The organism is Methylobacterium oryzae (assembly GCF_036441375.1).
Classification (GTDB): Bacteria; Pseudomonadota; Alphaproteobacteria; order Rhizobiales; family Beijerinckiaceae; genus Methylobacterium; species Methylobacterium oryzae_A.
Window position 1 is genome coordinate 818273 of record NZ_MLCA01000001.1, and the last position, 109626, is coordinate 927898.

The following is a 109626-nucleotide window of genomic DNA, read 5'->3' on the forward strand; positions in this document are numbered from 1 at the left end:
GGCGTCGAGATGTTCCGCAAGCTGCTCCGGGTTCGGTGAAGCCGCACTCGAAGTTCAAGGCCGAGGCGTACATCCTGACCAAGGAGGAGGGCGGCCGCCACACGCCGTTCTTCACCAACTACCGGCCGCAATTCTACTTCCGGACCACGGACGTGACCGGGATCTGCACGCTGCCCGAGGGCACCGAGATGGTGATGCCGGGCGACAACGTGACCATGGACGTGGCGCTGATCGTGCCGGTCGCCATGGAGGAGAAGCTGCGCTTCGCCATCCGCGAGGGCGGCCGCACCGTCGGCGCCGGCGTCGTCGCCGCCATCAACGACTGAGCTCGAGCAAGCATCCTTAGCAGGGCGCGGCGGGGTGAGCGCCCCGCGTACCCCGCCGTCCCTCTCAAGGTTCCAGGATCATGAACGGTCAGAACATCCGCATTCGCCTCAAGGCGTTCGATCACCGCATCCTCGATGCGTCGACCAAGGAGATCGTCTCCACGGCCAAGCGTACGGGCGCGACCATCCGCGGCCCGATCCCGCTCCCGACGCACATCGCCAAATTCACCGTGAACCGCTCGCCCCACATCGACAAGAAGTCGCGCGAGCAGTTCGAGATGCGCACGCACAAGCGGGTGCTCGATATCGTCGATCCGACGCCTCAGACCGTGGACGCGCTGATGAAGCTCGACCTCGCCGCTGGCGTGGACGTGGAGATCAAGCTCTGAGTCCGCTGAGGACTTAGAGCTTACCGTTTCATCGCGCGAGGGAGAGAACCTATGCGCTCAGGCGTCATCGCACAGAAGGTCGGCATGACCCGCGTCTTCACGGACGCGGGGGAGCATGTCCCCGTCACCGTGCTCAAGATCGATCAGTGCCAGGTGGTTGCCCACCGCACCGTCGAGAAGAACGGCTACGTCGCGCTGCAGGTCGGCGTCGGCAAGGCCAAGGTCAAGAACGTGTCGGCCGCCGAGCGGGGCCGCTTCGCGGTCGCCAAGGTGGAGCCGAAGAAGAAGCTCGCCGAGTTCCGCGTCAGCGAGGACGCGCTGATCCCGGTCGGCGCCGAGATCACCGCGGACCACTTCATCCCCGGCCAGTTCGTGGATGTGACCGGCACCACCACCGGTAAGGGCTTCGCCGGCGGTATCAAGCGCTGGAACTTCGGCGGCCTGCGGGCCACCCACGGCGTGTCGATCTCGCACCGTTCGATCGGTTCGACCGGCGGCCGTCAGGACCCTGGCAAGACCTTCAAGAACAAGAAGATGCCGGGTCACCTCGGCGTCGAGCGGGTCACGACCCAGAACCTGCGCGTCGTGCGCACCGATCCCGAGCGCGGCCTGATCTTGGTCGAGGGCGCGGTTCCGGGTGTCGCGGGCGGCTGGATCCAGATCCGCGACGCGGTGAAGCGCAAGCTCCCCGCCGATGTTCCGCTGCCGGGCAAGTTCCGCGAGAACGGTGCCTCCGCTCCGGCGACCGAGGCCCCTGCGGCTGAGGAGACCGCGTGATGAAGCTCGATATCAAAACCCTCGACGGCGCCGGTGCCGGCTCGGTCGAGCTGAACGAAGAGATCTTCGGCCTCGAGCCGCGCGCCGACCTCCTGCAGCGCATGGTCCGCTGGCAGCTGGCCAAGCGCCGCGCCGGCACCCACGCCGTGCAGAACCGCTCGGACGTGAACCGGACCCGCAAGAAGGCCTACAAGCAGAAGGGCACCGGTAACGCCCGCCACGGCGCGGCCTCGGCGCCGCAGTTCCGCGGTGGCGGCCGGGCCTTCGGTCCGGTCGTGCGCGACCACAGCCACGACCTGCCCAAGAAGGTCCGTGCGCTGGCCCTGCGCCACGCCCTGTCGGCCAAGGCCAAGGCCTCGACCCTGATCGTCGTCGACGACATCAAGATCGAGGATCACAAGACGAAGGGACTCGTCGAGCGTTTCGGCAAGATGGGCCTCTCCAACGCGCTGATCATCGGCGGTGCCGAGGTCGACGTGAATTTCGGCCGGGCCGCCCGCGCCATCCCGCAGATCGACGTGCTGCCCGTGCAGGGCATCAACGTCTACGACATCCTGCGCCGCGACACGCTCGTCCTGACGAAGGCTGCCGTCGACGCGCTGGAGGAGCGTTTCAAATGAGTGCCGATCCGCGCCACTACGACATCGTCGTCTCCCCGGTCATCACCGAGAAGGCGACGAACCTGACCGAGCAGAACAAGGTCGTCTTCCGCGTCGCCCCCAAGGCGACCAAGCCTCAGATCAAGGAGGCGGTTGAGAAGCTGTTCGACGTGAAGGTCACGGCCGTGAACACCCTTGTCACCAAGGGTAAGAAGAAGATTTTCCGCGGCCTCCGCGGACAGCGCTCCGACGTGAAGAAGGCGATCGTGACCCTGGCCGAGGGCCACTCGATCGACGTCACGACCGGGCTCTGAGGACGGGATTTAGGGATCCAAGCCGATGGCCTTGAAGACATTCAAACCGGTCACGCCGAGCCTGCGCCAGCTCGTGCTCGTCGACCGCCGTGAGCTCTACAAGGGCAAGCCGGTGAAGGCGCTGACGGAGGGCAAGTCGTCCTCCGGCGGCCGCAACAATCTCGGCCGCATCACCGTCCGCTTCCGCGGCGGTGGCCACAAGCGCGTGCTGCGCAACGTCGACTTCAAGCGTCGCGAGCAGCTCGGCGTCGCCGCCACCGTGGAGCGGATCGAGTACGATCCGAACCGGACGGCGTTCATCGCGCTGATCAACTTCCCCGACGGGAAGCAGAGCTACATCCTGGCCCCGCAGCGCCTGCAGCCGGGCGACAAGGTCGTGGCCGGCGAGAGCGTCGACATCAAGCCGGGCAACGCCGCTCCGGTCGGCTCGATGCCGGTGGGCACGATCGTCCACAACGTCGAGCTGAAGATCGGCAAGGGCGGCGCGATCGCCCGCTCGGCCGGCAACTACGCGCAGATCGTGGGCCGCGACCAGGGCTACGTGACGCTCCGCCTGAACTCGGGCGAGCAGCGCCTGGTCCACGGTCAGTGCTTCGCCAGCGTCGGCGCGGTCTCGAACCCGGACCACATGAACATCTCGCTCGGCAAGGCCGGGCGCAACCGTTGGCTCGGCAAGCGCCCGCACAACCGCGGTGTGGCGATGAACCCGGTCGACCATCCGCACGGCGGCGGCGAGGGTCGCACCTCGGGCGGCCGCAACCCGGTCACGCCTTGGGGCGTGCCCACCAAGGGGAAGAAGACCCGGTCCAACAAGCGGACCGACGTGTTCATCCTGTCCAGCCGCCACAACCGCAAGAAGTAATCGCTATGGCACGCTCTCTCTGGAAGGGGCCGTTCGTCGACGGCTACCTCTTCAAGAAGGCCGAGGCGGCGCGGGGCTCCTCGCGCTCCGAGGTCATCAAGATCTGGAGCCGCCGCTCCACGATCCTCCCGCAGTTCGTCGGGCTCACCTTCGGTGTGCACAACGGGCAGAAGCACATCCCGGTCTACGTCACCGAGGAGATGGTCGGGCACAAGTTCGGCGAGTTCTCGCCGACCCGCACCTTCCCGGGCCACGCGGCCGACAAGAAGGCGAAGAGGCGCTGAGATGGGCAAGCAAGCCACCCCCCGCGCGCTCCCCGAGAACGAGGCGAAGGCCGTCGCGCGCATGCTGCGCGTCAGCCCGCAGAAGCTCAACCTCGTGGCGCAGATGATCCGCGGCAAGAAGGTCGACACGGCGCTCGCCGAGTTGCAGTTCTCGCGCAAGCGGATCTCGACCGAGGTCAAGAAGTGCCTAGAGAGCGCCATCGCCAACGCCGAGAACAACCACGACCTGGACGTGGACGACCTCGTCGTCTCCCAGGCCTTCGTGGGCAAGGCGCTGGTTCTCAAGCGCTTTCACGCCCGCGCCCGCGGCCGCGGCGCGCGTATCCTGAAGCCCTTCTCGAACCTCACCATCGTGGTTCGTGAAGTCCGCCAGGCCGAAGCGGCCTGAGGAGGATCTGATGGGCCAGAAAGTCAATCCGATCGGTCTCCGGCTCGGCATCAACCGGACCTGGGATTCCCGCTGGTTCGCCAACAAGGGCGACTACGCGAAGCTCATGCACGAGGACGTCGCGATCCGCGCCGCCCTCATGAAGCAGCTCAAGCAGGCGGCGGTCTCCAAGATCGTCATCGAGCGTCCGCACCGGAAGTGCCGCGTCACCATCCACTCGGGTCGTCCAGGCGTGGTGATCGGTAAGAAGGGCGCGGATATCGAGAAGCTGCGCAAGCTCGTCGGCACCATGACCAAGGCCGACGTGACCATCAACATCGTCGAGGTGCGCAAGCCCGAGATCGACGCCACCCTGGTGGCCGACTCGATCGCCCAGCAGCTCGAGCGCCGCGTCGCCTTCCGGCGCGCCATGAAGCGGGCCGTTCAGTCGGCCATGCGTCTGGGCGCCGAGGGCATCCGGATCAACTGCTCGGGCCGTCTCGGCGGCGCCGAGATCGCCCGCCAGGAATGGTACCGCGAGGGCCGCGTGCCGCTGCACACGCTGCGCGCCGACGTCGACTACGGCACCGCCACGGCGTTCACGACCTACGGCACCTGCGGCATCAAGGTGTGGGTGTTCAAGGGCGAGATCCTCGAGCACGACCCGATGGCCCAGGACAAGAAGGCCCAGGAAGAGGGCGGCCGCTCCGGCGGACGCCGTGAGCGCGATGGCGAGGGCGGCCGCGAGCGCGGACGCCGCGAGCGCGAGCACGCGTAAGGTAGGAAGCCATGCTGCAACCGAAAAAGACCCGCTTCCGCAAGCAGTTCAAGGGCCGCATCCACGGTGCGGCCAAGGGCGGCTTCGAGCTGAACTTCGGCCAGTTCGGCCTGAAGGCGGTGGAGCCCGAGCGCGTCACCGCCCGCCAGATCGAGGCGGCCCGCCGCGCGATCACCCGCGAGATGAAGCGCCAGGGCCGCGTCTGGATCCGGGTGTTCCCGGATGTCCCGGTCTCGTCGAAGCCGACCGAGGTCCGCATGGGCTCCGGTAAGGGCGCCCCGGATTACTGGGCGGCCCGGGTCCATCCCGGCCGGATCATGTTCGAGGTCGACGGCGTTGCCGAGAACATCGCCAAGGAGGCGCTCCGCCTCGGCGCCGCGAAGCTCCCGATCCGCACGCGGGTCGTCCAGCGCATCGCCGACTGAACGGAGGATATCGTGAAGTCGACCCAACGAGTGTCTGATCTTAAGGCGCTGTCGCCGGATCAGCTGAATGACGAGCTGATCAACCTCAAGAAGGAGCAGTTCAACCTGCGCTTCCAGGGGGCCACCGGCCAGCTCGAGAACGTCGCCCGCGTCCGTGAGGTCCGCCGCGACATCGCCCGTGTCCGGACTCTGCAGCGCGCCAAGACGCTGCAGCAGGCCAAGGGCTGAGGCGGGTTTTAGGAGACAACCATGCCGAAGCGCATCCTGCAGGGCACCGTCGTCAGCGACAAGGGTGAGAAGACCATCGTGGTGAAGGTGGAGCGTCGCTTCACGCACCCGGTGATGAAGAAGACCGTGCGTCGCTCGAAGAACTACCACGCGCACGACGAGGCGAACGTCGCCAAGGTTGGGCAGACGGTGTTCATCGAGGAGTGCCGCCCGTTCTCGAAGACCAAGACCTGGAAGCTGGTCGAGGGCGAGGTCGCCCAGGCCGAGGCCGGCGAGGCCGCCTGATCCCGGGATCCCGGCGGCCGCGATCTTCGCATCCGCCAGGTCCCGGCACGCGGCTTCGGGGACGTTGCCCTTCGGGGTAGCCACCCCGGGAAGGCCCGGTGACCGGTAAGACGAGTGCCCGGACGCAATTCGACTCGCGAGAGCCGGATTCGTGCCGGGCTTCGTCGTTTCTGGTTCTCGTCGGACTGTGGGATCCCGATCGGGCAGCGGCCTGGCGCGTCGTGAGATGGCGGAGAGGGCTCCCCGTCGTGGCTCACGTCCGGTCCTGGCGGTCGGCCGCTGTGTATGGCGGCGCTCGGGTATTTATTGATCGGATGATATGGGGTCGTCGCGGGGCTTTCGTGCGTCGAGACGGGATTTCGCGGGAAGCGCGCGGCAAAGCGGCGTTCCGGCCTTGCTGGGTGAGAACAAAACAGGTACATAGAGGCGGTGGCGACGCGCGTTGTGAACTGCGTCCAACCTCTTCATAAGGAGCCCGCCAGATGGCCCAGCCCGCATTGAAAGTGGTCGACATGCCCCCGGTGGACAAGGACAAGTCCAAGGCGATCGACGCCGCCCTGTCTCAGATCGAGCGCGCCTTCGGCAAGGGCTCGATCATGCGCCTCGGCAAGAGCGACAAGGTCCAGGAGGTCGAGACCGTCTCGACGGGCTCGCTGGGCCTCGACATCGCGTTGGGCGTCGGCGGTCTGCCGCGCGGTCGCGTGATCGAGATCTACGGACCCGAATCGTCCGGCAAGACGACCCTGGCGCTCCACACCATCGCGGAGGCGCAGAAGAAGGGCGGCGTCTGCGCCTTCGTGGATGCGGAGCACGCCCTCGACCCGGTCTACGCCCGCAAGCTCGGCGTGAACCTCGACGACCTGCTGATCTCCCAGCCCGACACCGGCGAGCAGGCCCTGGAGATCACCGACACGCTGGTGCGCTCCGGCGCCATCGACGTGCTGGTGGTCGACTCGGTGGCCGCGCTGACCCCGCGGGCCGAGATCGAGGGCGAGATGGGCGAGAGTCAGCCCGGCCTCCAGGCGCGGCTGATGAGCCAGGCCCTGCGCAAGCTGACCGGCTCGATCTCGCGCTCGAACTGCATGGTCATCTTCATCAACCAGATCCGGATGAAGATCGGCGTCATGTACGGCAGCCCCGAGACCACCACGGGCGGCAACGCCCTCAAGTTCTACGCCTCGGTGCGCCTCGACATCCGCCGCATCTCGACCCTCAAGGACCGGGACGAGGCGATCGGCAACCAGGTCCGCGTCAAGGTGGTGAAGAACAAGGTCGCGCCGCCCTTCAAGCAGGTCGAGTTCGACATCATGTTCGGCGAGGGCGTGTCGAAGGTCGGCGAGCTGATCGACCTCGGCGTGAAGGCCGGCATCGTCGAGAAGTCCGGCGCCTGGTTCTCGTACAACAGCCAGCGCCTCGGCCAGGGCCGCGAGAACTCGAAGGGCTTCCTGCGCGACAACCCGAAGATCGCGGCCGAGATCGAGGGCTCGATTCGGCAGAATTCCGGCCTCGTCGCCGAGAAGATCCTGGAGAACGCCGCCCCGACGGCGGACGATCTCGACGAGGGTGAGGCGTAGGCCGCTTCGCCGCGCACCGGGATCGGCGCGCGGCGGATCGATCGGTGCGGAGTGATGGACGGCCCCGGAGCTTCTCCGGGGCCGCTTCTCGTTGCGGGGTGCGGGCGCGCCGTCCTCGGTTCGCGGCGCCTCAATCCGCCATCGTCTTCTTCACGGTCTCGACGAGCTGCTTCAGGCTGAAGGGCTTGGGCAGGAAGTTGAAGGTCTCACCCTCTGGCAGGTTCTTGCGGAACGCGTCCTCGGCGTAGCCGGACACGAAGATCACCTTCAGGTCGGGCTGATGCTTGCGCACCTCCCGCAGCAGGGTCGGGCCGTCCATCTCGGGCATGACCACGTCGGAGACGACGAGGTCGATCGCCTGCGCGCCCTCCCGGACGATCGCGAGGGCCTCGAGTCCCGAGGCCGCCTCCAGCACCGTGTAGCCGCGGGCCGAGAGCGCGCGGCTGTTGACCGCCCGGACCGGATCCTCGTCCTCGACGAGCAGGATGGTCCCCTGTCCGGTATGGTCGGCGGCGGGCTTGCGCGGCGCCGGCTTGTCGGCCCTGGTCGGAGCCTTCCCGCCCTGCGGCGCGATGGCGTCGCCGCCCGCGGCCGTCTTCGTGTCCGGATGCGGGGCGGCGGAGGCCGGCGCGAGCGGCTCCGCGCGCGGCAGGGCCGGCTCGCCGGCCGCGACCGGCACCTCCTCGGGCTCGGCCACGGGCACGTGGCGCGGCAGGTAGATGCGGAAGGCAGTGCCCTCCCCGACCTTCGACTGCACGTCGATCGTGCCGCCCGATTGCTTGACGATGCCGAACACCGTCGAGAGGCCGAGGCCCGTGCCCTTGCCGATCTCCTTGGTGGTGAAGAACGGCTCGAAGATCTTCTCCATCAGCTCGGGCGGGATGCCCTGGCCGGTGTCGCGCACCTCGATCAGCACGTGGTCGCCGGCCGGCGCCCCGCCGCGTCCCTCCGCGCCGGCGGCCGCCCCGGGATCGGAGACGTTCTCGGTGCGGATCGTCAGCTTGCCGCCTTCCGGCATGGCGTCGCGGGCGTTGACCGCGAGATTGACGATGACCTGCTCGAACTGGTTGACGTCGGCCTTCACGGGCCAGACCTCGCGGCCGTGCTTCAACTCCAGGGCGACGCGCTCGCCGAGGAGCCGCTTGAGGAGGAGGGTCAGCTCGGAGAGCGCCTCCCCGACATTCATCACCTCCGGACGCAGGGTCTGCCGGCGGGAGAACGCCAGGAGCTGGCGGACGAGGCCCGCCGCCCGGTTGGCGTTCTGCTTGATCTGCATGATGTCCTGGAAGGCCGGGTCGGTCGGCCGGTGGCTCGCGAGCAGCAGGTCCGAGTAGCCGATGATCGCCTGCAGGACGTTGTTGAAGTCGTGCGCGATGCCGCCGGCGAGCTGGCCGACCGCGTTCATCTTCTGCGCCTGGGCGACCTGCTGCTCGAGCTGACGCTGCGCCGTCGTGTCGAGGGCGTAGAGGATGACCCGCTCGGCCTCGTCGGTCTGCTGGCCGGGATCGCCGCCGTCGGCGGGGCTGAGCCAGACCCGGGCCGAGCGGCCGCCGGGCCCGTTCAGCTGGACCTCGATCGGCTCCGGATCGGTCCGACCGCTCGCGGCGCGGGTGAGCCCGGCCTCCAGGGCGGTCCGGTCGGCCACCGAGTCGGCGACGTTGGGCTCGACCCGGGGCACGCCCTCCCCGTCCGGGACGCCGTCGTCGGCCTGCCGCGGGATCGTGCCGAACAGCCGCGTGAACGAGGCGTTGGCGCGGGCGATGCGGCCGCCGCTGTCGAGGGTCGCGATGGCGATCGGCGAGTTGTTGAGGAAGCGGGCGAGGCGCACCTCGGCGGCGCGCTGCGGCTCGTCGGTCTCGGCCCCGGCGGAGCGGTTGATCACGAAGGTCCGCGACGAGCCGGGCTTGCCGTCCTTGCCGAAGGCGACCCGGTGATAGAGCCGGACCGGCAGGGTGTGGCCGTTGCGGCGGCGCAGGTCGAGGTCGAAGCGGTCGGTGCGGACCTCGCCGGGCAGGCCGGCGGTGCGCACGAGCACGTCCGCCTCCGGGGCGATCTCGGTGAGGTGCGGGCCGCCGGGGCCGACGCTGGCGAGGTCGTAGCCGAGCCAGGCCGCCAGGGTCGCGTTCATGTAGACGATGGCGCCGGCCGGATCGATCGACAGGAAGCCCGCCGGGGCGTGGTCGAGATAGTCGATGGCGTGCTGGAGTTCCTGGAAGACGTTCTCCTGCCGCTCGCGCTCGGCGGTGATGTCGGCCACCGTCCAGAGGGAGGCTGCCCGGCGCGGACGCGCCAGGGGCCGCACCGAGACCCGGTACCAGCCGAAGCCGCGCTCGCCGGCCGTGGGACCGAGGGGCGGCGACATCCGCACCTCCTCGGTATGGGCCCGCGCATCGCGCGAGGCCTGCGACAGGCGGTACACCGCCTCGGAGACTTCCGGCGAGCCGACGAGGATGCGCTCCACCGGCACGAGGTTCGAGAAGGTGTCGCCGCTGGCGATCCGGAGATAGGCCTCGTTGGCGTAGATCAGCCGGCCGCCATCCTCCACGACCAGCTTGCCGTCCGGCGAGGCGTCGACGATGCCCTTGGTGATGTCGTCCCGGGCGGCGCTGCCGCTGAGCTGGAGCGCCCCGATGGCGAGGGCGAACAGGAAGAACACGCCCGCCATGGCCAGCAGGGCCAGCAGCCAGACGATCAGCGACTGGGCCTGCTCGTTGGCCACGAAGGACAGGCCGATGGCGGCGCCGACCAGCAGCCCGGCGAGCACGAGCAGCAGGCCGACCCGGCCCGGCTGCTCCGACCGGTCGATCGAGCCGGTTCCCAGCAGGGCTGACGCCTGTGTGACCGGGGGACCCGAATTCTGCGGGCCCGCGGCGGGCGCCGGAGGTCCAGTGACGTCGGCCATCGGCTTCATTCCAGAACAGTCACCCGGTTAGTCCGCCGGCCATATCAGGACATGCGCGGCGCGGCATCAGTCTCGTCGCGCCAAGCCTTGACACAGGCTCGCGAAAAAAGGTGGAGGAAGCGTGGCTTTCGCCGGCCCGGATGCGCGGAGCGGTGGCTCGGCGCGGGACCTCAGGCCGCCCGTCTGCGCAGGCGCAGCACGAACCCGATGACCTCCGCCACCGCGCGGTAATGCTCGGCCGGGATCTCCCGGTCGATCTCCACGGTGGCGTGCAGCGCCCGGGCGAGCGGCGGGTTCTCGATCACCGCGACGCCGTGCTCGGCCGCCACCGCGCGGATCCGCAGGGCCAGCGCGTCGACGCCCTTGGCGACGCAGACCGGCGCGGCCATGCCGGTCTCGTAGCGCAGCGCCACCGCGTAGTGGGTCGGGTTCGTGACCACGACGGTGGCGGTGGGCACCGCGGCCATCATGCGCTTCTTCACCCGCGCCATCCGGAGCTGCTTCAGGCGGCCCTTGACCTCCGGGTTGCCCTCCGACTCCTTCATCTCCTGCTTGAGCTCCTCCTTCGACATCCGGTGGCGCTTGCGCCAGCGGAACCGCGCGTAGAGCGCGTCGCCGAGGGTGATCGCGAGGTGCATGCACAGCATGCCGGCGAGCAGCTTCAGGCTGAGGGACAGGACCGCCGGCATGGAGGCGGCCGGGTCCAGGCGGGCGAACACCTCCAGCCGGTCGCGGTCGTTCCACAGCATCACCGCGCCGACCACGCCCACGGCGGCGATCTTCGCCAAGCCCTTGCCGAACTGGAACAGGGCCTCGATGCCGAGGAGCCGCTTCACGCCCGCCATCGGCGAGAGGCGCGAGAATTTCGGCATCAGCGTCTCGGCAGAGAAGACCAGCGGGTGCTGGAGGAGCCCGGCGGCCAGCCCGGCCACGACGGCCAGCCCCACCGGCACCGCCACCGCCTGGAGCCACAGCCACAGGCCGCGCGTCATGGCCGCCTTCATGGCCGTGGCGTCGTCCGGCAGGGTGTGGGCGTTGGCGAGGTAGGCCTTGAGCCCGTGCAGGAGGTTCGTGGCGATGGTCGGGGCCGCGACCAGCAGGGCCAGGGTAAAAGCGGCCAGCATCGCGAAGGTGTTGATCTCGGTGCTGGTCGCGACGTCGCCGCGCTCGATCGCCTGATCGAGCCGTCGTTGGGACGGCTCCTCGGTCTTGTCCTCGTCGTCGGTATCGTCGGCCATCGCGCGTCGGGCTCAGAGCTGGGACATCATCGGGTCACGGGCGGTCCGGCCGCTCAGCGGCCGACATAGTCCCCGAGATACCGGCCCAGGTCGTCCAGGAAGACGCCCATCATGACGCCGAGACAGCCCATCAGCAGCAGCATCCCGATCAGCACCGAGGCCGGGACCGCCAGGAAGAACACCTGCATCTGGGGCATCAGCCGCGAGAGAACCCCGAGCCCCAGGTTGAACAGGATCCCGAAGGCGATGAACGGGCCGGAGATCTGCACCGCCAGGGTGAAGCCCCGGGCGAGTGCCTTGGTGGCCAGCATCAGCGCGTCCGAGAAGGACGGCACGCCGTCGGGGGGCAGCACCTCGTAGCTGCGGGCCACGCCCTCGATGGCGAGATGGTGCAGGTCCGCGGCGAAGATCAGCGTGATCCCGAGCAGCGACAGGAAATTGCCGATCGCCACCTGCTGGCCGCCCTGGCTCGGATCGACCGTCATGGCGTAGGACAGCCCGACCTGCGCCGAGATGATCACCCCGGCGGTCTGGAGCGCGGCGAGGATCATCCGCACCGTCAGGCCGAGCACCAGCCCGATGATCGTCTCGCCGAACAGCAGGCCGATCAGGCGCGGGCCGGCCACGCCCTCGGTGCCGCCGAGCAGCGGGCGCACGGTCGGGAACAGCACCAGGGCGGTGAGCAGCGCGAAGGCGAGGCGCAGGCGCGGCGACACCGACTGCTCGCCGATTCCCGGCATCAGCATGATCAGCGTGCCGATACGCGCGAAGGTGATCAGGTAGGCCGAGGCGATGCCGGGCAGGAGCAGGTTCATCGCGGCCCCTATGGCACGCGGCGGCCGCGCCTGTCCCGGCCGGCGCGCGCATCAGCCGCCGGCCGCGATGCGGGCGGCGATGCGGGTCATGTAGCCGGCCATGGCGTCGCCCATGAAGGGCAGCATCAGGAGCAGAGCGGCGAACACCGCCACGACCTTGGGCACGTAGATCAGGGTCTGCTCCTGGATCTGCGTCAGGGCCTGGACCAGGGAGACCGCGAGGCCGACCGCGAGGGCGACCAGCATCAGGGGGCCGGCCACCTTGAGGAACACGAAGATGCCGTCGCGGGCGACGTCGAGGATGGCGAGGCCGGTCATGGGGATGCGATCTGTGCGGGTGGAGCGGGCGGAGGAGCGGGCAGCCGGTCAGATCTGCATGCGCATGATCTCCTCGTAGGCGGAGATCATGCGGTCGCGCACCGCCACCATGGTCTGGAGGGCGGTCTCGCTCTCGGCCACCGCGGTGACCACGTCCACGACGTTGGCCTTGCCGGCGGCGGCCGAGACGGCCTGGGAATCGGCCCGACGGCCGGCATCGCCGACGCTGTCCAGGGTCTGCCCGAGCATCTGCATGAAGTCCGTGCCGGTGCCGGTCGTCGGCTGCACCCGGGGCGCGGGCCGGCCGCCGGCGAGGCCCTGGACGGCCGCGTAGGCACCCGCCGCGAAGTTGCTCGAAGCCATCGCCATGCGTCCTTGCTATGCGGTCCTGCCGCGGGCTTCGGGGCTCACTTCAGGATGCCGAGGGTCTGCGCCAGCATCTTGCGGGTTGCGCTGATCATGTTGAGGTTCGCCTCGTAGGAGCGCTGGGCCTCGCGCAGGTCCATGTTCTCGATCAGGGCGTTGACGTTGGGCATCTGCACCACGCCCTGGGCGTCGGCCGCGGGGTTGCCCGGCTCGTACTTGGTCCGGAAGGCCGACGGGTCGCGCTTGACCCGCCCCGCCTCGACGAGCTTGGCGCCGGTCTCATCGTCGAGGTGGCTGGTGAAGGTCGGGATCTTGCGCCGGTACGGCTGCGCCCCGGCGGAGGCCGGCGCGGAATCGGCGTTGGCGATGTTCTCGGCGATGATGCGCATCCGGCCCGACTGGGCCTTGAGGCCCGCGGCCGCCACCGCCAGCGACTTCGTGAATTCCATGTCTCAGGCCCCTCCCGCTGCCGCGACGCCGCGGCCGTCAGCGCTCCAGTGTCGGCCGGCGCGCATCAGCTCTTGCCGATCGCGATCTTCAGGGTGGTCAGGCTGTGCTGGTAGAGCGAGGCCGCGAGCTGGTAGTCCGACTGGTTCTCGCCGGCCTTCATCATCTCGTCCTCGAGATTGACGCCGTTGCCGCTGGGGCGGATCTCGAAACCCTTCGCGCGCTTGGAATCGGCCCCGACCGCCTGGCCGGGGGGCGCCATGTGGCCCGCGCTCGTCAGCGTCAGGCTGGAGCCGGTGGTGGCGAGGGCGCCGGTCGCCCGGTCGAAGCGCGGCTCGACGAGGTCGCGGGGCTTGAACCCCGGCATGTCGGCGTTGGCGACGTTCTCGGCGATCACGCCCTGGCGCGCCTGCGCCCATTGCATCCGCGTGCGCAGCATGCTCAGCACGGGCAGGTCGGTGAGGGCCATGGTCGCCTCCGGGATGGCGTGGCCGCGCCGGAACGAGCGGGCCCGGCAAAATCTGCCGCCCGCATGGTTAACGCCGCGTTAAGCCCGAGCTCACGGGGCGTCGGTGTGCGGCGCGGGCTGCGGCTCCTCCGTGCAGCGGGCGAAGAAGCACCCCGGCGCGCGGCCGTCGACCGGCGGCGCGGCGTGGCCGAAGGGCGGGGACTCGCCGTGGGGCTCGACCGGCGCGTCGAGATGGGCCGCGACCGTGACGTCCCGGCCGTAATCGCAGAGCGGCGTGTAGGCGATGTCGCACACCGCCCGGACGGGCCGGCCGCAATCGTTGAACACCTGGAACACGTACCAGCGCGCGTTCCCGGCGCGCCCGGTCCCGCGCCGGTGCTGCAGGCACCGCGACGGCGTCCCGTCCAGCCCGGCGCTCCGCTCGTAGGGGCTCCAGGCCGGGGGCTGCGGCGCCGCCGCGGCCGGGACGCCCGCGGCGAGGAGGACGAGAGTGGGGAGCGTGAGCGGACGCGTCATCGCGGGAGCCTGCGGCGACCCGCGGGCGCGGGCCGGAGCGCCGGCTTCTGAGCGCCGGATGTGTCCGCTCTGTCTCCGTCGGGCGGAAGCCGGCGGCATGCCGATCGGGCGCCCGTCTCGGCCGCCGAATGCCGGTCGAGCCGTGCCGGCCGCCCAGTCCCGGCGTATTGTCTTCTGCGCGCTCAATTAAAAGGTCTGTTAACGAACTCTTAACGTCGTTTGCCTTGCCGCCCCTCGGCCGTGGTATGGATCAAGTCCGTGCCGGCGCGCACCCGCGCCGGTCGGAACGTGCGAGTGCGTAATCTTGCGATGGCTGCAATCCGTGTTCGGCTCTGACGGCTCCCCCATCGTCCAGTATATCGTGATCTTCGCCGTCATCTTCACGGCGCTCGCGGCGATCGTGTTCACGGTGCGCCGGCTCACTGGCCGGAACCTGGCCCTGCCGGGCCGCGCCGGAAGCCGCGGGCGCCAGCCGCGGCTCGGGATCGTCGACGTCTACGAGCTCGACCGGGCCCGGCAGCTGATCCTGCTGCGCCGGGACAATGTCGAGCACCTGCTGCTGGTGGGCGGCCCCAACGACGTCGTGGTCGAGCGCAACATCCAGCGCGGCCAGCGGCCGCTGCCGGAGGCGGCGATCCGGCCGGAGCTGGCGCCCGAGCCGCTGGACGAGCCGCTCCCGGACCCCCTCGTCCAGGGCGGCCGCCTGCCCGAGCCGCCCCGCGTGCTCCCGGAATCCGGAGGGCGGCGCGCGGAGCCGCTGTTCGACCCGGGCTTCGAGATGCCGGTGGTCGTGCCGTCGCCGGTGCCGCGCTCGGCCTCCGCCCCGGCCGTGACGCTGCCCCTCGATCCCGCGCTGTTCGGCGGCGACGAACCCGGTCAGGACATCTCCGCGCCCCTGGGCGCCGCGCCGCCGCCTGCGCCGCAGGCACAACCGGCCCCGGCGCCGCCCGCGCCCGAACCGGTGGTGCCANCCCTCGCCGGCCCCTGCCCCGCCCAGGCCCGTGCCGCCGCCGGCGATGCCGAAGGCCGACCCCCTTCCGCCCGTGCCGGCTCCGCCGCCCGCCGCGCCGCCCGTCCAGCCGCCCGACGCGAAGGGATCCGGCAACCCGTTCTCGGTGGAGGAGATCGAGGCCGAGTTCGCCCGCCTGCTCGGTCGTCCGCTCGACAAGCGGGGCTGAGCGCGCCGACCAGGGGTGGCGCGCGGTGTCCGGACGTGGCCGGATCGGATCCGTCGCTCCGGGGCGGACCGGCGAGGAGCGCGTCCGTTCAGGGCGGCAGATCTGCGATTGACGGTTGGTTAACCATCTTCCGGGACGCTTCGTGCCGGAGGATTTGGCAATGCTCGCGCTGGATGCTGGAACGGCTCACCGGAGCCGCGCTTACAGGACCTTCAGGCTCGACCGGGCCGGCCGCGTCTGCGCGGCCGAGATCCTGTCGGCCGAGGACGACACGCAGGCGCGGCGCCGCGCCCGGGCGATGGTCGGGCGCGACGCGATCGAGCTGTGGGAGCGGACGCGCTTCCTCGGGCGCTTCGAGCCGGCCGTGCCGGCCGCTCGGGATCGCGCCGCCCGCTGAGGCCGGGGCGCGGACGGTCCCGTCAGCGGTCGGCGGTTTCCGGCATGGCCAGCACGGCGAGGAAGCTGAGGATCGCGGCCCCGGCCAGGTAGAACCCGACGAAGCCGATCCCGCCATAGGCCGCGAGCTGCTGCGCGATGTAGGGCGCGCCCGAGGCCCCCAGGATCCCCGCGAGATTGTAGGTGACCGAGGCGCCCGTGTAGCGCACCCGCGTGGGGAACAGCTCGGGCAGGACGGCGCCCATCGGCCCGAACACCCAGCCCATCGTCAGGAGGCTGAGGCAGAGGAAGCCCAGGACCGGCGGCCAGGTGCCGGTGCCGGCGGCGTGACCGAGCATCGGCCCCATCAGGAAGCCCAGCAGGAACGTCATGGCCATCCCGGAGAGCAGCACCGGCCGGCGGCCGAAGCGGTCGGCCGCGGCCCCCGACACGACGGTGCCGAGCGCCATGAAGCAGACCGCGATGCACTCGAACAGCAGGAAGGTCGGCCGGCTGTAGCCGAGGGTGGCGGTGCCGTAGCCCAGGGCGAAGACGGTCGAGAGGTAGAACACCGCGTAGACCGCCACCATCGCGAAGGTGCCGACCAGGACGGCGTGTCCGTGCTGGGTCAGCATGGTGGCGAAGGGCACGCGCTCCGGACGCGCCTGGCTGAGCGCCGCCTTGAAGGCCGGCGTCTCGGTGAGCTTCAGGCGCACGTAGAGCCCGACGCCGACGAGCGCCGCCGAGGCGAGGAACGGCAGGCGCCAGCCCCAGGCCTGGAAGCTCTCGGGGGTCAGGCCGAAGCTGAGGGCGAGGAAGCCGAGATTGGCCAGGATGAAGCCGACCGGCGCCCCGAGCTGCGGGAAGATGCCGTACCACGCGCGCCGGCCCGGCGGCGCGTTCTCGACCGCCAGCAGGGCCGCGCCGCCCCACTCGCCGCCGAACCCGATCCCCTGCCCGCAGCGCAGGAGGCAGAGCGCCGCCGGCGCCCACCAGCCGACCGCCGCGTAGGTCGGCAGGCAGCCGATCAGGACGGTGGAGACGCCCATGATCAGCAGGGACGCCACCAGCGTCGCCTTGCGGCCGACCCGGTCGCCGAAATGCCCGAACAGGGCCGCGCCGACGGGCCGCGCGATGAACGCGATGGCGAAGGTCGCGAAGGCGCTGAGCTGCTGCACGCCGGGCGCGCCGGCCGGGAAGAAGACCGGGCCGATCACCAGGGCGGTGGCGGTGGCGTAGATGTAGAAGTCGAAGAACTCGATCGCCGTCCCGACGAAGCTCGCGGCGAGGATCCGGCCTGCGCTCGGGCTGGCGCCCGGGGCGGCGTGCGACGGGCCGGCCGTGTCGCCCGCGGTCTCGATGGTCTGCAACATGATCGGGATGGGGAGGAGGGATCCGGGTCGGTCGCGGCGCTTTCGCACGGGGCAGTCCCGGCCGATACCCCGATTTGGACATGGGCATCCGACCTGGACGCGGAGGTCGCTGTGCGGTGCACCCGCGGCGGCCTTGCGTTCCCCGGTCCCCTTCGCCAAGCTGAACGGCCATATTCCGCGACGGTCGCCGGCCGCGGCGCCGTCCACACCACTTGAGTACTGCGATGAGAGTCACTGTCGAGCGCGCGGCCCTGCTCAGGTCGCTCGGCCACGTGCACCGGGTCGTCGAGCGCCGCAACACGATCCCGATTTTGTCGAACGTGCTCCTGCGCGCCGACGGGTCCGCGCTCCAGCTGCGGGCGACCGATCTCGACATCGAGGTGACCGAGAGCGTCCCGGCCGACGTCGCGGATGCGGGCGCCACCACCGTGCCGGCGCACGTGATCTACGACATCGTGCGCAAGCTTCCCGAGGGCGCGCAGGTCTCCCTGGAGACCGGCGGCGAGTCCGGCCAGATGACGATCCGGTCCGGCCGCTCGCGCTTCGCGCTCGGTGCCCTGCCGGAGGGCGACTTTCCGGACCTCGCCGCCGGCGAGATGCCCCACGGCTTCGAGATCGGCGCCGCCGACCTGAAGCGGCTGATCGAGAAGACCCAGTTCGCGATCTCCACCGAGGAGACCCGCTACTACCTGAACGGCATCTACCTGCACACGCTGGAGACCGAGAACGGCCCGGCGATGCGGGCGGTGGCGACGGACGGCCACCGGCTCGCCCGCGTCGAGATCCCGGCCCCGCAGGGCAGCGTCGGCATGCCGGGCGTGATCGTGCCGCGCAAGGCGGTCGCCGAGATCCAGAAGCTCCTCGACGACGGCGGCGAGACCGTCGCGGTCGACCTGTCGCCCGCGAAGATCCGCCTGCGCTTCGCCGGCGGCCTGACGCTGATCTCCAAGCTGATCGACGGCACCTTCCCGGATTACCAGCGGGTGATCCCGGCCAACAACGACAAGCGGCTGACCGTCGAGCGCGACGCCTTCGCGAAGGCCGTGGACCGGGTCTCGACGATCTCGTCGGAGCGCGGGCGCGCGGTGAAGCTCGGGCTCGCCGAAGGGCGCCTCGCGCTCTCGGTGAACAACCCGGATTCCGGCAGCGCCACCGAGGAGCTCGACGTCGATTACGAGGCGGCCAACCTCGATATCGGCTTCAACGCCCGCTACCTCCTCGACATCACCGCGCAGCTCGAGGGCGACACCGCGCTGTTCAAGCTCGCGGATCCGGGCTCCCCGACCCTGATCCAGGACCGCGAGGGCGCGCCGGCGCTGTACGTGCTGATGCCGATGCGGGTCTAGGCGGCGGCCCGCCGACGTCTCGCTCCCGCCCTCGTCTCGGGGTGCCGGAGCGCGGCGGCAGCCTCGAAGGAGGCCTCCGGACGGCGATGGGGATACGGGAGCCCTCCCTCGAGGCCCGCCGACGCGGGCACTTCAGGGTGAGCTGATGGTGGGATATCAGACAGGAAGGGATGGTTGAGCGCGGTGCGTCCCGGCCTCCGAATTCACCGATGAGCGATGTCCTCGATCCGCCGGTCGAGCCCGACGGGTCCGAGACGCGCGTCACCCGCCTGATCGCCCGCGATTTCCGCAACCACGCCGATCTCGAGCTCACCCCCGCGGCCCGGTTCGTGGCGCTGGTCGGCGAGAACGGCGCGGGCAAGACCAACCTGCTCGAGGCGCTCTCGCTGTTCGTGCCGGGACGGGGCCTGCGCCGGGCGGAATTCGCCGCCATGGCGCGCAACGGCGGCCCGGGGGGCTTCGCGGTCTCGCTCACCCTCGATCGCGAGGGGGCCGAGCATCGGCTCGGCACGGGGCTCGAGCCGCCGGGCCCGGACGGGCGGGCGAGCCGGCTCTGCCGGATCGACGGCGCCACCGCCCCCTCGCCGGTGGCGTTCAGCGAGTTCCTGCGGGTCGTCTGGCTGACACCCGACCTCGACGGGCTGTTCCGCGGGGCGGCCGGGGACCGGCGGCGGTTCCTCGACCGTCTCGTGCTGGCGGTCGACGCCGCCCACGGCGCCCGGGTCTCCGCGATGGAGCGGGCCCTGCGCTCGCGCAACCGCCTGCTGGAGGAGCGGCCCGACGACGACCGCTGGCTCGACGCGGTGGAGCGGGAGGTCGCCGAGCTGGGCGTCGCCGTGGCCCTCGCCCGGCGCGAGACCGCCGAGCGCCTCGACCGGCTGATCGCCGAGACCCGGGACGATTCGCAGCCCTTTCCCTGGGCCGCGATCCGCCTCGAGGGCGACCTCGACGATCTCGTGGCGGTCTGGCCGGCCATCGAGGCGGAGGACCGCTACCGCATGGCGCTCCGCAACGGCCGCCCCCGCGACCGGGCGGCCGGCCGCACCCTGATCGGGCCGCAGAGCAGCGACCTCGTGGTCCGCCACGGTCCCAAGGACGTGCCCGCCGGGACCGCGTCCACGGGCGAGCAGAAGGCGCTGCTGATCGGGCTCGTCCTCGCCCACGCGCGGCTGGTGCGCGCCATGAGCGGCATCGCTCCGCTGATCCTCCTCGACGAGGTGGCGGCCCACCTCGATCCCCGCCGCCGGGCCGGCCTGTTCGAGGCCCTGGAGGCGCTGCCGGGCCAAGTCTGGATGACCGGGGCCGACCCGGACGCCTTCGCGCAGGCCGGCGCCCGGACGGAGGTCCTGCGGATCGGGAGCTGACCCGGCCTCAGGCGGCCCGGACGGTCCCGAGGAAGCGGGCGACCTCCGCGCCCAGATGCTCGGATTGCCGCGACAGCTCGCCGGCCGCCCCGAGCACCTGGGTGGCCGCGGCGCCGGTCTCCTCCGAGGCCTTGGCCACGCCCGTGATGTTGCTGGTCACCTCGTCGGTCCCGGCCGCCGCCTGGGAAACGTTGCGGACGATCTCCTGCGTGGCCGCGCCCTGCTGCTCCACCGCCGCCGCGATGGTCGTCGCGACCGCGTCGATCTCGCGGATGCGCGCCGTGATCCCACCGATGGCCGCGACGGCCTGGCCGGTCACGCCCTGGATCTGCCCGATCTGCTGGCTGATCTCCTCGGTGGCGCGGGCGGTCTGCGCGGCGAGCTCCTTGACCTCGACGGCGACCACCGCGAAGCCGCGCCCGGCCTCGCCGGCGCGCGCCGCCTCGATCGTGGCGTTGAGCGCGAGCAGGTTGGTCTGCCCGGCGATGGTCGTGATCAGCCCGACCATGTCGCCGATGCGGGTCGCCGCCTGGCTCAGGGCCTGCACGAGGTGCTGGGTCTCGTCCGCCTCACCGACCGCCGTCTGCGCGAGGCTGGCCGAGCCGAGGACCTGCCGGCCGATCTCCTGCACCGACGTGCCGAGCTCCTCGGCGGCGGCCGCCACGGTCTGGACGTTGGCGGAGGCCTGCTCGGCGGCGGCGGCCACGGTGGTGGACTGGCTGGCGGTCTCGGTGGCGCTCGACGTCATGGTCTGGGCGGTGGCCTGCAGCTCGGTGGCCGAGGACGAGACCATGCCGACGATGCCGCCGACGGCCCGCTCGAACCCGTCGGCGAGTTCCAGCATGGTGCGCCGGCGCTCGGCGAGGGCCGCCGCGTCGGCGACGCGACGGGTCTCGGCCTCCTCGGCGGCCTTGCGGGCGACCATGGCCTTGATGCCTTCCACGGCCCGGCCGACCGCGCCGATCTCGTCCCGACGCGCCGCCTCCTGGATGTCGGCGTCGATCTCGCCCTGCGCCATGCGCTGCAGCACCTTGACCAGGCGGTCGAGCGGTCGCGTGATCCCGGCCGTGGCGATGACCAGGGCCGCGAGCAGGCCCGCCAGCATCCCGAGGGCGCCGACGAGCATCAGGGTCCGGCGGGTCGCGTCGGTCTGGTCGGTCAGATCGTCCGACCCCTTCTGCATGTAGGCGTAGATGTCCTCGGCGATCCTGTTGCCCTCGGCCAGCATGCCCGCGAAGGTCGGATCGATCGCCGAATGGACCAGCGCGATCGCCTGATCGTTCTGGTTGGCGGTGCCGAGCCGACGGACCTCGCTCACGTCCCGGAGATAGCGCTCGATACGAGCCGTCTGCTCGTCGATGCGCGCGGCGAAGGTCGGGGCGTGCGCGCGGAAGACCGGCAGCAGCTCGGTCACCTTGGGCAGGACGGCCTCGAAGCCCGTGTTGGCGTCCCGCATCTGGGTCTGATCGGTCTCCGCGATGACCCGGTAGACCCAGTAGTTCAGCTCGATCACCAGGCGGTTCAGCCGGCGCGCATCGGCGACGGCCGCCGCCTCGTTGACGATGAACCGGCTGTAGCCGTCGTCGATCGAGGTCATCCGCGACTGCGCGTACCAGATGCATCCGCCGAAGATCGCGCTGATCACGGCGATGACGGCCACGAATTTCGGAAGAACTTTGATATTCGATAGATTTATCATAGTATTCAGTCTAGGTATCGGAGTCTGCGGCGTGTGATTCGATCTGCGCGGATCCCAAACTCGGTGAGTCGCGTAAAAAAGGTCCTAATCCATCGGTCACATACGGACGTGACTTGATATTTTTGTGTGTGCCACGCGTCTCTATCACGACTTGATTTTATGTACTGGTCTACGAGAAAGATATTTGAATTGAATATTCAGATTAGAACGCTTAAAACGGTGAGATCGGCTCTGAAACGGCTATACTTGTGACCGGGTCGGCTGGGATATATTCTATCGGACACATCGTCGCAGGTCCCGTTTGCCCGACCGGTGCGCCGCGGCCTGCGCGCGGCGGCCTTTTCTGGGCCGGGCGCGGCGCCACATAGAGGGTCCTGCACGCCGGCCGCGTGCCCACGGAAGCCCGAGCGCATGTCGAAGCCCGTCCACGCCATGATCCGCGTCCTCGAGGAGGAGCGCGCGCGCGACTACTACGCCCGCGCCTTCGGCCTAGCGGTCTCCGACCGGTTCGACTTCCCGGACTTCACCCTCGTCTACCTGCGCGACCCGGCCTCGCCGTTCGAGCTGGAACTCACGGTGAACAAGGGCCGCGACAAGCCCTACGACCTCGGCGACGGCTACGGGCACATCGCCTTCGTGGTCGACGACGTGGAGGCCGAGCACGCCCGGCACCGGCGCGAGGGCTTCACGGCCACCGACATCAAGGCGCTGAAGCACGGGGAGGAGGTGCTGGCGCGGTTCTTCTTCGCCACCGACCCGGACGGCTACAAGATCGAGGTCATCCAGCGCGGCGGCCGCTTCGCGTGACCCCTCCGGCACGCCGTCCCCTCTCCGAACCGCCTCCGAGATCCATGCCCGACAAGACCCGCATCGTCTGCATCCGCCACGGGCAGTCGACCTTCAACGCCGCCCACAAGCTCGGGCGCGGCGATCCTGGCCTGCCCGACGCGCGCCTGACCGAGCTGGGCCAGGCCCAGGCCCGGGCCGCGCGGGAGCGGCTCCGGCCGGTCCCGTTCGACCTCGTGGTGGTCTCGCCCCTGACCCGCGCCATCGAGACCGCGGCGATCCTGTTCGGCGACCATCCGACCCGGCCGCGGGTGCTCGTGGAGGTGCTGCACCGCGAGTGCCAGGAGAGCAGCTGCGACGTCGGCCGGGCCGCCTCGGAGATCGCCGCGGAGTTCCCGCACCTCGATGTCGGCCACCTGCCCGAGGTCTGGTGGCACGCGGAGCCGGGCTGCGAGGTCGGCGGCTACCCGGTGGAGCCGCGCCCCCTGTTCGACGCCCGGGTCGCGGCGTTCCGCGACTGGCTGCGGGCCCGGCCCGAGACCACCATCGCGGTGGTCGGCCACGGCACGTTCTTCTACCACCTCACCGGCACGTTCCTGGAGAATTGCGGGTCGATCGAGCTGGATCTCGACGCCGCGCCCGCGGCGGACTGATCAGGCCGGCACACGGGCGCGCGCCGCGTCCAGGCGCTGGCGGGCGCCGACGAGGGCGATCTCCGGTGCCTGCCGGCCGATGGCGAGGACGCCGTCGAGGATCGCGCAGGCCGCGCCCCAGGTCCCGGGCACGAAGGGCGCCGCGCCCTCCGCCACTCGCCGCCGCCAGGGCCGCCTGCCAGTCCGGCGCGCCGGCGCAGGCCTCCGCCTCCGCGGCCATGCCGGCGACGGCGCAGAGCGGCGCCAGGATGCGGCGGACGCTCTCCAGCGCCAGGTGTCGCGTGCGGGCGACCTCGATCTCCGGGGTGTCGGCGCTGCCCGACAGGCGCAGGACGAAGGCCATCAGCTGGGGCCGCGCCTCGTCCGGCATGGCGTCGTTGAGCCCGAGGGCGTAGGCGGCGACCGGCCGCGAGAAGCAGGGCGGGCAGTCGGCGCTGGAGCGGATCGCCCGGTAGGGCAGGCCCGCGGCCACGATCGCCGCCTCGTTGATGCAGGTCCCGCCGTCGGGGCCGGGGAAGGGATGCGATCCGGCGAGCAGGCGCCAGTTCAGGATCGTCGCGAAGTCGGGATGCATCGGCGCGCTCTCCGTCTCGGGCGCGCAGCGTGGCACGCCGCGCCCCGGAAGGCGAGGCCCCTCAGCCGCCGAGGCCCGGCGCGAGGCCGGAGAGCATCGCGGTGCCCAGGACCAGCACGAAGGCGGCGGCGACGAGTTCGAGGCCGCCGAGCGCCAGGAGGCCGACCTGCCCCCGTCCGCCCGCGAGGCGCAACGCCATCCGCTTGGCGAAGACCGCGAGGCAGGCCAGCGCGGTCGTGGTCAGCGCGGTGCCGAGGGCCATCGCCAGGACCGCCAGCACGCCCGCACCGGGCACGCCCTGCGACACCGCGAAGACCAGGACCAGCACCGCGCCCGCGCAGGGGCGCGTGCCCGCCGCCACCACCACCCCGGCCCGCTCGCGCCACGTGTCGCGGGTGTCGAGGGCCTGCGGCCCGGGCAGGTGGCTGCAGCCCGGGCCGCAGCCCGCGCCGAGATTGGCGAGGCGTCCGGCCTTGCGCCACGTCAGGACCAGCCCGATCAGGGCGACGAGGGCGAAGCTCACGGTCTCGATCAGGGTGCCGGCCCGGGTGATGCTCGCCGCCGTGGCGTTGAGGACCAGCGTGCCGAGGCCGACGATCGCCCCGGCCACGCAGGCCTGGAGCAGCGCGGCGAGGACGCTGAGCGCGGCGCCGCGCCGGAGCGCCCGCTCCCCCGCCAGGATGTAGCCGGCGATCACCGCCTTGCCGTGGCCGGGGCCGGCGGCGTGGAACACGCCGTACGCGAAGGCGAGCCCGACCAGCGGGCTCCAGCTGCCGCCGCCCCGCAGCACGCTCACCGCGGCGTTGAGGCTGCGGGAGAAGCTCGCCTGCAGCGCCAGGACGACGCCCCCGAGCCCGGTGGCGGCCGGAGCGGCCTCCCGGAAGCCGATCCCGAAGGGCGAGCGCGGCAGCGGCGCCGTGATGCCGGGCGCGACGAGCCACGCGATCGCGGCCGCCAGGAGGGCGGCGAGGCCGACGGCCAGGGCCATGAGGCCGAGCCGCAGGCCCAGCCGGCCCGCCCCGGCGGGCGCGGCGATCCCGATGCCTACGGACATGCCACGAGAACCCGGCTGGCGAACTGCACCCCGTAGGTCGAGGCGGCGGTGAGCGCCTCGAAGAAGGCCTCGGTCATGCCCGGCGATCCGGCATCGGCCATCTTCGGCTGCTCGGTCTTCGGCCGGGTGACCGTGGCGGCGCAGCCCTGGGGCGCCCCCGCGAGGGTCGCGGCGTCGGCGCCCTCGGCGAACGAGAAGGCGACGAAGTAGGTCGGGTCGTAGACCTCCAGCGCGGCCACTCCCCGCCCCTGCTGGACCGGACTCTTCAGCGGCAGCAGGAAGGTCATGACCAGCGCCTTGTCCTCCATGTGGGCGGCCGGCTCCTTCGGATCGCCGAAGGCCTGGTCCTTGCCGCCGACCTTCAGCTTGGTGAAGTAGCCGAACTCGGCGAGGTTGGCGGTGTTCTCGGCCGCGAGCCCGGCGAGCTCCTCCGGGCTGAGCTTGCCGTCCTTGTTGGTGTCGAGGCCCTGCGTGACGAAGGCCGTGTATTCGGGGTCGAAGCGCCACGTGTCGCGGACGCCGACGAGCTTGCCGCCCTCGTAGACGAGCTGGGCCTTGGCGGTCACCCAGACATGCGGGTGGGCGGAAGCCGCCGAGGCGGCGCAGCCGAGGACGGCGGCCAGCAGCAGGGCGGGCGGTTTCGGACAGTGCGCGGCGATCGGCATGGGCGGAGGCACGCTCGCGGAGGGAGGCGGTCAGGCCGGATCTCCTCGCGCGCCCGTTGGGCGAAAGCGAGGCGCCGTCCCGTCCCGGCGCCGCTCACTCGCCGCCGTCGAGGCCCATCAGCTGGAAGCTCACCCGCAGGTCGTTCGACATCGGGATGTCGAGGCGCTCGCCGTTGGGCAGGCGCTTGAGGAACCAGCGCTCGTAGGTCCAGCGCAGCGCCCGGGACTCGGCGAGCCGCGTGAAGGTCTGCTGAACGAGGCCGGCGAGTTCCGGGTCGTCCTTGCGGAACATGATGCCGTAGGGCTCGTAGGAGAGCTTGTCGGGCAGCACCGTGTAGTTCGACCCGTCCTGCGTGTCCGTGGCGATCAGCCCGTAGAGCAGCACGTCGTCGGTGGCGAAGGCGTCGGCCTTGCCGGCCTTCACCATCGCGTAGGAGGCGGCGTGGTCGGGGGCCGTCACCACCTGCGCGTCGATCTTCAGGCGGGCGAGCAGGTCGCGCACGGCCTTGTCGTTGGTGGTGCCGGCCGTCACCACCACGGTCTTGCCGCCGAGATCCCGGTAGGAGGCGATGCCCGATCCGCGCTTCACCAGGAGCTGCGTCGCGCTGATGTAGTCCACCGGCGAGAAGGCGACCTGCTTGCGCCGCTCGGCATTGGCGGTGGTCGAGCCGCATTCGAGGTCGATCTTGCCGGAGGTCACCGCCTCGATGCGCGTCTCGGCGGTGACCGGCGCGTAGCGGATCCTCACCGGCCGGCCGATCGCCGCCTGGACGTCGTCGGCGATCTCGCCGCAGAGGTCGATGGCGTAGCCGATCGCCCGGGGGCTGCCGTCCGGGTGCCTGCCCTCCACGAACGAGAACGGCACCGAGCTCTCCCGGTAGCCGAGCACGATCTCCCCGCGCTCGGCGACGCGCCTGAGCGTCCCGGTGAGCACCTCGAAGGCGGAGGCCGGCGCCGCGCCAGCCAGCGCCAGGACCAGAAACGCAAGGGAAAGCCTCGCCATCACCCGCCCTCCAGGGCGCACTGCCTACGCCGCATCACGTTCCAGAGCGCCCGGACGCTGCCACCCTCGTCCTGAGGCGGAGGCCTCGAAGGAGCCCTCCGGCCGGGGCTGCGATCCCTGGAGCTCTCCTTCGAGGCCCGCTCCGCGGTCACCTCGAGGACAAGGTGATCGGTGGGGCGGCCGTTCCGCGCCTCAGTCTGCCGGGCGGCGCAGGCGCCTCCCGGCCCCTACTCCGCCGGCGAGGCCACCGTGCCGACATGGTCGAGCCGCTGGTCGGTGGTCGAGAGCTGGCCCTCCCACTTGGCGACCGCCACGGTGGCGACGCTGTTGCCCAGCACGTTGGTGGCCGACCGGCCCATGTCCAGGAACTGGTCGATGCCGATGATCAGCAAGAGCCCGGCCTCCGGGATGTTGAAGTGCGACAGCGTCGCCGAGATCACCACCAGCGAGGCGCGCGGCACGCCGGCCATGCCCTTCGACGTCACCATCAGCAGGAGCAGCATCGTGAGCTGCTGACCCCAGCTCAGCGGGATGTTGTAGGCCTGCGCGATGAACATCACCGCGAAGGTGCAGTACATCATCGAGCCGTCGAGGTTGAACGAGTAGCCCATCGGCAGAACGAACGACGTGATGCGGTTCGGCACCCCGAATTTTTCCAGGTTCGTCAGCATCTTCGGGTAGGCCGCCTCGCTCGACGCGGTCGAGAAGGCCAGCACGAAGGGCTCCTTGATCAGGTTGAACAGTCGCGCGATGCCGCCGGCCCCGAGCATCAGGAAGCCGACCCCCATCAGCAGCACCCAGAGCACGCCGAGGCCGATGTAGAACTCCACGAGGAACTTGCCGTAGGTGACGAGCACGCCGATGCCCTGGGTGGTGATCGTCGCCGCGATGGCGGCGAACACCGCCACGGGGGCGAACATCATCACGTAGCCCGTCACCTTGAGCATCACGTCCGCGACGCCCTCGATGCCCTGCGCGAGCAGGCGCCCCTTCTCGCCGAGCGAGGCCAGGCCGACGCCGAAGAAGATCGAGAAGACCACGATCTGCAGGATCTCGTTGTTGGCCATCGCCTCGACGGCGCTCTTCGGCACGAGGTGCGTCACGAACTCCTTGAGCGAGAGCGAGGCCGCCTTCAGGCCGGTCCCGGCGCCGGCATCCGGCAGCGGCAGGTTCAGGTTTTGGCCGGGCTGCATCAGGTTGACCATGATGAGGCCGAGCATCAGCGAGCAGAACGAGGCGCCGACGAACCAGAGCAGCGCCTTGCCGCCGACCCGGCCGACCGCGGCGGTGTCCCCGAGATGCGCGATGCCCACCACCAGCGTGGAGAAGACCAGCGGGGCGATGATCATCTTGATCAGGCGCAGGAACACGTCGGAGACCAGCGCGATGTAGCCGGCGATCTCCTTGGCGGTCTGCGGGTCGGGCCAGGTGATGCTGCAGGCATAGCCGACGGCGATCCCGAGGAGCATGCCGACGAAGATCATCGTCGTGAGTCGCGACCCTGCCATCGGTACTGCTCCTCGCCTGGGCCCGGGATGATCGAGCATTGCAATTCGTTAACGTGTCGCACGAACTGCGCCACGCGCAAGCCCGACCGGGCCTTGTTACTGGCGTGGTCGACTGTTTTCGCGCGACGCCCGGGCGGCGATGAAACCTGTGGCCGGCATGCTGCGGCTGCGGTACGAGACTTGCCCCGCCAAGCTGCCTGCGGTCTCCGTAGGCGGCACGAGGCCCCTGCGCGCGCGAGAGTTCATGGACGTCTTCGTACAGCAGTTGATCAACGGGCTGACGCTCGGCTCGATCTACGGCCTGATCGCGATCGGCTACACGATGGTGTTCGGCATCATCGGCATGGTGAACTTCGCCCACGGCGACGTCTTCATGGTCTCCTGCTTCATCGCGCTGATCACCTTCCTGCTGCTGACGGTCTGGCTCGGGGTCAGCTCCATCGCGCTGGCCTTCCTGGTGGTGCTGGTGGTCGCGATGGCGCTCACCGCCCTGTGGGGCTGGGCGATCGAGCGGGTGGCCTACCGGCCGCTGCGCGGCTCGTTCCGGCTGGCACCGCTGATCTCGGCGATCGGCGTCTCGATCTTCCTGTCGAATTTCGTGCAGGTCGTGCAGGGCGCGCGCAACAAGCCGACCCCGCCGATGCTGTCGGGCGGCATCACGCTGTTCGAGCGCGACGGCTATGCGGTGTTCCTGGCCTGGAAGCAGGTGCTGATCATGGTGGTGACCGCCGTGCTGCTCACCGGCTTCTGGTACCTCGTGCAGCGCACGCCCTTCGGCCGGGCGCAGCGGGCCTGCGAGCAGGACCGCAAGATGGCGGCGCTGCTCGGCATCGACGTCGACCGCACGATCTCGCTGACCTTCGTGCTCGGCGCCGCGCTGGCGGCCGTCGCGGGCGTCCTCTACCTCATGTACTACGGCGTCGTGTCCTTCTCGGACGGGTTCGTGCCCGGCGTGAAGGCCTTCACGGCGGCGGTGCTCGGCGGCATCGGCTCCCTGCCCGGCGCTGTGCTCGGCGGCCTGATCATCGGGCTGATCGAGACCTTCTGGTCCGCCTACTTCTCCATCGAGTACAAGGACGTCGCCGCCTTCTCGATCCTGGCGATCGTGCTGATCTTCATGCCCTCGGGCATCCTGGGCCGGCCCGAGGTCGAGAAAGTCTGATGGCCGGTTCCCAGACCGCGCTCCCCGGTTCCGCGATGGCCGGCATCCTGCGCGACGCCGCCCTCTACGCCCTGGTCACCTTCGGCCTCTGCGTGCCGATCATCGCCTACCGCACCGATCCCGGGCCCGGGACCGAGCTGGTGCTCGTGCCGCGCTGGGGGCTGGTCGCGGCGCTCTGCGCGGCGATCTTCGTCGCCCGCATCGTCCAGAGACTCGTCCTGCTGCGCCGGGACGCGCGGCGGGCGCTCACCCCCGCCCCGCGGCAGGCGACCGAGGCGGTCCACGCCGAGCCCGACGCCGGCCAGAAGACCTCCAAGCCCGCCCTCTGGCTGTTCATCTTCGTCGCGCTGACCCTGCCGATGATCTCTGCCCTGGCGACCGGCGGCCTGTCCTCGGCCCGCTACTGGATCGACCTCGGCATCCTGATCCTCACCTACGTGATGCTCGGCTGGGGCCTGAACATCGTCGTCGGCCTCGCCGGCCTCCTCGACCTCGGCTACGTCGCCTTCTACGCGGTCGGGGCCTATTCCTACGCGCTGCTGTCGACCACCTTCGGCCTGTCCTTCTGGATCTGCCTGCCGCTGGCGGGCCTGTTCGCCGGCCTGTGGGGGATGATCCTCGGCTTCCCGGTCCTGCGCCTGCGCGGCGACTACCTCGCCATCGTCACCCTCGCCTTCGGCGAGATCATCCGCCTCGTCCTGATCAACTGGACCGACGTGACCGGGGGCGGGGCCGGCATCTCGTCGATCCCGCGGGCGACCTTCTTCGGAATCCCGTTCACGGCGGGCGATGACGGCTTCGCGGCGACCTTCGGCATCCCGTACGATTCGATGCACCGGCTCGTCTTCCTGTACTACCTGATCCTCGCTTTGGCCCTGATCACCAACTTCGTCACCCTGCGCCTGCGCCGCCTGCCGATCGGGCGGGCCTGGGAGGCCCTGCGCGAGGACGAGATCGCCTGCCGGTCGCTGGGCATCGACACGACCGCCACGAAGCTCACGGCCTTCGCGCTGGGGGCGGCCTTCGGGGGCTTCGCGGGCTCGTTCTTCGCCGTGCGCCAGGGCTTCATCAGCCCGGAGAGCTTCAACTTCCTGGAGAGCGCCATCATCCTGGCGATCGTCGTCCTCGGCGGCATGGGCAGCCAGGTCGGCGTCGCCATCGCCGCGGTGGCGATGGTCGGCGGGCCCGAGATGCTGCGCAACCTCGGCTTCCTGAAGGCCGTGTTCGGCGAGGGTTTCGACCCGAGCGAGTACCGCCTGCTCCTGTTCGGGCTGGCCATGGTGGCCATGATGGTCTGGCGCCCGCGCGGGCTGATCTCGGAGCGCATGCCGTCGGTCTCGCTGGGCCAGCGGCGCGCGGTCTCGGGCGCCCACGTCAGCGAGGGGCACGGCTGATGGCGACCTCACCCCTCCCCCCGCCGGTGCTCACGGTCGAGCACCTGACCATGCGGTTCGGCGGCCTCACCGCGGTCTCCGACCTGTCCTTCGAGGCCAGGCGCGGCGACATCACCGCGCTGATCGGCCCGAACGGGGCCGGCAAGACCACGGTGTTCAACTGCATCACCGGCTTCTACAAGCCCACCGAGGGCATGCTGACCCTGGCGCATGCCGACGGCACGTCGCACCTTCTGGAGCGTCTGCCCAACCACAAGGTCAACCGCACTGCCCGGGTGGCGCGCACCTTCCAGAACATCCGCTTGTTCCAGGGCATGACGGTGCTGGAGAACCTGCTGGTCGCCCAGCACGCGCCGCTGATGCGGGCCTCGGGCTACACGATCCTCGGGCTGCTCGGTCTCAGGACCTACCGGGACGCGCAGGCCGCCGCGATCGAGCGGGCCAAGGCTTGGCTCGAGCGCATCGACCTGATGGCGCGCGCGGATGACCCGGCGGGCGCGCTGCCCTACGGCGCGCAGCGGCGCCTGGAGATCGCCCGGGCGATGTGCACCGACCCGGTCCTGCTCTGCCTCGACGAGCCGGCGGCCGGTCTCAACCCGCGGGAATCGGCGGAGCTCAACGGGCTCCTGCGCCACATCCGCGACGCGCACGACACCTCGGTGCTGCTGATCGAGCACGACATGTCGGTGGTGATGGAGATCTCCGACCACGTGGTCGTGCTCGATTACGGCGTGAAGATCGCCGACGGCTCCCCCGCCGAGGTGCGGGCCGACCCGAAGGTGATCGCCGCCTATCTCGGCGTCGAGGACGAGGAGGTCGAGGCCGTGGAGGCCGAGGTCGGGATCACCGTGCCGCACGCCGACGCCCACACGGGAGCCTCGGCATGAGCGTCGCCGGCATCAACGTCCTGGTCGAGGAGACGCGGGCGATCCAGGCGGGGAAGAAGCCCCCGCTCCTCGCGGTGCGCGACGTCTCGACCTATTACGGCAGCGTCGCCGCCCTGCGCGGGGTCGACCTCGACGTGGCCGAGGGCGAGATCGTCACGCTGATCGGGGCCAACGGCGCCGGCAAGTCGACCCTGATGATGACGATCTTCGGCAGCCCGCAGGCGCGGTCGGGGACGATCACGTACGACGGCCGCGACATCACCCGGATGCCGACCCACGCCATCGCCCGGCTCGGCATCGCCCAGTCGCCGGAGGGCCGCCGGGTCTTCCCGCGCATGAGTGTCTACGAGAACCTCCAGATGGGCGCCGCGCTCCATGACGGGCGCTTCTTCGCCGAGGATCTCGAGAAGGTCTGCGCCCTGTTCCCGCGGGTGAAGGAGCGCCTGAACCAGCGCGCAGGCACCATGTCGGGCGGCGAGCAGCAGATGCTCGCCATCGCGCGGGCGCTGATGAGCCGCCCGCGGCTGCTGCTGCTGGACGAGCCGTCCCTCGGCCTCGCGCCGCTGGTGGTGAAGGGCATCTTCGACGCGATCCGGGAGCTGAACCGGACCGACAGGATGACGATCTTCCTCGTCGAGCAGAACGCCTACCACGCCCTCAAGCTCGCCCATCGCGGCTACGTGCTGGTCAACGGTCGGGTCACGATGAGCGGGACAGGTCGGGCGCTGCTCGACGATCCGAACGTCCAGGCCGCCTACCTGGAGGGGGGCCATTCCGGCCCGGTCGGGGCATGATGCCGTTTTCGGTTGATGACATTGGCATCCCCGTCTTTGCGAGCGGAGCGAAGCAATCCAGGGCGGCGCCCCACCTTTCGAGGCTGCGCTCCCCTGGGTCACCTCGCTGCGCTCGCGATGACGGCGAGGGGCGCGTTAACCGAAGCAATCGACCGGACATCACATGAGCGCGCTGCAGGGAATCCTGTACGAGGAGCCGTCGGCCTGGCTGTTCCTGCTCGTCACGGTGGTGATGGGCGGCTGGGCCGGCTGGATGGCGGCCCGCGGCATCGCGCGGGGCTGGCGGCCGTTCTGGCACTGCGCCCTGGCGCTGCTTCTGGTGGCGGCCGCCGTGCGCTTCATCCACTACGCCCTGTTTTCGGGCACGCTGCTGTCGCTGCACTACTATGCGGTCGACGCGGTCGTCGTCATGATCATCGGCGCGGCGGGCTTCCGCTACACGCGGACGCGCCAGATGACGAGCCAGTACCGCTGGCTCTACGAGAAGACCTCACCGCTGACGTGGCGCGCGCGGGCGCCCGACGCGGGCGAGGTCCGATGAGTGCGGCCGGATCCGCACGTGCGGTCCTGACATTGAGGGGAAGTACGCGATGAGATCGATTCTGCTGGCCGGGCTCGCCCTCGGCGCGATGGTGGCGGCCGCGCAGGCGGCCGAGGTCAAGCTCGGCGTCGCCGCGCCGATCACCGGCAACAGCGCCGCCATCGGCGCGCAGCTCAAGAACGGCGCGAGCCAGGCGGTCGAGGACCTCAACAAGGCCGGGACGCTGAAGGGCACCACGCTGAGCGTGACGGTCGGCGACGACGCCTCCGACCCGAAGCAGGGCGTCTCGGTCGCCAACAAGTTCGCCAGCGACGGCGTCAAGATGGTCGTCGGCGACTACAATTCCGGCGTGTCGATCCCGGCCTCCGACGTCTACCTCGACGCCGGCATCATCCAGGTCACGCCGGCCTCCACGAACGTGAAGTTCACCGAGCGGGGCATGTGGAACACGTTCCGCACCTGCGGCCGCGACGACCAGCAGGGCGCCGTCGCGGGCAACTACCTGGCCGATCACTTCAAGGGCAAGAAGGTCGCCTTCGTCCACGACAAGACCCCCTACGGCAAGGGTCTGGCCGACGAGACCCTGAAGGCCTTCAAGGCCAAGGGCGGCAAGGAGGTCATGTCCGAGGGCATCAACCCGGGCGAGAAGGACTACTCGGCGCTCGTCTCCAAGCTGAAGTCTGCCAACGTCGACGTCGTCTATTTCGGTGGCTACTACACCGAGGCCGGCCTGATCCTGCGCCAGATGCGCGACCAGGGCCTCAAGGCGCCGATGATGGGCGGCGACGGCATGGTCGACCGCGAACTGGTGGCGATCGCCGGTCCCGCGGCCGAGGGCACGCTGACCACCTTCCCGCCGGACGCCCGCAAGAACCCGAACGCCAAGGCGGCGCTCGCCGCCTTCAAGGCCAAGAACATCGATCCCGAGGGCTACACGCTCTACTCCTACGCGGCCGTGCAGGTCCTCGCGAAGGCGATGGCCGAGACCGGATCCAGCGACGGCAAGAAGCTCGCCGACTGGCTGCACCAGGGCAAGCCGGTCGACACGGTGGTCGGCCCGATCGCCTACGACAAGAAGGGCGACATCACCCGGCCCGACTACGTCATGTACGAGTGGAAGAAGGGGCCGGACGGTAAGATCGACTACAGCGGCAATGAGCTGACGAAGTAAGCCGCCCCGACAGCTCCTGTTTTCGGACCGACGCCGCTCCGCGATACCGCGTGGGGCGGCGTTCTCGTTTTCTATGCCGTGGATTCGTCAGCCAAGTTGGCGGATCCGCCCTCTACACCGCGTGCGTACGCCTAAGAAGTGTGCATGATGCCGCCGGCGCGAGCGAGAGGCCGGCTCAGCGCCTGGGAGGAGGCCATGAGGACGGCGGAGATCGCGTCGGCGGGCGTGCGCAGAAGCTTGGCCGCGACGTGTCCGCACTCGGCCGCAGGCTTGAGCGGCGTCTCGATCCTTCTCCCGGCACCATCATTGCAAAGGCGTCGCCCGAGCGGGCGGGCCCGCGTACCCCGCCGCCAGCCGACACTGTTCGGCTCGATCCAGGAGTTCCGTACCGATGCAGTCTGATATCGCTCGCCGCGGCGTTGCCGCGGCGCTGGGCCTGACCCTCGCCCTCGCCCCGGTGAGCCTCCGGGCGGAGGAGCTGACCGGCACCCTCAAGAAGGTGAAGGATGCCAACGCCATCGTCATCGGCTACCGCGACGCCTCCGTGCCGTTCTCGTATCTCGGCGCCGACCAGAAGCCGGTCGGCTACGCGATGGACATCTGCTACAAGATCGCCGACGCCGTGAAGGCGAAGCTCAACCTCCCGAACCTCGAGGTGAAGCTGAACCCGGTCACCTCCGCCACCCGCATCCCGCTGATGGCGAACGGCACGATCGACCTCGAGTGCGGCTCGACCACCAACAACGCCGAGCGCGAGAAGCAGGTTGCCTTCACCAACTCGCACTTCCTGACCGCGACCCGCTACGTCTCGAAGAAGTCGGCCAACCTGCACACGATCGAGGACCTGAAGGGCAAGACCGTCGTGTCGACCTCGGGCACCACGAACATCAAGCAGATCAACGAGGCCAACACGGAGCGGAAGCTCGGCCTGACGATCCTGCCGGCCAAGGACCACGCCGAGGCGTTCCTGATGGTCGAGACCGGCCGCGCCGCCGCCTTCGTGATGGACGACGTGCTGCTCGCCTCGCTCGCCGCCTCCTCGAAGGACCCGTCCGCCTACGAGATCTCCACCGAGGCCCTGTCGAAGCCCGAGCCCTACGGCATCATGCTGCGCAAGGACGACCCGGAGTTCAAGAAGGTCGCGGACGAGGCCACCGCCAAGCTCTACACGAGCCCCGAGGGCAAGGCTCTCTACGACAAGTGGTTCACCAAGCCGATCCCGCCGCGCAACATCAACCTCAACCTGCCGATGAGCGCGGAGATGAAGAAGCAGTTCACGACCCCGATCTCGAGCCCCGACCCGGCGGCCTACTGAGATCCGTCCGGTACGCTTTCATGCCATGATGCGCACCGCGGGCTCCCGCCTGCGGTGCGTCTCTATAGGTCCACAGTAGAAGCGGCGCGATGAACTACAACTGGAACTGGCGGATCTTCTTCGACGCCTCGCCGGAGGGCAACGGCACCTATCTCGACATGCTGCTCTCGGGGCTCATGTGGACGATCGCGACCGCGCTCTGCTCCTGGGTGATCGCGTTCTTCCTGGGCTCCCTAATCGGCGTGCTGCGCACCCTGCCGTCCAAGCCCGCGAACGCGGTCGGCACGGCCTATGTCGAGCTGTTCCGAAACGTCCCGCTGCTGGTGCAGATGTTCCTCTGGTACTTCGTGCTTCCTGAGGTGGTGCCGACCCGGATCGGCGACGCGATCAAGCAATTGCCCGACGCGCCGTTCTACACGGCGGTGGTCTGCCTCGGCTTCTTCACCGCCTCCCGCGTGGCCGAGCAGGTTCGCGCCGGCATCCAGGCGCTGCCGCGAGGCCAGCGCATGGCCGGCACCGCCATGGGCTTCACGACCTATCAGACCTACCGTTACGTGCTGCTGCCCAACGCCTACCGGATCATCCTGCCGCCGATGACCTCGGAATTCCTCAACAATCTCAAGAACACGTCGGTGGCGCTGACCATCGGCCTGCTGGAGCTGACCGCCCGGGCCCGCTCGATGCAGGAATTCTCGTTCCAGGTGTTCGAGGCGTTCACGGCAGCGACGATCCTCTACGTGATCATCAACCTCGTGGTCGTCACGGCGGCGACCTTCCTGGAGAAGGCGGTCGCCATCCCCGGCCAGCGCTGAGGGCCGCCCGCTCCCGCTTCGCCACCCCGCCCGACGGCCACCGGTAACAGGCCCCGATGCTCTCGAATTTCGACTACTCCGTCATCGTCTCGTCCCTGCCCTACCTGTTCGGTCAGGGCATGGTCTTCACCGTGACACTCACCGCGATGGCGGCCGTGGGCGGCGTGATCATCGGCACGCTCCTGGCGATGGCGCGCCTGTCGGGGATTCCCGGCCTCTGGCACCTTGCCAAGGGCTACGTCGAGCTGTGCCGCTCGCTGCCCCTCGTGCTGGTGATCTTCTGGTTCTACTTCCTGGTGCCGTATATCGGCGCCTACCTGACCGGCTCCTCGACGCCGATCCAGGTCGGCGCCTTCCCGTCGGCGCTGATCACCTTCATGGCCTTCGAGGCGGCCTATTTCTCGGAGATCATGCGGGCGGGCATCCAGTCGATTCCGAAGGGGCAGACCGCCGCCGCGCAGGCGCTCGGGATGAACTACTGGCAGACCATGGGCAACGTGATCCTGCCGCAGGCCTTCCGCAACATGCTGCCGCTCCTGCTTACCCAGACCATCATTCTCTTCCAGGACACGTCGCTGGTCTACGTGCTGTCGCTCACGGACTTCATGGGCGCCGCCTCGAAGGTCGCGCAGCGCGACGGTCGCCTCGTCGAGATGTATGTCTTCGCCGCCGTGGTCTATTTTGCGATCTGCTTCTCGGCCTCGTACCTGGTGCGCCGCCTGCAGCGCCGCGTGGCCATCATCCGCTGACCGACACTGGAGACCGTGTCATGACCTCGTCCCCGATGCCGGCTCCCACCGCCGCCGAACCCATCGCCGATGCCAGCCACGCGCCGAAGGATGCCGGGCTGCAGCCGGGCAGCCTGACCTCCGGCGCGCCCGCGGCAGCGCCCGGCGAGACGATGATCGCCATCGACAACATCAGCAAATGGTACGGCGACTTCCAGGTGCTGACGAACTGCACCACCAAGGTCGCCAAGGGCGAAGTCGTGGTCGTCTGCGGCCCGTCGGGCTCGGGCAAGTCGACCCTGATCAAGTGCGTCAACGCCCTGGAGCCTTTCCAGAAGGGCCAGATCACGGTGGCGGGCACCAAGGTCGCCGACAAGGCGACCAACTTGCCCAAGCTCCGCTCACGGGTCGGAATGGTGTTCCAGCATTTCGAGCTGTTCCCGCACCTGTCGATCACCGACAACCTGACCATCGCCCAGCGCAAGGTGCTCGGCCGCGGCGCCGAGGACGCGCAGAAGCGCGGCCTCGACCTGCTCGCCCGCGTCGGCCTCAGCGCCCACGCCACCAAGTTCCCGGGCCAGCTCTCGGGCGGTCAGCAGCAGCGCGTGGCCATCGCCCGGGCGCTCGCCATGAACCCGGTGGTGATGCTGTTCGACGAGCCGACCTCGGCCCTCGACCCCGAGATGGTCGGAGAGGTTCTCGACGTGATGGTGGAACTCGCCAAGGAGGGCATGACCATGATGGTCGTGACCCACGAGATGGGCTTCGCCCGCAAGGTCGCCGACCGGGTGATCTTCATGGATCGCGGCGAGATCGTCGAGGACGCCAGCAAGGACGAGTTCTTCGGCAGCCCGCGTTCCGAGCGCGCGCAGACCTTCCTGTCGAAAATCCTCCAGCACTGACCGCGGCTCGTCAAGCCAGCGCCTCCTGCGCGGCCCGGTATTCCCGGCCGTGCCGGCAGTAACCCTCGACGATGCGGATCATCATGGCGCGCTTCTCGGCGTCGAGGGGCGCGAGGATGCGGGCCGGGCGGCCGCCCCAGAGGTAGCCGGCCTCTAGGATCTGCCCGGGATCGGTGGTGGCACCGGCCGCCAGCATGACGTCGTCGGCGATCAGGGTTCCCGACGCGATCGTCGCGCCGATGCCGATCAGCGCTCGCGCCCCGATCCGGCAATCCGCGATCCGGACATTGTGGGCGATGGTGGTATCCCGGCCGATCACCACCCCGTCTGCCCGGGGGCGGACGACCGTGTTGTCCTGAATGTTGGTATCCGCGCCGACCACGATCGGTCCGACTTCGGCGTTGAGGTCGCAGCAGAACAGCACGCTCGCGCCCGCGCCGAGGCTCACCCGCCCGCGCAGGCGGGCGGTGCGCGCCACGAAGACGCTGTCCTCGACCTCCGGCGCTTCCCCGGCCGGGTAAGCGGGCCCGTCGCCCATCCGCTCGCGCAACCGCTCGGCACGCTCCGCGACTTCGTCGGAGTCGACCGTGCGGCCCGGACGGGCCGGGCTGCCGGCATAGGCGTAGCCGCCGGGCAGCGTCGCGCGGGGAAATACAGTCGCGCCGGCCTCGATCACCGCGCCGTCGCCGATCTCGGCCCCGTCGAGGATCACCACGTCGTCCTCGATGACGACGTCGGAGCCGATTGTGCAGGCGTGGACGACGCTGTTGCGCCCGACCGTGACCCGGTCGCCGACCCGGGTGCCGTGCGTCCGGGTGGCAATGTGCACCGTCGAGCGGTGGCCGAGCCAGAAGCGGTCGCCGAGGGTGACGGTCTGGCCGTCGGCGCGAATCACCGCCTCGTCGCCGATCCAGGCCTGCGCGCCGATTCGGGCGGCGCCGATCACCGTGCTGCCGCGGCCGCACCAGACCGGGCGACTGGCGAAGTCCGGCTGCACGCCGTCGTAGGGCAGGATCAGGTCGGGGGTCACGCGGATATCCTTCTCCAGCGCTGTCCGGAGCGCGCGGGGACATCCGGACGTTGGCGGACCGCGCGCCGGGCCGGCAGGGCGCGACGGACCGTCTCATATAGAGGCGGGACGGGGTGTGACAGGACGGGGCTGGTCCGCAAAGCCGCGGCCTCCTATGGATCGGGCCATGAGCGCCCCCGTCCCGAGCGTCGGCATCCAGGCCGAGCCCTTCGACACCGCGGCCGAGATCGCCGGCCTGAGCGCCGCGCTGGGCGGCCAGGCCGGCGCCGTCGTGACCTTCACCGGCCTGTGCCGCGACGAGGGCGGGCGGCTCACGGCCCTGGAGCTGGAGCACTACCCCGGCATGGCCGAGGCCGAGATCCGGAGGGTCGCCGAGGAGGCGATGACCCGCTGGCCGCTCCAGGCCCTGCGGGTGATCCACCGACACGGCTTGGTCCGTCCGGGCGACGGCATCGTGCTGGTGGTCACCGCCGCGAGCCACCGGGTCGCGGCCTTCGAGGCCGCGGATTTCCTGATGGACTACCTCAAGACCCGCGCCCCGTTCTGGAAGCGCGAGCACCTCGCCGACGGTACGACCGGCGGCTGGGTCGAGGCGACGGCCAGGGACGAGGCCGCGGCCGGCCGCTGGGGCTGAGAGCCGCTCGTGAGGCCGCGCCCGAGACCGTGTCCCTGGGCTACACGATCAGCGCGTTGAGCAGCACCGCGACCGCGGCGCCGGCGACCGCGATCCCGAGCAGGACCACGCTGCTGAGCTGATCGCCGGTGTCGACGGTGCGGCCCGGGCCGAGGGAACGGACCTGGGTGTCGCCGTAGCTGCTCATGGGGTGTCTCCTGATGGGCCGGACCCGTCGTCCGGGGGCGCGCGGACAACGCGCGGGCGACGATCCGGTCCCCGCGGCGCGCACAGAAGCCGGCGACCGGACTTGACCGCTGAGGGCCCGCAGCGTTCGTGAGCCCGCGGTGCAGGAGTGACGATGTCGGACAGCAGGATTCAGGAACTGGACGGCCCTGTCGGGCCCTGGCGCGGGACGGCGCCCCTCGCGGCCTCCGGGATCGCCGTGGTGTGCTTCGTGGCGGCGCTGGCGCTCGCCTGGATGTCGGCCGGCACGCTCCTGCTGATCTTCGCGGGCGTGCTCCTCGGCGTGTTCCTCGACGGCCTGACCCGCGGACTCGGCCGGGTTCTGCCTCTGCCGCGGTCCCTGCGCCTCTCCGTCGTCAGCCTCGCGGTCGCGGTCGCGGTGGTCGGCTTTGGCAGCTACGGCGGGGCCACCATCGTCCAGCAGGGCCGCGATCTCGGCACCACGATCAAGGACCAGGCCAGCACGGTGTCGGGCTGGCTCTCCGAGCGGGGCATCGACGTGCCGAGCCTCGCGCCGCAGGGCGGCAAGGACGGCTCGACGGATTCGGGTCAGCGGGAGGGCGGCCTCGCGGGCCTCGCCTCCGGTCTGCTGAAGGGCGGCGGCTCCGTCGTGTCGGATGCGGGCAGCGTGCTCGGGCCGGCCGCGGCGGTGATCCTGGGCCTGTTCGACGCCCTCGGCAACGTCCTGGTGATCGCCTTCCTGGGCCTCGCCTTCGCGGCCGACCCGAAAGCCTACCGGGACGGGGTGGTCCGGTTCGTGCCGCCGGCGAAGCGCTGGCGCGCCAGCCAGGTCCTCGACGGGGCCGGCGAGACCCTGCGGCACTGGCTGTTCGGCCAGCTGATCATCATGGCGGTGATCTTCGTTTGCACCTGGGCCGGCCTCGCCTTCCTGGGCATCGGCGGCGCGCTGATCCTGGGGCTCCAGGCGGGCCTCCTCGCCTTCGTGCCCACGGTCGGGCCGCTGGTGGCGGGCCTCGTCATCATCCTGGCCGCCCTGGCCTCGGGCACGAAGGCGGTGATCGGCTCGATCGGCGTGTATCTCGCGGTCCAGTGCCTGGAGAGCTACGGCCTGACGCCGTTCATCCAGAAGCGGGCGCTCGACATCCCGCCGGCGACGATCTTCGCCGGCCAGTTGATCCTCGGCGTGATCTTCGGGCTATGGGGCATCGCCCTCGCCCTGCCGCTGATGGCGGTGATCAAGGTCCTGCTGGAGCAGCTCTACGTGGAGGACACGCTCCACGAGCAACCGACGACCTGAGCGCCCCGGACGGACAGCCCGCGCGCGGCCGTGTCGGCCACGCGCGCGGTCGCCCGATCAGCCGCGCAGTGCGGACTCGATCATCCGGGCCACCGCCAGGGCCCGGCCGTCGTCGCCGAAGCGGCCGATCACCTGGACGCCGACCGGCAGGCGGTGGCCGGGCACCGGCACGTTCACGCAGGGCACGCCCATCAGCGTCCAGAGCTGGTTGAAGCGCGGGTCGCCGGTCGAGACCAGGGTCGCGGGCGCCGGACCCGGCGCCGAGAAGGTCAGGATCGCGTCGAAATCGGCGAAGAGACCCTTGAGCACGCGCCGGGCGTGATGGCCGTGGCGCCGCGCGTCGTCGTACTGGGCCGGGCTGATCGCTGCACCGGCATCGAGATGCTCCCGGACGCGGGGCGGGAGCGCGTCGGCCTGCGTGTCGTACTCCCAGGCCAGCGCCAGCCGCCCCTCGTAGTTCTGGATAATCCGGTGGCGCTCCCAGGCCTGGGCCAGTTCCGGCGGCAGGGCGAGGTTGCTCACCCGCGCCCCGGATCGCTCGGCCGCCCGCCGGGCCCAGGTGAGCGCGGCTTCCGCCTCCGGCTCGGGGGCCTCGGCGAAATCCTGCCGCACGAGGGCGATGCGGGGCGCCGAGCCCGCCTCCGCCCGCTCGATCTCCGGGCGCCCGGTGACGAGCGCCAGGGCGTGGGCGACGTCCGCGACCCCGGCGGCGAACAGCCCGACCGTGTCGAGGGCCCAGGAATAGGTCTTCACGCCGACCGTGGGGATCAGCCGGAACGACGGCTTCACCGCCGCGCAGCCGCAGTAGCTCGCGGGTCGGATCACCGAGCCCGCCGTCTGCGTGCCCAGGGCCAGGGGAAGCATCCCGGCGCCGACGGCGGCGGCCGAGCCCGCCGAGGAGCCCCCCGGCGTGTGGCCGGCATCGTGCGGGTTGACCGTCTCGGTCGGATCGCTGCTCGCGAAGGCCGTCGTGGTCGTCTTGGCCAGCGCGACGGCGCCGAGCCGCTTCAACCGGCTGACCACGGCGGCGTCGCCCCGGGGCGTCCAGCCCGCGTAGATCGACGAGCCCATCTGGCTCGGCAGGCCCGCGCTGTCGATGATGTCCTTCACTCCAACCGCGACGCCCGCCAGGGGCCCGGCCTCGGGGATCGCCGGGGCCGCGTCGAGCGTGACCAGCGCGCGCAGGTCCGGCTCCCGCGCGGCGATCGCGGCGCGGCACAGGTCGATCGCGCCCGCGGGCGTCAGGGTGCCGGCGGTGATGCGGGCGCGGAGGTCGAGGAGCGAGAGCATAATGCATTCAGTCCGCGGTGAGCGGCGCTGTCAACCGAGACGCCACAGCCCGCGCCATTCCCGAAACGGCGTTGACGAACGCTTTACGCGACCGTGCGCATCGTCCGGGTCATGTGGCGTGGCGTATCCCTGTTCTCGGCCCTGGCGCTGTTCGGTGCGGGCCTCACCGCGTGCTCGATCAACCATTTCGAGCGACGCGAACCGTGGCGCGATCAGGCGGAGCAGGTCTGCCTGGCCAAGAAGCTCGTCGAGCCGTCGGAGTACATCACGCCCGTCGCGGCGATGGATGGCCCGGGCCCCTGCGGCATGCAGCAGCCCTTCCGGGTGACGCGGCTCGGCGGCGGCTCGGTCCTCCTGAAGCAGCGGATGACGCTGGGCTGCCCGGCTCTGGCCGAGGCCGAGGCGTGGCTCGCCGACACGATCCAGCCGGCCGCGAACCTCTACTTCGGGGTACCGGTGGCCGAGATCAACGCCGGCTCCTATTCCTGCCGCGGTCGCAACAACCAGCCGGGCGCCAAGCTCTCCGAACACGGCTTCGGGAACGCGATCGACGTGATGTCGCTCAAGCTCGCCGACGGCCACGTGATCACCGTCAAGGGCGGCTGGCGCGGCACGGAGGCCGAGCAGGGCTTCCTGCGCGAGATCTTCCTCGGCGCGTGCCAGCGCTTCACCACCGTGCTGGCGCCGGGCTCGAACGTGTTCCACTACGACCACATCCACGTCGATCTCGCCCGGCACGACCCGCGCGGCCTGCGGCGGATCTGCAAGCCGCTGATCAAGTTCACGCCGCAGCTCGGCACCGGGGCCGAGCGGCCGCTGAGCCGGCCTGTTCCGCCGCAGCGCCAGCCCGCCGGCCCGCAGGCGCCGGTGGACGTGGAGGAGGACGATCCCTACGGCCTGTCGCCGATGTCGAAGGCCGGGAGCGCGACCCAGGTCGCCCGGGCGCCGGCCCGCCCGCTCGAGCGCCCGGCCGCGGCCTCCGCCTACACCGCGGCGCGGCGCCGCCCGCGCGGCCGGCGCCGCGAGTCGCCGCCGCCCACGAGGAGCCCGCGCAGGATTACGACGAGCCGCTGCAACTCGGCGCGCCGCCGAGCGCGGAGCCGATCTACTGAGAGGGCGCGCGGCGCGCCGGCCTCGCGCCGGTCGCCGGTCCGAAAGCCATCATCCCGGGCTCGCCTCCGGCGTCCCGGAGAGACGGAGCCGGATCCGGCTGAACACCGATCCCGCGTCGCCCCCCGAACAGCGACTGTAGCGGCCGCGCCGCACAGGCCGCCAAAGCGCCGGCGCGGGGCTGCCGGAGCTTGACTGGCGGCGCGGCCGGGCCATCGTTCGCGGATGCAGGATCGCACATCCGTCGAGGCACGCGCCATGCGCCCGCTCTTCCACGGCCTCGCCCTCGGGCTGGCCCTACTCGCCCTGGCCCAGCCGGCGCTCGCCCGCTCGGCCCGGGAGGATATCGAGCCCGCCGAGGAGCGGATCTTCCCGTTCGACGCGCAGATCCCCGGCTGCCAGGACCCGTCGGTGCTGGAGCGGGTCTCGACCAACTTCGCCGAGAAGGAGGCGAAGTTCTGGAACTCGTCGATGACGATCCTGTCCTTCGACACGATCGAGCGCACCGCGTGGCGGCCCTGGGGCCTCGACACCTATCCGCGCCGGTTCTGCACCGCGACCGTGACCACCTCCGACGGGGTCCGCCGCAAGGTCGACTACTCGGTGCGCGAGAGCCTCGGCATCATCGGGGCGACCTGGGGCGTCGAGTTCTGCATCCACGGGCTCGACCGCGACCTCTCCTACGCCTACGCCACCGCCTGCCGGATGGCGCGTCCCTGACCATGCGCGGGCGCGCCGCCGCCCTCGCGGGCCTGCTCCTCGCCGAGGTGGCCGCCGCCCCGGTCGCCGCCCAGGATTTCGGCGGCTTCGCCCGCCGCGGCGCGCCCGGCGATTTCGACTTCTACGTCCTCGCCCTGTCGTGGTCGCCGACCTACTGCGCGGGGCCGGGCGCCCGACGGGACGACGTCCAGTGCGCCCCAGGACGCGGCCTCGGCTTCGTCGTCCACGGCCTGTGGCCGCAATATGCGAGCGGCTACCCGCAGAACTGCTCGGCGGTGAACCGCGCGCCGACCCGGCAGGCCATGGAGGTCGCCGGGCAGGTCTACCCGAGCGAGGGACTCGCCCGGTACGAGTGGCGCAAGCACGGCACCTGCTCGGGTCTCGATCCGGCCGCCTACTTCGCGGCCGCCCGCGCGGCGCGGCTCGCGGTGACGATTCCCGACGGGCTCAAGGGCGGTTCGCCGCCGCAGAGCTTGGCGCCGGTCGAGATCGCGCGGCAATTCGTGGCGGCCAATCGCGGCCTGCGCCCCGACATGATGGCGGTCACCTGCACCCGCGGGCAGCTCCAGGAGGTCCGGATCTGCTTCGGGAAGGACCTGCGCGGCTTCACCCCCTGCCCCGAGGTCGCCCGCGGCAATTGCCGCGCCCCCGAAGTGAGTCTCGACGCCGCCCGCTGAGGTTTTTTCGATCTTTTGCGCGTCGGACCCTGGACCCGGCGCGCGGGATCGGCTTGAGCGCGCTGCCATGAACTATCGGCACGCCTTCCACGCCGGCAATCACGCCGACGTCCTCAAGCACCTCGTCCTGGCGCGGGTGCTCGACCACCTGCGCCTCAAGGACAAGCCGTTCCGGGCGCTGGACGCCTTCGCGGGGCTGGGCGTCTACGATCTCGAGGCCGACGAGGCGGCCCGCACCGGCGAGTGGCGGGACGGCTGGGGCCGGATGGAGGTGCCCTTCGCGCCGGAGGTGGAGGCGCTGCTGGCGCCCTACCGGGCCGCGGTGGCGTCGGTGCGGGCGCGCCACGGCGCCACCGCCTATCCCGGCTCGCCGGCCGTGATCCGCGAGGCGCTGCGCCCCGGCGACAAGGGGGTCTTCGTCGAGCTGCATCCGGCGGACGCAGCGACCCTGCAGGGCCGCTTCGCCCGCGATCCCCGCGCCAAGGTGATGAATCTCGACGGCTGGACCGCGGTCAACGCGCAGATCCCGCCGCCGGAGCGGCGCGGCCTCGTGCTGATCGACCCGCCCTACGAGGTCCCCGGTGAGATCGAGCGGCTCGGCGCCCATCTGGCCCGCGCGGTGATGAAGTGGCCGACCGGCCTGTTCCTGGCCTGGTACCCGATCAAGGACGCCGCTGCCCTCGACCGGATGGTCCGCGACCTCGGCGCCGCCCTGCCCCGCCCCGCCCTGCGGCTCGACCTGCTGATCGACCGGCCGGACGACCCGACGCGGCTGACCGGCAGCGGCCTGATCGTGGTCAACCCGCCCTGGCGCCTCGCCGAGGAGGCGATGCTGTTCCTGCCGGCGCTCGCCGAACGCCTGGCGCGGCAGGACTTCGGAGGATTTCGCTGCGATCCGATCGGCCCGTCAGCCTGACGCGGTAGATTTGGACCGGACCGGCGAAGTTCTCCCCGGGCGCGCGGAAGGAAAAGGCCGGTGCTCCGACACAAATGTGGCGGCAAAGTCACATTTCCGCAGCGAACGCGACGGGCGTTACGGATCTGCCCAAAAATTATGCAACTGCTTCATGTTTAGTTTTGTGTCATTCGCGTCGCGATGTCAGCTTGGCCGTGGACGAATCCGAACGAGCTGCGACACCATGCTGAAGCGATCCACCCTGGCCGGCCTGGCCACCGTGCTGCTGTCCTCGACCAGCATCCTCGCGGCCGATCTAGCTGCCCCGGCGCCCGTTCCGGTCGCGCCCCCCGCCGAGCCCTGCAAGGCCACGCTGCTCGGCCCGGCTTACAGCGGCGTGATCAAGGCCAACCCGAACCCGAGCTGCTTCTCGGCCGGTCCGCTCGGCGACCTCTACGTCGGCGGCGCCATCACCGGCTACGGCTACACGCAGTCGAACCCGTTCGCGTCGTTCTCGACCCCGGCGGCCCCCAACGACCGCGACCGCTCGGCCCGGTTCGACTTCTCGAACGTCCAGGGCATCATCCAGAAGCCCGAGGGCGCGTTCCAGTTCTACATCCAGGCCGGCGGCTACTCGATCCCGCAGCTCGGCTTCCCGACGCTCGGCACCTTCACCCAGACCGACCTGCTGTTCGGCCCGGTCCCGGTCGCCTACGGCAAGATCCAGATCAACGATGAGTGGTCGGTCCAGGGCGGCCGGATGTTCACGCTGATCGGCACCGAGCTGCTGTTCACCTACCAGAACCTGAACATCAACCGCGGCCTCCTGTTCGTGCAGGAGAACTTCATCAACCAGGGCGTGCAGGTCAATTACAGCAGCGGCCCGCTCTCGGTGTCGCTCGCCGGGACGGACGGCTTCTTCTCCAACGAGATCACGTGGTTCACCGGCAACGTCGCCTACAAGCTCGACGACTACAACACGATCGGCGTCAACGGCGGCCTGAACGTCGGCCGGACCAACGCCCTCGACCGCAGCCCGCGCTACCAGTTCGCGACGCCGAACCTCCAGCAGAACAGCGGTATCTTCAACATCAACTACACCTACGCGAACGGTCCGTGGATCATCTCGCCGTACTTCCAGTTCACCAACGTCGAGCGTGACCTGCGAGTCGGCATCGGCAACTCGGCCTCGACCTACGGCGGCGCGCTCCTGGCGGCCTACTCGTTCACCGACAACTTCTCCCTGGCCGGCCGCGTCGAGTACACCGAGCAGACCGGCGTCCGCGGCTCGGGCGGCACCAACCTGCTGGGCTTCGGCGCGGGCAGCAACGCCTTCTCGGTGACCGTCACGCCGACCTTCACCTTCGACCGCTACTTCTTCCGGGTGGAGTACGCCCACGTCGAGCTCGGCGGAATCACCCGCGGCAACCTCGCGGAGGGCACGCTCGGCACCGGCTTCGGCCGCACCGGCAACCGCACCTCGCAGGACCGCTACATGGTCGAGACCGGCATCACCTTCTGATCGGACCGTCCGGTCCGCTGAACCGACCGTCGTCGAGCCCCCGGCCCCTGGTCGGGGGCTTTTTCGTGGCCGAGGCCCGTCGGTCCCGGCTCGATCCCCGGGCTCAGTCCCGCCGGAGCAGGCGGCGGCCCGGACGGTGCCCCTCCTCGCCGGTGTCGCGGAAGCCGAGCTTCTCCAGCAGGCCCCAGGAGGCGACGTTGGCGGGCCGACACTCTGCCACGACGAGGCGCGCCGGGAAGCGCGCGCCCAGCAGGCCGAGGATCGCCGACGCCGCCTCGTAGGCGAACCCGCGCCCGCGGGCGGCGCCGCCGATCCAGTATCCGATCTCGATCGTGCCGGCGCCGCGCAGATGCGTGCCGAAGACGCCGACGAGCGCGCGCCCGGCCGAGTCGGGTGCGCCGTCGTGCGTCCAGGCGCCGAGGAAGCAGTCCCGGCCCCGCGTGCCGCTGCGAATCAGGTCTTCGGCGTCCTGCAGCGTGAACGGCGTCGGCAGGAAATCCACCGCCGCGGTGATCGCCGGATCGTCGGTCAGCGCGCGAACGGCCGGCGCGTCCCCGGGCCGGAGGGCGGCAATCGAGAGACGCGCCGTCTCGATCGCCGGCAGGTCGGCCAGGGTGTCGCGCGCGCCGCGGATGGTGAACATGGCTTCGATGTGGGGTGCCGGCCGGTCACGAAAAGGGACGATCCCGCGCGCGGGAATCCTCCCCGGCATCGCGCGAAAGCCTTGCGCCTACCTTCGCTCCAGGGTCGCAGACATGCTGAACGGGAACGGTTGCTTAACCTGAATCCGTCTTCATTGGCGCATCAGGTTGCGTCAGGCAAACGGGTGCGTCGATGCGGGTGCGCGGTACGGGTCAGATGTTGCGGACGCTGTCGCGCGTCGCGCTCATCGGCATCATCGGCGGTGCGGCTGCCGCCTGCTCCTCGGACGCGTCGCGTCTGACCAACCCGTTCTCGAACCCGTTCGATTCGGAACCCTCCGCCACCGGCAGCCTGCCGGACGGTGGCCTGAAATCCGTCCCGCCAGTCCGGACCGGCCGCATCCAGTCGGAGGCGCTGGGCGCGCCCGCCGCCGCGCGCCCATCCGCCGCGGCGACGCCGGTTCAGACCAACGCCGCCGCTCCCGCGACCCGCGTCGCCTCCACCGGCAAGGTCGGCTGGAGCGCCGAGGGCGGCACGCAGATCACCGTGTCGCGCAACGACAGCCTGAACCAGATGTCGACCCGCTTCGGCGTGCCCGCCTCGGCGATTCTGGCCGCCAACGGCCTGAGCAACGCGAACCAGATCACGCCCGGCCGCCAGATCGTGATCCCGGTCTACAACGCCTCCGGGCTGAACCCCGCCGCATCCCCGATGACGGCCCGGCCGGCCCGGGCCGCCGAGGAGAAGCGCGAGGACGCCAGGCAGGTCGAGAACAAGATCGCGACGAAGCGCGAGGAGGCCAAGGAGGCCGCCAAGGAAGCCGCCAAGGAGGCTGCCCAGAAGGTCGCCGAGGCAAAGGCCGCCAAGGAGGCCGCGCAGAAGGCGGCCGCCGCCGAGAAGGAGGCGGAGCGCAAGGAGGCGCTCGCCCGCGACGCCGCCGCCCGCAAGGTTGCCGACGCCAAGACCCGCAAGGACGTCGCCCTGAAGGAGGGCGAGAAGCCGAAGCACGTGCGCCCGGGACAGGTCGCCAAGGCGGACGAGAAGAAGGCCGACGAGAGGAAGGCGGATCCGAAGGCCGAGGCAAAGGCCAGGGTCGAGGCGAAGGCCCAGGAGGCCAAGACCGAGGCCAAGGCCGCCGCGAAGGCGGAGGCCGCTCAGAAGCTCGCCGAGGCGAAGGCCGCCAAGGAGGCCGCGCAGAAGGCGGCCGCCGCCGAGAAGGTCGAGAAGGTCGCCGCCAAGGAGACGCCGAAGGCGGCCCCGGTCGCGGCTGCCGCGCCGGCCAAGTCCGAGCCCGCCGCCACCGGCTCGGTGGCCGAGGCGACGGAGAACTTCCGCTGGCCCGCGAAGGGCCGGGTGATCTCCGGCTACGGCACCTCCGGCAACGAGGGCATCAACATCGCGGTGCCCGAGGGCACGCCGGTCAAGGCCGCCGAGGAGGGTACGGTCGCCTATGCCGGCTCCGACGTGAAGGGCTACGGCAAGCTGGTCCTCGTGCGCCACGCCAACGGCTACGTCTCGGCCTACGCCCATAACGGCGAGATCGACGTGAAGCCCGGCGACAAGGTCAAGCGCGGCCAGACGATCGCGAAGTCCGGCGCCTCCGGCAACGTGACCTCGCCGCAGCTGCACTTCGAGATCCGCAAGGGCGGCGCGCCCGTGGACCCGATGTCCCAGCTCGCCAGCAACTGAGTCAGACGGCGCGCGATTGCGAGACGCGGCGGCGGTCCCGGACGGGGCCGCCGTTTCGCGTTTCCGCCCGCGGGCCGGACGGCCCGGGTGGTCGCCTCCGCGAGCCTCCTCCGCCCTTCCGCGGGCCGATCCCGAGCGGGTCGCCCCGTCGCGGGAGACGAGCGCCCCCGCCCCTCGTCGTAGATGGACCTGGCTGTCGGCCGCGTCTCAACCCGAGCGCGAACGGCTCAGGATCCGTTTCCGACCTGGCCGCCTCCCGTCCTCTCTCGGTCTCTGACGGTACGCGCGGTCCGCCGACGAACCGGTGCCCACTTCGCCGGAACGCACTCTAGGCCTTGGGCGCGTCGAGCGTCCCGTTCGGGCTGTGATGGTCGACGGTCTCGGGCAGGGCCCGCGCGAGGGTCGGGAAAAGCTGGTCCATCGGGATGCCGAGCTTCTCCGCCATCTGGCGCACCTGCTCGTTGTCGAGCACCTTGCGCAGGTCGTCGGCTGTGATCGGCTCGTTGGGCCCGCGGCCGAGCCAGGAATTGACCTGACTCTCGTAGCCGGAGCGCCGGAGCTGATCGAGCAGCGCGTTGAGGCCGCCGGGCAGGACCTGCTGGATCACGCCGGGCAGCGCCTCGAGCGCGATCTGCCCCAGCGATCCGCCGAGCGCGTTGAGCAGACTCATGTAGAACCCCCCGTCGAATGGCCGATCGTCGGAACACTAGCGCGGCATCCGGAAAGAGGGAGAGGGCGACGGCCAGCGACGCGCCGGCGTGAACCGCAATTTAGTCGACAGCCCCGCGCGGTTGGCCCGGAATACCGGCCGGGACATCGGTTCGCGGTCGGCTCTCATGAGATCCCTGGTGCTGTCATCCCTGCTCGTGGTCGCGACCGTCACCCCGGCTCTGTCGGCGGCAGGGACGGTCCGCGGGCCGCAGGAGCGTCCCCTGGCGGACGCCGTCTTCGTTCGGCCGCTCTACGGCACGTACCGCCATTGTGGGGGCTCCTGCCTGAAGAGCGGCGAACTCTCGTGGTTCTGCTTCGCCACGCAGAGCTGCTCCTTGAGCTGCGCGACCGCGCCGCCGCAGATGAAGTGCGCCGTCCCGTGACGGTCGGACGATCAGCGGACCTGGGTGCTGAAATTCGGCTGCGGCTTCAGGGTGCCGTTCTCGCTCTGGCCGGCGACCGCGGCCGGCAGGAACTCCGCGAGCACCGTGGGAACGCGCGCCTGCGGAACGCTGAGGTCGTAGGCGAGCCGCTCGGTCACGCCCGCCGGCAGGCAGGCCGCGATGGCGGCTTCCGGCACGGTCTGCCGCTCGCCCGAACCGAGCCAGGATCCGACCGCATCCCCGTGCCCGGTCTCCCGCAGGCGGTCGAGGAAGGCCGCGAGGCCGCCGGGATAGAACTTCGCCAGGGACAGGGCGAGCTTGCCGCTGCCGGTCTCCTCCAGCGCCCGGTCGGCCGCCGCTACCATGTCGCCGATCAGGCTCTTCGCACCGTCGAGCAGGCCCATCTTTCTCCACCGTCGCGCTTGTTCGTCGCAGGGTGAAGTCGGGCGCGAACCCGCGGTGGCAAGCGCGTGCGGCATTCGCGCGGCAAACCCGGTAGGATCGCGGCGTCGCGAAGCCGGGAGCCATCGATGAAGCGCGTGCGAGCCGGAGTCCTGGAGGTCGCCTATCTCGAGTTCGGTCCGGCGCGCGGGCCGACGGCCGTGCTGCTCCACGGCTTCCCCTACGATGTCCATGCCTGCGCGGCGTCGGCCGCGCGGCTCGCGGCCGACGGCGTGCGCTGCCTCGTCCCGTACCTGCGCGGCTACGGGCCGACGCGGTTCCTCGACCCTGCCACGCCGCGCTCCGGCGAGCAGGCGGCGCTCGGGGCCGACCTGCTCGCCTTCCTCGATGCGCTCCGCATCGAGGACGCCGTGCTCGCCGGCTACGATTGGGGCGGCCGCGCCGCCTGCGTGGTTGCGGCGCTCTGGCCGGACCGGGCCCGGGGGCTCGTGAGCTGCGGCGTCGGCTACAATATCCAGAACATCCCGGCCGCCGGGCGGCCGGCCGCGCCGGAGGCCGAGCACCGCCTCTGGTACCAGTACTACCTCCACGGTGAGCGCGGCCGCGCCGGACTCGCCGAGAACCGGGACGCCTTCTGCCGCCTGCTATGGCGGCTCTGGTCGCCGACCTGGGCGTTCGACGCGGCGACCTTCGCGCGGACGGCCGAGGCCTTCGACAACCCCGACTTCGTCGACGTGGTGGTGCATTCCTACCGCCACCGCTTCGGTCTCGTCCCGGGCGACCCAGCGCTGGTCGAGATCGAGGCGCGGCTGGCGGCCCAGCCGGCGATCGCCGTGCCCTCGATCGTGCTGCTCGGCGCCGATGACGGCGTCGGGCCGCCGCCCTCCACCGACACGGAGGCCCGCCATTTCGCCGGCCCGTACCGGCGTGAGATCGTCGCGGGGGTCGGCCACAACTTTCCCCAGGAGGCGCCGGACGCCTTCGCGGCGGCGATCCGCGCCCTGCTGTGAGTGCGCCGCGGATGCCCGACGCTTCGACGTTGCTTTCGGGAAGCCCCTGGCTATAGTCCGCGCGCTTTTCGACAGGTCTGCGGGCGCCACATCCGGCGGCAGGCCTGCGCGCCATTCGCAGGAGACGCTCGTTGATCACCCCCGCCTTCGCGCAAGGGGCCGGTGCGGCCGCTGGCGGAGCGGAGATCGCCTTTCAGGTGGTCCCGTTCGTCCTGATCTTCGTGATCATGTACTTCCTGATCCTGCGGCCGCAGCAGAAGAGGGTCAAGGACCACCAGGCGCTGCTCAAGTCCGTGCGCCGGGACGACACGGTCGTCACCAACGGCGGCCTGGTCGGGCGCGTGACCAAGGCTTCGGACGACCAGCCGGAAATCGAGGTCGAGATCGCCCCGAACGTTCGCGTGCGGGTGGTCCGGTCGATGATCTCCGAGGTCCGCGCCAAGGGCACGGTGAAGGCCGCCTGATTTCCGGTTGAACCGGCCGGCGCCGTGCGCCGGCCCAAAAGAGAAAAAGACGGCCGATGCTGCGCTTCTCCCGTGCGAAGATCATCGCGACACTGGGCCTGATCCTGGTGGGGCTGATGCTCGCCGTGCCGAGCTTCTTCTCGCCCGAGCAGCGCAAGAGCTTCGTCGCCGGCCTGCCCTCCTGGTTCCCGAGTTGGGTCGTGCCGACGCGCGCCATCGTGCTCGGCCTCGACCTGCAGGGCGGCTCGCAGCTCCTGCTCGAGGTGGACCAGAACGAGCTGATCGCCTCCCAGGCCAAGGCCCTGCGCGACGACGTGCGCCGCGTGCTCCAGCAGGAGAACGTCCGGGCCGACGGCGGCATCGGCCTGCTCCAGCGCGGCGTCCAGGTGAAGATCGACGACGCCGCCGCCCGGGCCAAGGTCCTGTCGAAGCTCCAGGAGCTGTCGCAGCCGATCACCACCTCGCTGGGCCAGACGGCCGCCCGCACCCTCGATATCTCCGAGCAGCCCGGCGGCGTGATCCGCCTGACGCTCACCGACGCCGGCATCACCGACCGGACCCGCCGGGCCGTGAGCCAGGGCATCGAGGTCATCCGGCGCCGCCTCGACTCCACCGGCACGACCGAGCCGTCGATCCAGCAGCAGGGCGCGGATCGGATCCTGATCCAGGTGCCGGGCGAGCAGAATCCGGAGCGCCTGGAGAAGCTCCTCGGCTCCACCGCCAAGCTCGAATTCCGCATGCTCGCCGACAGCCCCTCGGGCGACGTCGACATGCTGCCGTCGAAGGACGAGAAGGGCGCCAAGGTCCCCGTGGAGCGCCGGGTCATGGCCGACGGCGGCGAGCTGACCGACGCGCAGCCCGCCTTCGATCAGCAGTCCCACGAGCCGATGGTGAGCTTCAAGTTCAACCTGCGCGGGGCTCAGCGCTTCGGTCAGGCAACCTCGGAGAATGTCGGCCGGCGCATGGCGATCGTGCTCGACAACGAGGTGGTCTCGGCACCGGTGATCCGCTCGGCGATCACCGGCGGCTCCGGACAGATCACTGGCAACTTCACCGTGCAGCAGGCCAACGACCTCGCGGTGCTGCTGCGCGCCGGCGCCTTGCCGGCGAAGTTCACCGTGGTCGAGCGCCGCGTCGTCGGTCCCGGCCTCGGCCGCGACTCGATCGAGGCCGGCAAGCTCGCGACCCTCGTGGCGGCGGGCCTCGTGGTCTGCTTCATGTTCGCGACCTACGGGACCTTCGGCTTCATCGCCAACATCGCCCTCATGGTCCATGTCGGGCTGATCCTGGGTCTGATGTCGGTGCTGGAAGCCACCATGACGCTGCCCGGCATCGCCGGCATCGTGCTCACCATCGGCACGGCGGTGGATTCCAACGTGCTGATCTACGAGCGCATGCGCGAGGAGCAGAGGGCCGGCCGCTCGCTGATCTCGGCGCTCCAGGCGGGCTTCGACCGGGCCTTCGCCACCATCATCGACTCGAACTCGACCATGGCGATCGCCGCCCTGATCCTGTTCTTCCTCGGCTCGGGCCCGGTGAAGGGGTTCGCCGTGGTTTTCATCCTCGGCATCCTCACGACGGTCATCACCGCCGTGACGCTGACCCGGATAATGATCGCGGTGTGGTACAAGACCTTCCGACCGAAGGCCCTGCCGTTCTGAATGAACTCACTTTCGGGAGACGCATCACCGCCGGCCTGATACCGCGGATCCGAACCACCACCTCATCCTGAGGTGCCCGCGTGAGCGGGCCTCGAAGGAGGGCTCCAGGGATCGCGGTTGTCACTGGAGGGCTCCTTCGAGGCCTTCGCTCCGCTCCGGCACCTCAGGAAGAGGGCGGAGATCGGAGAGGCGAGCTGAGCTGGTGCTGCGATCTTCCCAACGTTAGGTCCGAAACCATGCGCCTGCTCCGTCTCTGGCCCGATGAATCGCATTTCGACTTCATGCGATTCCGGCGCTTCACCTTCCCGCTGTCGGCGGCCCTGTCGCTCGCGACCGTGGCGCTGTTCCTGACGATCGGTCTCAACTTCGGCATCGACTTCAAGGGCGGCACCCTGGTCGAGCTGCAGGCGAAGTCCGGCACCGCGGACGTGGCGTCGATCCGGCACACGGCCGCGGGCTTCGGCTTCGGCGAGCCGGAGGTGCAGGAGCTCGGCAACCAGGGCACCGTGCTGGTCCGCCTGCCGCTCCAGCCCGGCGAGCAGGGCCAGACCGCGGTGATGAACAAGGCGCACGCCGCCTTCGACAAGGATTACGACTTCCGCCGCACCGAGACCGTCGGCCCGCGCGTCTCCGGCGAGCTCGTCCAGTCCGGCACGCTCGGCGTCGTGCTGTCGGTCGTGGCGGTGCTTCTCTACCTCTGGTTCCGGTTCGAGCGGGAGCTCGCACTCGGCGCCATCGTGGGGACGCTCCACGACATCGTGCTGACGGTCGGTGTGTTCATCATCAGCCGGATCGAGTTCAACATGACCTCGATCGCCGCGATCCTCACGATCGTCGGCTACTCGCTGAACGAGACGGTCGTGGTGTTCGACCGGACCCGCGAGCTGATGCGCCGCTACAAGACCATCCCCACCGTCGACCTGCTCAACCTGTCGATCAACTCGACCATGTCGCGCACGGTGATGACGTCGATCTCGTCCGCGCTGTCGCTCCTGGCACTGGTGCTGTTCGGGGGCGAGGCCATCAAGGGCTTCGCCGTGGTGATGCTCTGCGGCGTCCTGATCTGCACCTACTCGGCGATCTTCGTCTCGACGCCGGTGTTGATCTATCTGGGGCTGATGCTCTCCGGCGCCCGCGCCGCATCCGAGCGGTCCGGCGTCCCGCAACCGGCGGAGTAGTTGTTTCGCACGATGGCCGAGCGGGAGACCCCGAAGAGCTTCGACTCCGGCTTCGTGCCGGGTCGCCACATCATCGACACCTACGGCAACGGCGGCTTCCGCTTCGCCGGAATGTCGCATCGCGGCTCGATCCTGCTGCTGCCCTCGGGGGTCCGCGCCTGGGACGTGACGCAGCCGCGGGGCATCGACCGCACGGCCCTGCGCCCGGTCCAGGCCGAGGCGGGCGACATTGAGCTCCTGCTCGTCGGGACCGGCCTCGACATCGAGGCGATCGATCCCGCGCTCCGGGGCTGGCTCAAGGATTTCGGCGTCGGCCTCGACGTGATGCAGACCGGCGCCGCGGCCCGGACCTACAACATCCTGGTGGCCGAGAACCGCAAGGTCGCGGCCGCCCTGATCGCGGTGGCCTGATGCCGGAGGTCGAGGGTCAGGCCGCCGAGACCGGACTCGCCTTCGCGCAGTCCCACTGCGAGAGCCTCGTGCGGGCCGGCGACCCCGACCGCTACTACGCGACCCTGTTCGCCCCGGCGCCCGCCCGCCCGCACCTCTTCGCCCTCTACGCCTTCTCGTTGACAATCGCGCGGGTCCGGGAGGCCGTCTCGAACCCGATGGCCGGCGAGATCCGCCTGCAATGGTGGCGCGACGCGCTCCAGGGCGAGGCGCGGGGCGACGTGCGCGCCAACCCGGTGGCGGCGGCCCTGGAGGAGGCGATCCGGGCGAACCGCCTCGGGCGCCAGCCCTTCGTCGACCTGATCGACGCCCGGGTGTTCGACCTCTACGAGGATCCGATGCCCCGGGTGAACGATCTCGAGGGCTATTGCGGCGAGACCGCCTCGGCGCTGTTCCGGCTGGCGAGCCTCGTGATCGGCAACGGCACCGAGCCGGGCGGCGCGGGCGCGGCCGGGCATGCCGGCGTCGCCTACGGGATCACCGGGCTCTTGCGGGCGCTCCCCTGGCACGCCCGCTCGGGACAGGTCTACCTGCCGGCCGACATCCTCGGCCGCTACGGCGTCACCCGCGAGGACATCGTCACGGGCCGCGGCGGGCCGGGCCTGCGCCGGGCCTGCGCGGACCTGCGCGACCTCGCCCGGCAGCACCTCAAGGCCTTCGAGGCGGCGCGCCCGACCATCGCGCCCTCGGCGGGGGCGGCCTTCCTGCCCGTGGCCCTGGTGGAGCCCTACCTTGCCACCATGGAGCGGGTCTCCTACGACCCGCTCAACACGCTCGTCGAGCTGCCGCGCTGGCGCCGGCTGTGGCGCCTGTGGCGGGCGGCGCGGCGCGTCGGATAGCGGCCGACGTCTCTGCGAGCGGAGCGCAGCAATCCATCGGCGCCACGGTTACGGAGTGTTTGTCAGAGCACCTGCGCCAGTCCCGGCACCAGCGCCGCCAGCCGCACCGGCGCGCCGAGTTCCGGCTCGGCCTCCGGCGTCGCCAGCACCGCGATCCGGCAGCCGCCGTCGCCGCGCAGGGCCGCCACCAGCCGTCCGCCGGGTTCGAGGGCCGCGCGCCAGTGCTCCGGGATCGCCGCGACGCTGCCGTGGACCAGGATCCGGTCGAAACCCCCGTCGGGCAGGTCCCGTGCGAGCCCGTCGGCCCGGACGACGTGCACCTCGGACAGGGCCGCGAGCCGCCGCGTCGCCGCCCCGGCCAACGAGGTGTAGCGTTCCAGGCTGAGCACCGCCCCGGCGCCCAATTGGGCGAGTAGCGCGGTCACGTAGCCGGAGCCCGTGCCGATCTCCAGGACGCGCTGGCCGGGCTCGAGCCGCAGCCGCGCCAGCATCAGCGCCACCGTGGACGGCGCCGTCATCGACGCGCCGCAGGACAGCGGCAGGGCGATGTCGCGCCGCGCGTGCTCCCGATGCGGCGGCGGCGCGAAGGTGTCCCGCGGCACCTGCTCCATGGCCCGCAGCACCGCGGTGTCCCGCAGGCCGCGGCCCCGGAGCGCCATCACGAAGGCCGCAGCGCCGGCAGCCGCCTCCAGGCTGCCCAGATCGACCGACGTCCCTTCGATCACCCGGCGAAGGCCTGCGCAAAGCGCGTCAGCGTCGGCTCGTCGGTGAGGTCGAGGCGCAGCGGCGTCACCGAGATCCGCTTCTCGGCGATGGCCTTGAGGTCCGAGCCGTGGCCCGGCTCGAACCGGGCCTTGGCGAAGGCCAGCCAGAAATACGGGTTGCCGCGCCCGTCCACCCGCGCGTCGATCGACAGCAGCGCCTGGTTGCGGAAGCCCTGCGCCGCCACCGCGATGCCCTGCACCTCGGCCGGCTCGCAGTCCGGGAAGTTCACGTTGACCAGGATGCCGGGCTCGATCCCGGTCTCCATGATCTTGCGGACGACCTTCGCGCCGTGCGTCCGGGCGCAGTCCCACTTGAGCGCGCCGCGCCCGCCTACGCCGTAGGCCTGGCTCAACGCGATGGAGCGGATGCCGAGGATCGTCCCCTCCATGGCGGCCGCGATCGTGCCCGAGTAGGTCACGTCCTCGGCGACGTTCTGGCCGCGGTTGACCCCTGACAGGACGAGGTCCGGCCCGTGATCGCCCAGGATGTGGCGCACGCCCAGGATCACGCAGTCCGACGGCGTGCCCTTCACGGCGAAGCGCTGCTCCGAGACCTGCCGCAGCCGCAGTGGGTCGTTGAGCGAGAGCGAGTGCGACACGCCGGACTGGTCGCTCTCCGGCGCCACGACCCAGACGTCGTCCGAGAGCTCGCGGGCGATCTCCTCCAGGGTACTGAGCCCCGGCGCGTGGATGCCGTCGTCGTTGGTGACCAGGATGCGCATCAGCGGGTGCCCTCGATCCGGTTGAGCCCGCCCATGTAGGGGTGGAGCACCGACGGGACCGTGATGCTCCCGTCCGGGTTCTGGTAATTCTCCATCACGGCGATGAGCGCGCGGCCGACCGCGACGCCCGAGCCGTTGAGGGTGTGGACGTAGGCCGGCTTGCCGTCCTTGCCCCGGTAGCGGGCGTTCATCCGACGCGCCTGGAAGTCGCCGCAGACCGAGCAGGACGAGATCTCGCGGTGCGTGCGCTGGCCCGGCACCCAGACCTCGATGTCGTAGGTCTTCTGGCTGGCGAAGCCCATGTCGCCGGTGCAGAGGGTCATCACCCGGTAGGGCAGATCGAGCTTCTTCAGCACCGCCTCGGCGCTGGTCAGCATCCGCTCGTGCTCGTTGGCGGATTCCTCCGGCGTCGTGATCGAGACCAGCTCGACCTTGCTGAACTGGTGCTGGCGCAGCATGCCGCGGGTGTCGCGCCCCGCCGCCCCGGCCTCGGCGCGGAAACAGGGCGTCAGCGCGGTGAAGCGCAGGGGCAGCTCCTCCTCGCGGAGGATCGCCTCGCGGACGAGATTCGTCAGGGGCACCTCGGCGGTCGGGACGAGCCAGAAATGCTCGTCGCTCACCGGCGGGGCGTCCGCGCCGGCCTGCCCCTGCAGGGACTTGACGTAATCGAGGCCCTTGAAGACCGAGAACTGGTCGTCCTCGAACTTCGGCAGCTGCGCGGTGCCGAACATGGCGGCGTCGCGCACCAGCACCGGCGGCGCCACCTCCAGGTAGCCGTGCTCCTGCGTGTGCAGGTCGAGCATGAACTGGCCGAGCGCCCGCTCCAGCCGCGCGAGCTGACCTTTCAGCACCACGAAGCGCGAGCCGGACAGCTTGGCCGCCGCCTCGAAATCCATCAGGCCCGAGGCCTCGCCGAGCTCGAAATGCTCCTTGCCCTCGGTCAGCCGCTCGCGGCTCGCGGCGTGGCTGCGGTAGAGGACGTTGCCGTGCTCGTCGGCGCCTTCCGGCACGTCGGGCTTCGGCCGGTTCGGGATCGCGGCGAGCCGATCGGCCAGGGTCTTGTCGGCAGCATCCTGCGCGGCCTTCAGCTCCGGCTCGGCCCCCTTCAGGGCCGCGACCTCGGCCATCAGGGCGGCGGCGCGGTCCTCGTCCTTGGCCTTCTTGGCGCCGCCGATCTCCTTGGCCAGCGCGTTGCGCCGCTCCTGATTGGCCTGCGCGGCCGAGACGGACGATTTCCGCGCCTCGTCGAGGGCGATCAGCTCGGCCGAGAGCGGCGCGAGGCCCCGGCGGGCGAGGTCGCGGTCGAAGGCGTCCGGGTTCTCCCGGATGGCGCGGATGTCGTGCATCGAGTCGGCTCGGGTCTTCTGCGCGGCGTCGAGCGCGCGGGCCCCGCTTTGCCGCATCGCGTCCGGTGGGACAAGCGCGCGGGAGCGCCCGAGCCGGCCGTCAGCCCTTCGGCGGCGCGAGCTTGAGCTGGTCGATCGCCCAGAGCCACGTCCCGTCCGGCTGCTCGCGGGCGACCTCCACCGAGAACGCGCCGTTGGGCAGCCGCGCGAAGGTCATGGCCAGCCCGCCGTTGCGCAGGGGCGGCGGCGTCTCCGGCGCCGGGAAGTCGGATTTGCGCGCCAGCAGGTCGGCGTAGAAGGTCCGGATCTCGGCGTGGCCCGTGGCGACGACGCGGCCCGCCGCCAGCACCGCGTCGGGCTCGTAGAGGGCGACGAGGCCCTCGACATCGCCGGCGTTGGCGCGTCGGTTGAACAGGGCGGCCAGGTCCTCGGGGGCGCGGGCGGGCTCTCGCGTGTGATCCGTCATGGCGTCTCCTCGTCCGGCTTCGGCGGCCGGTTGATGGTGTGGCAATGCGCCGGGCGGCCGATTTGTCCCCGGCGCGCCGGTCATTTCAGGCGCGTGCCGTCGCGGTCGGCCACCGAGACGGCGACCGGGATCCCGGCCTTCACGCTCTCCGAGACGGTGCAGAACCGCTCGAACTGCTCCAGCACCCGGTCGATCCGCGGCATGTCGGCGGCGGCGGCCCCGAGCTGGATGTGGACGCCGATCCCGGTGACGCGCAGCCGCCCCTCGGCGTTGCGCTCCACCCGGCAGGACGCCTCGGCCGCGACGCCGCGCGCATCCTGGCGGAACTTGCCAAGGGCGAAGACGAGGCTGGCGCAGAGGCAGTTCGCGACCCCGGAGATCAGGAGCTGCTCGGGGAACGGCCCGGTCCCGCCGCCGATCGGCGGCGCCTCGTCGGTGCGGAGCGCCGGCAGGGCGGCGCTGAAATCGACGGTGAAGACGTAATCCGCGACCTGGGTGATCCGGATCGTCGGTTCGGCTTCCATCGATGCTCCCCGGCGGACGTGTCGGCGCGACCTGCCGGGTATACCAACGCTCGATCCCGGTTCCCGTTCGGGAGGACCGCGCCATGCGTCCGGATTCAGATGATTTCCCCGGATCTTCCCCGTAGAACCGGCCGGCCGACCGACCCGCACGCGAACCCCCCGATCCGATGACGAGCCCCGCGACCCTCGACACCCTGATGCCGCTCCTGGAGCGCATCGCCACCGCGCTGGAGCGGGCCGCGCCCGCCGCCCCGCCGGCCTTCAACCCGAGCGCCGCCGACGCCTTCCTGTGGGGGCCCGAGCGCCGGCTGACCCCGGTGCCGCAGGTCGCCCGGGTGGAGATGGGCCTGCTCACCGGCATCGACCGGGCGCGCGACACCCTGGTGGAGAACACCGAGCGCTTCGCCCGCGGCCTGCCGGCCAACAACGCCCTGCTGTGGGGCGCCCGCGGCATGGGCAAGTCCTCGCTGGTCAAGGCGGCCCACGCCGAGATCAACGCCCGGCGGCCCGCCGGCAGCCTGCCGATGAAGCTCGTGGAGATCCACCGCGAGGACATCGAGGCGCTGCCAGACCTGATGGCCCTGCTGCGGCCGGACCCGCACCGCTGGCTCGTCTACTGCGACGACCTCTCCTTCGATGCCGACGACACCTCGTACAAGTCGCTCAAGACGGCGCTCGACGGCGGCATCGAGGGGCGTCCGGGGAACGTGCTGTTCTACGCCACCTCGAACCGGCGCCACCTCCTCGCCCGCGACATGGTGGAGAACGAACGCTCGACCGCGATCAACCCCGGCGAGGCCGTGGAGGAGAAGGTCTCGCTCTCGGACAGGTTTGGCCTGTGGCTCGGCTTCCACAAGTGCAGCCAGGACGAGTACCTGGCGATGATCCGCGCCTACGCCGACCGCTACGGCCTCGCCGTGCCGCCGGATCAGCTGCGCGCCGAGTCCCTGGAATGGGCCACCACCCGCGGCTCGCGCTCGGGCCGGACCGCGTTCCAGTTCATCCAGGACCTGGCCGGCCGGCTCGGCAAGACGCTGGACTGAGGGGCTGTTTAGCGCCCGCTCGACCCGAACCCGCCTGCGCCCCGCTCCGAGCCGGGGCCGGGCGTGCCCTCCAGCACGGTCAGCGACGGCCGCGCGATCCGCGTGAAGACGAGCTGGGCGATCCGCTCGCCCGGCTCGATCCGGACCGGCTCGGCCGCGTCCCGGTTCCAGGCCGAGACCATCAGCGGACCCTCGTAATCCGCGTCGATCACGCCGGTGCCGTTGCCGAGCACCAAGCCCTCGCGGTGCCCGCGGCCCGAGCGGGGGAAGATCAGGCCGCACCAGGCCGGGTCGCGGATCAGCACGCTGAAGCCGGCCGGGATCAAGGTCGGCTTGCCCTGGGGCGGCAGGATCAGCGGCGCGTCGAGGCAGGCGTGCAGGTCGAGTCCGGCCGCGGCCGACGAGCCCCAGCGGGGGAAGCCCCAGCCCGGCAGCCGCGGGTCGAGCAGCCGCAGGCCGACCTCCGGCAGGTCGCTCACGCGGAGAGCCGCACGATCGCCTCGGCCATGGCGAGCGTGCGCCGGGCGGCCTCGACGTGGAGGCGCTCGACCATCTTGCCGTCCACCGCGACGACGCCGCGCTCGCGGTTCTCCGGCGCGTCGAAGACGCCCATCAGCCGGCGCGCCTGCGCGATCTCCTCGGCATCCGGCCCGAAAGCGGCGTTGGCCGGGCCGATCTGGTTCGGGTGGATCAGCATCTTGCCGTCGAAGCCCAGGTCGCGGCCCTGCGTGCACTCGGTCTCGAACCCGGCCGGGTCGTTGAGGTCGGTGAAGACGCCGTCGATCGCCTCGATCTCGTAGGCCCGGGCGGCGGCCAGGACATGCATCAGCCAGGGCATCAGCGCGGCCCGTCCCGGCGGCCGGATCCGAGAGGCCTTCAGGAGGTCGTTCGGGCCGATCACCAGGGCGGCGAGCCGCCCGTCCACGTCCCGGGCCGCGCCGGCGATCTCGGCGGCGTTCACCACCGCCATGGGCGTCTCGATCATCGCCCAAACCCGCGTCGCCAGCGGTGCGCCGAGCCGGCGCAGGCGGGACCCGACCGCGATCAGCGTGTCGGAGGTGCGGACCTTAGGCACCAGAATCGCGTCCGGCGCGGCCGGCGCGAGCGCCACGAGGTCCGCCTCGCCGTCTTCGGTCTCGGGCGGGTTGATGCGGACCACGACCTCGCGCGGCCCGAAGCCGCGCGCCGCCACCGCGGCCGCGACCTGCGCGCGGGCCGCCGCTTTCACGCCGGGGGCGGTGCCGTCCTCGAGGTCGATCAGGATCACGTCGGCGGGGAGCGACCGCGCCTTCTCCAGCGCCCGGGCGTTGGAGCCCGGCATCGCCAGGACGCTGCGACGGGGACGGATCTCGCTCATCACGCTTCTCCCGGGCCGGCGGCGGCCTGCGGCGACGCGGATAGCTTTCCGCGCGCATCCCGGCAAGAACGCCGGCAAGAACACCGGCAAGGAGGCCGGCCGCGGAGCGCGAGGGAGGATCGGATGGCGCGCTGGATCGCCGGACTGGACGGCTGCCGCGGCGCCTGGGCGGGCGCGCTCCTCGACCTAGACGATCCGGACCGGCATCGCTGCGCCCTGTTCCCGGACCTCGCCGCGCTGCTCGACGCGCCCGAGCGGCCCGGCATCGTCGGGATCGACGTGCCGATCGGGCTGCCCGAGCGGATCACCGGCGGCGGCCGCGCCGCCGACCGGGCGGCCCGCGCCCGGCTCGGGCGTGGCAATGCGCCTACGTGGTGCCGAAGGGCGGCGACGCGGCGCTCCGGGCGAAGGGCCTGCCGGCCTTCCGGGCCGCGGTGGCGCAGATCGCCCCGTTCCTGGCCGACCGCACCGAGGCCATCGCCGACTGGGACGACGTCAAGCTCCTGACCGTCACGGTCGCCCTCGATCCAGGGCTACAACATCTTCCGCTACGTCCGGGCGGTCGACACGCTCCTGCGGGAGCGCCCGGAGGCGCGCGCGCGGGTCCACGAGGTCCATCCCGAGGTGGCCTTCCACACCCTCAACGGCGGACGGCCGCTCGGCCTGCCCAAGAAGGGCAAGCGCGCGCGGGAGGGGCTGGACCTCCGGCGGGCCCTCCTCGCGGCGGCGGGCCTGCCGGACGCGCTGATCCGGTCCCGGACCCAGGGCGTTCCGGAGGACGACCATCTCGACGCTCTGGCCGCCCTGGTGGTCGCCCGCGACATCCGCCTCGGACGGGCCGTGCCGCTGCCGGATCCGCCGGAGCGGGACGCCTTCGGGCTTCCCGCGGTGATCTGGGCGCCGGCGCCGCGCCCGCCGTCCTGAGCAAACGCCGCGCAGGCGATGAGCGGGCCGCGACGCCCGTCCCAACGTGCTGTAATGCACGCCGGGGGGCGCGCGAGCGGTGTCCGTTCCCGGGGCGCGCTCTAGCTCTGGCTGCATGAGCGCCGCGACCCCCCTGCCCGTCCGTCACATCGCCCGCGCGATCGTCCTCGATCCGCAGGATCGGATCCTGCTCATCGCCTACACGTCGGTTCATGCCAGAGGGCCGGACGGCGCGCCGCTCCGTTTCTGGTTCATGCCCGGCGGTGGCCTGGAGCCCGGCGAGGACCACGTCACCGCCTGCCGCCGGGAGCTCGAGGAGGAGATCGGCCGCGGCGACGTCGCGATCGGCCCGCAGGTCGCCGCCTGCGACGGCCCGTTCCACCTGTTCCGACAGGCGCGGGACGCCCGCGAGCGCTACTTCCTCGTCCGCCTGCCCGACGACCGGGTCGACACGAGCCGCCTCGCCGAGACCGAGGACAATCCCCTGATCGGGACGCGCTGGTGGCCGATCGACGAGTTGCGCGCCAGCGGCGAGCACGTCGAGCCGGCGGGGCTCGCCGATCTCGCGGCCGATCTCGCCCGCGGGACTATTCCGGCCCAGCCGCGCGTTCTTGCTTGGCGAGAACTTTGAGTTCACTGCCGCAGTCGCGGAATTGTCTAACTGGAGACGAATTTATGTTCCCCGTCTACCTGACCGAAGGCTACCGGTCCTTTCTCCTCGATCGTTTCCCGACCGAGCGGCGGCGCTTCGCGCAGCTCGCCTCCACGCAGAATCCGGAGATCCTGGTCATCAGCTGCTGCGACAGCCGGGTCTCGCCGAGCGCGATCTTCAATGCCGGCCCGGGCGAGCTCTTCACGATCCGCAACGTCGCCAACCTCGTGCCGGTCTACCAGCCGGACGGCCAGTACCACGGCACCTCGGCGGCCCTGGAATTCGCCGTCCAGGCCCTGGAGGTGAAGCACATCGTCATCCTCGGGCACGCCACCTGCGGCGGCATCAAGGCCTACGCCAACAAGGCCAAGCCGCTCTCGCCCGGCGACTTCATCGGCAAGTGGGTCTCGCTCGTGGGTCAGGCCGAGGACAAGGCCGGCGATCCCGGCGCGCCGGACTACCTCACCAAGCTGGAACACGCCGTTGTGGTCCAGAGCATGGAGAACCTGCTGACCTTCCCGTTCGTGAAGGAGAGGGTCGACGACGGCAGCCTCGAGATCCACGGCGCGCATTTCGGCGTGGCCAGCGGCTCCCTGCTGGTGCGCGATCCGCAGTCCGGCGAGTTCAAGCCGCCGATCGACACGACCGGTCAGGCGGTCCGCTCCGTCGCGGCCATCGCGTGCGAGTGAGCGCGGCGCGCGAAGGCTGAGATCCGGGACCGGTCATCCGGTCCCGGATCCGGACCGGATCGCCGGCACGCGCACAGGCGGTCCATCTGCGTGCGTCCTGCGCGTCGTCTGCCGTGTCGGGCCTGCGGCCGTCCCCGACCGCGGCAGACCCGTCGCTACGAGAAAAGGCGGCGGGCTCGCGCCCGCCGCCTTCCGTTCGGCCCGGCCGGTGCCGGGCCGCCGAGACCGGTCCGCCTTACATGGCGCCCGGGAGGCGCTCCGCCTGCTGCAGGTGCATCTGCAGGGCCGGCAGGGCCTGCTGGGCGTAGTTGCGCAGGGCCGGGTTCGGGCCGCCCTGGGCGTAGGCCTGGGTCATCGCGATGGACATCTGATGGGCCTGGATCTGCTGCGAGGCGTACAGGCGGTCGAAGCGCGCCCCCGCCGGAGCGGCCGACAATTGGGCCAGCATCGCCTGCTGCTCGGGGTTCGGCGGGACGATCGTGGAGGCAGTGGTTCTGTTTGGTGCGCTATGCCAGCGATCGGTTGCTCTCCATAAGCGGGCTGGACAATGCGTGCAAGACGTCCACGTCCACGTCGCCGTGGCCGAGAGGTGGCTTGGAGCAGCCAGAGTCCGTTGTGATAGTTATGCTAATCGGGCGCACCGTGCTCCAGGGCGGGGAGTCCAGCGGCTAGGGTGTCTCTGCAAACTGCCTCACTCGTGCGAGCACGTCAGCTTTTTGCTACCCTCAAGCGTATTTGGCAGTGGCCTCGCTCGATCTGTCAAGCGCCGACGAAGGTGAACCCGTAGATCTCGTGTGCCCGCCCCGAGTTTGCAGNGCCAGGGTGCCGCCGACCACGCCGGTCGCCGCGCCGACGCCGGCGCCCACGGCGCTCCCCGCCACCGCGATCGGCGCGGTGACCAGGCCGCCGAGGCCCGGATCGCCGGCGACGCCGTTCATCTGGCCGCCGGCCAGGGCTACGTTGGCGGCGCGGTGGTCACGGAGGACTTCCTGGGCGTAGGAGCGGACCCGCGGGTTGCGCGACTTGGACAGGGCGATCTGGGAGGACTGGATCTCGAAGGCATTCGCCTGCATCGACTGCATGCGGAAGTCGTGGGCGCTCTGAGCCATGGCCGGGGTCGACAGCGCCAGGACGAGCGCGGACGCGGCAGCGTAGTTCTTCAGCATCGGGACCTCTTTTCGAAATGGGCACGCGAACCGCGGAAGGACACCGCATGCGCAGCACGGACGCCTTGGCAGACGAGTCGGCAACGGCGCGTTCGCGAATTGGTCCGTCAACGAGGTTATCGGCTTATGGTTCCTGCCGTTTTCGTTCCGGACACTGCGGTTCCCGGGCGGACCTGATCCCGCGCTCGGGCCGCCGGTCCGGTGACCTCGAAGGGGGGGCGATCGCGCTCCTACGAAGGACCGGTTCCAGTTTCCGCCGCCGTATCACGGGCGCCGAGCGCTGGTCGGCGCGGGTGCGCACCCCGTGATCTTCGTCGCCATCCAGATCCTGCGCGCCGTCGCCGCCCTCATGGTGGCGTGGCATCACGCGCGGAACGAGGCGGGGCTTCTGGCAGACCGCGGCGCCGGCCCGGCGCTCGATCCCGCGACGCTCCTGCCCTGGTGGGGCGGGGTCGATCTGTTCTTCGTGATCTCCGGCTTCGTCATCGTCCATGCCGGCGCGCGGCTCGCCGTCCGGCCGGGCGGGCGCGCCCGCTTCCTCGCCCACCGGGTCGCCCGGGTGGTTCCGCTCTACTGGCTGGTGAGCCTGCTCTACCTCGCCCTGGCGCTCGCGCGGCCGGATCTCCTCGGGGCGGCGGCCGCGCTGGTGCGCGATCCCCTCGCCCTCGTCGCGAGCTTCCTGTTCTGGCCGGCGGCCCGTCCGGACGGCACCGTGCAGCCGCTCTACGGCCTCGGCTGGACCCTGAACTACGAGGCGTTCTTCTACGTCCTCTTCGCCGCTTGCCTCGGCCTCGGCCGGCGCGGCGCCGTCGCCTGGCTGTGCGGAATCCTGGCCGGCAGCGTGGCGGTCGGAGCGCTCGTGCCGGGCCTGCCGGTGCCGCTCCGCTTCTGGTCGGATCCGGTCGTGCTCGAATTCGCCGCCGGCGCCGGCCTCGCTCTCGCCTGGCGCGCGGGGTTCCGGCCGGCTCTCCCCGTGCGGGCGGCGCTCGCGGTTCTGGGCGTGCTCGGGCTGATCCTGGCCGCGCGCGTGCTCGCGGGTCTCGGCGAGGCCGACGGGATCCTGCGCCCGCTCCTCGTCGGTGGGCCGGCCGTCCTGCTGGTGGCGTCGGCCCTCGGTCCGACCCGCGACGCCGCCCAGGTCGCGCGCCTGCCGTCCCCGGCGCGCGGGCTGGTCGCGCTCGGTGACGCGTCCTACGCCCTCTACCTCGTGCATCCCTTCGCGCTGCGCCTCGTGCGCGAGGGAGTGCTGCGGCTCGGCCTGGCCCCCACCCTGCATCCCTGGGGCAGCATGGCGCTGATGCTCGCGGGCGGCATCGCGGCCGCACTGGTGGTCCACCGCTGCGTCGAGCGGCCCCTGACCCGGGCGCTCCGGAGGCGGCTCGATCCGGGCGCCCCGCAAAACCGTGTGCGCGCCGCGTCGGCCCCGGTTCCACCGGGCGGCCGGGCGGATTAGCCTCGCATGCCCGAGGAGGAGACCACCATGAAGACCCTGCTCGTACCCGTCGCGATGCACGACGCCCTGCCCTCCGTCTTCGAGACGACACGGCTGGCGGCCACCCGCTTCGGCAGTCTGATCGAGGGCGTGTCCCTGCGCCCGGCGCTCGCCGAGTACGTGCCCGTCGACATGGTCGGCGGCATGACGTGGCTGCGCGACGAGGAGGCCGACCGGGCCGAGGCCGAGGAGGCGGGCGGCCGCTTCATCGCCTTCATGGACGCCGCCGGCATCCCGCGGCACGCCCGCGACGGGCTCTGCATCCCCGACCGCGTGCCGGATGCCGGCCCGCGCTACCGCTGGCGGCAGGACGTGCCCACCGGGGACGCGTTCCTGGGCCAGTACGCGCGGCTGTTCTCGGCCACAGTGGTCGGGCGCCCCGGCACGACCGACAACGCACCGCGCATGACCACCTTCGAGACGGCCCTGTTCGAGAGCGGCCGTCCGATCCTGCTGGCGCCGCCCACGGCACCGACCAGCCTCGGCGAGGCGGTGGTCATCGCCTGGAACGGCTCGACCGAGACCGCCCGGGCGGTGGCTTTCGCGATGCCGTTCCTGCGGCGGGCCGAGCGGGTGCTCGTGCTCAGCGTCGAGGGCGGCATGGTGCCGGGCCCGACCGCCCAGGACCTCGCGCAGGCGCTGGCCTGCGAGGGCGTGGACGCGTCGCACCGGGCCCTGCCGGCCGGGAGGCGGGTTCCCGGCGAGACCTTCCTGGCGGAGGCGAAGGCCTTCGGCTGCGACCTGCTGATCAAGGGCGCCTACACCCAGAGCCGCCTGCGCCAGATGATCTTCGGGGGCGTCACCAGCCACGTCCTGGCCTACGCCGACATGCCCGTGCTGATGGCGCATTGAACGGCGCACGGCCCGGGCCGATATCATCCGGGACCGCGCCGGGAACCGGCGCCGGTCCTTGGCGTTCGGCCCTCGCAATCGGATGGTGCGCCGCCTGGAAAGGAGCCCCGTGACGAGCCCCGTGAGACGCCTCTTCCTCGCCGGCCTTCTGGCGATCGCAGCCATCCCCGCCGCCCGGGGGGAGCCGACGACGGTCCGGTTCCGCGGCACCGTGGTCCGGGCCGATTCGGAGCGTCTGGACATCCGCCGCGCCAGCGGCAGCACCCTGTCGGTGCGGATGAGCCCCCGCACCCGGATCTACGCGGTCAACGGCGCCAGCCTCCGGGCGATCAAGCCGGAGAGCTACGTCAGCATCCTCGGCGCGTCCGATTCCGAGCCGCGGCAGGCCAGCGCGGTGACGCTGTACTCGCCCTCCGAGCGCGGGTTCGAGGCGGGCAGCCAGCCCTGGGACACCGCGCAGGGTGCGCGCCTCACCGCCGGCTGGGTCGCGGACCTGCAGCGGGGCGCGCCTATGCAACTGACGGTCGCCTACAACGGCGGCCACTCCTCCTTCGCGATTCCCGACGGCACGCCGGTGACGCAGCTCTCGCCGGGCGAGAAGGCGATGCTTCAGCCCGGTGCCGCCGTGACGATTTTCGCGCGCTCCGGCGACGACGGCGGGCTCGTGGCGGGGACGATCGCGGTGGGTCGCCAGGGCGTCGTGCCGGGGCTCTGAGCCGCTCGGCCGGGGCGCTGCGTCACCGACGGCGCAGCAAACCCGCGCGCCGACGCGGAAGCTGCGCTACATCCGTCGGCGATGACCGAGTCTGCCTTCACCCTCGACCCGCGCCTCTCGGCCGACACCGCCGAAGTGGGCGACCTCGCCCTGTGCCGCGTGCTGCTGATGGACGATGCCCGGTTCCCGTGGCTCATCCTGGTGCCGCGCCGCCCGGACCTGTGCGAGATCACCGACCTGTCCGAGGCCGATTCCGCCGCGCTCTGGCGGGAGATCCACCTCGCCACGGGGGTGATGCAGGCCCTGTCCAAGCCCGACAAGGTGAATGTCGGCGCCCTCGGCAACGTGGTGCAGCAGCTTCATATCCACGTCGTCGGACGCTTCCGGTCGGATCCCGCTTGGCCGGGCCCGGTCTGGGGGTTCGAGACTCGCAAGCCCTACCCGATCCACGCCCGCGCCCAGCTTCTGGAGCGCGCGGGCGCCCTCTTCTCCGCGGCCTGACCCTGGCATGACCGAACCCCGCGACATTCTCGGCTTCGTCCGCAACCGCCTCGACCGCCACTCCGCCGAGCAGCCCGAGGAGGCGGTGCCCGCCTTCGATACCCCCGAAGCCCGGCTCGTCCTGATCTGCGGTGACCGGATCGTGCTGCGCGGACAGACGGCGCTGATCGCCCCCGCGGAGGCGGCGGGCCACGCGGGCGGGACGCGCATCTTCCTCGGGCACCGGGACGGGCAGCCCGTCTTCGCCGCGGCCGCGCCCGCCGAGGCCGCGGAGCGCTTCGCCGAGGCGCCGACCCGCACCCTCGACCTGCGGTCGATCGCCACCGAATCCGCCGTGGAGGCCGAGGAGCTCGGCCTCCTGGCCGTCGCCAAGTCGATGCTCGACTGGCATGCCCGCCACGGCTTCTGCGCCAATTGCGGCACCGCCACCGTGGCGAAGGCCGGCGGCTTCCGCCGCGAGTGCCCGAGCTGCAGCGCCCACCACTTCCCCCGGGTCGACCCGGTCGTGATCATGCTGGTGCGCCGGGGCGACAGCTGCCTGCTCGGCCGCGGACCGCACTTTCGGCCGCAGATGTATTCCTGCCTCGCGGGCTTCCTGGAGCCCGGCGAGACGATCGAGGACGCGGTCCGCCGCGAGGTGTTCGAGGAGACGCGGATCCGTGTCGGCGCGGTCACCTACCGCACCTCGCAGCCCTGGCCGTTCCCGTCCTCGCTCATGCTCGGCTGCGCCGCCGAGGGCCTCGACGAGGCCATCGTGACCGATCCGGCCGAGCTGGAGGATGCGCGCTGGTTCGACCGCGCGGCCGTCGCCGCGATGCTGGACGGTACGCATCCCGAGGGAATCCAGGCGCCCCCGCCCATGGCGATCGCCAACTATCTGATGCGCGCCTTCGTGGCCGGCGAGACCTGAGCCCGGAACCGGCCGATGATCTCGGCGTAGCCGTCCTCGCGAGCGGTGCTCATCGATCCTGGCGGGCACAACGCCTGCCGATGGCGCGCTGCCTCGACACATGTCACTCCGCTCGCTGATGGCGGAGCGGGTGGCCTTCGGCGAGATCAGCCTCAGACCGCCACGCGATCCTGCTCCGCCTGGGCCGGAAGCGCGCCCCGCATCTCCGAGAAGGCCTCGCCCACCATCAGCAGCGCCGGCCCGTCGAGCCCCGCCGCCTCGACCCGGTCGGCGAGGTCGGCGGCCGTGCCGCGCAGGGCCGTCTGGTTCGGGCGCGTGGCGTTGAAGACGAGGAGCGCCGGCGTCGCGGGCGCCAGCCCCTCCGCGACCGCCCGGGCGAGCAGCGCCCGCAAGGTGCGCTTGGGCATGTAGACCACGGTCGTGACGCTGGGATCGGCCAGCGCGCCCCAGTTCAGGTCGTCGGGCAGCGCCCCGCGGCGGTCGTGGCCGGTGACGAACTGGAGGCGGCGCGCGGCGTCGCGGTGGGTCAGCGACACGCCGAGAGCCGCCGCGGCGCCCTGCGCGGCCGAGACTCCGGGCACCACCGTCACCGGAATGCCGGCGGCGCGGCAGGCCTCGATCTCCTCGCCGGCCCGGCCGAAGACCAGCGGGTCGCCGGATTTCAGCCGCACCACCTGCTTGCCGGAGCGGGCGAGCTGCACCATCAGCGCGTTGATGTCGTCCTGGCGGCAGGACGGGCCGTGGCCGGTCTTGCCCACCAGCATGGTGCGGGCCTCGCGGCGGGCGTAGTCCAGGATCTCGGGGGCGACGAGGTCGTCGTACAGGATCATGTCGGCGTTGCGCAGCGCCCGCAGCGCCTTGAGGGTGAGGAGCTCCGCGTCGCCGGGTCCGGCCCCGACCAGCGTCACGGCGCCGCCCTTCGGGGCGGTCTCGGTCTCGCCGAGCAGCTCGGCGAGATCCTGTTCCGACGGCGCCCGGTCGGGTTCCGCGAAGGCGCGGTCGGTGAAGCGCTCCCAGAAGGCCCGGCGCTCGGCGAACCCGTGGAAGCGCGCCGTGACGCCGTCCCGCCAGTCGCGGGCGGCGCCCATCCAGCGGGCGAACCCGCGGGGCAGCATCGCCTCGATCCGGGCCCGCACGGTCTGGCCGAAGACCGGGGCGGCGCCCTCGGTCGAGATGCCCACGACGAGCGGCGAGCGGTTGACGATGGCGCCGAACTTCACGTCGCAGAGGTGCGGCCGGTCGACCGCGTTGACGATGGCGCCGGCGCCGCGGGCCGCCGCCACGAAGGCGACGCACTCGGCCTCGTCCTCCATCGCGCCGATGCAGAAGGCCGCGCCCCAGAGATCGTCCGGGCTCCAGGCGCGCTCGTGCAGCACCACCTGCCCGTCGACGATCTCGCCCGGCACCGCGCGCAGCTCCTCGCTGGGCTCGGGCGCGTAGACGTCGACATGGGCGCCGGCCGCGGCCAGCACCTTCACCTTCCAGGGGGCGCCGCCGGAGGAGCCGGCCAGCACCACGCGCTTGCCGCGCAGGGGCACGAAGACGGGCAGCACCGCCAGCGGCTCCAGGCCGGCCGCCTTGGTCTCGCGGGGCGCGCGGGCCGCGCGCAGGGGAGTGTCGGTCACGGGCCTGTCCTGAAGCGTCCTGCTCCGGCCGATCCCGTCCGCCCCCTCATCCCGGAGCGCCGGAGCGTTGCGGAGGCCTCGAAGGAGGGCTCCAGTCGGCCGCGCGATACCTGGAGCCCTCCTTCGAGGCCCGCCGAAGCGGGCACCTCAGGATGAGGTGATCTGACAGGAGAAGCCGATCCATCCTCACCGAGAGTGTATCAGATAATCAGGCGGCGCGGGCGGTCTGCCCGGCCAGCATCTTGCGGATCTCCGGTATGCACGAGCCGCAATTCGTGCCGGCCTTGCAGGCGGCACCTACCGCCTCCGCGGAGCCGGCACCTCCGGCGATGGCGCTGGCGATCACGTCGGCGCCGACGCCGTGGCAGGCGCAGACCACCGGCCCCGCCGAGGCGGTCGCCGCGCGGCCCGAGAGCAGCGCCCGCCGCGCGGCGGCGTCGGGCGCCTCGGTGGCGAACAGGGCCTTGGCGGCCTCCCAATCCGGCCGTTCCCCGGCGGGCGCGTAGGCGAGGCAGGCGACGAGGCGGTCGCCGTCGTAGACCGCGCAGCGGTAGCGGTCGCGGGCGTGGTCGGCATATTCCGCCAGCTCGCAGCCCGACAGCGCCTCGCTCTGGATCAGCCCGCGCACCATCAGCGCCACCGCCCGGGAGCTGTCGGCGGTGGCGAACTGCGCGCCCCAGCCGCCGGTGATCGCGGCGCGCGCCCACCACCAACCCTCGGGCATCGCCACCTGCCGGCGCGTCAGCAGGAAGCCGCGGGCGCGGTAGCCGACGGGCGCGATCGCCGCCGGGGTCGCTTTGAGTTCGGGCTGGCCCGAGACCGGGTCCGGCATGCCGCGCACCAGCGCGCCGACCCGGGCCTGGGACGCGAAGGCGCCGCCCCAGTGCATCGGCATGAACAGGCTGCCCGGCACCACCGTGTCGGTGACCGTCACCTCCAGCTCTGCCGCGCCGTGCGCGGTCGTCAGCCGGGCGATGCCGCCATCCGCGAGGCCGTGGGCCGCGGCGTCGTCCGGATGGACCTCGACGAACGGGACGGCCCGGTGCGCCGAGAGGCGCTGGCTCTTCCCGGTGCGCGTCATCGTGTGCCAGTGGTCGCGGACCCGGCCGGTGTTGAGCATGAAGGGGAACGCCGCCGAGGCCGCCAGCGCGAGGGCCGGCGGCTGCACCGCCACGAAGCGGGCGCGTCGGTCGAAGGTGTAGAACCGGCCGTCGCCGAACAGCCGTGCCTTGCCCTGCGGGGCGCCCCGGAAACCGGAGCGCTTCGGGATCGGCCACTGCACCGGCAGGGTCGCGTCGTAGGCGGCGTCGCTGATGTCCGCGAGCGCGCCGAGGTCGAAGTCGCGGGTGCCGTTGTTCTCGTAGGCCGAGAGCCCGGCATGCTCGCGGAAGATCGCGGCCGCGGAGTCGAACGCGAAGGCCCGGCCGTGGCCGAGGCGGCGGCCGACCTCTGACAGCGCCGCCCAGTCCGGCCGCGCCTCGCCAGGGCTGTTCAGGAAGCGGCGCTGGCGCGAGATCCGCCGCTCGGAGTTGGTCACCGTGCCGTCCTTCTCACCCCAGGCCTGGGCGGGCAGCAGCACGGTGGTCTTGCCCAGGCCGCGGGCGGTGTCGGAATCCGCCACCGCCTCGGACACCACGTAGAGGTCGAGCCCTGCGAGCGCCTCCCGGATCATGTCGGCCCGGGGCATCGAGACCAGCGGGTTCGTGCCCATCACCCAGAGGGCCTTGATCTTGCCCCGGGCGATCGCCTCGAACAGCGCCACCGCCTTCATGCCCTCGCCGGTGATGATCCGCGGCGCGCCCCAGTAGCGGCGCACCCGGTCCACCTCCTCGGGGGTGAAGTGCATGTGGGCGGCCAGCATGTTGGCCAGCCCCCCGACTTCGCGCCCGCCCATGGCGTTGGGCTGGCCGGTGAGCGAGAACGGCCCCATCCCGGTCTCGCCGATGCGGCCGGTGATGAGGTGGCAGTTGATGATGCTGTTGCCCTTGTCGGTGCCCTGCGCCGACTGGTTCACCCCCTGCGAGAAGGCCGTGACCACCCGGCGGGTGCCGGCGAACAGGGCGTAGAAGGCCGCGATGTCGGCCTCCGGCACGCCGGTGGCGGCGGCGACAGCCGCGAGATCCGGCGCGATCTGGCGGGCGCGGTCGAGGGCGGTGTCGAGGCCGGCAGTGTGGGCATCGACGAAGGCGCGATCGCGGAAACCGTTGTCGGACAGGTAGACCAGCAGGCCCGAGAACAGGGCGGTGTCGGTGCCCGGCCGGATGCCGAGGAACAGGTCGGATTCCTGCGCGGTCTGGGTCCGGCGGGGGTCGATGACCACGAACTTGGTGCCGCGGCGCTCCTTGGCGTCGGCCATGCGGCGGAACAGGATCGGGTGGCACCATGCGGTGTTGGAGCCGACCAGCACGATCAGGTCGGCCTCGTCGAGATCCTCGTAGCAGCCCGGCACCGTGTCGGAGCCGAAGGCCCGCCGGTGGGCCGCGACCGCGCTCGACATGCACAGCCGCGAGTTGGTGTCCACGTGCGGCGTGCCGATGAAGCCCTTCGCGAGCTTGTTGGCGACGTAGTAATCCTCGGTGAGGAGCTGGCCCGACAGGTAGAAGGCGATGGCGTCCGGCCCGTGCTCCGCGGCGACCGCGCGGAGTTTCGCCGTCACCGTGTCGAGGGCCGCGTCCCACGAGACCCGCGCGCCGTCGACCTGCGGGTGGAGCAGGCGGTTCTCCAGCGACAGGGTCTCGCCCAGAGCCGAGCCCTTCGAGCACAGGCGGCCGAAATTGGCCGGATGCTCGGCATCGCCCGCGATGGTCGCGCCGCCCTGCCCGTCCGGGGTCGCGAGCACGCCGCACCCGACCCCGCAATAGGGGCAGGTGGTCCGCACCGTCGGCGCCGCCACTGGCTGAGTCATGGCTCGAATCCTCGAAGGGTCGTTCCGGGCAGGAGCAAGCTTCGCGCCGCCGCTTCCCCGCTCCCGCCCCGCATCCGCGGCGCGCCCTCCCCCGCAGAGGGGAGGGTTCTGGACGCTCAGTACACGTCGGCCTGGTACCGGCCGGCCTTCTTGAGCGCCGCGAGGTAGGCAACCGCGTCCTCGGGGCTCTTGCCGCCGTACTGCGCCGCCACGTCGATGATCGCCCGCTCGACGTCCTTGGCCATGCGCTTGGCGTCGCCGCAGACGTAGAAATGCGCGCCGCCCTCCAGCCACTTCCACAGCTCGGCGCCGTTCTCGCGCATCCGGTCCTGGACGTAGGTCTTCTCCTTGCCGTCGCGCGACCAGGCCAGGGACAGGCGGGTCAGCACCTTGTCGTCCTTCAGGCTGTTCAGCTCGTCCTTGTAGAAGAAGTCCGAGGCCTGCCGCTGGTGGCCGTAGAACAGCCAGTTGCGGCCCGGCGCCCGCGTGGCGGCGCGCTCGCGCAGGAAGGCCCGGAACGGCGCGATGCCGGTGCCGGGGCCGCACATGATCACGTCCTTCGACAGGTCGGCCGGCAGGCCGAAGCCGTGCGCCTTCTGGAGGTAGACCTTCACCTTGGTCTGCTCCGGAAGGCGCTCACCGAGATGCGTCGAGGCCACACCCAGCCGCAGCCGCGAGCGGTGGTTGTAGCGCACCGCGTCCACGGTCAGCGACACGCGGCCGACATCCATCTTGGGCGAGGACGAGATCGAGTAGAGCCGCGGCTGCAGCTCGTCCAAGGCCTCCAGGAAGACCTCGGCGTCGGGCCGCGCGCCCGGGAACTTGTGGAGCGCGCCGAGCACGTCGAGATAGGCAGCGTCGCCGTCCGGATCCTCGCCGGAGGCGAGCGCCTGCGCCTTCTTGCGGGCCGCGCCCGAGGTGAGCAGCGACAGGAGCTGGTAAAGGTTGTCGGGCGCGGCCCCCAGCGCGTAGTTGATCAGCAGGTGTTCGCGCAGGGTCTTCTCGCCGATCACCCGCTCGGGCCGGGCCCCGAGCTCCGCGATCACTGCGTCCACCAGCGCCGGGGCGTTGGCGGGGAACAGGCCGAGGGAGTCGCCGACCTCGTACTGGATCGGTGTGCCGTCCAGCCCGATCTCGACGTGCCACGTCTCCTTCTCGCCGCCCGGATCGTTGAGGCGGCGGCGGGACAGGAACAGCGCCTCGACCGGGTTCTCGCGGCAATAGCCGAGCGGCCCCAGGTCGGCCGCCGCCTTCGAGGCGTCGTCCTCCGCCTTCGGCGCGGCGGGGGCACCTCCGGCGGCGCCGAACTCCTCGTCCAGCTTCTTGAGCATGCGCAGGGTCTCTTTGCCGCCAGGCTGGCAAAGGTTCAGGCGCGCCTCGTTCTTCAGGAAGATCGCGTTGGCGTAGTCGGCGCAGTTGTAGCCGCACTGGCCGCAGTCCTGCTGGGCCATGGCGGCCATCAGCTTCTGCGGCTCCGGACGGTCCTTGGCCATCTCCATCCGGTCGCCGATCGGCACGGACGGGTCGTGCCAGGGGGCGTCGTCGTTGTCGGCAAGCTTCGGGCCGGTCGCCGGCGCGTCACCCGGCGCCAGCGCGGTGGCGCCCGCGACGGACGGGCCGAGGAGCGCCGCGAAGTAGCCCGAGAGCCAGGCGCGCTGGTCCTCGTTGAAGGGCGCGGTCTCGGGGATCAGGACGAGGGGGGGCGAGACGTGCTGGGTCATGCGGCGGCCTTCAGGGCGGGCTGGTCCTCGGCGGCGTCGCGGAGCGCCTCCGCGCCGGTGCGGCTGGTGAAGGCCTGGAAGCTCTCCTCGGGGCCCTGGCGGAGGGCGAGGTAGGCGCGCAGCAGCGCCTCGACGCGGGCGGGCGCATCCTCGGCCTTCACGGCCTTCCAGATCTCGGTGCCGATCTTCGGGTTCTCGGCGAAACCGCCGCCGACCACGACGTCGTAGCCCTCGACGGTGTCGCCCTCCTCCGAGACGACGACCTTGGCGCCGATCAGCCCGATATCGCCGATGTAGTGCTGGGCGCAGCTGTGATGGCAGCCGGTGAGGTGGACGTTCACCGGCACGTCGAGGTTCGGCAGGGCCGTCTCGACGTGGTCGGCGATGATCAGCGCGTGGCCCTTGGTGTCGGAGGCTGCGAACTTGCAGCCCTTCGCCCCCGTGCAGGCCACGAGACCGGAGCGGATGCCCGCCGCCTTGGTGGTGAGGCCGAGATCGAGCACCCGCTGCTCAACCTCGGCGACCTTCGCGTCCGGAACCCCGGAGAAGATGAAGTTCTGCCAGACGGTCAGGCGGATCTGGCCGTCGCCGCACTCGGCGGCGATCTTGGCCAGTGCCCGGACCTGATCGCTGGTCATCTTGCCGACCGGCAGGACCACGCCGATCCAGTTGAGGCCGGGCTGTTTCTGGGCGTGGACGCCGACATGGGCGAACCGGTCGGTGGCCTTCCGCGGCGCGACGTGCTCCGGGGCGACCCGGTCGAGTTTGCGGCCGAGCTTGTCCTCGACGGCCGCGAGGTACTTGTCGAAGCCCCAGGCGTCGAGGACGTACTTCATCCGGCTCTTGTTGCGGTTCGTCCGGTCGCCGTTCTCGATGAACACCCGGATGATCGCGTCGGCGACGGCGTTGCAGTCCTCCGGCTTCAGCACGATGCCGGTGTCGCGGGCGAGGTCCCGGTGGCCCGAGATGCCGCCGAGCACGAGGCGCATGTAGATGCCGGGCGGCACGGCGGCGCCGTCCAGCACTTCCACGGCCTGGAAGCCGATGTCGTTGGTCTCCTCGAGCGTCGGCATCGCGCCGCTGCCGTCGAAGGCGACGTTGAACTTGCGCGGCAGGCCGTAGAGCGAGCGGTCGTTCAGGATCCAGTTGTGCCAGGACTTGGCGAGCGGGCGCGTGTCCAGAAGCTCCTGGACGTCGATGCCGGCGGTCGAGGAGCCGGTGACGTTGCGGATGTTGTCGGCGCCCGCCCCCCGGGCCGTGAGACCGATATCGGTGAGCCCGTCGAGGAAGGGCTGGGCGTGCTCGGGATCGATCTCCCGCACCTGCAGGTTCGCCCGGGTGGTCACGTGGACGTAGCCGCCGCCGTGCTGGTCGGCGAGGTCGGCGACGCCCGCGAACTGCCAGTGGTGCAGGATCCCGTTCGGGATCCGCAGCCGGCACATGTACGAGACCTGGTTCGGTGCCACCCAGAACATCCCGTGGTAGCGCCAGCGGAAATTGTCCTCGGGCTTCGGCTGCTTGCCGGCGGCGGCCTCCTGGATGAGGCGGTTGTGGCCGTCGAACGGGTTCTCGGCGCGCTTCCATTTCTCCTGGTCGCAGAGCTTGCCGCCGTCCTTGACGGTCCGGTCCTGCGCCTTGATGTGGATCGCGTCCGGGCCCGTCGGCTCGGCCGGCGGCGCGGCCGCCCCCGCCCCGCCCGCGGCGAGGCCGCCGGTCAGGCGGACGGCGGCGATGCCGGAGGCGAAACCCTCGAGGTAGCGCTTCTGCTCGGCCTCGAACGCGCCCGCGGCGGTGTGGGTGGTGGTCTCGGACATCCGCGCCTCCTCAAGCAGCCAGGGGCTCGGGCGCGGGGCGCCCGAACATCAAGTCGTCCACGTTCTCGATCGGGTCGCCGGAGCGGATCAGCCCCTTGCAGGCGCCCTGCTCGGCGATGTCGCCGACGAACACCGCGCCGATCAGCCGGCCGCCGCGCACCAGCAGCTTGCGGTAGAGGCCGGCGCCGGGATCGGAGAGCACGATCGCCTCGGCATCGTCGGGCGTGTCCACGATCCCGGCCGAGAAGACCGGCAGGCCCGACACCTTCAGGCTCGTGGACAGGGCCGTGCCCCGGTACTCGGCCGGCTCACCGGCGAGGTGGCGGGCGAGCGTGTCGGCGTGCTCGTAGGCGGGCTCAACCAGGCCGTAGATCTGGCCGCGGTGCTCCGCGCACTCGCCGAGCGCGAAGATCCGCGGGTCCGAGGTGGTCATCCGGTCATCCACCGTGATGCCCCGGCCGGTGGCCAGCCCGGCCGCCTGCGCCAGCGCCACCGAGGGGCGCACGCCCACCGACATCACCACGAGGTCCGCCGGGAGCGCGGTGCCGTCGGCCAGGACCAGGCTCTCGACCCGCCCCGCGCCCTCCACCCGCACGGTGTCGGCCTGGAGCATCACCCGGACGCCGCGGGATTCCATGGCTTGCTTCACCAGCCCGGCGGCGTGGTGGTCGAGCTGACGCTCCATCAGGCGGTCCATGACGTGGAGCAGCGTGGTCTCGACGCCGAGGCGCGCGAGCCCGACCGCCGCCTCGAGGCCCAGCAAGCCGCCGCCGATAACGATGGCGCGGGCGTGCTGGACGGCGGCCCGGCGGATCGCCGCCACGTCGGCGAGGTCGCGGAAGGTGATGACGCCCGGAAGGTCCATGCCGGGCTTCGGCAGGCGGATCGGCAGGGAGCCGACCGCGAGGACCAGCCTGTCGAAGGGCACGACGTGGGTCTCGCCCACGATGACGAGCCCGTTCTCCCGATCGATCTGCGTCACCGGCGCGCCGGTGATCAGGCGGATGCCGTGATCCGCGTACCAGTCGAGGCCCCGGAACGCGCAGGCCGCCTCGTCGACCTCGCCGCCGAGCAGCGAGGAGAGCAGAACCCGGTTGTAGGCGGCCGTGGGCTCGGCACCGATGCAGGTGATGTCGTAGCGGCCGGGCGCGGCCTCGGTCAGCCGCTCTAGGAAGCGCAGCGAGGCCATGCCGTTGCCGACGACAACCAGCCTCTCGCGTGGCGGGCCGTTCCCGGCGCCCGCGTCGTGTCCGCGTGTGTCCTTGGGGGATGTCGCCATCGCTCGATCGCGTCTGGAACCTCGATTGCAGGGTCGTTGGCGGACCGCCCACGAAAAAGCCGCTGCCGGTCGTCTCCCGGCAGGCTTCAGCCTCAGGGAGAACCGGATCAGCGGCCTCGCTGACGGCGCTGTCCGTCGCCGTTGACGGACGAAGAGAGGCAGGCAGGTTCCATGCCAATCGCCGCGCGGCCTATGAAAGGTGCGGGGTGCTCGGGATCGGAGGGTCTGAAGGGCTCGGCGGGGCAGCGGAGCGGTCGCTGCGGTGCTGCACAAAAACTGTGCGCCCCGTCGCAAAAGCGGTCAGGTGGGACCCGGCCGGTCGGTCGCGAACGCTGGACTTCAAGAGTAGTCAGGATGCGCGCAGATGATCGGGCCGAGCGCGCAGTCGATCAGGACAGAGGCGCGAGATGGTGTGCGACACCGCTGCGTGTCTTACAGTCTGTCCGGCAATTTTATCAATTGCAGCCGCAGTTGCGACGCATGTTTATCTTCAATGCCAAAAGCATGAGGGACTTTTCGCAGATCACAGACGCCGTGTGGGCGGCGCCCGCAGCCGTCTCCCCCATCCCCGGACCATGATGGTCCGCTACAGCAGGGTCGACAGCATCGCCAGAAGCCCCAGCGTCGGCATCGCGCCGGCGGCCAGGACCCAATACCAGGCGTGATGTGCGCCGGCCCGACGATTGTCGTTGCAGGCGCGGGGCACCTTGCTGCCCCGGGTCACGTAGCGTCGAAGCTCGACCCGCCCGCGCGGATGCGACATCAACGATCCAGTTTCGAGTTTGCGGCATCCAGGCATGGCCCAAGCACAACGGGCGAACCTGCCCGACGTTCCGCCACTGTTCGCGCCGATTCCGTGGGCCGGTGACGAACGGCGCGAAGTGTCGTCGCGGTCAGAAATCCGCGATCGCCGACCGGTACAGATCGGGCCTGTAGACGGACGCGATCGCCGCCTCGATATCGAACTGGTTGGGGATCTGTTGCGTCGCCCGCATCTGCTCCAGGATCCAGCGGGCCTGCGCGGCGCGCGGCTCCTCGACCGCTTCGCCGAAGCGGATGCGCGTGCCGGGCTCGGCGAACGCGTCCGGATCCCCCGGGAATGCCCGGCCGACCAGAATCGGGTCGAGGTCCAGGTAGGTCCGGCGGGCGAGGCGATGGATCAGTTCGGTCCGGTTCTCTGGATCCGCGCACCAGCGACCGGCCCGGGCGACCGCTCGCACCAGCGGCAGGATCGCGCCGTCGAGCCGCCCGGAGACGGCCAGCACCTTCTCTGTCGCGTTCGGCGCGAGGGCGCTGCCGTGGACCGCGATCCGCCCATGGCCGGCCGCGGCCGCCACGTCGTTCCAGGGTGCGCCCGCGCAGAACCCGTCCACGAGTCCCCGGGACAGGGCCTCCACGCAGTGTTGAGGCGGGACCACGACGGTGCGGAAGGCCGCCGCGTCGAGGCCGCCGGCCTCGGCGAACAGCCGCAATTGGTAGCTGTGGCACGAGAAGGGATGCACGGTGCCGAGAGTGAGGGCGCTGCCGGCGCGGTGCCGCGCCTCCGCCACGCCCGCGAAGGCGCGGGCGACGTCCCGCGGGGCCTCGCTGTCCGGATCCATCGCCGCCCAGAGGGTGCGGGACAGCGTGACGGCGTTTCCGTCGGTGCTGAGCTGGAGCGGCACGATCAGGTCGGAGGGCGGTCCGGACAGGGCGAGCCGGCTCGCCAGCGCCAGCGGCGCCAGCATGTGCGCGCCGTCGAGATGGCCCAGCGCCAGCCGGTCGCGCAGCGTCGCCCAGGAGGGCTCGGCGGTGAGGTCGAGGTCGAGTCCCTCCGCCCGGGCGAAGCCCAGCTCGTGGGCCACGATCAGGGGGGCCGCATCGCAGAGCGGAACGTAGCCGAGCTGGAGCCTCATCCGAGCAGGTCCGCGGTGGTGACGATCGCCCGGGCGATGTCGGCGATCTTGCGCTTCTCGTTCATGGCCTTGCGGCGCAGCTGCTTGTACGCCTCATCCTCGGAGAGGCCCTTCATGGTCATCAGGATGCCCTTGGCCCGCTCGATCAGCTTGCGGTCGGCGAGTTCGCTCCGCGCCTCGGTCAATTCGCGCTGAAGGCGCGCGAAGGCGTTGAAGCGCAGGATCGCGATGTCGAGAATCGACTTGATCCGTTCGGCCCGCAGCCCGTCCACCACGTAGGCGGAGATCCCCGCGTCGACGGCGGCCTGCATCATGGTCGAGTCGGAGCGGTCGACGAACATCGCCACCGGCCGCTCGACCTGCCGGGAGACCCCCGACATCTGCTCGAGGATGTCCCGGCTCGGGCTCTCGAGATGGATCACCACGACGTCGGGCTTCAGCGCGGCCACGCGCTCCATGAGGTCGGCGGTATCGGGAATCACGACCACGCGCCCGATCCCGGCGGCGCGCAGGCCCTCCTCCAGGATGGCCGCGCGGGCGCGGCTCGGGTCGATCACGGCGACGGTGAGATTGGTTTCGGTCATCTTGGCCCGGTACGGGGCGGGTCTTCTTCTAAGGGCCGGCCCGGTTCGGGCCGCCGCGGACGAAGCAAGGCCCATGCCTGCGGCGGGGGTCTTGGCGTACATATCCGCGGAATCCCGTTCTCGGATGCCAGCAACCGCCGCGCAAAGAAACGGTCCAGCTTCCGCCGCAATGCTGGCCGCACTCTGCGGGCCTCGAGGCGGTCAAGGAGATCGGTGATTCGGATGCGCAGGCCAGATCAGCCCGCCCTGACGGACGCCGCCCACGGCCGCGTGTCCATGCCCTTCCTGCCGACGCTGGCCGTCGTGGCGGTCCTGGGTGTGGCCTCCCTCTACTGCCCGACCTCCAAGCCGGCTCAGCCCGGCGCCCGGGCCGAGGCGGGTGTGACCGCCGCTCCGGGACCCACGGATTTCGCGCCGGTCGCCGCCGTCGCGTCGCCGGGCCGCCTGCCCGCCGTGATCGCGTTCGCCGAGCTGTACCCGCTCGATGCCGCGGTCGTGCGGACGGGGTCCCTGCCCGCCCGTCCGGTCGTGGCCGCCCGCGCCACGTCCCATGTCGCGATCGCCGGCCGGCGGGTCTGCCCCGGCCCCCCGGCCGGCGCTGCCCCGAGGCGCCGCGCAGCAACCCCGATCCGATGGCGCCCGGGCGCGCGGAGGCCGTCGAGCAGGCCGAGGACGCGCTGCTCCCGTCGCGGGCCCTGCCCTTCGCGGCCACGGTCGTGGAGACCCTGGTGCCGGCCGCACGCGCGGTCGGCGATGCGGCGGATTACGTCCGCAGCAGCGCCGCGTCGGTCCAGGGGTCGGTGGCGCTGGCCGTGGCCGACTGCCTGCGCTGACCGCGCCCGCCGGGGGCTCTCAAACCTCTGGATCTCGGGACAAGTCGTCCTAGGTGCGTCGCAGCGGACGGCCCGGACTGCCGGCCGCGGACCGGAGCCGGGGCCGGATGGCTGCACGCATCGAGGATTACGCGCTCGTCGGGGATGGCCGCAGCGCCGCGCTGATCAGCCGGCAGGGCAGCGTCGACTGGCTGTGCTGGCCGCGCTTCGACGCGGCCGCCCTGTTCACCAGCCTGCTGGGAACCGAGGCGCACGGTTTCTGGAAGATCTTCCCGGAGGCCGAGAACGTCGAGACGCGCTGGTCCTACCGGCCGGGCAGCCTCGTGCTGGAGACCCGCCACACCACGCGGCAGGGCGAGGTGCTGGTTACGGATTTCATGCCAGTCGACGACGGGTCGCATCTCGTGCGGCTCGTCGAGGGCGTGCACGGGCGCGTCGCCATGCGGATGGAGATGGCGGTCCGCTTCGATTACGGCTCGGCCGTGCCCTGGGTCTCCCGCTCGGAACTGGGCGACCTGCGCGCCGTCTCGGGGCCCCACAAGGTCGTGCTGCGCACCGACGTCCATCTCAAGGGATCGGACGCGCAGACGACGGTGTCCGAGTTCACCGTCCACGCCGGCGAGAAGCATCGGTTCGTCCTGAGCTACGGCCCCTCGCACGAGGACGACCCGCCCTCGATCGAGCCCCGCAAGGTTCTCGAGGCCACCGACCAGCACTGGCGCGAATGGTCGTCGCGCTGCACGGGCGGGACGGATTGGGACCGGATGCTTCAGCGCTCCCTGCTGACCCTCAAGGCGCTGATCTACGAGCCTACCGGCGGCATCGTGGCGGCGCCCACGGCCTCGCTGCCGGAGGGGCTCGGCGGGATCCGCAACTGGGACTACCGCTTCTGCTGGCTGCGCGACTCGACCTTGACGCTGATCGCCCTGATGGACGGCGGCTACATCGACGAGGCGCGCAACTGGCTCGGCTGGCTGCTGCGGGCCGTGGCGGGCAACCCCGAGCAGGCGCACATCCTCTACGGGATCGGCGGCGAGCGGCTGCTCCCCGAGATCGAACTGGACTGGCTGCCAGGGTACGAGAATTCGCGGCCCGTCCGGATCGGCAACGCCGCCGCCAGCCAGTTCCAGCTCGATGTCTACGGCGAGCTGTTCGACGCGCTCTATCAGGCCCATGCTCGCGGCCTGCCGGTGAGCAAGGACGGAATGCGGGTCGGTCTCGCGATCCTGGATCACCTGGAGAAAGCGTGGCGCGAGCCCGACGAGGGGATCTGGGAGGTGCGCGGCGGGCGCCGCCATTTCACCCACTCGAAGGTCATGGCCTGGGTGGCCTTCGACCGGGCGTTGCGCATGCACGAGATGCACGATTCCGGCGCCACCGAGGAGCAGGCCGCGCGCTGGCGCGCGGTCAAGGACGAGATCCACGCCGAGGTCTGCGAGAAGGGGTTCGATCCCGCGCTCAACAGCTTCGTCCAGTCGTACGGGTCGAAGGCGCTGGACGCGAGCCTCCTGCTCATCGCCCATACCGGCTTCCTGCCGCAGCACGATCCCCGCGTGATCGGCACCGTGGAGGCGATCGGCAAGGGCCTGATGCGGGACGGCTTCATCCTCCGCTACGAGACCGAGGGGCAGACCACCGACGGGCTGACCGGCACCGAGGGGGCTTTCCTGCCCTGCACCTTCTGGTACGTCGACAACCTGATCGGTCTCGGGCGGCGCGACGAGGCCGGGGCGCTGATCGAGCGCCTGATGGGCATCTGCACCGATCTCGGGCTCGTGAGCGAGGAATACGACGTGCATGCCAAGCGTCTTGTGGGTAACTTCCCCCAAGCGTTCACCCACGTCGCGCTCGTCAACACGCTGCTCAGCTATACGCGCGGCGAAGGGCCGGCGGATCGGCAGGGTGGTAAGGCCAACGGAGCTCCTCCCGCCGTCCTACGGCAGCGCGAAGCCGCGAAGCGGACCGCGCGAGGCGAACTGGAAGACGCGACATCATGAGCGGTGCTGACACTCCCGCCAAGGCGGCCCTCGCTGAGATCGATACGCTCAGCATCAACACGATCCGGACGCTCGCGATCGACGCGGTGCAGAAGGCCAATTCCGGTCATGCCGGCGCGCCCATGGCGCTGGCGCCGGTCGCCTACACCCTGTGGAACCGCTACCTGCGCTACGACCCGGCGCACCCGCACTGGCCCAACCGCGACCGGTTCGTGCTGTCCTGCGGCCACGCCTCGATGCTGCTCTACGGGCTCCTGCATCTCGCGGGCGTCGCCCAGAGCGACGGCGGCAACACGCCGGCGGTGTCGCTGGAGGACATCAAGAAGTTCCGCCAGCTCGACAGCCGGACCCCCGGCCACCCGGAATACCACTTCACCACCGGCGTCGAGACGACCACGGGCCCGCTCGGCCAGGGTGTCGCCAACTCGGTCGGAATGGCGATGGGCAGCCGCTTCCTCGGCCAGCACCTGAACCGGCCGAACCTGCCGCTGTTCGACTACAACGTCTACGCCGTCTGCTCGGATGGCGATCTGATGGAGGGCGTCGCATCGGAGGCCGCCTCGCTGGCCGGCCACCTGCGGCTCGCCAATCTCTGCTGGATCTACGACGACAACACCATCACCATCGAGGGCCACACGGAACTGGCCTTCGGCGAGGAGGTCGCGACCCGGTTCCTGGCCTATGGCTGGCAGGTGCTGCGCGTCGCCGACGCCAACGACGTGCACGCGCTCGCGGGCTCGATCGAGACGTTCCTCGCCACCAACGACCGGCCGACGCTCATCATCGTCAAGTCGGTGATCGGCTACGGAGCGCCGAAAAAGCAGGGCACCTCCAAGGCCCACTCGGACGCGCTCGGCGAGGACGAGGTGAAGGGCGCCAAGCGCGCCTACGGATGGCCGGAGGACGCGCAGTTCCTCGTGCCGGACGGCGTGCAGGAGAACTTCCGCGACGGCATCGGCAAGCGCGGCGCCGGTCTCTACGACGCTTGGCAGGGCCTGCTCGCCAAGGCGAAGGAGGCGGATGCCGCCCACGCCGAGGATCTGAACGCCTTCCTGGAGGGCCGCCTGCCGGACGGCTGGGACAAGGACATTCCGGTCTTCGAGCCGGACGCCAAGGGCCTCGCCACCCGCGAATCCTCCGGCAAGGTGCTGAACGCGATCGCCCAGCACGTGCCGTTCCTGCTCGGCGGCTCGGCGGACCTGGCGCCGTCCAACAAGTCGAACCTGACCTTCGAGGGCGCGGGCTCGTTCGGCCCGTTCTCGCCGGGCGGCCGCAACCTGCATTTCGGCGTCCGCGAGCACGCCATGGGCTCGGTCGTGAACGGGCTCGGCCTGTCCGGGCTGCGGGCCTACGGCGCGACCTTCCTGGTCTTCGCCGACTACATGCGGCCGCCGATCCGGCTCGCCGCCCTTATGGAACTGCCGGTCTTCCACATCTTCACCCACGACTCGATCGGCGTGGGCGAGGACGGGCCGACCCACCAGCCGGTGGAGCAGCTCCTGTCGCTGCGCTGCATCCCGGGCCTCGTGACGCTGCGCCCGGCCGACGCCAACGAGGTCGCCGAGGCCTACCGGGTGATCTTCTCGCTCCGGAACCAGCCGGCCGTGCTCGCGCTGTCCCGACAGCCGCTGCCGACCCTCGACCGCACCAAGTACGGAGCGGCTTCGGGCACCGCCAAGGGCGGCTACGTGCTCGCCGATTCCGACGGCACGCCGGACGTGATCCTGCTGGCTTCGGGCTCCGAGGTGCAGCTCTGCGTCGGCGCCTATGAGGCGCTGAAGGCCGAGGGCTTGAAGGCCCGGGTCGTGTCGATGCCGTCCTGGGACCTGTTCGAGCGGCAGGACGAGGCCTACCGCGACTCGGTGCTGCCCCCGGCCGTGAAGGCGCGGGTCGCCGTCGAGCAGGGCAGCGTTATCGGCTGGGACCGCTACGCCGGGTCCGAGGGCGCGATCATCGGCATGCACACCTTCGGCGCCTCGGCACCGATCAAGGATCTCCAGACCAAGTTCGGCTTTACCCCCGAGAAGGTCCTGGACGCCGCGAAGGCGCAGGTGGCCAAGCACGGGAAGTAGCCTGCGCGCCAACTCTCCCGCCCTGCCCGGGCGGGAGAGCGCGCGGGCGAGAGTACGCGGTACGCGAGACGAGGGACGGACATGAACGCGCTCAAGGCCCTGCACGACGAACAGGATCAGGCGGTCTGGCTCGACTTCGTGGCCCGCGGGTTCATCGCGAAGGGCGAGCTGAAGCAGCTCGTGGAGCGCGACGGCCTGCGGGGCGTCACCTCCAACCCGTCGATCTTCGAGAAGGCGATCGGCCACTCGGACGAGTACGACGACAGCCTGAAATCCGTGCAGGCGACCGGCGACAGCCGCGTCATCGACCTCTACGAGGGGCTCGCCATCGCCGACATCCAGGCGGCGGCCGACGTGCTCCGCCCGGTCTACGAGGCGAGCGACGGCGCCGACGGCTACGTCAGCCTGGAGGTGTCGCCCTACCTCGCGCTGGACACCGAGGAGACCCTCGCGGAGGCCCGCCGCCTGCACAAGGCGGTTTCTCGCGACAACCTGATGGTGAAGGTGCCGGCCACCCCGCAGGGCATCCCGGCGATTCGGCAGCTGACCACCGAGGGCATCTCGATCAACGTCACCCTGCTGTTCTCGCAGGAGGCCTACGAGGCGGTGGCCCGAGCCTTCATCGACGGGCTCGACGCCCGGGCGAAGGCCGGCCACGACGTCTCGCGGATCGCCAGCGTGGCGAGCTTCTTCATCAGCCGGATCGACGTGTTGGTCGACAAGCTGCTCGACGAGAAGATCGCGCAGGCCAACGACCCGGACGAGAAGTTCGCCCTCGAGCAGCTGAAGGGCAAGGTGGCGATCGCCAATGCCAAGCTGGCCTACCAGCGCTACAAGACGATCTTCGCCGAATCCAAGTGGACGGCTTTGGCCGAGAAGGGCGCCAAGGCGCAGCGACTGCTCTGGGCCTCCACGGGCGTGAAGAACAAGGCCTATTCCGACGTCCTCTACGTCGAGGAGCTGATCGGGCCGAACACCGTCAACACGATGCCGCCCGCCACGATGGACGCGTTCCGCGACCACGGCGTGGTGCGGGCGACGATCGAGGAGGACGTGCCCGGCGCCGAGGCGGTGATGAACCGGCTCGCCCGGGCCGGGATCGACATCGAGGCGGTTGCCGAGCAGCTGGTGAAGGAGGGCGTGCAACTCTTCATCGACGCCGCCGACAACCTGCTGGGCGCCGTGGCCGGGAAGCGCGCCGCCCTGCTCGGGCAACGGCTGGACGCCCAGAGCCTCGCCATGGACGACGCTCTGGCGGCCGAGGCGAAGAAGACCGTCGAATCCTGGCGCGCCAGCGGATCGATCCGCCGGCTCTGGGCTGGGGACGCCTCGGTCTGGTCCGGCCACGACGAGGCGAACTGGCTCGGCTGGCTGCACATCGTCGAGGAGGAGCTGGAGAGGGCCGCCGACTACGCCGCTTTCTCCGACTGGGTGAAGGCGCGGGGCTTCACCGACGCCGTCGTGCTCGGCATGGGCGGGTCGAGCCTCGGCCCGGAGGTCCTGAGCCTGACCTACGGCCAGCGCGCGGGCTTCCCGAAGCTCCAGATCCTCGACTCGACCCATCCAGATCAGGTCCGCGCCCTCGAGGCGAGCATCGACCTGGGCAAAACGCTGTTCATCGTTGCGTCGAAGTCCGGCTCGACGCTGGAGCCCAACGTCTTCCGCGACTACTTCCTGGCCCGCGCGAAGGACGTGCTCGGCGACCGGGCCGGCGACCACTTCGTCGCCGTGACCGACCCGGGCTCCGACATGGAGCGCGCCGCGCGGAGCGAAAAGTTCAAGAAAATCTTCTACGGCGTGAAGCAGATCGGCGGGCGCTACTCGGTGCTCTCGGCCTTCGGCCTCGTGCCGGCCGCCGCCATGGGCCTCGACGTGAAGGCGCTACTCGAGACCGCCCGCATCATGGTCCGCTCCTGCGGGCCGGCCGTGCCGCCGGCCGTGAACCCGGGCGTCCTGCTGGGCACAGCCATGGGCGCGGCGGCGCTCGCCGGGCGCGACAAGGTGACGATCGTCGCCTCCCCGGCGATCGTGAGCTTCGGCGCCTGGGCCGAGCAGCTGATCGCGGAATCGACCGGCAAGCATGGCAAGGGCCTCGTGCCGGTGGACGGCGAGCCGGTCGGCGTTCCGGCGGTCTACGGCCACGACCGGTTCTTCATCTACCTCCGCCTCGACGGCAACGCCGAGGCCTCGCAGGACGAGGCCCTGCGCGCCCTGGAGCGGGACGGCCACCCCATCGCCCGCATCACCCTCGACTCGGTCGAGCAGCTGCCGCAGGAATTCTACCGCCTGGAGATGGCGACCGCGGTGGCAGGCGCGGTGATCGGGATCAACCCGTTCGACCAGCCGGACGTCGAGGCCAGCAAGGTCGAGACCAAGAAGCTGTTCGCCGAGGCCGAGGCGAAGGGTGCCCTCCCCGCCGAGACGCCGCTCTTCTCGGACGACGCGATCGCCCTCTACGCCGACCCGCGCAACGCCGAGGCTCTGGCGCAGGCGACCGACGGCCTGGAGGCCGCGCTCAAGGCGCAGGTCGCCCGACTCAAGGACGGCGATTACCTCGGCCTGCTCGCCTACGTGCCGCGCGATGCCGAGGCCGCCGGCATCCTCCAGGAGGCGCGGATCGCCGTGCGCGACGCCCGCAGGGTCGCGACCTGCCTCGAGTTCGGGCCGCGGTTCCTGCACTCCACCGGCCAAGCCTACAAGGGCGGCCCGGATACGGGCGTGTTCCTGCAGATCACCGCGGACCCGTCTCAAGACCTGCCGATCCCGGGCCGGTCCCTCGGCTTCGCCACCGTGGTGGCCGCCCAGGCGCGAGGCGACTTCGCCGTGCTGGCCGAGCGCGGCCGGCGGGCGCTGCGGGTCCACATCAAGGGCGACCTCAAGGACGGGCTGAAGCGCGTCGCGGCCGCCCTCAAGGCCGCGGTGGCGTAGGCGCACCCTTCCCCCTCCCGGGCTTGGGGAGGGACGACTCTGAGGAGATCGGCAATGCAACTCGGCATGATCGGCCTCGGCCGGATGGGCGGCAACATCGTCCGGCGTCTCCTGCGCGACGGGCACACGGCCGTGGTGTTCGACCAGAACCCGGCGGCGGTCGCCGCCCTGGTCGAGGCGGGCGCGGTCGGCGCGTCGAGCCTGGAGGACTTGGTCTCCAAGCTGGAGGTGCCGCGCGCGGCCTGGGTGATGCTGCCGGCCGGGGCGATCACGGAGCAGACCGTCCAGGCGCTCGCGGGGCTGATGCAGGCCGACGACTGCATCATCGACGGCGGCAACTCCTTCTACGGCGACGATGTCCGCCGCGGGGCCGCCCTGAAGGAGAAGGGCCTGCACTACGTGGATGTCGGCACATCGGGCGGCGTCTGGGGCCTGGAGCGCGGCTACTGCATGATGATCGGCGGCGACAAGGAGGCGGTCGACCGCCTCGACCCGATCTTCAAGACCCTGGCGCCCGGTATCGGCGACATCCCGAGGACGCCGAACCGCGACGGGCGCGACCCCCGCGCCGAGCAGGGCTACATCCACGCGGGGCCGACCGGCGCCGGCCACTTCGTCAAGATGGTCCATAACGGCATCGAGTACGGCCTGATGCAGGCCTACGCGGAGGGCTTCGACATCCTCCGCCACGCCAACGCGTCCGACCTGCCGGCCGAGCGCCGCTTCGATCTCAACATGGGCGACATCGCCGAGGTCTGGCGCCGCGGCAGCGTCGTCTCGTCCTGGCTCCTCGACCTGACCGCCCAGGCGCTCGCGGGCGACGAGCAGCTCACCGACTTCTCCGGCTACGTCGAGGATTCGGGCGAGGGCCGCTGGACCATCAACGCGGCCGTCGAGGAGGGCGTCCCGGCGACGGTGCTCTCCGCGGCCCTCTACCGCCGCTTCCGCTCCCGCGAGCACGCGAGCTACGCCGACAAGCTGCTCTCGGCGATGCGCAAGGGATTCGGCGGCCACCAGGAGCCGAAGGGCTGAGCGGGGCGCCCGCAGGCCGACCCGTCCGACCCCGAAGCCGCAAGGGCCAGAACCCATGAGCCTTCCCGTCGGAACGCACGTCCTGAAGGACCCGGAGGCGGTCGCCCGCGAGGCGGCCGAGCGGATCATCGTGGCCTGCGGCGAGGGCCGGTCCGACCGGATCGCGCTCTGCCTCTCGGGCGGCTCGACACCCAAGCTGCTGTACGGCCTGCTCGCCGGGCCGGACTACGCGGCCCGGGTGCCGTGGGAGCGGATCCACTGGTTCTTCGGGGACGACCGCGCCGTGCCGTGGGACGACCCGCGCAGCAATGTCCGGATGGTCCGCGAGGCGTTCGGGCACGGGTCCCGGATCCCGCCGACGCATCTGCACTTCATCCCGTCCGACGAGGGGCCGGAGGCGGGCGCCCGCGCCTACGAGCGGACGCTCCTCGATTTCTACGGCGCCGACAGCCTCGAGTCGTCCCGGCCGCTCTTCGACCTCGTGCTCCTCGGCCTCGGCGAGGACGGCCACACCGCCTCGCTGTTTCCCGGCAAGCCGGCCGTCGACGAGACCCGGCGGCTCGTCGTCGCCGTGCCAGAGGCCGGCCTGGAGCCGTTCGTCCCGCGGATCAGCCTGACGCTGCCGGCGCTCGCGTCCTCCCGGCACGTGCTGTTCCTCGTCACCGGTGCCGGCAAGCGGGCGCCGCTGGCCCGGCTGGCCGCCGGCGAGGCGCTGCCCGCCGGCCGCGTGACGAGCGCGGGCGCCGTGGCGTGGCTGCTGGACGAGGCCGCGGCCGTCTGAGGCCAGCCGCCGCTCCCACCTCCCGCGGACGGCCCGTCCGCGCGGGTCCCGCCGCGCCGTCGGGGTCGTCGCCTCAGCGTCAGGCTCGCTGGTCTACGCGCCGTCGCGCAATTGAATTTCCCGCGAGCGCGGTTTAGCGCAACGAACTTGCCTCCGCGCGCGGTATCGGGTGCGAGAACGCAACCCGCCGCCCGCGCCCCCTTTGGTATCCTTCGTGCAGCCTCGTGAAAGGGCACCGAAGGAGACCTGCCGATGCCGCAGACCACCACCCCGGCCGACGTCGAGGCGATGCTGGCGAACCTCGCGCGCTCCGCGAGCCGCTCGCCGGAGGCCTATCTGGCCTCGGCCCGGGCGACCCTGGTGCGCCTGCTGGCCCAGCCGGATCTGCTCGACCCGTCGCGGCTGGTCGGCCGGGGGCCCGGCCTGAGCCGGAACCTCCTGTTCGGCACCGAGGCGATCAGCGTCTGGGCGATGGTCTGGGCGCCCGGCACGGTCACGCCGGTCCACGACCACCACTGCTCGTGCTGCTTCGGCCTGCTGCGCGGCAGCCTCCGGGAGACGTGGTATCGCCCAATCAGCGAGACCCACGCCGTGGCGACCATGGACGCCGTCCGCGAGCCCGGCTTCGTCGCCTGCATGATGCCCACCGGGCCGAACCTGCACCGGATCGCCAATGACGGGCCGGAGGCAGCCGTCTCGATCCACGTCTACGGCTACGACCACCGGGCGCAGGATTCGTCGATCCACCGGACCTACGCGGTGGCGGCGGGCTGAGGCCCGCTCCGGCGCGGTCGCGTCACGCCACGTAGATCGTCGGGACTGCGGTCGTGTACTTCATCTCCTCCATGGCGATTGAGGAGGACAGGTTCGAGAAGTCGAGCTTGGCGATGAGGCGCTGGTAGACCGCGTCGTAGGCCTCGATGTCCGGCACGACGATCCGCAGCAGGTAGTCGATCTCGCCGGTCAGGCGCCACGCCTCGACGATCTCCGGGAAGCCGGCGACCACCCGCCGGAACGCGTCCGACCAGTCGGCGGCGTGGCGCGGCGCCTTGACGGCCACGAACACCGTGGTGGGGACGTTGACCTTGCGGCGGTCCACCAGGGCGACCCGGCGGCGGATCACCCCGGACGCCTCCAGCTTCTTCACCCGCCGCCAGCACGGCGCCGCGCTGATGCCGACCTGCTCGGCGAGTTCGGCCACCGGGAGCGTCGCGTCCTGTTGGAGGAGATCGAGGATCTTCCGGTCCACGGCGTCCATGCGATCGATGCTCCCGTCGGCGCGTCCGGGCCGGACTACAGGGCGAAGTGCTTCGAGAGCTTCAGCCCCTGGGCCTGGTAGTTCGAGCCGGCCCCCGCCCCGTAGAGCGTCTCCGGCAGGTCGAGCATCCGCTCGTAGACGAGGCGGCCGACGATCTGCCCGTCCTCCAGGAGGAAGGGCACGTCGCGGGAGCGGACCTCCAGCACGGCCCGCGCGCCCGCGCCGCCTGCCCCGGCATAGCCGAAGCCCGGGTCGAAGAAGCCCGCGTAGTGGACGCGGAACTCGCCCACCAGGGGATCGAACGGCACCATCTCGGCGGCGTGGTCCGGCGGGACCTGCACCGCCTCCTTGGAGGCCAGGATGTAGAACTGGCCGGGGTCGAGGATCAGGCTGCCCGACCCGTCCGCGGCGAGGGGCTCCCAGAAATCGGCGGCCCGGTGGCGGCCCGGGGCGTCGACGTCGACGAGGCCGGTGTGGCGCTTCGCCCGGTAGCCGACGAGGCCGTCGAAGCCGGCGAGGTCCACCGAGACCGCGACGCCGCCCTGGAAGGACGGGCTGCCGGCGTCGACCAGGGCCGAACGGGCGTGCAGCAGGCCGAGTTCGGCCTCGCTCAGCCGCGGGGCGCCGCGGCGGAAGCGGATCTGCGACAGCCGCGAGCCGCTGCGCACGAGGACCGGGAAGGTCCGCGGCGAGATCTCCGCGTAGAGCGGCCCGTCGTAGCCGGGCTCGACCTGATCGAAGGCCTCGCCCCGGTCGGTGATCACGCGGGTGAAGACGTCGATGCGCCCGGTCGAGCTCTTCGGGTTCGCGGCCGCCGCGAGATCGGCCGGCAGGGTGAGGCTCTCCTGAAGCTCCGCGATGTAGACGCAGCCCGTCTCCAGGACGGCGCCCGGGCGCAGATCCACGGCGTGCAGCGACAGCCGGTCGACGCAGGCCTGGACCGTCCGCCCAGAGCCCGACAGGAAGCTCGTCCGCACCCGGTAGGCCTTGGCGCCCAGGCGCAGGTCGAGGCTCGCGGGCTGGATCTGATCGGCCGCGAAGGGGCTCGTAGTCCGGATGCCGCCCGCCTGCGCGAGGGCGGCGATCGCCTGGGCCGGCAGAATGCCGGATCGGCCGTCCGCGCTCGACTCGGCGGCTCCCGTGGCTGCGCCCGCGTTCATCGCGCCCCTGACTCCCTCGCGCGCCCCGGCCGGTCCGCGTCACGCCGAGCAGCGTTGTCCGCCGGGACCCGCTAACGCGGGCTTAACCGCGTCCGGAGGCCCCGTCGTGCCGGCGCCGCGCGCCGCGGGTCGCCCCGCCGCGCGAGGTAGTCCGCCGCAATTGACGGCGATTCCGCCGCCCACTACCACCGGCCGGGAAGCGCGTTCCATTCGGCTTCAGCGAGTCGTACCGTCCGAAGAAGGGCCAATTAGGGCGATGTACAAGGCCGAGACGCGGGGAATAAGTGTGACGGTCCAGTCTCGCTTCGTCGAGGAGGAGTCCTCGCCGACCGAGAGCCGGTACTTCTTCGCCTACACGGTCGAGATCGTGAACAACGGCAGCGAGCAGGTCCAGCTGCGCTCGCGCCACTGGCGGATCATCGACGGCCACGGCGCCTGCCAGGAGGTGCGCGGCACCGGCGTGGTCGGCAAGCAGCCGGTGCTGGAGCCGGGCGAGTCCTTCTGCTACACCAGCGGCTGTCCGCTCAACACGCCCGACGGGTTGATGGCCGGCAGCTACACCATGGCGACGGTGGCCGGCGAGAGCTTCGAGGCCGAGATCCCCGCCTTCTCCCTCGACAGCCCGCACGTCCGCCGCAGCCTGCACTGAGGTCCCGGCCCGGGGCCTCGCCCCGGAGGAATCCATGTCCGCGACCGGCGAGCGGCTGAGCCCGCTCGACATGCTCGCCCGCCTCGTGTCCTTCGACACGGAGAGCGACAAGTCCAACCTCGCCCTGATCGACGCCGTCTGCGCCTATCTCGACGGCTGGGACGTCCCGTACCTGCGCCTCCCGAACGCGGCGGGCGACAAGGCCGCGATCCTCGCCACGGTCGGCCCGATGGTCGACGGCGGCACCGTCCTGTCCGGCCACACCGACGTGGTGCCGGTGGCGGGCCAGGCCTGGACCGGCGACCCGTTCACCCTGCGCGTCGCCGACGGCCGTGCCTACGGACGGGGCGCGGTCGACATGAAGGGCTTCGACGCGCTGGCCCTGGCGCTCGTGCCCGACATGCTCGCCGCCGGCCTGAAGCGGCCGATCCACATCCTGCTCTCCTACGACGAGGAGACGACCTGCCTCGGCTCGATGGACGGGATCGCGCGGTTCGGCGACGGCCTGCCCCGGCCGGCCGCGGTGATCGTCGGCGAGCCCAGCGGCATGGAGGTGGCGGACGCCCACAAGAGCATCGTCACCTGCCTCACCACGGTCCACGGCCACGAGGCCCATTCCGCCCGCCCCGCCCTCGGCGCGAACGCCGTGGCGGCCGCCTGCGACCTCGTCGCCGGCCTCAACCGGATCGCCGACCTGATGATCGAGCGCGGCGACCCGTCCGGGCGGTTCGACCCGGCCTCGACCACGGTCCATGTCGGGACGATCCAGGGCGGCACCGCCCGCAACATCCTCGCCAAGGAGTGCCGCTTCCTCTGGGAGTATCGCGGCCTGCCGGATCTCGACCCGGCCGAGATCCCGCGGCTGTTCGCGGCCGAGGTCGAGCGGGTCACCCGCGAGCGCCTCAACCGCTACGGCGCGTTCGGGCGGATCGAGACGCTTGAGGAGGTCGACATCCCCGGCCTCGCCCCGGAGCCGGGCTCGGCGGCCGAGCGCCTCTGCCTGCGCCTCGCCGGACGCAACCACACCGTCGCGGTCCCCTACGCCACCGAGGCCGGGCGCTTCCAGGCGGCCGGTCTCCCGACGGTGGTCTGCGGCCCCGGCGACATTGCCCAGGCGCACCAGCCCGACGAGTTCATCACCCTGGATGCCCTGGGCCAGGGTGAGCACTTCCTGCGCGAGCTGATCGAGGCCAGTGCGTCATGAACGCGATGACCGGTATCACCATCAAGCTGCGTCCGCTGGAGCGGGAGGACCTGCGCTTCGTCCACCAGCTCAACAACAACGACAGCATCATGCGCTACTGGTTCGAGGAGGCCTACGAGTCCTTCGCCGAGCTGCAGCAGCTCTACGAGCGCAACATCCACAATCAGACCGAGCGGCGCTTCATCGTGGCCGATCCGAGCGGGGAGCCGGCCGGGCTGATCGAGCTCGTCGAGATCAACCACCTGCACCGGCGCTGCGAGTTCCAGATCGCGATCCACCCCGGTTTCCAGGGGCGCGGCTACGCGTGGCAGGCGACCCGCATCGCCATGGATTACGCGTTCAGCGTGCTCAACATCCACAAGCTCTACCTGCACGTCGACCGGGACAATGCTCGGGCCGTGCGGATCTACGAGCGCTGCGGCTTCCATCCCGAGGGCGTGCTGAAGGACGAGTTCTTCGTGAACGGCCGATACCGCGACGCCGTGCGGATGTGCCTGTTCCAGCCCGAATACCTCAGGGCCCGCGGCGGGGGCGGCGACATCGCCGAGCCCGTCCTCAAAGCCTGAACCGGGTCCCGTTCACAGCCCACGGGCGACGTCGATCCGAAACGACGAGGGGGAGGAGCCCGTCGGCTCCTCCCCCCACGCTCACGCCGCTCAGTTGCGGCCGGCACCGCCCGCCTGGCCACCGGCCCGACCGGCGCCCTGGGCGCCGCCCATGTTGCCGTTGCCGCCCGCACTGCCGCTCGTGCCGCCGCGCTCCGCGCCGCCCGTCCGGCCGCCCTCGGCGCCGGACTTCATGCCGCCCTGCTGGCCGCCGCGATCCGACGCGTTGCGGATGCCGTCCTGCTGGCCGCCGCGCATGTCGCTGTTGCGCATGCCGTCGTTCTTGCCGTCCTGACGGGACGCCTTGTCCATCCCGCGATCCTGGCCGCGATCGTTGCGGTCCGTCCGGCCGTCGTTGCGGCCCTCATTCCGCGACGCGTTGTGGATGCCGTCCCGCCCGCCGCGGTTGTCGAAGCGCGCGCCGGCGCGCTGCTCGGAGCGGAAGCTCGCGCTGACCGCGCCGCCGCCGCTGAGACGCCGGTACTCGGCCGACCCGTAGCGCACCCGCTGGCCGCGGATCGTCACGTAGCGGTCTTCCTGGACCGAGACGAGGCGCCGGTACTCGGGGGAGCCGTAGAGCACGCGATGGCCGCGGATGACGACGTAGCGCTCGCGCGGGCCAGTCTCGCGGACGCTGACGAGGCGGCGGTACTCGGGCGAGCCGTAGAGCACACGCTGGCCGCGGATGACGACGTAGCGCGCCCGCGTGCCGCGGTTCTCGGTGACGATCAGGCGCCGGTATTCCGGCGAGCCGTACACGACCCGGCGGCCGCCGATCAACACGTAGCGGCCCTCGCGGCGGAAGCCGCCCTCGACCCGCTCGGACCGGACATCCGTCCGGCTGACGTCCGTCCGGCCGCGGAAATCGGCGCGGTCGGCGCGACGGTCACCGCGACGGTCGCCGCGATCGGCACGCGCGCCGTCGCGATCCCCGCGCTGATCGCGGTCGGCGCGATCGCCGCGACGGTCGCCCCGCTCGGCGCCGGCCCGGTCCTTGTCCTGAGCCATGCGATCCTGGCCCGGGCGGCCCTCGCCGCCGGCCTCACGGCCCTGCGCGGACCGGCCCGCCTCGGCGCCGGACCGGTCGGTCGCCGCCTGGCGACCGGCCTTCATGTCACCCTGCATGCCACCCTGCGCGCCGCCCTGCGTGCCGCCGCGCTCGCCGCCGCCGGCCTTCATGCCGGATTCGGCGCCGCCCTGACCGCCGCGACCGCCCATCCCGGCGCCGCGGTCGGCGCCGCCCTGCTGGGCATAGGCCGAGGTGCTGATCAGCAGCGCGGCCAATCCGATCGACAATTTCCGCATGGCGAACCCTCCAATGTTGAATCTGCCACGCAACGTCAAAGGTCGCGAAACGGTTCAGCCTGGAGGGCTCAAAAATTCACGCAACGAATACCGGTGTTCGTGCGTTTCGCGCGGAAAAGCTTGGCCTTAGACGCGGGCATGCTGGTCCGCAGGCCCGCTGTCCGGCGCTCTACTGGCCCGGCTGTCCGGTGATCTCGGCCTCGACCTCCTGGGGGTCGAGGTCGTAGCGCCGGGAGCAGAACTCGCAGGTGATGACGATGCGCCCGTCATCCGCCACCATGTCGTGCCGTTCCTGCGGCGTGAACGAGCGGATCATGCCCATCACGCGCTCGCGCGAGCAGCGGCAGGTCTCCTGGACGGGCTGGCGGTCGAACACCCGCACCCCGCGCTCGTGGAACAGCCGGTAGAGCAATCGCTCGCTGGAGACGTTCGGATCGACCAGCTCGTGATCCTCGATGGTCGCCACCAGCGAGCGGGCCTCGACCCAGGCGTCGTCCTCCGGCGCTTCCCCCGAGAGATGCGCGTGGCCCTCCGGGATGTCGCCCGGGGGCAGGTCGGCGAGGCGTGCCCGGTCGACCGATTGCGGCAGGAACTGCACGAGCAGGCCGCCGGCCCGCCAGCGCCCGGCCCCCTCCTCCACGGCCTCGGCCACGGCGAGCCGCACCTGCGTGGGGATCTGTTCCGACTGGCGGAAATACTGGTGCGCGGCCTCCTCCAGGCTCTGGCCCTCGAGGGCGACGACGCCCTGGTAGCGGCTCGCGGTGGTGCCCTGGTCGATGGTCATGGCGAGGTGACCGGTGCCGATCAGCTCGCCATCCTTGAGCGGGCCGGTGCCGAGGGCGGCGACCCGCTCCGGCTCGAACCGCGCGGTCGCGCGCAGCCGGTCCGGGGCCTCGAAATCGACCACGATCATCGCGACCGGACCGTCGGTCTTGGTCTGGAGCTGGAACCGGCCCTCGAACTTGAGCGAGGAGCCGAGCAGCACCGTCAGCGCCGCGGCCTCGCCGAGGAGGCGCGCCACCGGGTCCGGATAGCCGTGGCGGCGCAGGATCGTGTCCACGGCGGGGCCGAGCCGGACGACGCGGCCGCGCACGTCCAGCGCCTCGACGGCGAAGGGCAGCACGGCGTCGTCCGCACCGGAGTGGCCGTTGCCGGCATTCTGGGCCTGCGGCTGGGATGGCGACTGGGGGTGCGACTGCGTTCCTGAGGTCATGCCCTCTCCGATCGATGCGTCCGGCGTCTCGTGCCGGCGAAGCGTGGATCCGTCCTCCCGGAGGCCGGGCGGCGTGAGGCGATGACCTTGGCGGAGCGATCGGATCCCTCACCCCGTCCAGCCCGAGCGGGAGCGGCGGCGCAGCGCGCTCCGTTCGTCGCCGGGATGCCGCCTTCCGGCGGCCGTGATGGGGAGACGGGCGGCACGGGCCGCCCGCTCAAGCCCATATGGTGCGCCGACCCCGCCAGCGCGAGGCCGGACGTGACCGCGACGTCAGAGTCCGTTGGCGCCCAGGCACCAGGCCAGGATGCCCTTCTGCGCGTGCAGACGGTTCTCGGCCTCGTCGAACACCACGGAGCGCGGGCCGTCCATCACCTCGGCCGTCACTTCCTCGCCGCGGTGGGCGGGGAGGCAGTGCATGAAGATCGCGCCCGGATCCGCCGCCGCCATCAGCTTGTCATTGACCTGATAGGGGCTGAGCAGGTTGTGCCGGTGCGCCTCGTCGTCGTCGCCCATCGACACCCAGCAGTCGGTGACCACGGCATCGACACCGTCCACCGCCGCGAAGGCGTCGGTGGTGACGTGGATGTCGGCACCTTCCTGCTGCGCCCAGGCGAGGAGTGCCGGCGGCGGCGCGAGTTCCGGCGGGCTCGCGATGTTCAGCGTGAAGTCGAGGCGCGCGGCCGCGTGGACCCAGCTCGCCAGCACGTTGTTCGCGTCGCCCGACCACGCGACCTTGCGGCCCCGGATCGGCCCGCGATGCTCCTCGAAGGTCAGCACGTCGGCCATGATCTGGCACGGGTGCGAGACCTTGGTCAGGGCGTTGATCACCGGGACGGTGGCGTACTCGGCCAGCTCCAGCATCTGACCGTGGTCGAGGATGCGGATCATGATCGCGTCGACGAAGCGCGAGAGCACCTGCGCGGTATCGCCGATGGTCTCGCCGCGGCCGAGCTGCATCTCGGAGCCGGTGAGCATCAGGGTCTCGCCGCCGAGCTCGCGCATCGCCACGTCGAAGGACACGCGGGTGCGGGTCGAGGGCCGGTCGAACACCATGGCGAGGGTCTTGCCGGTGAGCGGGCGCTCGGCGGCCAGCTCGCCCTTGCGGCGGCGCGCCTTGATGGCGGCGCTGGCATCGAGGACCCGGCGCAGCTCCGCCCCGGAGAAATCCTTGAGATCGAGGAAATGGCGAGGGCCGGCACCGTTCAGGTGCTTGGCCGGGGCCTGTGCCCGGCCGTCAATCTGGGCTTTCATCGCGTCACAATAACTAGAGTCTGCTCAACGATCACCTGATCATGAACCGCACTCTACCTCCTGGCAGGGGCATCTCCGTCACGCGCGGCGGGATCGACCGCGCCCGGAAATGCTTCGGGCCGCCCTCCGGGGTCCGGACGGCGGTGTTCTCAAACTCGTGGATCGATTTTACTCGGCCGCGCCGCGCACGGCCTCGAAGCCGGACGCCGCCGTGTCCAGGCGGCGGACCGCCTCGTCGATCTCGGCCTCGCCGATCGTCAGGGGCGGCAGCAGGCGGACGATGTTGTCGCCCGCCGGGATCACCAGCAGATGGGCGTCGCGCGCGGCGGCGGCGAAGTCGGTGTTGGGGACGCCGAGCTTGAGGCCGAGCATCAGCCCCTCGCCGCGGATCTCCTGGATGACGTGCGGGTGGCGGTCGCGCAGGGCCGCGAGCTTCTGCTTGAGCAGCAGGCCGGAGCGGGCGACGCGCTCGAGGAATCCGTCCTCCAGCACCACGTCCAGCACGGCGTTGCCCACCGCCATCGCGAGCGGGTTGCCACCGAAGGTGGTGCCGTGCGTGCCGGCGGTCATGCCGCGGGCGGCCTCACGGGTCGCGAGGCACGCGCCCAGCGGGAATCCGCCGCCGATGCCCTTGGCGACGCTCATGATGTCCGGGGTGATGCCGGACCATTCGTGCGCGAACAGCCGGCCGGTGCGGCCGACGCCGGTCTGGACCTCGTCCATGATCAGCAGGAGGCCGTTGGCGTCGCAGATCTCGCGCAGCCGGCGCAGGTCCGCGTGGGGAATCTCCCGCACGCCGCCCTCGCCCTGGATCGGCTCGATCATCAGCGCCGCCGTCTCCGGCCCGATCACCGCCTCCAGCGCCGCCCAGTCGCCGGCCGGGACCTGGTCGAAGCCCTCGACCTTCGGCCCAAAGCCCTCGATGTACTTCTGCTGGCCGCCGGCCGCGAGGGTCGCGAGCGTCCGCCCGTGGAAGGCGCCCGCGAAGGTCACGATCCGGTAGCGCTCCGGCTGACCGCCGGCCGCGTGGTACTTGCGGGCGATCTTGATCGCCGCCTCGTTCGCCTCCGCACCCGAGTTGCAGAAGAACACCACGTCCGCGAAGGTCGCGTCGACGAGGCGCTGCCCGAGGCGCTCGCCGCCCGGGATCTGGAACAGGTTCGAGGTGTGCCAGATCTTGCCGGCCTGCTCGGTCAGAGCGCCGACGAGGTGCGGGTGCGCGTGGCCGAGCCCGTTCACCGCGATGCCGGCGCCGAAGTCGAGATATCGCTCCCCGCCCTCCGTCACGAGCCAGGCGCCCTCGCCGCGCTCGAAGGCGAGCGGCGCGCGGACGTAGGTCGGCAGAAGGGCTGACGTCACGGGTCCCATCTCCGTTTCAAGCAGGATCCCGGAGCAAGCGTTGAGCCGGCTCCAAATGAAAGTGCCGCCTCAGTCCTGGGCGGCACGCGCGCGATTACTATGAAAGAGCCGGCCCCTGTCAACGTTTCAGCGCCGGCTGACCCGCGCGGCAGGCCTGCACGCGGCACCGGTGGAGCAGATCCCGACGGCAAATCTGCGGCGGCCTCGCCGCGGGCCGGTGGCGAATCGCGCCAGCCGTACGGGGCCGGAAGGTCGCCGGCGGGACCGATCGCCGAGGCCGCGATCCCGACCTTCGCGGCGCGCGGCCCTTGCGCCGCGGGGGGCGGCCGTGCTCCTGCTCCCGCGGATTCGCAGGAACCAGGGAGAACCCGATGAGCACGATCAAGGAACGCCTGGAGGCGCTGGGCCTGACCCTGCCGAAGGCGGCGGCGCCGGTCGCCAACTACGTGCCGTTCGTGCGCACCGGCAGCCTCGTGGTCATCTCGGGCCAGGTCTGCTTCGGCGCGGACGGCGCCATCGCGGACGAGCACAAGGGCAAGGTCGGCGGCAACGTGTCGGCGGAGGCCGGCAAGGCTGCCGCCCGCCTCTGCGCCCTCAACGTCCTCGCCCAGCTGGAGGCGGCGGTGGGCGACCTCGACCGCGCGGTGGTCCAGTGCGTGCGGCTCGGCGGCTTCATCAACGCGGCGCCGGGCTTTTCGGCCGTGGCCGGCGTCATGAACGGCGCCTCCGACCTGATGGTCGAGCTCCTCGGCGATCGCGGCCGCCACGCCCGCTCCACCGTCGGCGTGTCCGAGCTGCCGCTCGACGCCGCCGTCGAGGTCGAGGCGATGTTCGAGGTTCGCTGACCGTGGCCGCCCCCGACTGGCTCACCGCGCGGCCGATCGCCCATCGCGGCCTGCACGACCGCGCGGCGGGCCGGCCGGAGAACACGCTGGCGGCGGCTCGGGCGGCGGTCGCGGGCGGCTTCGCCATCGAGTGCGACGTCCAGCTCAGTGCCGACGGCGAGGCGATGGTCTTCCACGACGCCGCCCTCGGGCGCCTGACCGGGACGAGCGCGGCTCTGGCCGAGCGGTCGGCTGCCGAGCTCGGGGCCCTCGCTATCGCGGGATCGGCGGAGACGATCCCGACGCTGCCGGCCTTCCTGGCAGCGGTGGCCGGCGCGGTGCCGGTGGTGATCGAGGTGAAGTCCCGCTACGACGGCGACCTGCGGCTCGCGACTCGCGCGGCCGAAGTCGCCGCGGGCTATGCCGGCCCGGTGGCGCTGAAATCCTTCGACCCGCAGGTGGTCGCGGCCCTTCGCGACCACTGCCCGGCCACGGTACCGCGGGGCATCGTGGCGGAGACGACGCAGGACGACCCGGCCTACGCGGCCCTGACCCCCTCGCTCCGCCGATCGCTGTCCGACCTGTTGCACCTCGCCGAGACGCGGCCCGACTTCCTGTCCTGGCGGGTGGACGACCTGCCCTGCGCGCCGACCTATCTCTGCCGGATGCTGGGACGGATCCCGGTGATGACTTGGACGGTGCGGACGGAGGAGCAGCGTGCCCGCGCCACCGCGCACGCGGATCAGATGGTGTTCGAGGGATTCGTGCCGTAAATTTCCTACACTCACTCGATACGGCCCGACGAAGACTGCCATGCCCGTTACTAGTGACGCGCGCGCACGGGTCGTGCGGCTCGGCGGGGCCTCGCCCTTGCCGCGATCCCGTTCTCCCCGGCGTCCGCGGCGGCGACCGAACCGTGTGAGGGCAGGACCCAGGCAGACCTCAACGCTCGCGCGGGCGCCGATGACCGGGCCGTTGACACGGCGCTGAATGCCGTCAGTCGATGAAGAGGGCTGGTCCGAAGACGATGACGACCTGCGGGGAGCCCGGAAGGCCTGGCTGTCGTACCGACACGCGACCCGCCTCCTCGAGACCCTGGTCCTCGACGGCAGCTCGCGGCCTACGCGATTGAGTTCAATGGCTGCCCGAAGGGCCTCACCGACGCGCGGACCAAGGTCCTGAAGACATATCTCGACTGCAAGCCGGACGACGTGTCCTGCGTCGCTTGGCTCGGCGAGTGGTCGCTGAGAAGGGGTGGTTCCCTCCGGCCACCGCGGCCGTTTGTGCGCACCGTGTCACCGCGGAGGAAGCGCGGCCGCCGGGACGGCGGCTCCAGCGCGCGAATGGTGTGACGTCGGCGGCTGCCTGACAACGCTGCCATGGTCGCCGTGCGCATCCGCCCGCTTGCTCCCGGCCGGGCACGGGCTAGACTCTGGCCCATGAAGCAAGCACCCGGGCCGACGCCGGAGACCGCCGCACTGACCGTGCGGGCGCTTCCCGGCCTGAAGGAGATCGGCGCGGCGGAATGGGATGCCTGCGCCTTCTCGTCTGAGACCCTGGCGGCGGGCGACGAGACCCACAACCCCTTCGTGTCGCACGCTTTCCTGTCGGCGTTGGAGGATTCGGGCTGCGTCTCGCGCAGGACCGGCTGGCTGCCGCTCCACGTCTCGGTCGAGCGCGACGGCGTGCGCCTCGGCGTGGCGCCCTGCTACCTGAAATCGCACAGCCAGGGCGAGTACGTCTTCGACCACGGCTGGGCCGACGCCTACGAGCGGGCCGGCGGCGCCTATTACCCCAAGCTCCAGGTCAGCGTGCCGTTCAGCCCGGTGACCGGGCCGCGCTTCCTGATCGCCCCGGGGGCCGATCCGGACGAGGCTACGGCCGGCCTCGTCGCGGGTCTCCGAGCGCTGCGGGGCGAGACCAAGGCCTCCTCGATCCATGTCACCTTCATGCGGGAGGCGGAGTGGGAGCGGGCCGGCGCGGCCGGGTTCCTGCAGCGCACCGACCAGCAGTTTCACTGGCAGAACGACGGCTACGCGAGCTTCGACGAGTTCCTGTCCGCCCTCGCCTCGCGCAAGCGCAAGACCATCCGCAAGGAGCGCCGCGACGCGCTCGCGCCCGGCATCACCGTGGAGCACCTGACCGGCACGGACATCACCGAGGCCCACTGGGACGCGTTCTACGACTTCTACATGGACACCGGCTCCCGGAAGTGGGGACGGCCCTACCTCAACCGCCGGTTCTTCTCGCTCCTGTCCGAGCGCATGGCCGACAGAGTGCTGCTCGTGATGGCCAGGCGCGGGGGCGCCTACATCGCCGGCGCCATCAACCTGATCGGCGACACCGCGCTCTACGGGCGCAACTGGGGTTGCATCGAGGACCATCCCTTCCTGCATTTCGAGATCTGCTACTACCAAGCGATCGATTTCGCGATCGCCCGGGGCCTGAAGCGGGTCGAGGCGGGCGCCCAGGGCGAGCACAAGCTCGCCCGCGGCTACCGGCCGGTCCTGATGCACTCGGCCCACGACATCGCCGACCCGGCGCTGCGCCGCGCCGTGGCCGATTACTTGCAGCGGGAGCGCGCCCACGTCGCCGAGGCAGTCGATGTCCTCGACACGCTGACGCCGTTCCGGCGCGCGGACGCGGGCGACGCCCGCGAGGGCGCGACGCCGTCCGAAACCTCGTCCCACAACATGTTCCCACCCGAGAGTTCCGAGTCATGAGCCCGATCGACCGCATCAAGACCTACGCCGACGAGCTGACGGCCCTGCGCCGCGATCTGCACGCCCATCCGGAACTCGGCTTCGAGGAGGTGCGCACCGCCGGCATCGTCGCCGACCTCCTCGAGACGTTCGGCTGCGAGGTGCATCGCGGCGTCGGCGGCACCGGCGTGGTCGGTCTGCTCAAGGGCCGCACCGACAACGGCAAGCGCATCGGCCTGCGCGCCGACATGGACGCCCTGCCCATCGAAGAGGAGACCAACCTCCCCTACCGCTCGACCTACGCGGGCAAGATGCACGCCTGCGGCCATGACGGCCACACGACGATGCTGGTCGGCGCGGCGCGCTACCTCGCCGAGACCCGCGATTTCGACGGCACCGCGGTGTTCGTGTTCCAGCCGGCCGAGGAGGGCCGCGGCGGCGCCCGGGCCATGCTGAAGGACGGCCTGTTCGAGCGCTTCCCGTGCGACGAGATCTACGGCCTGCACAACCAGCCCGGCGGCGGCCACGGCATGATCAAGCTGCGGCCCGGCCCGATCATGGCGGCGGCGGACTTCTTCGACATCCACATCCGCGGCAAGGGCATCCACGCGGCACAGCCGCACCGGGGCGTCGACCCGATCATCATCGCCACAGGCCTCGCCCAGGCCCTGCAGTCGATCGTGTCGCGCAACGCCGACCCGCTGAAGTCCATCGTCCTGTCGATCACCCGGATCGAGGCGGGCTCCGCCTACAACGTGATCCCGGAGACGGCCCATCTCGCCGGCACGATCCGCACCTTCGACAAGGAGATCCGGACGCTCGCAGGCACCCGCATGCGCGAGCTGGCGGCGGGCTTCGGCGCGGCCTACGGTGCCGAGGTGACGGTCGATCTGCAGGACGTGTTCTCCGTCCTGGAGAACGCCCCCGCGCAGGCGGCCGCCGCCACGGAGGTCGCTACCGAACTGCTGGGTGCCGACAAGGTCGAGTCGAACGTCGTGCCGAAGATGGGCAGCGAGGACTTCGCCGACATGACCATGGCGGTGCCCGGCGCCTATGTCTGGCTCGGCGCCAATCCGGGACCCGGCCTGCACAATGCCGGCTACAACTTCGACGACTCGATCATCCCGATCGGCAGCGCCTTCCTGGCGCGGATGGTGGAGCGCCGCACGGCGGCCTGACGCGGGGTCGTTCCCGCCGTCCGGGGCTTTCCGGATGGCGGGCGATGTCGCCGCGCGAGCCCGGTCGGCCGTCGACAGGTCGGTCGATCGGTGCGAATCCTGACGGAACCTGGCCGCGAGCCAACGCGGGCCAAGACGGGAGGGCGCCATGTCACCGGAGATGCGGGAATCGCGCGCGGCGCTCATCCTGCTCGCCGCCTCGGTCGGAGCGGTCCTGATTTTCGGCGCCTTCACGTTGCTCACGCAGCTCGGCTGAGGCACGGCCGCGATTACAACCTGAGCGGGTTAATATCGGGCGGGATCGACGCGGTCCGTCCTTCGAGGGATCCGGATCCTGCCATTCGCGCAAGGGAATGCCGGTGCTCGGTGACGGGCCATCGAGTTGAGTTAACCGCTCATTAATTCTATCAGCAGTTGTATATTTCCGACGAAGGCGGGCATGGTGCGCGCTGAAATTGGAGTTCGCCCATGATTGCCGACGCAATCCAGGGCCCCCGCCCTCAACCGGTCGACCTCTCGGCCGCCCTCGACGCGTCCGGGATCGTCGGCACGTGGTCGTGGTCGCCGCGCGCCGAGGGGTGGACTCTCGATGCCGGCGCCGCCGACCTGCTGGCCGGCGATCCCGGGCTCGCCGGGCGACCCCTCCCGCTCGCGGTCGCCAAGGCCTGTGTGCATCCCGAGGATCGGCCGGCCGTGGTGCGGCAGTTCAAGGCGGTGCGCGAGCGCGGCGGCCTGTTCACGGCCGAGTACCGGACGCTGTCGCCCACCGGTCAGATCCGTCGGATCCTCGAGCGCGGCCGGATACCGCCGGGCGCGTCGAGCCGGCGCCTCGGGCACGGCGTCATCATCGACGTGACCGACGAGCCGCCGACGACGCGCTCGACGGTTGAGCCTGCGGACGCGCTCACCCAGGCGGTGGACCGCGCCCTCGAATGCCGCGACGCCCTGGAGGGTGTAGCGGATTCCGAGCTTCGGCTCCTCATCGATATGCTGCTGCTGCACCTAGGCCGGCGCATCGCCAAGGCCTCAACGATCGGCGCGAGCGCCCACGGAACGGCACAGCGCGGGTGACCGCGCGGGCCCTGCGTCGCCCCGGGCCGGACAGCCCGGCTCACTGCACCAGCACGGCCTGGTTGCAGAGGGTTCCGTCCACGTCGAGATCGGCGTAGCCCGGACGCAGGCCGAGGGTGCGCAGGACGGTGTCGAGCACGAGGTCGATCCCCGGCGTCGCGGCGCCGAGGGTCGTCGTCAGCGCCGACTGCAGCAGCGGGGGCACGCCGATGCCGTTGATGCTCAGCACGAGGTTGCGCAGCAGGCTGCCGGTGAGCGACTGCGACAGGCTGCCGGAGGCGACCGTGCGCACCGTGTGATTGGTGATATCCGCATCCGAGAACACGAGGGTCTGCGACCCGGTGCCGAGCGTCGCGAAGGCGCGCCCGGAGACCGTGACCAGCGGCAGGGCGATCAGGGACGCCGGCTGCGACAGGTCCGGACTCGCGCTGCCTCCCGCGATCGCGGTGCGCGGCACCTGCGCGACCGCCAGGGTCGCCAGTCCGGTCCGCGCGTCGAGCGTGACCTTGCGACCTTCGGACCCGGTGCAGCTGAGCGACCGCAGGCTCGCCTGTGCCGGTGCCACCTCCGCGTAGACGGGGAGGGAGAGCGTTCCGAGCCCGAGCGGCGCGGTGATGGTGGTCTCGATCAGCAGCCGGGTCTGCGCCGTCTGCACCGTGGCATTCTGGCTGCCCGGCCGGACCCAGCCCGAGCTGCGCTTGCGCTCGCCGATCGCCAGGGTCAGGCGGGTCGAGAGCAGTCCCGGCACCGTCGCTCCGAGATCGACCGCCACTTGGTTCTGGCCGTTCGCCGAGGCCGCGGCGGCGCCAAGAAGGTTCAGCACGTTGAGGGAGGGACCGGCGAAGCCCCGCGGGGGCGCCAGCGCGGCGGCGTCGCCGAGCCCGTCCACCTGCCCGATCGCGATGAGGTTTCCGGCGTTCGGGAGGGCGTTGAGGATACCCGAGAGGGCCGAGACGACGCTGCCGTTGTCCTGCGCGGCGACCCGGAGCGCCATGAGCACCTGACCGATGCTGGCATTCGCCTGGACGATGTCGGTGTAGTTCGCGGCCTGCATGTTGAGGCTCGTCCCGAGGGCGTCGAGCACGCGCAGCCCATCGACGCGGGCGCCGGCGAGGGCATCGTAGTCGCTGACGCTGAGCGACAGCTTGGCCCCGAGGAGCGCGCCGAGCAGGGCATTGGCGATGCCGCCCTCGAGCTTGAGGGTGCCCGACCCGATCGTGAAGGCGGCGAATTGCGCGCTCGCCGCGGTTCCAGTCACCCGCAGCGGCACCGCGGCGGGCAGGCCGATCGCGCGGCCGAAGGTAACCTGGACTGAGGTCGAGAGACCCACCCGCACCGCGTTCGCCGGGCTGCCGCCGGCGCTGAACCGGCCGCCCGGCGCGACGCCCCTGGCGCTCGCGTCGTAGCTGCCGGGCGCGACCGTGGCGGTCGCCGCGCCGTAGCCGTTGTCACTGAGCGACTGGCGCGCGACCGGGTCGGCCTGACTCGGATCGACGGCCGCCAGCATGGCCGCGATGTCCACCGCCCCCTGCGCCTTGCGCCGTGCCTGGAAGACCATGCCGAGATCGATCCCGACCGCGCCGGCACCCATCAGCATCGCGCTGCCGAGGGCCACCAGGATCGCGACGTTGCCGCCGCGCGCGGATCCGAAGCGCCGCAGGCGGCGCGCTCCGAGGCCGGTCACAGGCCCCCCTTCCGGACGCTGACGCTGCTGCGCAACACGGTCGGGAGCATCGGCAGGAGGCGCGTGAAGACGTTGATGCCGAGCGTCGTGGCGTCGAGGGTGACGGTGACGGTGTACACCGTGGAATCGCCGGGATCCGGCCCGACCTGCACGACGATGCTGCCGGGCCGGAACATCGCGCCGGCGCTCAGGCTTCGATTCACCATGGTTTGGGCGAG

Annotated in this window: 108 protein-coding genes and 5 pseudogenes (2 of these 113 only partly in view); 67 read left to right on the forward strand and 46 right to left on the reverse strand. The window is 71.2% G+C overall.

What is annotated here, in order from left to right:
- The 13 genes and pseudogenes from MOTC310_RS03905 to recA all read left to right on the forward strand — a co-directional run.
- Positions 1 to 326: pseudogene (locus tag MOTC310_RS03905) on the forward strand (elongation factor Tu); it begins 777 nt to the left of the window's first position.
- Positions 327 to 406: 80 nt separating this feature from the next.
- Complete coding sequence (gene rpsJ / locus MOTC310_RS03910; protein WP_007569268.1) at positions 407 to 715, forward strand: 30S ribosomal protein S10; 309 nt, start codon at positions 407 to 409, stop codon at positions 713 to 715.
- A gap of 51 nt (positions 716 to 766) precedes the next feature.
- Positions 767 to 1492: a 50S ribosomal protein L3 gene (rplC, locus tag MOTC310_RS03915; protein WP_020094259.1), complete on the forward strand. Its 726-nt coding sequence runs from the start codon at positions 767 to 769 to the stop codon at positions 1490 to 1492.
- Complete coding sequence (gene rplD / locus MOTC310_RS03920; RefSeq protein ID WP_331289780.1) at positions 1492 to 2112, forward strand: 50S ribosomal protein L4; 621 nt, start codon at positions 1492 to 1494, stop codon at positions 2110 to 2112. The genes rplC and rplD overlap by 1 nt, the downstream gene beginning before the upstream one ends.
- Positions 2109 to 2405 (forward strand): 50S ribosomal protein L23, encoded by a 297-nt coding sequence (locus tag MOTC310_RS03925; RefSeq protein WP_020094257.1) that lies wholly within the window; start codon positions 2109 to 2111, stop codon positions 2403 to 2405. The genes rplD and MOTC310_RS03925 overlap by 4 nt, the downstream gene beginning before the upstream one ends.
- Positions 2406 to 2430: 25 nt before the next feature.
- Positions 2431 to 3267, forward strand: coding sequence for a 50S ribosomal protein L2 (gene rplB, locus MOTC310_RS03930; RefSeq protein ID WP_020094256.1), 837 nt, complete (start codon positions 2431 to 2433; stop codon positions 3265 to 3267).
- Between the two features lie 5 nt (positions 3268 to 3272).
- The gene (gene rpsS / locus MOTC310_RS03935) at positions 3273 to 3551 is read left to right on the forward strand and encodes a 30S ribosomal protein S19 (RefSeq protein ID WP_012319190.1); all 279 of its coding nucleotides are present in this window, start codon (positions 3273 to 3275) and stop codon (positions 3549 to 3551) included.
- A 1-nt stretch (position 3552) separates the two neighbouring features.
- Positions 3553 to 3939 (forward strand): 50S ribosomal protein L22, encoded by a 387-nt coding sequence (gene rplV, locus MOTC310_RS03940; protein ID WP_012319191.1) that lies wholly within the window; start codon positions 3553 to 3555, stop codon positions 3937 to 3939.
- Between the two features lie 10 nt (positions 3940 to 3949).
- On the forward strand, positions 3950 to 4696 hold the full coding sequence (gene rpsC / locus MOTC310_RS03945; RefSeq protein WP_012319192.1) for a 30S ribosomal protein S3: 747 nt from the start codon (positions 3950 to 3952) through the stop codon (positions 4694 to 4696).
- An 11-nt stretch (positions 4697 to 4707) separates the two neighbouring features.
- On the forward strand, positions 4708 to 5121 hold the full coding sequence (rplP, locus tag MOTC310_RS03950; protein ID WP_012319193.1) for a 50S ribosomal protein L16: 414 nt from the start codon (positions 4708 to 4710) through the stop codon (positions 5119 to 5121).
- A gap of 12 nt (positions 5122 to 5133) precedes the next feature.
- Positions 5134 to 5349 carry a 50S ribosomal protein L29 gene (gene rpmC / locus MOTC310_RS03955; protein WP_158169164.1) on the forward strand — a complete coding sequence of 72 codons (216 nt, stop codon included), beginning with the start codon at positions 5134 to 5136 and terminating at the stop codon, positions 5347 to 5349.
- Positions 5350 to 5370: 21 nt separating this feature from the next.
- Positions 5371 to 5634, forward strand: coding sequence for a 30S ribosomal protein S17 (gene rpsQ / locus MOTC310_RS03960; RefSeq protein ID WP_331289781.1), 264 nt, complete (start codon positions 5371 to 5373; stop codon positions 5632 to 5634).
- A 512-nt stretch (positions 5635 to 6146) separates the two neighbouring features.
- Positions 6147 to 7208, forward strand: coding sequence for a recombinase RecA (gene recA, locus MOTC310_RS03965; RefSeq protein WP_373866322.1), 1062 nt, complete (start codon positions 6147 to 6149; stop codon positions 7206 to 7208).
- 130 nt (positions 7209 to 7338) lie between these two features.
- Here the strand turns inward: recA and cckA are convergent, their stop codons facing one another.
- The 8 genes from cckA to MOTC310_RS04005 form a co-directional block, all read right to left on the reverse strand.
- Positions 7339 to 10110, reverse strand: coding sequence for a cell cycle histidine kinase CckA (gene cckA, locus MOTC310_RS03970; RefSeq protein WP_331300861.1), 2772 nt, complete (start codon positions 10108 to 10110; stop codon positions 7339 to 7341).
- Positions 10111 to 10280: 170 nt separating this feature from the next.
- The gene (gene flhB / locus MOTC310_RS03975; RefSeq protein WP_331300862.1) at positions 10281 to 11348 is read right to left on the reverse strand and encodes a flagellar biosynthesis protein FlhB; all 1068 of its coding nucleotides are present in this window, start codon (positions 11346 to 11348) and stop codon (positions 10281 to 10283) included.
- 53 nt (positions 11349 to 11401) lie between these two features.
- Positions 11402 to 12163: a flagellar biosynthetic protein FliR gene (gene fliR, locus MOTC310_RS03980; protein WP_331289784.1), complete on the reverse strand. Its 762-nt coding sequence runs from the start codon at positions 12161 to 12163 to the stop codon at positions 11402 to 11404.
- Between the two features lie 51 nt (positions 12164 to 12214).
- On the reverse strand, positions 12215 to 12481 hold the full coding sequence (fliQ, locus tag MOTC310_RS03985) for a flagellar biosynthesis protein FliQ (protein WP_273563973.1): 267 nt from the start codon (positions 12479 to 12481) through the stop codon (positions 12215 to 12217).
- Between the two features lie 48 nt (positions 12482 to 12529).
- The gene (fliE, locus tag MOTC310_RS03990; protein ID WP_012319201.1) at positions 12530 to 12844 is read right to left on the reverse strand and encodes a flagellar hook-basal body complex protein FliE; all 315 of its coding nucleotides are present in this window, start codon (positions 12842 to 12844) and stop codon (positions 12530 to 12532) included.
- A 44-nt stretch (positions 12845 to 12888) separates the two neighbouring features.
- Positions 12889 to 13296, reverse strand: a complete 408-nt coding sequence (gene flgC, locus MOTC310_RS03995; protein ID WP_331289785.1) for a flagellar basal body rod protein FlgC — start codon at positions 13294 to 13296, stop codon at positions 12889 to 12891.
- A gap of 65 nt (positions 13297 to 13361) precedes the next feature.
- Positions 13362 to 13763: a flagellar basal body rod protein FlgB gene (gene flgB / locus MOTC310_RS04000; RefSeq protein ID WP_331300863.1), complete on the reverse strand. Its 402-nt coding sequence runs from the start codon at positions 13761 to 13763 to the stop codon at positions 13362 to 13364.
- A 90-nt stretch (positions 13764 to 13853) separates the two neighbouring features.
- Positions 13854 to 14279: a hypothetical protein gene (locus MOTC310_RS04005; RefSeq protein WP_331300864.1), complete on the reverse strand. Its 426-nt coding sequence runs from the start codon at positions 14277 to 14279 to the stop codon at positions 13854 to 13856.
- Between the two features lie 1338 nt (positions 14280 to 15617).
- Between MOTC310_RS04005 and MOTC310_RS04010 the strand changes: the two genes are divergently transcribed.
- Positions 15618 to 15854 (forward strand): hypothetical protein, encoded by a 237-nt coding sequence (locus MOTC310_RS04010; RefSeq protein ID WP_331300865.1) that lies wholly within the window; start codon positions 15618 to 15620, stop codon positions 15852 to 15854.
- A gap of 22 nt (positions 15855 to 15876) precedes the next feature.
- Here the strand turns inward: MOTC310_RS04010 and MOTC310_RS04015 are convergent, their stop codons facing one another.
- Positions 15877 to 17205 (reverse strand): MFS transporter, encoded by a 1329-nt coding sequence (locus MOTC310_RS04015; protein ID WP_331300866.1) that lies wholly within the window; start codon positions 17203 to 17205, stop codon positions 15877 to 15879.
- Between the two features lie 224 nt (positions 17206 to 17429).
- On the opposite strand from MOTC310_RS04015, the gene dnaN reads away from it, so the two are divergent.
- Both dnaN and recF read left to right on the forward strand, forming a co-directional pair.
- Positions 17430 to 18551 carry a DNA polymerase III subunit beta gene (gene dnaN, locus MOTC310_RS04020; protein WP_331289792.1) on the forward strand — a complete coding sequence of 374 codons (1122 nt, stop codon included), beginning with the start codon at positions 17430 to 17432 and terminating at the stop codon, positions 18549 to 18551.
- A gap of 209 nt (positions 18552 to 18760) precedes the next feature.
- Positions 18761 to 19915, forward strand: a complete 1155-nt coding sequence (gene recF / locus MOTC310_RS04025) for a DNA replication/repair protein RecF (RefSeq protein ID WP_331289793.1) — start codon at positions 18761 to 18763, stop codon at positions 19913 to 19915.
- A gap of 7 nt (positions 19916 to 19922) precedes the next feature.
- Here the strand turns inward: recF and MOTC310_RS04030 are convergent, their stop codons facing one another.
- Entirely contained in the window at positions 19923 to 21614 is a 1692-nt protein-coding gene (locus MOTC310_RS04030; RefSeq protein ID WP_331300867.1) for a methyl-accepting chemotaxis protein, read from the reverse strand.
- Positions 21615 to 22025: 411 nt separating this feature from the next.
- Between MOTC310_RS04030 and MOTC310_RS04035 the strand changes: the two genes are divergently transcribed.
- Together MOTC310_RS04035 and MOTC310_RS04040 are read left to right on the forward strand one after the other, a co-directional pair.
- Positions 22026 to 22421 carry a VOC family protein gene (locus MOTC310_RS04035; RefSeq protein WP_331289795.1) on the forward strand — a complete coding sequence of 132 codons (396 nt, stop codon included), beginning with the start codon at positions 22026 to 22028 and terminating at the stop codon, positions 22419 to 22421.
- Positions 22422 to 22465: 44 nt separating this feature from the next.
- Positions 22466 to 23053, forward strand: coding sequence for a histidine phosphatase family protein (locus tag MOTC310_RS04040; protein ID WP_331300868.1), 588 nt, complete (start codon positions 22466 to 22468; stop codon positions 23051 to 23053).
- On the opposite strand, the pseudogene MOTC310_RS04045 reads toward MOTC310_RS04040, so the two are convergent.
- From MOTC310_RS04045 to MOTC310_RS04065, 5 genes and pseudogenes are all read right to left on the reverse strand, one after another.
- Positions 23054 to 23627 (reverse strand): annotated as a pseudogene (locus tag MOTC310_RS04045) (hypothetical protein).
- Positions 23628 to 23688: 61 nt separating this feature from the next.
- Entirely contained in the window at positions 23689 to 24681 is a 993-nt protein-coding gene (locus MOTC310_RS04050) for a nickel/cobalt transporter (RefSeq protein WP_331300870.1), read from the reverse strand.
- The gene (locus MOTC310_RS04055) at positions 24672 to 25346 is read right to left on the reverse strand and encodes a DUF1007 family protein (protein WP_331300871.1); all 675 of its coding nucleotides are present in this window, start codon (positions 25344 to 25346) and stop codon (positions 24672 to 24674) included. Before MOTC310_RS04055 ends, MOTC310_RS04050 begins: the two co-directional genes overlap by 10 nt.
- 94 nt (positions 25347 to 25440) lie before the next feature.
- Positions 25441 to 26349: an amino acid ABC transporter substrate-binding protein gene (locus MOTC310_RS04060; RefSeq protein ID WP_331300872.1), complete on the reverse strand. Its 909-nt coding sequence runs from the start codon at positions 26347 to 26349 to the stop codon at positions 25441 to 25443.
- 227 nt (positions 26350 to 26576) lie between these two features.
- Positions 26577 to 27857: a dicarboxylate/amino acid:cation symporter gene (locus tag MOTC310_RS04065; RefSeq protein WP_331289799.1), complete on the reverse strand. Its 1281-nt coding sequence runs from the start codon at positions 27855 to 27857 to the stop codon at positions 26577 to 26579.
- A 244-nt stretch (positions 27858 to 28101) separates the two neighbouring features.
- Between MOTC310_RS04065 and MOTC310_RS04070 the strand changes: the two genes are divergently transcribed.
- The 10 genes from MOTC310_RS04070 (at position 28102) to MOTC310_RS04115 (ending at position 37563) form a co-directional block, all read left to right on the forward strand.
- Entirely contained in the window at positions 28102 to 29019 is a 918-nt protein-coding gene (locus MOTC310_RS04070; protein ID WP_149310851.1) for a branched-chain amino acid ABC transporter permease, read from the forward strand.
- Positions 29019 to 30413, forward strand: a complete 1395-nt coding sequence (gene livM / locus MOTC310_RS04075) for a high-affinity branched-chain amino acid ABC transporter permease LivM (RefSeq protein WP_331300873.1) — start codon at positions 29019 to 29021, stop codon at positions 30411 to 30413. The genes MOTC310_RS04070 and livM overlap by 1 nt, the downstream gene beginning before the upstream one ends.
- The gene (locus tag MOTC310_RS04080; RefSeq protein ID WP_331289801.1) at positions 30413 to 31300 is read left to right on the forward strand and encodes an ABC transporter ATP-binding protein; all 888 of its coding nucleotides are present in this window, start codon (positions 30413 to 30415) and stop codon (positions 31298 to 31300) included. The genes livM and MOTC310_RS04080 overlap by 1 nt, the downstream gene beginning before the upstream one ends.
- A complete protein-coding gene (locus MOTC310_RS04085; RefSeq protein ID WP_331300874.1) occupies positions 31297 to 32094 on the forward strand; it encodes an ABC transporter ATP-binding protein in 798 nt (265 codons plus the stop codon). The genes MOTC310_RS04080 and MOTC310_RS04085 overlap by 4 nt, the downstream gene beginning before the upstream one ends.
- A gap of 172 nt (positions 32095 to 32266) precedes the next feature.
- Positions 32267 to 32635, forward strand: coding sequence for a DUF6867 family protein (locus tag MOTC310_RS04090; protein WP_331301460.1), 369 nt, complete (start codon positions 32267 to 32269; stop codon positions 32633 to 32635).
- A gap of 49 nt (positions 32636 to 32684) precedes the next feature.
- Positions 32685 to 33806 carry a branched-chain amino acid ABC transporter substrate-binding protein gene (locus tag MOTC310_RS04095; RefSeq protein ID WP_331289803.1) on the forward strand — a complete coding sequence of 374 codons (1122 nt, stop codon included), beginning with the start codon at positions 32685 to 32687 and terminating at the stop codon, positions 33804 to 33806.
- A gap of 391 nt (positions 33807 to 34197) precedes the next feature.
- Complete coding sequence (locus MOTC310_RS04100) at positions 34198 to 35121, forward strand: amino acid ABC transporter substrate-binding protein (RefSeq protein ID WP_331289804.1); 924 nt, start codon at positions 34198 to 34200, stop codon at positions 35119 to 35121.
- Positions 35122 to 35210: 89 nt separating this feature from the next.
- Positions 35211 to 35933: an amino acid ABC transporter permease gene (locus MOTC310_RS04105; protein WP_331289805.1), complete on the forward strand. Its 723-nt coding sequence runs from the start codon at positions 35211 to 35213 to the stop codon at positions 35931 to 35933.
- 56 nt (positions 35934 to 35989) lie between these two features.
- Complete coding sequence (locus MOTC310_RS04110; RefSeq protein ID WP_331289806.1) at positions 35990 to 36682, forward strand: amino acid ABC transporter permease; 693 nt, start codon at positions 35990 to 35992, stop codon at positions 36680 to 36682.
- A 152-nt stretch (positions 36683 to 36834) separates the two neighbouring features.
- Positions 36835 to 37563, forward strand: a complete 729-nt coding sequence (locus MOTC310_RS04115; RefSeq protein ID WP_331290282.1) for an amino acid ABC transporter ATP-binding protein — start codon at positions 36835 to 36837, stop codon at positions 37561 to 37563.
- 10 nt (positions 37564 to 37573) lie between these two features.
- Here MOTC310_RS04115 and MOTC310_RS04120 read toward each other — a convergent pair whose 3' ends face one another.
- The gene (locus MOTC310_RS04120; protein ID WP_331300875.1) at positions 37574 to 38593 is read right to left on the reverse strand and encodes a gamma carbonic anhydrase family protein; all 1020 of its coding nucleotides are present in this window, start codon (positions 38591 to 38593) and stop codon (positions 37574 to 37576) included.
- A 166-nt stretch (positions 38594 to 38759) separates the two neighbouring features.
- Between MOTC310_RS04120 and MOTC310_RS04125 the strand changes: the two genes are divergently transcribed.
- Positions 38760 to 39227 carry a molybdenum cofactor biosynthesis protein MoaE gene (locus MOTC310_RS04125; RefSeq protein ID WP_331300876.1) on the forward strand — a complete coding sequence of 156 codons (468 nt, stop codon included), beginning with the start codon at positions 38760 to 38762 and terminating at the stop codon, positions 39225 to 39227.
- A gap of 40 nt (positions 39228 to 39267) precedes the next feature.
- Here the strand turns inward: MOTC310_RS04125 and MOTC310_RS04130 are convergent, their stop codons facing one another.
- Positions 39268 to 39414 carry a hypothetical protein gene (locus MOTC310_RS04130; protein ID WP_331300877.1) on the reverse strand — a complete coding sequence of 49 codons (147 nt, stop codon included), beginning with the start codon at positions 39412 to 39414 and terminating at the stop codon, positions 39268 to 39270.
- 153 nt (positions 39415 to 39567) lie between these two features.
- Here MOTC310_RS04130 and MOTC310_RS04135 point away from each other — a divergent pair, with 153 nt between their 5' ends.
- The gene (locus MOTC310_RS04135; protein WP_331289810.1) at positions 39568 to 40710 is read left to right on the forward strand and encodes an AI-2E family transporter; all 1143 of its coding nucleotides are present in this window, start codon (positions 39568 to 39570) and stop codon (positions 40708 to 40710) included.
- A gap of 57 nt (positions 40711 to 40767) precedes the next feature.
- Here MOTC310_RS04135 and MOTC310_RS04140 read toward each other — a convergent pair whose 3' ends face one another.
- Entirely contained in the window at positions 40768 to 42000 is a 1233-nt protein-coding gene (locus MOTC310_RS04140; protein ID WP_331300878.1) for an amidase, read from the reverse strand.
- Between the two features lie 111 nt (positions 42001 to 42111).
- Between MOTC310_RS04140 and MOTC310_RS04145 the strand changes: the two are divergent.
- The 5 genes and pseudogenes from MOTC310_RS04145 (at position 42112) to MOTC310_RS04165 (ending at position 46924) form a co-directional block, all read left to right on the forward strand.
- A pseudogene (locus tag MOTC310_RS04145) lies at positions 42112 to 43112 on the forward strand (extensin-like domain-containing protein).
- Between the two features lie 256 nt (positions 43113 to 43368).
- Complete coding sequence (locus MOTC310_RS04150; protein ID WP_331289812.1) at positions 43369 to 43830, forward strand: hypothetical protein; 462 nt, start codon at positions 43369 to 43371, stop codon at positions 43828 to 43830.
- Positions 43831 to 43832: 2 nt separating this feature from the next.
- Positions 43833 to 44507, forward strand: coding sequence for a ribonuclease T2 family protein (locus tag MOTC310_RS04155; protein WP_331300879.1), 675 nt, complete (start codon positions 43833 to 43835; stop codon positions 44505 to 44507).
- Between the two features lie 67 nt (positions 44508 to 44574).
- On the forward strand, positions 44575 to 45423 hold the full coding sequence (locus MOTC310_RS04160) for a 23S rRNA (adenine(2030)-N(6))-methyltransferase RlmJ (protein ID WP_331300880.1): 849 nt from the start codon (positions 44575 to 44577) through the stop codon (positions 45421 to 45423).
- Between the two features lie 223 nt (positions 45424 to 45646).
- Positions 45647 to 46924: a porin gene (locus MOTC310_RS04165; RefSeq protein WP_331289815.1), complete on the forward strand. Its 1278-nt coding sequence runs from the start codon at positions 45647 to 45649 to the stop codon at positions 46922 to 46924.
- A 103-nt stretch (positions 46925 to 47027) separates the two neighbouring features.
- On the opposite strand, the gene MOTC310_RS04170 is transcribed toward MOTC310_RS04165, so the two are convergent.
- Positions 47028 to 47567: a GNAT family N-acetyltransferase gene (locus tag MOTC310_RS04170; protein ID WP_331300881.1), complete on the reverse strand. Its 540-nt coding sequence runs from the start codon at positions 47565 to 47567 to the stop codon at positions 47028 to 47030.
- A gap of 191 nt (positions 47568 to 47758) precedes the next feature.
- Between MOTC310_RS04170 and MOTC310_RS04175 the strand changes: the two genes are divergently transcribed.
- Positions 47759 to 49255: a peptidoglycan DD-metalloendopeptidase family protein gene (locus MOTC310_RS04175; RefSeq protein WP_331300882.1), complete on the forward strand. Its 1497-nt coding sequence runs from the start codon at positions 47759 to 47761 to the stop codon at positions 49253 to 49255.
- A gap of 328 nt (positions 49256 to 49583) precedes the next feature.
- Here MOTC310_RS04175 and MOTC310_RS04180 read toward each other — a convergent pair whose 3' ends face one another.
- On the reverse strand, positions 49584 to 49925 hold the full coding sequence (locus MOTC310_RS04180) for a YidB family protein (protein ID WP_331300883.1): 342 nt from the start codon (positions 49923 to 49925) through the stop codon (positions 49584 to 49586).
- A 178-nt stretch (positions 49926 to 50103) separates the two neighbouring features.
- On the opposite strand from MOTC310_RS04180, the gene MOTC310_RS04185 reads away from it, so the two are divergent.
- Complete coding sequence (locus MOTC310_RS04185) at positions 50104 to 50349, forward strand: hypothetical protein (protein ID WP_419539853.1); 246 nt, start codon at positions 50104 to 50106, stop codon at positions 50347 to 50349.
- A gap of 11 nt (positions 50350 to 50360) precedes the next feature.
- Here the strand turns inward: MOTC310_RS04185 and MOTC310_RS04190 are convergent, their stop codons facing one another.
- Positions 50361 to 50753 (reverse strand): YidB family protein, encoded by a 393-nt coding sequence (locus MOTC310_RS04190; protein WP_331300885.1) that lies wholly within the window; start codon positions 50751 to 50753, stop codon positions 50361 to 50363.
- A gap of 126 nt (positions 50754 to 50879) precedes the next feature.
- Here MOTC310_RS04190 and MOTC310_RS04195 point away from each other — a divergent pair, with 126 nt between their 5' ends.
- The 6 genes from MOTC310_RS04195 (at position 50880) to MOTC310_RS04220 (ending at position 56353) form a co-directional block, all read left to right on the forward strand.
- Positions 50880 to 51761: an alpha/beta fold hydrolase gene (locus MOTC310_RS04195; protein WP_331300886.1), complete on the forward strand. Its 882-nt coding sequence runs from the start codon at positions 50880 to 50882 to the stop codon at positions 51759 to 51761.
- A 131-nt stretch (positions 51762 to 51892) separates the two neighbouring features.
- Complete coding sequence (yajC, locus tag MOTC310_RS04200; protein WP_012319243.1) at positions 51893 to 52225, forward strand: preprotein translocase subunit YajC; 333 nt, start codon at positions 51893 to 51895, stop codon at positions 52223 to 52225.
- A 56-nt stretch (positions 52226 to 52281) separates the two neighbouring features.
- Positions 52282 to 53886, forward strand: coding sequence for a protein translocase subunit SecD (secD, locus tag MOTC310_RS04205; protein ID WP_331300887.1), 1605 nt, complete (start codon positions 52282 to 52284; stop codon positions 53884 to 53886).
- Between the two features lie 236 nt (positions 53887 to 54122).
- Positions 54123 to 55064, forward strand: a complete 942-nt coding sequence (gene secF, locus MOTC310_RS04210; RefSeq protein WP_331289823.1) for a protein translocase subunit SecF — start codon at positions 54123 to 54125, stop codon at positions 55062 to 55064.
- Positions 55065 to 55076: 12 nt separating this feature from the next.
- Positions 55077 to 55475: an Mth938-like domain-containing protein gene (locus tag MOTC310_RS04215; RefSeq protein WP_331300888.1), complete on the forward strand. Its 399-nt coding sequence runs from the start codon at positions 55077 to 55079 to the stop codon at positions 55473 to 55475.
- On the forward strand, positions 55475 to 56353 hold the full coding sequence (locus MOTC310_RS04220; RefSeq protein ID WP_331300889.1) for a phytoene/squalene synthase family protein: 879 nt from the start codon (positions 55475 to 55477) through the stop codon (positions 56351 to 56353). The genes MOTC310_RS04215 and MOTC310_RS04220 overlap by 1 nt, the downstream gene beginning before the upstream one ends.
- Positions 56354 to 56415: 62 nt before the next feature.
- Here MOTC310_RS04220 and MOTC310_RS04225 read toward each other — a convergent pair whose 3' ends face one another.
- The 5 genes from MOTC310_RS04225 to MOTC310_RS04245 all read right to left on the reverse strand — a co-directional run bounded on the left by MOTC310_RS04225 (position 56416) and on the right by MOTC310_RS04245 (position 60175).
- Complete coding sequence (locus MOTC310_RS04225) at positions 56416 to 57012, reverse strand: protein-L-isoaspartate O-methyltransferase family protein (RefSeq protein WP_331301462.1); 597 nt, start codon at positions 57010 to 57012, stop codon at positions 56416 to 56418.
- 62 nt (positions 57013 to 57074) lie between these two features.
- Positions 57075 to 57839: a 5'/3'-nucleotidase SurE gene (gene surE / locus MOTC310_RS04230; protein ID WP_331300890.1), complete on the reverse strand. Its 765-nt coding sequence runs from the start codon at positions 57837 to 57839 to the stop codon at positions 57075 to 57077.
- Positions 57839 to 59185: a serine--tRNA ligase gene (gene serS, locus MOTC310_RS04235; protein ID WP_331300891.1), complete on the reverse strand. Its 1347-nt coding sequence runs from the start codon at positions 59183 to 59185 to the stop codon at positions 57839 to 57841. Before serS ends, surE begins: the two co-directional genes overlap by 1 nt.
- Positions 59186 to 59285: 100 nt before the next feature.
- On the reverse strand, positions 59286 to 59651 hold the full coding sequence (locus MOTC310_RS04240; RefSeq protein ID WP_331300892.1) for a YybH family protein: 366 nt from the start codon (positions 59649 to 59651) through the stop codon (positions 59286 to 59288).
- An 80-nt stretch (positions 59652 to 59731) separates the two neighbouring features.
- Positions 59732 to 60175: an OsmC family protein gene (locus tag MOTC310_RS04245; protein WP_091979120.1), complete on the reverse strand. Its 444-nt coding sequence runs from the start codon at positions 60173 to 60175 to the stop codon at positions 59732 to 59734.
- A 167-nt stretch (positions 60176 to 60342) separates the two neighbouring features.
- Between MOTC310_RS04245 and MOTC310_RS04250 the strand changes: the two genes are divergently transcribed.
- A complete protein-coding gene (locus tag MOTC310_RS04250) occupies positions 60343 to 61218 on the forward strand; it encodes an ATP-binding protein (protein ID WP_331300893.1) in 876 nt (291 codons plus the stop codon).
- Positions 61219 to 61226: 8 nt separating this feature from the next.
- On the opposite strand, the gene dut is transcribed toward MOTC310_RS04250, so the two are convergent.
- Positions 61227 to 61697 (reverse strand): dUTP diphosphatase, encoded by a 471-nt coding sequence (dut, locus tag MOTC310_RS04255; RefSeq protein ID WP_331289829.1) that lies wholly within the window; start codon positions 61695 to 61697, stop codon positions 61227 to 61229.
- The gene (locus tag MOTC310_RS04260; RefSeq protein WP_331300894.1) at positions 61694 to 62575 is read right to left on the reverse strand and encodes an HpcH/HpaI aldolase/citrate lyase family protein; all 882 of its coding nucleotides are present in this window, start codon (positions 62573 to 62575) and stop codon (positions 61694 to 61696) included. Before MOTC310_RS04260 ends, dut begins: the two co-directional genes overlap by 4 nt.
- A gap of 123 nt (positions 62576 to 62698) precedes the next feature.
- Here MOTC310_RS04260 and MOTC310_RS04265 point away from each other — a divergent pair.
- The 3 genes and pseudogenes from MOTC310_RS04265 (at position 62699) to MOTC310_RS04275 (ending at position 64840) form a co-directional block, all read left to right on the forward strand.
- A pseudogene (locus MOTC310_RS04265) lies at positions 62699 to 63499 on the forward strand (DUF429 domain-containing protein).
- 115 nt (positions 63500 to 63614) lie between these two features.
- Positions 63615 to 64130: an NUDIX hydrolase gene (locus MOTC310_RS04270; protein ID WP_091979129.1), complete on the forward strand. Its 516-nt coding sequence runs from the start codon at positions 63615 to 63617 to the stop codon at positions 64128 to 64130.
- 44 nt (positions 64131 to 64174) lie between these two features.
- Positions 64175 to 64840: a carbonic anhydrase gene (locus MOTC310_RS04275; protein ID WP_331300895.1), complete on the forward strand. Its 666-nt coding sequence runs from the start codon at positions 64175 to 64177 to the stop codon at positions 64838 to 64840.
- Between the two features lie 235 nt (positions 64841 to 65075).
- On the opposite strand, the pseudogene MOTC310_RS04280 reads toward MOTC310_RS04275, so the two are convergent.
- Positions 65076 to 65333 (reverse strand): annotated as a pseudogene (locus tag MOTC310_RS04280) (DUF4142 domain-containing protein); the annotation flags it as partial.
- Between the two features lie 232 nt (positions 65334 to 65565).
- Positions 65566 to 66006 carry a DUF4142 domain-containing protein gene (locus tag MOTC310_RS04285; RefSeq protein WP_419539854.1) on the reverse strand — a complete coding sequence of 147 codons (441 nt, stop codon included), beginning with the start codon at positions 66004 to 66006 and terminating at the stop codon, positions 65566 to 65568.
- 304 nt (positions 66007 to 66310) lie between these two features.
- Between MOTC310_RS04285 and MOTC310_RS04290 the strand changes: the two genes are divergently transcribed.
- From MOTC310_RS04290 to nudC, 5 genes are all read left to right on the forward strand, one after another.
- Complete coding sequence (locus MOTC310_RS04290) at positions 66311 to 67459, forward strand: acyltransferase family protein (RefSeq protein WP_331300896.1); 1149 nt, start codon at positions 66311 to 66313, stop codon at positions 67457 to 67459.
- A 27-nt stretch (positions 67460 to 67486) separates the two neighbouring features.
- On the forward strand, positions 67487 to 68350 hold the full coding sequence (locus MOTC310_RS04295; protein WP_331290286.1) for a universal stress protein: 864 nt from the start codon (positions 67487 to 67489) through the stop codon (positions 68348 to 68350).
- 121 nt (positions 68351 to 68471) lie between these two features.
- The gene (locus tag MOTC310_RS04300; protein WP_331289832.1) at positions 68472 to 69065 is read left to right on the forward strand and encodes a hypothetical protein; all 594 of its coding nucleotides are present in this window, start codon (positions 68472 to 68474) and stop codon (positions 69063 to 69065) included.
- Positions 69066 to 69146: 81 nt separating this feature from the next.
- Entirely contained in the window at positions 69147 to 69566 is a 420-nt protein-coding gene (locus MOTC310_RS04305) for an HIT domain-containing protein (RefSeq protein WP_331289833.1), read from the forward strand.
- Between the two features lie 7 nt (positions 69567 to 69573).
- A complete protein-coding gene (gene nudC, locus MOTC310_RS04310; RefSeq protein WP_331289834.1) occupies positions 69574 to 70476 on the forward strand; it encodes an NAD(+) diphosphatase in 903 nt (300 codons plus the stop codon).
- 152 nt (positions 70477 to 70628) lie between these two features.
- On the opposite strand, the gene cysG is transcribed toward nudC, so the two are convergent.
- From cysG to MOTC310_RS04350, 8 genes are all read right to left on the reverse strand, one after another.
- Complete coding sequence (cysG, locus tag MOTC310_RS04315; protein WP_331300897.1) at positions 70629 to 72101, reverse strand: siroheme synthase CysG; 1473 nt, start codon at positions 72099 to 72101, stop codon at positions 70629 to 70631.
- 208 nt (positions 72102 to 72309) lie between these two features.
- A complete protein-coding gene (locus MOTC310_RS04320) occupies positions 72310 to 75006 on the reverse strand; it encodes a nitrate reductase (RefSeq protein ID WP_331300898.1) in 2697 nt (898 codons plus the stop codon).
- A 116-nt stretch (positions 75007 to 75122) separates the two neighbouring features.
- Complete coding sequence (locus MOTC310_RS04325) at positions 75123 to 76727, reverse strand: sulfite reductase subunit alpha (RefSeq protein WP_331300899.1); 1605 nt, start codon at positions 76725 to 76727, stop codon at positions 75123 to 75125.
- A complete protein-coding gene (locus MOTC310_RS04330) occupies positions 76724 to 78541 on the reverse strand; it encodes a NirA family protein (RefSeq protein ID WP_331300900.1) in 1818 nt (605 codons plus the stop codon). Before MOTC310_RS04330 ends, MOTC310_RS04325 begins: the two co-directional genes overlap by 4 nt.
- Before the next feature lie 10 nt (positions 78542 to 78551).
- Positions 78552 to 79820, reverse strand: a complete 1269-nt coding sequence (locus MOTC310_RS04335; RefSeq protein ID WP_331300901.1) for an NAD(P)/FAD-dependent oxidoreductase — start codon at positions 79818 to 79820, stop codon at positions 78552 to 78554.
- Positions 79821 to 80406: 586 nt separating this feature from the next.
- Positions 80407 to 80586: a hypothetical protein gene (locus tag MOTC310_RS04340; protein WP_331300902.1), complete on the reverse strand. Its 180-nt coding sequence runs from the start codon at positions 80584 to 80586 to the stop codon at positions 80407 to 80409.
- Positions 80587 to 80713: 127 nt separating this feature from the next.
- Positions 80714 to 81715, reverse strand: a complete 1002-nt coding sequence (locus MOTC310_RS04345; protein WP_331300903.1) for a CmpA/NrtA family ABC transporter substrate-binding protein — start codon at positions 81713 to 81715, stop codon at positions 80714 to 80716.
- A complete protein-coding gene (locus MOTC310_RS04350; protein WP_012319270.1) occupies positions 81712 to 82299 on the reverse strand; it encodes an ANTAR domain-containing response regulator in 588 nt (195 codons plus the stop codon). The genes MOTC310_RS04345 and MOTC310_RS04350 overlap by 4 nt, the downstream gene beginning before the upstream one ends.
- A gap of 632 nt (positions 82300 to 82931) precedes the next feature.
- Between MOTC310_RS04350 and MOTC310_RS04355 the strand changes: the two genes are divergently transcribed.
- From MOTC310_RS04355 to MOTC310_RS04385, 7 genes are all read left to right on the forward strand, one after another.
- Positions 82932 to 83132 carry a hypothetical protein gene (locus MOTC310_RS04355; protein ID WP_331300904.1) on the forward strand — a complete coding sequence of 67 codons (201 nt, stop codon included), beginning with the start codon at positions 82932 to 82934 and terminating at the stop codon, positions 83130 to 83132.
- Between the two features lie 107 nt (positions 83133 to 83239).
- Positions 83240 to 85129: a glycoside hydrolase family 15 protein gene (locus MOTC310_RS04360; protein ID WP_331300905.1), complete on the forward strand. Its 1890-nt coding sequence runs from the start codon at positions 83240 to 83242 to the stop codon at positions 85127 to 85129.
- Positions 85126 to 87201: a transketolase gene (gene tkt, locus MOTC310_RS04365; protein ID WP_331300906.1), complete on the forward strand. Its 2076-nt coding sequence runs from the start codon at positions 85126 to 85128 to the stop codon at positions 87199 to 87201. The genes MOTC310_RS04360 and tkt overlap by 4 nt, the downstream gene beginning before the upstream one ends.
- Before the next feature lie 81 nt (positions 87202 to 87282).
- Positions 87283 to 90129 carry a bifunctional transaldolase/phosoglucose isomerase gene (locus tag MOTC310_RS04370; protein ID WP_331300907.1) on the forward strand — a complete coding sequence of 949 codons (2847 nt, stop codon included), beginning with the start codon at positions 87283 to 87285 and terminating at the stop codon, positions 90127 to 90129.
- A gap of 54 nt (positions 90130 to 90183) precedes the next feature.
- A complete protein-coding gene (gene gnd / locus MOTC310_RS04375) occupies positions 90184 to 91161 on the forward strand; it encodes a phosphogluconate dehydrogenase (NAD(+)-dependent, decarboxylating) (protein WP_331300908.1) in 978 nt (325 codons plus the stop codon).
- Positions 91162 to 91216: 55 nt separating this feature from the next.
- Positions 91217 to 91942: a 6-phosphogluconolactonase gene (gene pgl, locus MOTC310_RS04380; RefSeq protein ID WP_331300909.1), complete on the forward strand. Its 726-nt coding sequence runs from the start codon at positions 91217 to 91219 to the stop codon at positions 91940 to 91942.
- Between the two features lie 252 nt (positions 91943 to 92194).
- Complete coding sequence (locus MOTC310_RS04385; RefSeq protein ID WP_331300910.1) at positions 92195 to 92716, forward strand: cysteine dioxygenase family protein; 522 nt, start codon at positions 92195 to 92197, stop codon at positions 92714 to 92716.
- Positions 92717 to 92738: 22 nt separating this feature from the next.
- Here the strand turns inward: MOTC310_RS04385 and MOTC310_RS04390 are convergent, their stop codons facing one another.
- Entirely contained in the window at positions 92739 to 93200 is a 462-nt protein-coding gene (locus tag MOTC310_RS04390) for an Lrp/AsnC family transcriptional regulator (RefSeq protein WP_012319278.1), read from the reverse strand.
- Between the two features lie 35 nt (positions 93201 to 93235).
- Positions 93236 to 94360 (reverse strand): 2'-deoxycytidine 5'-triphosphate deaminase, encoded by a 1125-nt coding sequence (locus tag MOTC310_RS04395; protein ID WP_331300911.1) that lies wholly within the window; start codon positions 94358 to 94360, stop codon positions 93236 to 93238.
- 256 nt (positions 94361 to 94616) lie between these two features.
- Between MOTC310_RS04395 and apaG the strand changes: the two genes are divergently transcribed.
- Genes apaG through speG form a run of 3 tightly spaced genes read left to right on the forward strand, consistent with a single transcriptional unit; the run spans position 94617 to position 96779 of the window.
- Positions 94617 to 95009: a Co2+/Mg2+ efflux protein ApaG gene (gene apaG / locus MOTC310_RS04400; protein ID WP_012319280.1), complete on the forward strand. Its 393-nt coding sequence runs from the start codon at positions 94617 to 94619 to the stop codon at positions 95007 to 95009.
- 34 nt (positions 95010 to 95043) lie between these two features.
- Positions 95044 to 96213, forward strand: coding sequence for an acetylornithine deacetylase (gene argE / locus MOTC310_RS04405; RefSeq protein ID WP_331300912.1), 1170 nt, complete (start codon positions 95044 to 95046; stop codon positions 96211 to 96213).
- The gene (gene speG, locus MOTC310_RS04410) at positions 96210 to 96779 is read left to right on the forward strand and encodes a spermidine N1-acetyltransferase (protein ID WP_473753753.1); all 570 of its coding nucleotides are present in this window, start codon (positions 96210 to 96212) and stop codon (positions 96777 to 96779) included. The genes argE and speG overlap by 4 nt, the downstream gene beginning before the upstream one ends.
- 90 nt (positions 96780 to 96869) lie before the next feature.
- Here speG and MOTC310_RS04415 read toward each other — a convergent pair whose 3' ends face one another.
- The 4 genes from MOTC310_RS04415 to MOTC310_RS04430 form a co-directional block, all read right to left on the reverse strand.
- The gene (locus tag MOTC310_RS04415; RefSeq protein ID WP_331300913.1) at positions 96870 to 98123 is read right to left on the reverse strand and encodes a hypothetical protein; all 1254 of its coding nucleotides are present in this window, start codon (positions 98121 to 98123) and stop codon (positions 96870 to 96872) included.
- A gap of 169 nt (positions 98124 to 98292) precedes the next feature.
- Positions 98293 to 99336: an Hsp33 family molecular chaperone gene (locus MOTC310_RS04420; RefSeq protein ID WP_331300914.1), complete on the reverse strand. Its 1044-nt coding sequence runs from the start codon at positions 99334 to 99336 to the stop codon at positions 98293 to 98295.
- 273 nt (positions 99337 to 99609) lie between these two features.
- On the reverse strand, positions 99610 to 100590 hold the full coding sequence (gene argF, locus MOTC310_RS04425; protein WP_331300915.1) for an ornithine carbamoyltransferase: 981 nt from the start codon (positions 100588 to 100590) through the stop codon (positions 99610 to 99612).
- A 168-nt stretch (positions 100591 to 100758) separates the two neighbouring features.
- Positions 100759 to 101949, reverse strand: coding sequence for an aspartate aminotransferase family protein (locus MOTC310_RS04430; protein ID WP_331300916.1), 1191 nt, complete (start codon positions 101947 to 101949; stop codon positions 100759 to 100761).
- A gap of 371 nt (positions 101950 to 102320) precedes the next feature.
- Between MOTC310_RS04430 and MOTC310_RS04435 the strand changes: the two genes are divergently transcribed.
- The 5 genes from MOTC310_RS04435 to MOTC310_RS04455 all read left to right on the forward strand — a co-directional run bounded on the left by MOTC310_RS04435 (position 102321) and on the right by MOTC310_RS04455 (position 107724).
- A complete protein-coding gene (locus MOTC310_RS04435; RefSeq protein ID WP_331289854.1) occupies positions 102321 to 102794 on the forward strand; it encodes a RidA family protein in 474 nt (157 codons plus the stop codon).
- Positions 102795 to 102796: 2 nt separating this feature from the next.
- Positions 102797 to 103546 (forward strand): glycerophosphodiester phosphodiesterase family protein, encoded by a 750-nt coding sequence (locus tag MOTC310_RS04440; protein ID WP_331300917.1) that lies wholly within the window; start codon positions 102797 to 102799, stop codon positions 103544 to 103546.
- Positions 103547 to 104212: 666 nt separating this feature from the next.
- Positions 104213 to 105496, forward strand: a complete 1284-nt coding sequence (locus MOTC310_RS04445; RefSeq protein WP_331300918.1) for a GNAT family N-acetyltransferase — start codon at positions 104213 to 104215, stop codon at positions 105494 to 105496.
- On the forward strand, positions 105493 to 106653 hold the full coding sequence (locus tag MOTC310_RS04450; protein ID WP_331300919.1) for a M20 aminoacylase family protein: 1161 nt from the start codon (positions 105493 to 105495) through the stop codon (positions 106651 to 106653). The genes MOTC310_RS04445 and MOTC310_RS04450 overlap by 4 nt, the downstream gene beginning before the upstream one ends.
- A 468-nt stretch (positions 106654 to 107121) precedes the next feature.
- Positions 107122 to 107724 (forward strand): PAS domain-containing protein, encoded by a 603-nt coding sequence (locus tag MOTC310_RS04455; protein WP_331289858.1) that lies wholly within the window; start codon positions 107122 to 107124, stop codon positions 107722 to 107724.
- A 40-nt stretch (positions 107725 to 107764) separates the two neighbouring features.
- On the opposite strand, the gene MOTC310_RS04460 is transcribed toward MOTC310_RS04455, so the two are convergent.
- A complete protein-coding gene (locus MOTC310_RS04460; RefSeq protein WP_331300920.1) occupies positions 107765 to 109408 on the reverse strand; it encodes a TadG family pilus assembly protein in 1644 nt (547 codons plus the stop codon).
- On the reverse strand, positions 109405 to 109626 hold the 3' portion of the coding sequence (locus tag MOTC310_RS04465; RefSeq protein ID WP_331289860.1) for a TadE family protein. 156 nt of this gene lie beyond the right edge of the window; only the last 222 of its 378 coding nucleotides appear in the window; the start codon falls outside the window, past its right edge; it ends in the stop codon at positions 109405 to 109407. The genes MOTC310_RS04460 and MOTC310_RS04465 overlap by 4 nt, the downstream gene beginning before the upstream one ends.

What these genes read in the sequence shown, in the direction of transcription:
- rpsJ (WP_007569268.1), top strand. Translation starts at nt 407, where the DNA reads ATGAACGGTCAGAACATCCGCATTCGCCTCAAGGCGTTCGATCACCGC.
- rplC (WP_020094259.1), top strand. Translation starts at nt 767, where the DNA reads ATGCGCTCAGGCGTCATCGCACAGAAGGTCGGCATGACCCGCGTCTTC.
- rplD (WP_331289780.1), top strand. Translation starts at nt 1,492, where the DNA reads ATGAAGCTCGATATCAAAACCCTCGACGGCGCCGGTGCCGGCTCGGTC.
- MOTC310_RS03925 (WP_020094257.1), top strand. Translation starts at nt 2,109, where the DNA reads ATGAGTGCCGATCCGCGCCACTACGACATCGTCGTCTCCCCGGTCATC.
- rplB (WP_020094256.1), top strand. Translation starts at nt 2,431, where the DNA reads ATGGCCTTGAAGACATTCAAACCGGTCACGCCGAGCCTGCGCCAGCTC.
- rpsS (WP_012319190.1), top strand. Translation starts at nt 3,273, where the DNA reads ATGGCACGCTCTCTCTGGAAGGGGCCGTTCGTCGACGGCTACCTCTTC.
- rplV (WP_012319191.1), top strand. Translation starts at nt 3,553, where the DNA reads ATGGGCAAGCAAGCCACCCCCCGCGCGCTCCCCGAGAACGAGGCGAAG.
- rpsC (WP_012319192.1), top strand. Translation starts at nt 3,950, where the DNA reads ATGGGCCAGAAAGTCAATCCGATCGGTCTCCGGCTCGGCATCAACCGG.
- rplP (WP_012319193.1), top strand. Translation starts at nt 4,708, where the DNA reads ATGCTGCAACCGAAAAAGACCCGCTTCCGCAAGCAGTTCAAGGGCCGC.
- rpsQ (WP_331289781.1), top strand. Translation starts at nt 5,371, where the DNA reads ATGCCGAAGCGCATCCTGCAGGGCACCGTCGTCAGCGACAAGGGTGAG.
- recA (WP_373866322.1), top strand. Translation starts at nt 6,147, where the DNA reads ATGCCCCCGGTGGACAAGGACAAGTCCAAGGCGATCGACGCCGCCCTG.
- cckA (WP_331300861.1), bottom strand. Translation starts at nt 10,110, where the DNA reads ATGGCCGACGTCACTGGACCTCCGGCGCCCGCCGCGGGCCCGCAGAAT.
- flhB (WP_331300862.1), bottom strand. Translation starts at nt 11,348, where the DNA reads ATGGCCGACGATACCGACGACGAGGACAAGACCGAGGAGCCGTCCCAA.
- fliR (WP_331289784.1), bottom strand. Translation starts at nt 12,163, where the DNA reads ATGAACCTGCTCCTGCCCGGCATCGCCTCGGCCTACCTGATCACCTTC.
- fliQ (WP_273563973.1), bottom strand. Translation starts at nt 12,481, where the DNA reads ATGACCGGCCTCGCCATCCTCGACGTCGCCCGCGACGGCATCTTCGTG.
- fliE (WP_012319201.1), bottom strand. Translation starts at nt 12,844, where the DNA reads ATGGCTTCGAGCAACTTCGCGGCGGGTGCCTACGCGGCCGTCCAGGGC.
- flgC (WP_331289785.1), bottom strand. Translation starts at nt 13,296, where the DNA reads ATGGAATTCACGAAGTCGCTGGCGGTGGCGGCCGCGGGCCTCAAGGCC.
- flgB (WP_331300863.1), bottom strand. Translation starts at nt 13,763, where the DNA reads ATGGCCCTCACCGACCTGCCCGTGCTGAGCATGCTGCGCACGCGGATG.
- MOTC310_RS04005 (WP_331300864.1), bottom strand. Translation starts at nt 14,279, where the DNA reads ATGACGCGTCCGCTCACGCTCCCCACTCTCGTCCTCCTCGCCGCGGGC.
- MOTC310_RS04010 (WP_331300865.1), top strand. Translation starts at nt 15,618, where the DNA reads ATGCTCGCGCTGGATGCTGGAACGGCTCACCGGAGCCGCGCTTACAGG.
- MOTC310_RS04015 (WP_331300866.1), bottom strand. Translation starts at nt 17,205, where the DNA reads ATGTTGCAGACCATCGAGACCGCGGGCGACACGGCCGGCCCGTCGCAC.
- dnaN (WP_331289792.1), top strand. Translation starts at nt 17,430, where the DNA reads ATGAGAGTCACTGTCGAGCGCGCGGCCCTGCTCAGGTCGCTCGGCCAC.
- recF (WP_331289793.1), top strand. Translation starts at nt 18,761, where the DNA reads ATGAGCGATGTCCTCGATCCGCCGGTCGAGCCCGACGGGTCCGAGACG.
- MOTC310_RS04030 (WP_331300867.1), bottom strand. Translation starts at nt 21,614, where the DNA reads ATGATAAATCTATCGAATATCAAAGTTCTTCCGAAATTCGTGGCCGTC.
- MOTC310_RS04035 (WP_331289795.1), top strand. Translation starts at nt 22,026, where the DNA reads ATGTCGAAGCCCGTCCACGCCATGATCCGCGTCCTCGAGGAGGAGCGC.
- MOTC310_RS04040 (WP_331300868.1), top strand. Translation starts at nt 22,466, where the DNA reads ATGCCCGACAAGACCCGCATCGTCTGCATCCGCCACGGGCAGTCGACC.
- MOTC310_RS04050 (WP_331300870.1), bottom strand. Translation starts at nt 24,681, where the DNA reads ATGTCCGTAGGCATCGGGATCGCCGCGCCCGCCGGGGCGGGCCGGCTG.
- MOTC310_RS04055 (WP_331300871.1), bottom strand. Translation starts at nt 25,346, where the DNA reads ATGCCGATCGCCGCGCACTGTCCGAAACCGCCCGCCCTGCTGCTGGCC.
- MOTC310_RS04060 (WP_331300872.1), bottom strand. Translation starts at nt 26,349, where the DNA reads ATGGCGAGGCTTTCCCTTGCGTTTCTGGTCCTGGCGCTGGCTGGCGCG.
- MOTC310_RS04065 (WP_331289799.1), bottom strand. Translation starts at nt 27,857, where the DNA reads ATGGCAGGGTCGCGACTCACGACGATGATCTTCGTCGGCATGCTCCTC.
- MOTC310_RS04070 (WP_149310851.1), top strand. Translation starts at nt 28,102, where the DNA reads ATGGACGTCTTCGTACAGCAGTTGATCAACGGGCTGACGCTCGGCTCG.
- livM (WP_331300873.1), top strand. Translation starts at nt 29,019, where the DNA reads ATGGCCGGTTCCCAGACCGCGCTCCCCGGTTCCGCGATGGCCGGCATC.
- MOTC310_RS04080 (WP_331289801.1), top strand. Translation starts at nt 30,413, where the DNA reads ATGGCGACCTCACCCCTCCCCCCGCCGGTGCTCACGGTCGAGCACCTG.
- MOTC310_RS04085 (WP_331300874.1), top strand. Translation starts at nt 31,297, where the DNA reads ATGAGCGTCGCCGGCATCAACGTCCTGGTCGAGGAGACGCGGGCGATC.
- MOTC310_RS04095 (WP_331289803.1), top strand. Translation starts at nt 32,685, where the DNA reads ATGAGATCGATTCTGCTGGCCGGGCTCGCCCTCGGCGCGATGGTGGCG.
- MOTC310_RS04100 (WP_331289804.1), top strand. Translation starts at nt 34,198, where the DNA reads ATGCAGTCTGATATCGCTCGCCGCGGCGTTGCCGCGGCGCTGGGCCTG.
- MOTC310_RS04105 (WP_331289805.1), top strand. Translation starts at nt 35,211, where the DNA reads ATGAACTACAACTGGAACTGGCGGATCTTCTTCGACGCCTCGCCGGAG.
- MOTC310_RS04110 (WP_331289806.1), top strand. Translation starts at nt 35,990, where the DNA reads ATGCTCTCGAATTTCGACTACTCCGTCATCGTCTCGTCCCTGCCCTAC.
- MOTC310_RS04115 (WP_331290282.1), top strand. Translation starts at nt 36,835, where the DNA reads ATGATCGCCATCGACAACATCAGCAAATGGTACGGCGACTTCCAGGTG.
- MOTC310_RS04125 (WP_331300876.1), top strand. Translation starts at nt 38,760, where the DNA reads ATGAGCGCCCCCGTCCCGAGCGTCGGCATCCAGGCCGAGCCCTTCGAC.
- MOTC310_RS04130 (WP_331300877.1), bottom strand. Translation starts at nt 39,414, where the DNA reads ATGAGCAGCTACGGCGACACCCAGGTCCGTTCCCTCGGCCCGGGCCGC.
- MOTC310_RS04135 (WP_331289810.1), top strand. Translation starts at nt 39,568, where the DNA reads ATGTCGGACAGCAGGATTCAGGAACTGGACGGCCCTGTCGGGCCCTGG.
- MOTC310_RS04140 (WP_331300878.1), bottom strand. Translation starts at nt 42,000, where the DNA reads ATGCTCTCGCTCCTCGACCTCCGCGCCCGCATCACCGCCGGCACCCTG.
- MOTC310_RS04150 (WP_331289812.1), top strand. Translation starts at nt 43,369, where the DNA reads ATGCGCCCGCTCTTCCACGGCCTCGCCCTCGGGCTGGCCCTACTCGCC.
- MOTC310_RS04155 (WP_331300879.1), top strand. Translation starts at nt 43,833, where the DNA reads ATGCGCGGGCGCGCCGCCGCCCTCGCGGGCCTGCTCCTCGCCGAGGTG.
- MOTC310_RS04160 (WP_331300880.1), top strand. Translation starts at nt 44,575, where the DNA reads ATGAACTATCGGCACGCCTTCCACGCCGGCAATCACGCCGACGTCCTC.
- MOTC310_RS04165 (WP_331289815.1), top strand. Translation starts at nt 45,647, where the DNA reads ATGCTGAAGCGATCCACCCTGGCCGGCCTGGCCACCGTGCTGCTGTCC.
- MOTC310_RS04170 (WP_331300881.1), bottom strand. Translation starts at nt 47,567, where the DNA reads ATGTTCACCATCCGCGGCGCGCGCGACACCCTGGCCGACCTGCCGGCG.
- MOTC310_RS04175 (WP_331300882.1), top strand. Translation starts at nt 47,759, where the DNA reads ATGCGGGTGCGCGGTACGGGTCAGATGTTGCGGACGCTGTCGCGCGTC.
- MOTC310_RS04180 (WP_331300883.1), bottom strand. Translation starts at nt 49,925, where the DNA reads ATGAGTCTGCTCAACGCGCTCGGCGGATCGCTGGGGCAGATCGCGCTC.
- MOTC310_RS04190 (WP_331300885.1), bottom strand. Translation starts at nt 50,753, where the DNA reads ATGGGCCTGCTCGACGGTGCGAAGAGCCTGATCGGCGACATGGTAGCG.
- MOTC310_RS04195 (WP_331300886.1), top strand. Translation starts at nt 50,880, where the DNA reads ATGAAGCGCGTGCGAGCCGGAGTCCTGGAGGTCGCCTATCTCGAGTTC.
- secD (WP_331300887.1), top strand. Translation starts at nt 52,282, where the DNA reads ATGCTGCGCTTCTCCCGTGCGAAGATCATCGCGACACTGGGCCTGATC.
- secF (WP_331289823.1), top strand. Translation starts at nt 54,123, where the DNA reads ATGCGCCTGCTCCGTCTCTGGCCCGATGAATCGCATTTCGACTTCATG.
- MOTC310_RS04215 (WP_331300888.1), top strand. Translation starts at nt 55,077, where the DNA reads ATGGCCGAGCGGGAGACCCCGAAGAGCTTCGACTCCGGCTTCGTGCCG.
- MOTC310_RS04220 (WP_331300889.1), top strand. Translation starts at nt 55,475, where the DNA reads ATGCCGGAGGTCGAGGGTCAGGCCGCCGAGACCGGACTCGCCTTCGCG.
- MOTC310_RS04225 (WP_331301462.1), bottom strand. Translation starts at nt 57,012, where the DNA reads ATGGCGCTCCGGGGCCGCGGCCTGCGGGACACCGCGGTGCTGCGGGCC.
- surE (WP_331300890.1), bottom strand. Translation starts at nt 57,839, where the DNA reads ATGCGCATCCTGGTCACCAACGACGACGGCATCCACGCGCCGGGGCTC.
- serS (WP_331300891.1), bottom strand. Translation starts at nt 59,185, where the DNA reads ATGCACGACATCCGCGCCATCCGGGAGAACCCGGACGCCTTCGACCGC.
- MOTC310_RS04240 (WP_331300892.1), bottom strand. Translation starts at nt 59,651, where the DNA reads ATGACGGATCACACGCGAGAGCCCGCCCGCGCCCCCGAGGACCTGGCC.
- MOTC310_RS04245 (WP_091979120.1), bottom strand. Translation starts at nt 60,175, where the DNA reads ATGGAAGCCGAACCGACGATCCGGATCACCCAGGTCGCGGATTACGTC.
- MOTC310_RS04250 (WP_331300893.1), top strand. Translation starts at nt 60,343, where the DNA reads ATGACGAGCCCCGCGACCCTCGACACCCTGATGCCGCTCCTGGAGCGC.
- MOTC310_RS04260 (WP_331300894.1), bottom strand. Translation starts at nt 62,575, where the DNA reads ATGAGCGAGATCCGTCCCCGTCGCAGCGTCCTGGCGATGCCGGGCTCC.
- MOTC310_RS04270 (WP_091979129.1), top strand. Translation starts at nt 63,615, where the DNA reads ATGAGCGCCGCGACCCCCCTGCCCGTCCGTCACATCGCCCGCGCGATC.
- MOTC310_RS04275 (WP_331300895.1), top strand. Translation starts at nt 64,175, where the DNA reads ATGTTCCCCGTCTACCTGACCGAAGGCTACCGGTCCTTTCTCCTCGAT.
- MOTC310_RS04295 (WP_331290286.1), top strand. Translation starts at nt 67,487, where the DNA reads ATGAAGACCCTGCTCGTACCCGTCGCGATGCACGACGCCCTGCCCTCC.
- MOTC310_RS04305 (WP_331289833.1), top strand. Translation starts at nt 69,147, where the DNA reads ATGACCGAGTCTGCCTTCACCCTCGACCCGCGCCTCTCGGCCGACACC.
- nudC (WP_331289834.1), top strand. Translation starts at nt 69,574, where the DNA reads ATGACCGAACCCCGCGACATTCTCGGCTTCGTCCGCAACCGCCTCGAC.
- MOTC310_RS04320 (WP_331300898.1), bottom strand. Translation starts at nt 75,006, where the DNA reads ATGACTCAGCCAGTGGCGGCGCCGACGGTGCGGACCACCTGCCCCTAT.
- MOTC310_RS04325 (WP_331300899.1), bottom strand. Translation starts at nt 76,727, where the DNA reads ATGACCCAGCACGTCTCGCCCCCCCTCGTCCTGATCCCCGAGACCGCG.
- MOTC310_RS04330 (WP_331300900.1), bottom strand. Translation starts at nt 78,541, where the DNA reads ATGTCCGAGACCACCACCCACACCGCCGCGGGCGCGTTCGAGGCCGAG.
- MOTC310_RS04335 (WP_331300901.1), bottom strand. Translation starts at nt 79,820, where the DNA reads ATGGCGACATCCCCCAAGGACACACGCGGACACGACGCGGGCGCCGGG.
- MOTC310_RS04345 (WP_331300903.1), bottom strand. Translation starts at nt 81,715, where the DNA reads ATGAGGCTCCAGCTCGGCTACGTTCCGCTCTGCGATGCGGCCCCCCTG.
- MOTC310_RS04350 (WP_012319270.1), bottom strand. Translation starts at nt 82,299, where the DNA reads ATGACCGAAACCAATCTCACCGTCGCCGTGATCGACCCGAGCCGCGCC.
- MOTC310_RS04355 (WP_331300904.1), top strand. Translation starts at nt 82,932, where the DNA reads ATGGCGCCCGGGCGCGCGGAGGCCGTCGAGCAGGCCGAGGACGCGCTG.
- MOTC310_RS04360 (WP_331300905.1), top strand. Translation starts at nt 83,240, where the DNA reads ATGGCTGCACGCATCGAGGATTACGCGCTCGTCGGGGATGGCCGCAGC.
- tkt (WP_331300906.1), top strand. Translation starts at nt 85,126, where the DNA reads ATGAGCGGTGCTGACACTCCCGCCAAGGCGGCCCTCGCTGAGATCGAT.
- MOTC310_RS04370 (WP_331300907.1), top strand. Translation starts at nt 87,283, where the DNA reads ATGAACGCGCTCAAGGCCCTGCACGACGAACAGGATCAGGCGGTCTGG.
- gnd (WP_331300908.1), top strand. Translation starts at nt 90,184, where the DNA reads ATGCAACTCGGCATGATCGGCCTCGGCCGGATGGGCGGCAACATCGTC.
- pgl (WP_331300909.1), top strand. Translation starts at nt 91,217, where the DNA reads ATGAGCCTTCCCGTCGGAACGCACGTCCTGAAGGACCCGGAGGCGGTC.
- MOTC310_RS04385 (WP_331300910.1), top strand. Translation starts at nt 92,195, where the DNA reads ATGCCGCAGACCACCACCCCGGCCGACGTCGAGGCGATGCTGGCGAAC.
- MOTC310_RS04390 (WP_012319278.1), bottom strand. Translation starts at nt 93,200, where the DNA reads ATGGACGCCGTGGACCGGAAGATCCTCGATCTCCTCCAACAGGACGCG.
- MOTC310_RS04395 (WP_331300911.1), bottom strand. Translation starts at nt 94,360, where the DNA reads ATGAACGCGGGCGCAGCCACGGGAGCCGCCGAGTCGAGCGCGGACGGC.
- apaG (WP_012319280.1), top strand. Translation starts at nt 94,617, where the DNA reads ATGTACAAGGCCGAGACGCGGGGAATAAGTGTGACGGTCCAGTCTCGC.
- argE (WP_331300912.1), top strand. Translation starts at nt 95,044, where the DNA reads ATGTCCGCGACCGGCGAGCGGCTGAGCCCGCTCGACATGCTCGCCCGC.
- speG (WP_473753753.1), top strand. Translation starts at nt 96,210, where the DNA reads ATGAACGCGATGACCGGTATCACCATCAAGCTGCGTCCGCTGGAGCGG.
- MOTC310_RS04415 (WP_331300913.1), bottom strand. Translation starts at nt 98,123, where the DNA reads ATGCGGAAATTGTCGATCGGATTGGCCGCGCTGCTGATCAGCACCTCG.
- MOTC310_RS04420 (WP_331300914.1), bottom strand. Translation starts at nt 99,336, where the DNA reads ATGACCTCAGGAACGCAGTCGCACCCCCAGTCGCCATCCCAGCCGCAG.
- argF (WP_331300915.1), bottom strand. Translation starts at nt 100,590, where the DNA reads ATGAAAGCCCAGATTGACGGCCGGGCACAGGCCCCGGCCAAGCACCTG.
- MOTC310_RS04435 (WP_331289854.1), top strand. Translation starts at nt 102,321, where the DNA reads ATGAGCACGATCAAGGAACGCCTGGAGGCGCTGGGCCTGACCCTGCCG.
- MOTC310_RS04445 (WP_331300918.1), top strand. Translation starts at nt 104,213, where the DNA reads ATGAAGCAAGCACCCGGGCCGACGCCGGAGACCGCCGCACTGACCGTG.
- MOTC310_RS04450 (WP_331300919.1), top strand. Translation starts at nt 105,493, where the DNA reads ATGAGCCCGATCGACCGCATCAAGACCTACGCCGACGAGCTGACGGCC.
- MOTC310_RS04455 (WP_331289858.1), top strand. Translation starts at nt 107,122, where the DNA reads ATGATTGCCGACGCAATCCAGGGCCCCCGCCCTCAACCGGTCGACCTC.